This window comes from Amycolatopsis sp. WAC 01376 (genome assembly GCF_003947415.1).
In the GTDB taxonomy this organism is placed as follows: Bacteria; Actinomycetota; Actinomycetes; order Mycobacteriales; family Pseudonocardiaceae; genus Amycolatopsis.
This window is the reverse complement of sequence record NZ_QHKL01000004.1, coordinates 686261-801603: the sequence shown is the minus strand read 5'-3', so window position 1 is coordinate 801603 and position 115343 is coordinate 686261. Positions and strand designations below refer to the sequence as shown.

Genomic DNA, 115343 nt, shown 5'->3' with positions numbered 1-115343 from the left:
GCAGCCAACCCGTCGTATCTCTCTCGTTCTCGCACTCGCCGCCGCGGCGGGGATCGCGTTCGCGTCGCCGTCCACCGCCGCGGACGACTACTACCAGGACGCGCTGGGCAAGACCGGGCCCGAACTCAAGGCGGCACTGCACGGGATCATCAGCACCAACACCAAACTGACGTACGAACAGGTGTGGGACGGGATCAGGGCCACCGATGAGGACCCGGCCAACCCGGCGAACGTCGTGCTGCTCTACAGCGGCCGCTCGCAGGCGAAGACCGCCAACGGCGGCGAGGTCGACGACTGGAACCGCGAGCATGTCTGGGCCAAGTCGCACGGCGACTTCGGCACAGCCGTCGGACCCGGTACCGATTTGCACCACCTGCGCGCGGAGGACGTGTCGGTCAACAGCACCCGCGGGAACAAGGACTTCGACGCCGGCGGCTCGCCGGTCGGCGAGGCGCCCGGGAGTTCGACCGACGACGACTCGTTCGAGCCGCGGGACGCGGTCAAGGGCGATGTGGCCCGCATGATCCTGTACATGGCCGTCCGTTACGACGGCACCGACGGTTTCGCCGATCTCGAACCCAACGACGCCGTCGACAACGGCTCCAAACCCAACATCGGCCGTCTCTCGGTCCTGCTGACCTGGAACACCCAGGACCCGCCCGACGCCGCCGAGCAGCGCCGTAACCAGGTCATCCACGACCGGTTCCAGCACAACCGCAACCCGTTCATCGACCACCCGGAATGGGCCGCCTCCATCTACGGATAGTTCCTGTCGCCCCAAAAGGCAGTTTACGTGGTCCCTTAGACGATCCCTTCGAACTCGTCAAATATGTGCCGAGGACAATATCGTCCTTTCTTGTCTCATTCGGCCATATTCGCCGTACGGAGGAAAACATGCGAAAGAGCATTCGGAGGATCGGGGGCGCGGTCGCCGCGACGGCGGTGGCGGGCGGCGTCATGGTCGCGGCCGCCGCGCCCGCCCAGGCGAGCTTCGTCACGCCGGTGTACGGGATGACCTGTGACACCGGCTACGACTCGAGCTATCGGGCCTGGGGAGTCTGCTGGGCGCCCATTCCGGCGAAGTGGAAGCTGCGGGTGGACTGTACGTTCGGCGGAACGTACGACACGATTTGGCACTACCCGCCGCAGAACGAGTGGTACCGGATCGACCACCACGTCAGCTGCAATATCGGCGTCAACTCGGTCCACGTCGTCGAGGGGACCTGATCGGTGGTCAGCGGGTGAGCTTCCGGTGGAAGCACACCCGGTCCTGGCCGGGGCCGTCGTAGCCGCTGTGCAGGGGGAGGCCGTCGGCCACTCGGTCGCCGGTTTCGAGCGTGAACCCCATGGCCCGGTGAAAGGCGATGGATCCGGTGTTGCCCGGCGAGGTGACCGCACGGACTTCCGTGCGGCCCGCCTCGGCGGCGCGCTGGAAGAAAGTCGTATAAAGGCGGCGGGCCGTCCCCTGGCCGCGAAGGTCCGGATCCACTCCCACGAAATGGATGTACGCCTCGGTGGCATTGTCCGGCGCGTGGAAGCCGACGAGAAATGCCCTGATGCCCGTTTCGTCCTCCAGGACCAGGCTCGTGCTGGAGAAGAATTGCAGGAACAGTTTGGGAAGCAGAAGCGAAAGCTCGCGAGCCTGAGCGGGAGTGCGCGAATCGCCCCACCATTCCTGTACGCATTCGACGATCGTGCCGTGGTCGGAGACGTGAGCTCGGCGGGGCTCGGGCATGGCGTTCCCTTCTCGGAGTCCGAGGCTTGACGATCTTGGTTCGGCACCGTTTCTACCAGGGATCGACCGAGGTGACACGGTCGCTGGACGGTGATTTTCCACCAGGCTCGTGAGTAACACCGAATACGCACGCGTGAATTGATGTTCACGGTGCTGGAGCGAGAGATCGTTTTCCCGTGCTGTAGAATCCTGATTCTGGGTGATGATCATCGGCTCGACGTTGCGTCGGCGGATCATCTGTTGAGAACACTGGGGTTTCTCGGGCAATCCGTGCTGGATGAGCTGGACGCTGCCGTCTGTGGCTCCGTTGCCGGATTCTCGGACAAAGCAGGGGGAGTAGCACGTGTCTGGCGTTCAACTGACCGATCCGCCGTCGGTGGCGGATCCGGGCCTCGACGGGGACAGACCGAGAGGCGATGGCCGGGCGTCCACGCGCCGGGGGATGCTGGGAGCCTCCCTCTCGGTCATCGTCGGCACGGTGCTGATCGCCGTCCACGCGAGCTTCTACGGCAACTGGATGATCGATGACGCGGCCATCACGTTCGCCTACTCCCGGAACCTCGCCGACGGCTTCGGGCCGGTGCTCCAGCCTGGCGTCGAACCCGTCGAGGGCTTCTCGAACCCGGTGTGGATGGCGCTGCTGGCCCTCGGCAAGCTGCTCGGCCTGTTCGACCACGGCACGATCTTCGGCGTCCCCGATTACGTCCTGTTCCCCAAGGGACTGGCGCTGCTCTGCTGCATGGCCATCCTGGCACTGGTGTACGCCGGGGCGAAGCGCCTGACGCCCCGGCCCGCCTTGGTCACCCTGATCGCCGGGACGGCGCTCGCGGTCAATCCCTCGTTCGTCATCTGGTGCTTCTCCGGTCTGGAGAACTCGGTCTACGCGCTCATGGTCACCGCTCTCGCCGTGGTCGTCCTGTGCGGCGTCGACTCCGGCACGCTCCTGACGGCGAAGATCGCCATGTCGGCAGGCGCACTCGCCGCCCTCGCCGGGCTGAGCCGTCCGGACGGGGTCGTCTACGCGGCCGCGTTCCCGATCGTGGTCGCGCTGTTCACCCGCCGCGGCGGTGTGTCGCCCGCCATCCGGGCGGTGCTGCTGTCCGCCGCCGGGTTCGTCGTTCCCTTCGGCGGCTACCTGCTGTTCCGCTGGATCGAGTACGGGCGCCTGCTGCCCAACACGGCGATCGCCAAGGCGCAGCCGCTCCCGGCCATCACGGACATCGCCAAGGCCGGGACGGTCCTCCAGTACGCGGGCTGGCTGCTGGTCGCGGTCGCGATCGTCTGCCTCGCGCTGGTGATGCAGAAGCCGTCCGAACTCCGCGCGGGCGTCGTCGCGCTCCTGGTCCCGTTCGCGTTGTCGGTGATCGCCTTCTGCGTCCTCCAGGCCGACTGGATGGGGCAGCTCCGGTTCGCGACCCCGATCTGGGCGCTGGGCGCGCTCGGCGGCGCGATCGCGGTCGTCGAGACCCTGCGTAAGGCGCGTATCCGAGGCCGGATCCTGCTGACGGCCACGCTCGTCGTCGCGACGGCGTCGTCGATCAGCGGGTTCCACACCCAGGGCAAGAGCTACCAGGCCGTCCCGAAGACGCCGTTCTGCAGCGTGGTCGAGCGCGACGCCAGGGTGACCAACGGCGTGGCGGATCTCCTCGAGCTGCCCGGCTCGGCGAAGATCGGCGTGATCGACCTCGGCGGGATGGCGCTGGTCAGCAGGCTTCAGGTGGTCGACCTCGCCGGTCTCGCCGACCGTGTCATCGCCGACTACCTCAGCACCGCCGATTTCGCCGGAGAGCGCCGCTACGTCTTCGACGAACTCCGGCCGGAGCTGATCTCGTTCGTCGGCACCTGGGACACCACGCTCGGCTTCGCCCAGGACGAACGGTTCGGGCAGGAGTACGAGGTGCTCTATCGCAGCCCTCGTGACCCGTCCGCGTTCGGTGACGTCGGGGTGTGGGTGCGCAAGGATCTCGTGCGCGACCCCGCGGTTCTCGCCGCGGCACAGCGCTACGTCACCACCGAGACCCAGAAGGTCGTCGCGGCCAACTCGGTCGCGCATCTGCGGTCCTGCGGGGACACGCTCCTGCCCGGCCAGACACCCCGGACCTGACACACCCAGGCCGCTAGGGCGCGCACCGGTCGCCGCCGACCGCGAACTCCGCCGGCGACCGGTGCGTGCCCGTGCTGTGCGCGTTGAAGCCGATCGACACCGACGCACCCGGGGCGATCCGGGCGTTCCACGAAGCGTTGCCCGCCCGGACGGCCGCGCCGGTCTGGCTCCACGCGGCGTTCCATCCCTGCGTGATCCGCTCCTCGCCGCCGAACGCGAACGTCAGGGCCCAGCCGTCCCACGCGGTCGCGCCGGTGTTCTTCACGGTGAGTGCCCCGGTCAGGCCCGTCGGCCAGGTCGAGGCCGTGTACGTCACCTGGCAGCTCGCCGCGGCCGGCGGCGGGGCGGAATGCTCGGCGACCCAGTTCGACAGCCAAGCGAACGCCGAGTTCCAGTTGACCGTGACCTCGTTGAGCGAGTACGCCTCGATGTGGTCGACCCAGCACCGTTGCGGCGCGCAACCGGGCAGCAGCCGCTGCGCGACCGGATCCTGCAACGCGCTGTTGGGCCCGCCGGACAGGACACCGGGCGGCGCTGTCGGCAGCGACGGGGCCAGCTGGTTCGCCCAGTGCCGGTGGTGCACGTTGCGCACCGGCCGATCGCCCCAGCCGGAGACATACGAGAAGCCGACCGGGTTACGGCCCAGCAGGTAATCCATCGTGGCGAAGGCTCCGTCCCGGTACTTCGCCGCGCGGGTGAGGTCGTGGGCGAGGCCCAGCACCATGCCGTTGTTGGCGACCAGGCCGTTCGATCCCCACTCGTACCCGCCGTCGCCGGTCCGGTACGGCGCCGGATGCCCGGCGGACGCCATGGTCGCGAGGTGGGCGTCCGCGGTCGTGACGATCGCGGACCGGATCGCCGCCGTGGGCACCTCGCGCGGTGTCAGTACCAAGGACACGTCACCGAGCGCACCGGTGGCTCCCCAGTCGAATCCGCGCGCGTTGAAGCTCTTTCCGCCGAACAGCGGTGAATTCGTCACGTCCGTGCGGTGACGGCCGGTGGTCACGTACAGCTCGGCCGCGGCCCAGTAGAACTCGTCGGTCACCGTGGGATCGGTGTACGAGCCGCCGCCGGTGCCGTCGGCAGGGTCGGCGATCATGCCGGGATGCGCCTTCGCCGCCGCGTACGCCTTCTCCGCGGCTGAAAGCGCACGGGCCGCGAAGGCGGCGTCGTAGGGCGCCCACAGCCGCGAGGCCTGTGCCGCCGCCGCAGCGAGGTTCAGGGTCGCCGCCGTGCTCGGCGCGGACAGCCTGCGCGGCTGGGCGTCCTCGTGCGGCAGGGTGGGCAGGCCGGTCCATTGCTCGTCGTGGATCTTGTGGTGGGCCATCCCTGCCAGCGGTCGCCCGTCGGGAACCTGCATGCTCATCAGGAATTCGAGTTCCCACCGCGCCTCGTCGAGTACGTCCGGCACGCCGTTCGACCGCTCGGGAATGGCCAGCGTGCCGTCGCCGAGCGCCGCCTTGTCACCGAGTAGCGCGGCACGCTCGTAGGCGTTCTGGAGCTGCCACGCGGCGATGCCGCCGTTCACCACGTACTTGCCGTGGTCGCCGGCGTCGTACCAGCCGCCGCGCACGTCGAGGGTGTACCCGCACTCCAGACCGGCCCGGCAGGGTACGTCGTCGTCCCCTCGGTTCGGCGCCACGTTCACATGTCCGGCGGGCCGCGCGTACTCGGCGCCCACGTACCGGGCTTCGATCGGGGTGCCGCTGCGCTGGTGGTAGAAGAACGCGAGCGAGTCGGACCGCAGCCCGGTCATGGCGTTCGCGGAGATGTCGAACGGGTGGCTCACGTCGGCGCCGACGCTCAGTGTGTAGCCGCTGCCCGGCCGGTCGTAGGACGAGAAGTCGATGACGTGGACGTTCTCGTTCGATGCGGCGTCGTGGCCCTTCGGAGTGGTCTGGCCGGTGGCGACGGAGGTGCCCGCGCCATCCCGCAGCGTCCACGTCAGCGGGGTGGCAGACCCGGTCGCGAGACTCGCCTGTTTGGGCAGGCCGGGTACGTAACCGACCTGGTTCACCCGCAGCGGGCCCGCCGGTTCCACTCCCGGTGGCGGCAGCACGCCGCCGACGAGGGACACGTTGTCGACGCAGATGGTGTTGTCGAAAGACTGTCCGCCGAACCAGAACGCGAACTGACCGTTGCCTGCCGCCGGGAAGTCCACTGTGGACTGGAAGGTCAGGGTGAAGGTCTGCTTGGCGGGGGTGACGGTCACGTCGGTGCGCGCGAGCTGCCGGTACGGGTCGACGGACTCACCGGCGACCGCCGAGATCCGCTGTTCGACGACCGCCCGCGCGTCGAACTTCATCGTGTAGGACTGACCTGCCTCGTACGGCACGCCGTTCTGGCCGGACAAGGCGTCGTACCCGTTGGCCGTGCCGCCGGTGACATCGACGCAGTATTCCCCGCCGGTCACCGAGGCGCGGGTGTTCGCGCCCGCCCACCAAGGTTCGCCGCCGCCCGCCGAGAAGTCGCCGTTCACGATCCGTTCGTACCCGGCGGCCCCCTCCTCGGCCGAGGACGACGCTTGCGGAACGACCGCGAAACCCGCGACGAGTCCGGCGGACAGCAGTACACGCCAAATGTCGATCACCACGTCGTGATCCTTTCGAAGGCCGACTGTTGGGAGCGCTCCCATAATCTAGCCCGATCTCCGGTCGCGGGGAAGAGCACGCGGTGAAATCACTGGTACCAAACCATTCTCACTCGTTCGGCCTGTGTCGTCGCTATTCGAGTCGCGCTAAGGTGCCAACGCTGGGAGCGCTCCCAGCAAGGTCGGAAAGAAGGCGCTATGCGATACGGAAAGGCCATGACCGCGATCCTGGCCGCCGTCACGACGATGGCGGCGTGCTTCGTGACCGCGACCCTGAACGCACCACCGGCGTCGGCACACGGCGCGATGATGAAACCGGGCAGCAGGACTTTCTTCTGCTGGCAGGACGGATTGACCCCGCAGGGCAACATCGTGCCGAAGAACTCGGCCTGCAAGGCGGCCGTGGGGCAAAGCGGGGAGAACTCGCTCTACAACTGGTTCTCCGTGCTCCGTTCGGACGGCGCGGGCCGGACCAAGGGATTCATCCCGGACGGGAAACTCTGCTCGGGCGGGAATCCGAGTTTCGCGGGCTACGACCGCACCGGGAACTGGCCGATGACGCATCTGACGGCGGGCGCGTCGTTCGGCTTCTCCTATAACGCCTGGGCCGCCCACCCCGGCTGGTTCTACCTGTACGTGACCAAGGACGGATACGACCCCGGCCGCGAACTGCGTTGGGACGACCTCGAGGACCAGCCCTTCCTCACGGCAGACCATCCGCAGGTGAGCGGCAACGTCGGCAGCGTCGACGGCCAGTACAAGTGGACCGGGAACTTCCCGTCGGCCAAGTCGGGCAAGCACGTCATCTACTCGGTGTGGAAGCGATCCGACAGCGCCGAGACGTTCTACGGTTGCTCCGACGTCGTGTTCGACGGCGGCAACGGTGAGGTCACCGGGGTCGGCGTGGTCGACGATCCGCCCGATCCCGGCGAGCCGCCGAACGGCGCGTGCACGGCCACGCTGGCGAAGACCGGCAACTGGAACGGCGGCTACCAAGCGGAAGTGACCGTCACCAACCCGGGCACGGCGACGCTGTCCGGCTGGCGGGTCGGCTGGACCGTCCCGGCGGGGGAGACGATCACGAGCGTCTGGAACGGCACCCTCGCCATGGACGGTGCCGGCACTCGCGCCACCGTGCGAAACGCGGAGTGGAACGGGTCGATAGCGGCGGGTAACACCCGTTCGTTCGGCCTGACCGCCACCGCGACGGTGAGTTCCGCCGCGCCGGAACTCACCTGCTCCAGCCCGTAGCGTCCGGCTCAGTGGTGCCCGTGCTCCGGGTTGGCGAACACGCATCCCGCGACGTCCGCAGGAATCTGATGCACTCGAGGATCTAGGGAGCCGCATCTGAAGTAATACAGTCCCAGCTCGCCGACACCGAGAAATCCCGCGGAGATCGCGAACCCGTTACCGAAGGCGAAGGCCGGGCCGTCGGCGATCCGGCCCGCCGCCATCGCCGAATGCCAGGATTCCTGGAAACGCCGCTGCTCGTCGCCGCCGAACAGGAAGAGTCCGACGACCGGGAATTCCGGGGAAACCCGGCAGGTGGCCCATTCGGCCACATGCGGCTGAAAGCGGGCGGCGATGTCCGGCCCGACGAACGTGCGCAGCTCCGCGGGATCCCGGCGGGAAACGTCGGCGCAATCGCCTGCGTTCTCACGGATCCAATCGACAAGATCGTCCATTGTGGTCAATCGCGTGCCGAGTGCCTCGGCACCCGCGGTGGCCTTCGGCGCCGGCGCGGAACAACCCGCGAGTATTCCGGCGGAGATCAGCAAAGTGGTGGCGAGTCGCCTCATGCTTTTCAGCTCTACTCCGAAAATCGCCGGATCACAACCGAGGAGGACCTGTGAGATCACGACCACCGGGGCGCTCGATGAGAGCGCGTCCCAGTACGGCGCTGGCCACCACCGTGGCGCTCGCGGCAGCGGTCACGGCCGGTGCCGTACCCACGGCCGCGGCGGCCGAGGTGTCCTGTACGACAACGTACAAAATCAGCAGTGAGTGGGACAGCGGTTTCGGTGCGACGGTGGCGATCCGCAACGAAGGCGCCGACGTCATCCCCGACTGGAATCTGACCTGGACCTTCGCCGACGGACAGCGGATCACCCAGCTGTGGAACGGCACGCACACGCAGTCCGGTGGCGCGGTGAGCGTCCGCGGCGCGGACTGGCAGCGTGCGATCAACCCCGGCGCTACCGTGCAATTCGGTTTCAACGCGGGAAAGAGCGGGGCCGCGAACCGGTCGCCGGTCGACTTCAAGGTCAACGGCATCACTTGCGCGGGTCCGAACAGCGGCCCGGCGGTGCGGCTCACGAAGCCGGTGAACAACGCGACCTTCGCCGTGCCGTCGCCGATCGAACTCGCCGCGTCCGCCAGCGACAGCGACGGTTCGGTGTCGTCGGTGGAGTTCTACGCCGGGACCACCCGGCTCGGCGCCGACACCAGCGCCCCGTTCGAGTACACGTGGACCGGCGCGACGGCGGGGGAGTACTCGGTCACCGCGCGGGCGATCGACAACCTCGGTGCGGCAACGGTTTCCGCGCCGGTCGCGGTGCGGGTGCTGGCGGCGCCGTCGGTCGTCGCCACCCCGTCGACCGTTCGCGTCCGGCAGGGGACCTCGGCCACCGTGGACGTGAAACTCGCGACTCCACCGACCGGACCGGTCACGCTGAACGTGGCACGCACGACGGGCAGTGCCGATCTCACGGCCACGCCCGCGACGCTCACTTTCGACCAGAACAGCTGGAACACGGCGAAACCGGTGACGATCGCCTCCGCCGCGAACGGCGGCGCACTCGCCACCGCCGCGTTCTCCATCACGGGATCCGGCCTCACCGCGGCCACGCTCGACGTGGCGGAGATCGACGCGTCCGCCTCGGACTACCGGGCTGCCTTCCTTGCGCAGTATCACAAGATCAAGGACACGGACAGCGGCTACTTCCGGAATTTCGACGGCCTGCTCGTGCCGTACCACTCGGTGGAGACGCTGCTGGTCGAGGCACCGGACCACGGTCACCAGACCACGTCCGAGGCGTTCAGTTACTACCTGTGGCTTGAAGCCGCGTACGGACAGCTCGAAGGTGACTGGACACCGTTCAACCAGGCGTGGGCGTCGATGGAGAAGTTCATCATCCCGGCGCACGCCGACCAGCCCACCAACGACAAGTACAACGCCGCCGACCCGGCGACGTACGCGCCGGAGCATCCGAGGATGGACCGGTACCCGGCGGTGCTTGACGGCAACGTCCCGGTCGGGTCCGACCCGATCGCGGGTGAACTGCGCGCCGCCTACGGCACGTCGGACGTCTACGGCATGCATTGGCTGCTGGACGTCGACAACACCTACGGCTTCGGCCGCTGTGGTGACGGCACCACCGCGCCCGCGTACATCAACACCTACCAGCGCGGGTCCAGCGAGTCGGTGTGGGAGACCATCCCGCAGCCTTCCTGCGACACCTTCGCACACGGCGGGCCGAACGGGTTCCTCGACCTGTTCACCAAAGATGCCACCTATGCCAAGCAGTGGAAGTACACCAACGCGCCCGACGCCGACGCGCGGGCCGTGCAGGTGGCGCACCTCGCCAACCAGTGGGCGACCGCGCAGGGCAAGGGGGCCGCGGTGGCCGGTGTGGTGAAGAAGGCGTCGAAGATGGGCGACTATCTGCGGTACGCCATGTTCGACAAGTACTTCAAGAAGATCGGCGACTGTGTCGGCCCGAGCACCTGCCCGGCGGGCAGCGGCAAGAACAGCTCGCACTACCTCATGTCGTGGTACTACGCGTGGGGTGGCGCGACGGACACGTCCGCCGGCTGGGCGTGGCGCATCGGTGACGGCGCGGCCCACCAGGGCTACCAGAACCCGCTCGCCGCACACGCGCTCGCCAACGACCCGGCACTGAAGCCGGTCTCGGCGACCGGCGCGGCGGACTGGGCGGAAAGCCTGGACCGGCAACTGGAGTTCCTGCAATGGTTGCAGTCCGCCGACGGTGGCATCGCGGGCGGCGCGACGAACAGCTGGGACGGCCAGTACGCCACCCCGCCCGCGGGCTCCTCGACGTTCTACGGGATGTACTACGACCAGCAGCCCGTCTGGCACGACCCGCCGTCCAACAGGTGGTTCGGGTTCCAGGCGTGGGGCCTGGAGCGGGTCGCCGCGCTGTACCAGCTGACCGGTGACGCACGGGCGAAACGCATCCTCGACAAGTGGGTACCGTGGGCGATCGCGAACACGACGGTCGGCTCCGGCGGGGAGTTCCGGATCCCGTCCGACCTGGAATGGACCGGCAAACCCGATACGTGGAACCCGGCCACACCGGGGACCAACGCGAACCTGCGGGTCCGGGTGCTGAACCACAGCCAGGACGTCGGCGTCGCGGCGTCGTACTCGAAGATCCTGCTGAACTACGCGGCCAGGTCCGGAAACGCGGAAGCGCGGACGGTCGGCGAAGGACTCCTCGACGCGATGCTCGCGCACACCGACTCCATCGGCATCGCGGTCCCGGAAACGCGGACGGACTACAACCGGTTCGACGACGAGTACGATCCGGCCACCGGTGAAGGTGTGTACCTGCCGCAAGGCTGGACCGGGACGATGCCCAACGGCGACCCCCTCGCCGCGGGTGCGGATTTCCTGTCCATCCGGTCGTTCTACCGGGACGACCCGCAGTGGCCGAAGGTGCAGTCCTATCTGGACGGTGGAGCCGCGCCGACGTTCACCTACCATCGGTTCTGGGCGCAGGCGGAGATCGCGACCGCGTTCTCGCTGCACGTACAGCTGTTCGGCTGAGCTCTCCGGTGGGGCTCGGCTCGGCTCGTGAGTGCTTCGGGCCGGCCCAGTACATGAAGGACCCCTTCCTTGCGCCTAGGTACAGGAAGGGGTCCTTCATGTACTCCCGAGCCGAGGCAGACCCGCTCACCCGGCCCCAGGCTTAAACCCTCGTGCCCGGCCAGGGCAGGGGTTGCGAAAGCCACTTTCGCAACCTTCAACGTTACGAAAGTGGCTTTCGCAACACCTCCGCCAACCCCACCGCCCGGCTCAGGAGAAATCCGCTGCCATGACCCGATCGAAGCCGACCTCCCGGCGAGGACCGGTCAGCGTGCGGGGGACGGCCGCGACGATCCGGGCACTCGACGTCCCGATCCGCAGTTCGACGTCGCCGGGTTCGACGATCCGCTTGCCCGCCCGTCCGGTGTAGGAGGTCAGGTCGGCGTGCAGGCCGATCTCGACCACCTCGGTCGCGCCGGGGGCCAGGTCGACCCGCTTCGCCGCGATCAGCTGCTGGACCGGACGGGCGACCTCCGCGACCGGGTCGTGCAGGTAGATCTGGACGACCTCGGTCGTGGTGCGGTCGCCGTCGTTGCTCAGCGTCACCCGCACCCGGCAGTGGCCGTCCGTCGGCCACGTGGGGTCCGGCGCGGTGATGTCGTCCCAGCGGACGGCGCCGTAGGAAAGCCCGTGCCCGAACGGGAACAGCGGTGTCGGGTCGACCGTGCTGACCTCGCTGCGCAGCCCCAGCGGCGCCGTGAGATACGTCGACGGCTGGGACGCTTCCTCGCCGGGGAAGCCGACGGGGAGCCTGCCGGAAGGGTTGATCCGTCCACTGAGGACACCGGCGAGCGCGGCCGCGCCCTCTTCCCCGGGGTAGAAACCGCACACGATCGCGGCGAGACGGCCGGCCTGCCGCGAAAGTTCGTACGGCCGTCCACAAAGGAGCACCAGGACCACCGGCGTCCCGGTCGAGAGCAAGGCTTCGAGGAGTTCTTCCTGCCGTCCCGGCAGTTCGAGGTTCGAGGTGTCGCACCCCTCACCCGAGGTTCCGCCGCCGAACAGGCCGGCGCGGTCGCCGAGGACGGCGACGCAGATCTCCGCTTCCTTGGCCGCGGCGACGGCTTCGGCGATGTCCGAGTCCTCGCCGCCGACCACGGGGCAACCGAGAGCGTAGGTGACGTCGTGGTCCTCGCGGAGCGCGTCGAGCACGGTCGGAACCGCCAACCCGAACGGTACTTCCGGATGATGCACGCCGACGTGCATCGGGAACGAGTAGCAGCCGAGCATCGCGCCGGGATCGTGCGCCCGCGGCCCGACCACGGCGATCCGGCGGCCGGGGGAGAGCGGGAGGACGCCGTCGTTGCGCAGCAGCACGATCGAGCGTTCGGCGATCTCCCTTGCCAGCGCGCGGGATTCCGGATCATCGAGGTCGATCTCGTCCGGGACCTCCGGCACCCAGTCCTCGTCGAGGAGGCCGAGTTCGCATTTCTGCCGTAGCACCCGTTCGAGGGCGCGGTCGACGACGGCGGCATCGACCGCGCCCTGTTCCACCGCGGCGAGCAGCGGCTCGCCGTAACAGTCCACAGTGGGCAGTTCCACGTCGATCCCGGCGGTCAGCGCCTGCGCGGCGGCCTCACCGCGATCGGCCGCGACGCCGTGCAGTTTGTACAGGAACGACACGGAGAAGTAGTCCGCGACCACGGTTCCGTCGAAGCCATAGGTGTCGCGCAGCAGGCCGGTGAGCAACGCCGGATCCGCGGCGGCGGGGACACCGTCGTTGTCGATGTAGGCGTTCATCACCGATCGGGCACCCGCGCGCAACGCCATCTCGAACGGCGGCAGCAGGACGTCGGCCAGTTCCCTGGGGCCGATCGACACCGGCGCGAGGTTGCGGCCGGCGCGGGAAGCCGAGTAGCCGGCGAAATGTTTCAGCGTCGCGATCACCCCGGCGGATTCGAGCCCGGCCACGTAGGCGGCGCCGATCGTCCCGACCAGCTGCGGATCCTCGCCGATGGTCTCTTCGATCCGGCCCCAGCGCAGGTCACGGGCGACGTCGAGGACCGGCGCGAGTCCTTGGTGGACACCCAGCCGCCGCATCGTACCGCCGATCCGCGCCCCCATGCGGTACACGAGATCCGGGTCGAAACTCGCTCCCCAGCACAGCGGGGACGGGTAGACCGTGGCCTGCCAGGCGGCGAGACCGGTGAGCGTCTCCTCGTGGACCAGCGCCGGGATACCGAACCGGCTGCTCCCGACGATCTCCCGCTGAGAGCGCGCCAGGCTGCGCGCGCCGATCACCGGATCGACGGGCCGCGTGCCGTACACCCTGGTCAGCTGCCCGATGCCGTGCCGCACCAGTTCGTCCCAGTCCAGCTCCGCGTCGGCGAAGTCGTGCTGGTGCGGAGCCATCTCGCCGCCGGAGTCGATACCGACCCAGACGCCGTACAGCTGGGCGAGCTTCTCCCGCAAGGTCATCCGGTCCATCAGCGCGCGGACGCGGTCGGCGGGATCCGCGGTGGTGTCCTGCCAGGGCCGGGGTGAAGCGCTGGGCTGCGTGGTCAAGGCCGTCCGCCCTTCGTCGTGGTTTCGAGGGCACGCGTCGAGCGGCGCACCACGAGACCCGTGGACAGGGTGATGTGGGTTTCCTTCTCGGGTTCCCCGCTGATCAGCGAGATCAGGAGGGTGATGGCGCGGTGGCCCATCTCGCGGATGGGCTGGTCCACCGTGGTCAGCGGCGGGGTGCAGAGCGCGGACTCGGGGACGTTGTCGAAACCGACCACCGACAGGTCGTCCGGTACGGACAAGCCGAGTTCCGCGGCGGCCCCGACGGTCGCGATCGCCGAGATGTCGTTGGCGGCGAACACCGCCGTCGGCCGGTCCGCGCTGGTCAGCAGTTCGCGGGCGGACCGGGCGGAGATCTCCGGATCGTAGGCGCCGAGCCGGATCAGGTCCTCGTCGATCGGGACACCGGCGGCGGTGAGCGCCCGCAGGTACCCGGTTTTGCGCAGCTCGGCCGATTCGAGATCCGGCCGTCCGGAGAGGAAGCCGATCCGGCGGTGGCCGAGCTCCAGCAGATGCTCGGTCGCCAGCTGCCCACCGCGCAGGTTGTCGGAATCGATGGTGGGCACCGTCGAAGGGCCGGTGTGCGGATCGACCGCGACCACCGGCGTTCCGGGGACGGCCTCCAGCGAAGCCACCGGGGTGACCAGCACCGCGCCGTCGACCAGCGTACCGGAAAGCCTTGAGAGATAACGCTTTTCCCAGCCCGATGGATCACCGGTCCGGCCGCCTGCCGAGTAGACGACGAGTTCGTAGCCGGTGCCGCGGATGGCGTCCGCCGCACCCTTGAGCAGTTCGGTGGAGAACGGTTCGAGGTCGGCGACCAGGATCCCGATCACGTTCGTCTTGTGGTTGCGCAGGCTCTGGGCGACCAGGCTCGCCTCGTAACCGAGTTCGTCGATCACCGCACGGACCTTCGCGAGGGTCGCGGCGGCGACGCCGTAGCGGTCGTTGATCACTTTGGACACCGTGGCCACGGAGACGCCGGCACGGGCCGCGACGTCACGGATCGTGACCCTCGAACTGGGCTGCATACGGTCAGACTAGTCATGTAAAACGTTATCGACAACGATTGACATCGGAATTTCAGGCGCGCAAACTCATCGCCAGTCCGGGCGCAGTCACGCCCCGTCCTACTCGGCCGAAGTCGTCAGGAGTGGACTCACCATGCTTTCGAACCGCCGAATCCCCGCCGCCGCCGCGCTGGCGGCGGCCGTCCCGCTCGCGCTCGCCGGCTGCTCAGGGGGCACCGAGCCCGCGGCCGAGCCCAGCGGCCCGGTCACCCTCACCTGGTGGCACAACGGCACCACCGACCCGATCAAGTCGATCTGGGCCCAGGTCGTCGCCGACTACCAGAAGGCGCATCCCGAGGTGACGATCAAGGGGCAGCCGCTGCAGAACGAGGAGTTCACCACCAAGGTCCCGCTCGCCCTGCAGTCGAACGAACCGCCGGACGTCTACCAGTCGTGGGGCGGCGGTGAGCTGGCGTCGCAGGCCACCTCGGGCAAGGTCGCGGACCTGGCAGGCCCGGCCGGGGAGTGGCTCTCCTCGGTGGGCAAACTCGCCGAGAGCTGGCAGGTCGACGGCAAACAGTACGGGATCCCGTGGGAGCAGCACTTCGTCGGTTTCTGGTACCGCAAGGACCTTTTCGCACAGGCGGGCGTCACCGCGCCGCCATCCACCATGGACGAACTCAACGCCGCCGTCGTCAAGCTGAAGCAGGCGGGTCTCACGCCGATCGCGGTCGGGGGCAAGGATCGCTGGCCGGACGCGTTCTACTGGAACTATTTCGCGCTGCGGGCCTGCTCGGCGGACACGCTGAAGCAGTCGGTGAAAGCGGTGAAACTCGAGGATCCCTGCTGGACCAAGGCCGGCCGCGACCTGCAGGCGTTCCTGGCGACCCAGCCGTTCCAGCCCGGTTTCACCGGCACACCGGCGCAGCAGGGCGCGGGCAGTTCGGCCGGGCTGCTGGCCAACGGCAAGGCGGCGATGGAACTCCAGGGCGACTGGGAGCCCGGCACGATGTCGTCGCTCACCGAGGACAAGGACCTCGACTCGAAGGTCGGCTGGTTCCCGTTCCCGTCGGTCCCCGGTGGGCAAGGTGATCCCGCCGCGGTGCTCGGCGGCGGCGACGGCTTCTCCTGTACGACCCGCGCGGCCAAGGCGTGCGCGGACTTCCTGCGGTACCTCGGCAGCGAGCCGGTGCAGAACCAGCTCGCGGCGAAGGGTGCCGGGCTGCCGATGACCGCGTCGGCGGCGAAGTCCCTCAAGACCGAGTCGCTGAAGACCGTCTTCGACTACGGGCAGAAGGCGCCGTACCTGCAGATGTACTTCGACAAGGCGTTCCCGACCGCGGTGGGGGCCGCGCTCAACGACGCCGTGGCGAACTTCTTCGCCGGACAAGGCACCCCGGAAGGCATCGTCGACGCGGTGAACAAGGCCGCGGCGGGCGACAAGTGACGGCGACGGCCACGCGGATGCGGGCGGCGGCGCGGCCGTCCGCACCCGCTGTCCGGGTGCGGGCGCCGGGAGCGCGTAAGAAGCTGGAACTGACGTTCCTGCTCGGGCCGGCGCTGGTGCTGTTCGCCGGGTTCGTGCTGGTCCCGATCGGGATCGCGGCGTTCTACAGCCTCTACGAGTGGAACGGTTTCGGCCCGCTGGACGATTTCGTCGGCCTCGGCAACTACGCCGACGCCCTGTCCGGCTCGGTGTTCCAGGGCGCCATCGGGCACAACCTGATCATCGCGGGACTGTCCCTCGTGATCCAGCTGCCGCTGTCGATCGGGCTCGCGTTGCTGCTCAACCGGAAGCTACGCGGCCGCGCGGTACTGCGGGCGCTGGTGTTCGCGCCCTACGTGCTGTCGGAGGCGATCACCGCGGTGATCTGGCTGCTGATGTTGCAGCCCAACGGTTTCGTGGACCAGATGCTGCGCGGTATCGGCCTCGGCGGGCTGGTCCAGCACTGGCTCGCCGACCCGGGGATCGTGCTCTACACCCTGTTCGCGGTGATCACCTGGAAGTACATCGGTTTCGGCATCATCCTGCTGCTCGCCGGGCTCCAGGGCGTGCCGGCCGAACTGCGGGAAGCGGCCGCGCTCGACGGCGCGTCGGCCTGGCAGACCACCCGGCACGTGGTGCTGCCGCTGCTGGGGCCGACCATCCGGATCTGGGTGTTCCTGTCGGTGATCGGCTCGCTGCAGCTGTTCGACCTGGTGTGGATCATGACCCTCGGCGGTCCCGCCGACGCGTCGGCGACGATGGCGACGTACCTGGTCGACCACGGGTTCAAACGCTACGAATTCGGCTTCGGCAGCGCGGTCGCGGTGATCCTGTTCGTGATCTGCTTCGTGTTCGCGTTGCTGTACCAGCGGTTCGCGTTGCGCCGGGACACCGACGGCGCGCTGACCAGGATGGTGGACTGATGCGCCGCGCCGGGACGCCGATCGGCTACGTCGCCGCGATCGCCGTCCTCGGGATCACCGTGGTGCCGCTGCTGTTCGTGGTGCTGGGCGGATTCCGCACCACCGCGCAGATCAACGCCTCGCCTGCCGGCCTGCCCGGCCCGTGGGTGTGGGACAACTACGCGGCGATCCTCGGCTCGTCGTCGTTCTGGACGTTCCTGGGGAACAGCGCGCTGATCGCGGTGATCGCCACGGTGCTGACCGTGGCATTGGGATCGATGGCCGCGTATGCCTTGTCCCGCTACACCTTCAAGGGCCGCGAGGGTTTCTACACCCTGTTCACGCTCGGCCTGTTGTTCCCGCTCGGCGTGGCGACCTTGCCGCTGTACCTCTGGTTGCGTCAGCTGGGGATGCTGGAGAGCTTCTGGGGCGTGGCGATCCCGGAAGCGGCGTTCTCGCTCCCGGTCACCATCGTGATCCTGCGGCCGTTCATGCGGGCGATCCCCGGTGAGATCGAGGACGCCGCCGTACTCGACGGCGCGAGCAGGCTCGGTTTCTTCTGGCGGATCCTGCTGCCGCTGTCGGCACCCGCGCTGACCACCGTCGCCGTGCTCGCGTTCGTGACCAGCTGGAACTTCTATCTGCTGCCTTTGCTGGTGTTCAACGACTCCGCGAACTTCACGCTGCCGCTCGGCGTCGCGACGTTCCAATCCCAGTACTCCCAGGACACCGCGCGTGTGCTCGCGTTCACCGCGCTGTCGATGATCCCCGCGCTCGCGTTCTTCGTGCTCGCCGAACGGCGCATCGTCGGCGGGCTGACCGGATCGGTGAAGGGTTGATTTCAAGTTCGCTCGGAAAGTTTCGCGATCGACCGGAACAGGAGTGATGACAATGAAAGCGTTCTCGGCAACGGTGGCCGTATTGGCGGGAGTGGCACTTTTGCAGGCGCCTCCGGCGTCGGCGGCCGGCCCGTTGAAGGACATCACGAATCGCTACGTCGGCAGCGCCGTCGCGGCGAACCACCTGGCGAACGAAGCGGATTACCGCTCCGTGCTCACCCGTGAATTCGACAACGTCACCCCGGAGAACGAGATGAAATGGGGGGTGGTCGAGGCGAACCGTGGTCAGTACAACTGGTCGGGCGCGGACGCGATCGTCGACTACGCCCAGCGGAACGGCAAATCCGTGCGCGGGCACACGCTCGTCTGGCACAGTCAGCTGCCCGGCTGGGTGAACAACCTCGGCGCCGGCGAACTGCGGTCGGTGACGCAACGGCACATAGCCACCGAAATGGGCCGCTACCGGGGAAAGATCCGGGCTTGGGACGTCGTGAACGAGATGTTCAACGACGACGGCACCCGCCGTTCCTCGGTGTTCCAGCAGAAACTGGGCGACGGCTATGTCGCGGACGCGTTCCGGTGGGCTCGGGCGGCGGATCCGTCGGCCAAGCTGTACATCAACGACTACAACACCGAAGGCCTCAACGCGAAGAGCGATGCCCTGTACAAGCTGGTCCGGACGCTGAAGCAGCAAGGCGTGCCGATCGACGGCGTCGGTTTCCAGGCGCACCTCGCGACGCAGTACGGCTTCCCCGGCGGTTACCAGGCGAACCTCGCCCGCTTCGCCGCGCTGGACGTCGACGTCGCCATCACCGAGGCCGACGTCCGCATCCCGATGCCCGCCGACACCACGAAGCTGAACACCCAGGCGAGTTACTTCAAACAGCTCTGGGACGGTTGCCACGCCGTCGCGCGCTGCGTGGAGTTCACGACCTGGGGCTTCACCGATCGCCACTCGTGGGTGCCGGACACGTTCCCCGGACAGGGCGCGGCCTGCCTGTTCGACTCGAACCTGCGGCCGAAGCCCGCGTACGGCCGGATCAACCCCTGAGCTCGGCGTTCGAGTACCGCTCGTAGTGGAGCACGGCGCTGAGCGGGAGACGTTCCCGCCAGCCGTGCCGCTCCAGATCGGGAACCGACGGCAGGTCGCGCACCGGGCCGACACACAACCACGCCACCGGGCGGATGTTCTCCGGCAGGCCGACCAGTTCGCCCAGGAACTCTTCCCGGTAGAAGCTGACCCAGCCGAGTCCGAGCCCTTCGGCGGTCGCGGCCAGCCAGAGGTTTTGGATGGCCAGGCACACCGAGTACAGGCCGGCGTCGGCGATGGCGTGCCTGCCCAGCACCGCGGGTGCCCCGCGTGACGGGTCGTAGCCGACCACGATGCCGGCGGAAGCCTCCACGATGCCCTCGATCTTGATCCGCGCGAAGGTACGGGCACGCTCGGCGTCCAGCTGGCCCGCGAACACCTCCCGTTCGGTTCGCACGTGCTCCCGGAACTTCTCGCGAACGTCCATATCGGACACGACGATGAAGTCCCACGGTTGTGACAGGCCGACACTCGGTGCCGCGTGAGCCGCGCTCAACACGCGATGCAGCACGTCGTCCGGGATCGGGGCTCCGGTGAACTCGGCCCTGGTGTCCCGCCGTTGGAAGATCGTCTCGTACAGCAAGCGCTCGCCCGTGTCCCGCGTCATGGCCTAGATGGTGCCTCGCCGGATCGGAACCCCGTCGACCAGGGCGCCGGGGCAGGCCGCCGTCGGGCGGGTGCGACAGACTGGTGCCCGTTGGCTGACAGAGGGGCGGACGCGGTGGAGTTCCAGGTGCTGGGACCCTTTGGGTACCTGGGGGAGGTGTGAAGGTCGAGTTTCCTCGGCTGAGCCGAGGGAAGGGGGCCTTCACGGACCGGGGCCTGGCATCAACCGCAGCCTCAACCACGTAGGTACCTAAGACACCCTTGGCTCTAACGCTCATCGCCACTCACGACCCCACGCAAAACCGGTCATTCAGGCATCAACAAGACATTGAAGCCATCGAGGGGAGGGCACCGCCACTTCACCGGGCGGCCTGGTCACCGGGGTCGCGAGCGCGGCGGGCGAGGTCACCGGCCTCACTTTCGGCGACCGTGCGCGCACCATCGAGCCGTCGGCGCTGTCGGCCACGGTCATGCTTACGATCGCCGCGGCGCGAGCGGACGCCGTGCGCCGGCAGGCGTCATTCGAGAACCGGCACCGCCTGACCTTGGGGCCGGTAAGGTCACCCGGGCGAGGGATGCCGGGTTCGACGGTGGGCGAGGTAGCGGGTGACGGGGGAAGCCGGGCGGCTGCTGAACGGTTTCGGGCACCGTTACGCCGTTGCCGTACGTGTCGCGACTTTGCCGCCCATCGCGGCGATCGGTCTGCTGAGAAGCTCGTCCGCGGAGTTCGCGGGCACGGTGGCGGTGGTCGCCGCCGCCGTGGTCTGGACCTGTGCGCGGGGATGGTGGCTGCGGCGGGCACCGATCGGCGTGGACGTGGCGGTTCTGCTGGGTTTGTGTCTCACCGTGTTCTGGACCGGCGCCGAGGCGGACGGCAACACCGGCTGGCTCCGGCTCCTGGTCATTTTCGCGTGCGTGACCTGGCAGTGGCACACCACGCCGCTGACCGGTGCCCTCGCGGCGCTGGTCACCGGCGGCGGGATGCTCGTCATCTTCTCCGCCGCCGGGCTCGACCCGAGTGCGTCGCAGCTGTGGGTGCCGGTGATGGCCGCGATGTCCAGGGTGGCCTGGGTGCTGGTCACCCGCGCCGCCGAACGTGCCGATCGGATGGCGGCCGAGGCCGAACGGGCGCGGCGGGAGGCCGCCGTGGCGGCGGCCGTCCGCGCCGAGGAACGTGAACTCGCGAATTCACTGCACGACACCGCGGCCACCACCTTGTTGATGGTCGGCCTCGGTCAGGTTCCCCCGGACGCGAAGTGGCTGGCACCGCAGGCACGCCGCGATCTGGCCAGGCTGAGTTTCGTCCATGACGGGCGGGCGGCGCCGGAGACCGACCTCGTCGAGATGCTCGGTGCGGATCTCGGCACCGGCCACCTCACCGTCGAGCTGGACGTACCGCCGCGGCTGCCGCTGCCGTCCGACGTGGCAGGCGCGATCGCCGGAGCGGTCCGGGAGGCGCTCAACAACGTGCGCCGTCATGCGGGGACCGACCGGGCCAGGGTTCGGCTGCGCGGCGACACCCGGTCGGTACTCGCCGAAATCTCCGACGAGGGAAAGGGATTCAACGCCGGCGACAGTGCGCCGTCGCGGCGCGGGCTGCGGGAATCCGTGCACGGCCGGATGGACCGGGTCGGCGGCACGGCGATGATCACGTCGGCCGAAGGGGCGGGCACGATGGTTCGGTTGGAGTGGTCGTCATAAGCGACGGCGAAGCGACCCAGGAACAGCTGAGGCGCGGACTGCGGATCGCCGTGCTGGTCGTCGCGATCCTGACGGTCGACGTGCTCGGGCTGACCAGTCTGGTGCGGGGATTGAGATCCCACGACCTGCCGTCGGCCCAGTTCGCCGCACTCGCCGCGCTGACCGCGGTGCTGGCCGTCGAGCTGGTGCTGGTCGTGCGGCGGCGGCCGTGGGGAGTGTCGCGGTGGCCTGCCGTCGCCGTCGTGCTGGCCACGTCCACGCTGGCGTACCTGACGTTGCCGGACGGCAAGACGGCGACCACTGTGGACTGGTTGTTCGGAGCGGCCAACTGGGTCGGCATCGTCGTCCTGCTCGATCGTCCTTTCCGGACGATGCTGGCCTTCCTGCTGGCGCACGAGTCGCTCGCGTTGGCGAACCTGCTGTTGTTCCACGACGTGAGCCGGTCGGTGCTGGCGCGGTTCGCCACCGGCTCCGTGACGGTGTTCGGCCTTCCGCTGTGTGTCGCCGTGGTCGCGGCCGTACTGGGCCGGATCGGTGCGCAGGCGGCCAAGGCCACCCGGGATTTGGAACGGGTGCGCACCGCGGAGGCCGTCGCGGCAGGCGCGCACAGTCGTCGCACGCAGCGATTCGCCGAGCTCGCCGACACGACCGTGCCGTTGCTGGCAGGACTGGCGGACGGTTCGTTCGCGCCATCGGATCCGTTGGTACAGCGGGGGTGCGCGATCGAAGCCGCCCGGATGCGCCGGCTGTTCGCCGAAACCGACACGGTGGAGAACCCGCTGCTGCATGAGCTGAGGCATTGCGCGGACATCGCCGACCGCAAAGGCGTCGAGGTCGATTTGGACGTGCGTGGCCACTGGCCCGTGCCGCCGCTGGCCGTCCGGCGAGACCTCACCGACGCCGCTTTGACCGCATTGGCGACGGCAGGCTCCTGGGCGCGGGTCACCGTGGTCGGAAGCGCGGATCTGGTGTCGGTCAACGTGGTCGCGGACTGTGCCGAGCCGATCGTGTCCACAGCGAGAACCCCGGACGTGCGGATCGAGATCTTCGACGGTGACGGAACAGTGTGGATGGAGGCCCAATGGCAGCCGACGGAGAGCTGATCACGGCGGTGATCGTGGACGATCACGCGGCGATCACGGCCGGCGTACGGTACTGGTGTGAGCAGGCGGATCCGCCGATCGGGCTCGTCGACGCCGGTGATCGGCTCGGCGATGTGTGGACCGGCCCCGGCGCCGACGCCGACGTGGTGATCTTCGACCTCGAACTGGTGCCTCGCAATCCGGACTTCGGCGAACTTCGCCGCCTGGTCGAGAGCGGCCGCCGCGTGGTCGTGTACTCGCAGCACGCGGACAACGCCACCGCGATCAAATGCATCGATCTCGGCGCGCTCGCGTACTTGACCAAACGTGAAGGCCCGGAGCATCTCGTGCCCGCTATCCGGGCGGTCGCCGACGGACAGGCCTACACGGCGCCGTCGCTCTCGGGCGCACTCGCCGCGGACGACGCCCCGGGCAGGCCACGCCTGTCCCCACGGGAAATCGAGGTTCTGCGGGCATGGTTCGCCGCCTCCTCCAAGGAACTCGTCGCCGCGAAACTCCACATCACCGTCAAAACCGTCGACACGCACATCACCCGGGTGCGGGTGAAATACGCGGGCGTCGGACGCGGCGCCCGCACCAAGAGCGAACTCGTCACCCGGGCACTCGACGACGGTGTCATCACGCTAGCCGAACTCAGCGAGGCGTCGGTGTAAGGCGTTCACCCGACATTCCCGGGGCCGCGACCGGACTAACGTCGGCGGAGCAGGGGACGCTGCGGGCATTCGGTGTTGAGGGGCACCGAATGCCCGCGGCCCTTCGCCGCGACCAGGAGCGCGTCGCTCCGAGGAAGACGTTCGAGGAGTTCGATGAGCCAGCCCGGTCCGCCAGGGTCGTATCCGGGGCAGCACTACCACCAGCCCTATCTTCAGCAGGGTGGGGGCTGGGGGCAGCAACCGCCGCCACGCAAGAAGAAGACCGGGCTGCTGATCACGATGCTGGCACTGGGCACCGTCATGGTGCTCGGGCTGGCCTTCGGCGGATACTGGTTCTTCATCAGGAAAAGCGACTCGGACGGGCCACCGCCGGTGGACGCTTCACAGGACCTGGCGAAGGCGCCGATCGGTTGTGCGCTCTTCGACAAGAGCGAGGTGGCTCCCTACATCCCCGGACGGACCGAATTCAAGGCGCTTTCGGGCGACACCACGTCGGACTCCGTGGCGCAGGGGCATTGCCTGTGGGGCAACACCGACACCTTCCTCAAGGACAAGGTCCGGGCGGCGCACGTGATCGTCACCAGCTACGTCTATCGCGCCACCCGCACGAAGTCCGGCGTGGACGCCGCGACGGAACACCTGAAGCGCCAGGTCCGGAACGGGTCTTCGGTGAAGGTGAAAGACGCCGATGAGGCCTTGGTCGTCGAGCAGGGGAAACGCGGCCACTCGGTGGCGATCACGGCGCGGTACCGCAATGTCGTCTACCACGTCGACTACACCAACCAGACCGATGGCGCGCCGGTCAAAGACGGGGTGACCGCCTTGGCCACCGCCGCCATCGGGAAGGTGGCACTGCCGGGCTGAGGCCGGTGACCCCACTCGGGTGTACGGCGTCCGATCACGCGAGTTGATCTATCGCGGCTCGGTCAGCGGATGGCGAGTGCGACGAAGCGGGTGTTCTCACCGGGCCAGAAGTTGTCGTCGCTGACCACGAGAAGGGTGCGTTCGCCCGTGGGCAGGGTCGGCCCCCAGGACATTCCCTCGTAGTTGTCGATCAGCGGCAATGGCAGGTCGCGGAAGTCCACCAACAGCTTCTTGCCGACCGGTGTGACGGTGGCGCCCGCCAGTGAGTCGACGTTCTTGATGTCCGTGGCACCCCGAGTGCTCATCTCGAACAGCTTGACGTTGTAGCCGTGTCCGGTGGCGTAGCCGCGTTCGATCACCAGGTATCGGGTCGGATCGATAGGGTGCGCCAAGATCTCCGGGATCCCGGAGTCCGCGAACGAGCCGGGCGGATTCGGCGCCGCGAACAACGGCTCCTGCGGATAGGCGTACTGGGCCAGCGGTGTGCCGGCGCGCGTGTGCACCGTGACCCTGGACAGTCCGCCGCGTTCCGGCGTGGGAACCGGCCCGTCCTGCAGCAGCGGTGACTCCACCGCGCTGGTCAGCAACGCGCCACCGGCGGCGAAGGTCATCGCCTCCAGCACCAGATTGCGCCGCGGCCCCGTCTCGCCGGTGGTGATCTTGTAGTTCTCCGGCAACGGCAACTCACCCGCATGGGCGCCGTCGCGGCCTGCTCGCTGAAGCGACGGCTGGATCACCGGATCCGTCGGCGTGGGTGTGCCGCGCGGCCGATTGCCTTCCTGGCTCCACCAGTACTTCCCGGTCCACGGATCCACCCGGATGTCCTCCGGATCGACCGCCGTCCCGTCCCCGGCCGAAGACGGCGGATACACCTGCCCATCCGGACGCAGGAACGGTTTCGTCCCGGTGAACCGCACGTCGTGCACGCCCGCGCCGTCCACGTCGATCTCCGCGGTGTAGAACCGGGCGGCCTGACGATCCGACCGATCGTCACTGATCATCACCCACTGGCCGGTACGCTTGTCGTGGTCGATCCCGGACAATCCGCCGACCGTGGTACCCCGGAACTCCGAATACTGCGGAATGGTGCGCTCACCCAGAAAACGCACCTGGGACCAGCTTTGGGCAAGGACCGGTGCCGCCGACGCGGGCGTCTCGGCGACGATCCCGCTACCTGCCAACATCCCGGCGACAGCAAGGGCGACAACGCCCCGTGAAGATCGAATACGCATACCTCGACCCTTGCGCAAACGCTTTGGCGGCGGCAGGACCATCCAGGGGTGCCCTCCGACACGATCAGGTGGCACCCGCGCACGCACCGGAATGGTGCGTCACCGGTCGCAAACCGAGGACCGTCCGGCTCAGCCACTGTCTACAGTGGACAAAGCTGGCGCCTGCCCGCGCTTGCCCATCGTGCGTCGCGGTGTCACGCTGGGTCGGCCATTTGGCCGATGTACACCCGGCCGATAGGCCGATCCAGCCGTGATCATCACCCCATAGCGTGACGACTGTCAGCAATTAGTCATCTACGGGGAGTTGGCGACAATGCTTCGCAAAACAGGGATCCTGGCGGTCGGCTTGGCCGCGGTGGGAGCGGTGCTGGTACCGGCAGCCGCCGCGGCGGCCGAAGGTCCGACGCCGTACGTCATCGGCGGGCACGACGCCACCGAGGACTATTCGTTCATGGTGTCGCTGCAGGAGGGCGGGAAGCATTTCTGCGGCGGCTCGCTGATCAGCGAGAACTGGGTCGTGACCGCGGCGCACTGCGTACAGGGAGCGCAGCCGGGGCAGGTCAGGGCCAGGATCGGGGCACGGCAGCACAACAGCGGGGGCACCGAGGCCGGCGTCAGCCGGATCATCGTGCATCCGGACTTCGCCAGGCAGAAGCCCCCGGGCGGGGACATCGCGCTGGTGCGGTTGGACAAACCGGTGACCGAGCACCCGATCAAGATCGCCGAGGCCGCGGGCGACGCGGGAACGGCGACCCGGATCCTCGGCTGGGGTGAGCACTGCGCCGACCAGAACTGCGGGGCGCCGGAGATCCTCCAGGAGCTGGACACCAAGGTCATGCCGGCGGAGGAATGCCGCAATGTGGCCACGGGCAAGGAGATCTGCACCGGTTCCGACACGCCGGACGCGATGGGCTGCTACGGCGACTCAGGCGGGCCGCAGATCAAGGGCAGGCCGGGTGAGTGGGAACTGGTCGGTGCCACCAGCCGCGACGGCGACGCGGACCCGAAGTGCGCCAGCGGTCTGGGTATCTGGACCGATGTGACGGTGTACCGGGACTGGATCGCCGAGCAGCAGGCGAGCTAGACGGAGAAACGGACTCGCTGACTAGGGAGGAGGCCTTCGTGACGAGGTTCCGGACCGGCCATGGTGGCGGACCGGGCCTCGAGCGTCCACAAGGGACACCTTCGAGCGAGGTAATGTCTGATTTGGGGCTAAATGTGCGGTTTTCGGTGGGGGTCGTGAGTGGCAATGGCGGTTAGAACGCTCATTGCCACTCACGACCCCCGCGCAAAGTGCTCAAAATGGACACTATTGCCCAGTCGGCATCCCTTGTGGACGGTCACCCCTCAGCCGCTCTTGTCACTTATGGCCCCTCGCGAAGCCGTTAGTCCTGTGTGGACAATGTCACCGAGGAGCGAGTGACTCCAAAGAGGACAGCGGTGCCTTGTGCAGGTTCGAGATGATGTTCCTCGGCTTGTCCGCGGCCTTGCTGTAGTAGTGCGCGCCGGACTCGAACGCCAGGTAGACGTTGCTGCCGTAGACCGTCAGTCCCTCGGACATGCTCGGCGCGCGGAAGCAGTGCTTCTTGGCCGTGTCCAGGTCCTTGTCGCCGGCGCCGCGCCGGACCACGTAGATGTTGCTGCGGTTGTTCCTGCCGTGCGACGTGCTGTAGATGAACACGTCCTTGGTGACGACGAGGCCCTGCGTCTTCGTCGGCACCTCCCACGACCCCGGCCGGTAGCCCAGCTTGCCGTCGGAGCCGACGGTGTACGAGTGCATCGATCCGCGCTTGGCGTCCTCGAACTTTCCCGCCCACAAGGTGTTGGTCGGGCCGTGGCTGGTGAGGAAAGAGGAGGCGTAGACGGTCTGCGCCTTCCCGTCCTGCTCGATGGGCAGCGACTTCTTGATCGCGTCCTTCAGCTTCGCCAGCGAGTACTTGCGGATCGTGTCACCCTTGCCCGACACGAACGCCCAGCCCTGCTTCTCGAATACGGCGATCCCGCCGACGTGCGAGTACGCGAGCAGCGCCTGGCCGACCTGCTTGCCGGTCTTGGCGTCGATGCCGATGATGATGGCGCTGCGGTGGCCGGATTCGTACGACGTGACCAGGATCAGGTCGTACGACCCGTCCCAGTTCGACCAGGTCGCCGTGCCCTGGGGGATGTTGGTTTCCAGCGCGGGGATGGGGTGGCTCCTGCTGAACCGGTCGTCGTAGGTGTAAGAAGCGGATTTCCCACGGTAGAAGGGGCCGTCCTTGCCGCTGGACTTCGTGTCGCAGGTGATGGCCGCGGCCTCGGCGGAAGCGGTGCCCACCACAGTGAGGCCGAGCAGCAGCGTGCTCGCCGCGGCAGTGATCGTCGCTTTCTTGAGTAGGGTCTTCATTCGTTCCCTTGTAGTCGTTGTACGTCCAGTTCTCAACTGGGACTCGCCGGAAGCGCGCGCGGTTCCAGGCGGGCTGACGGAGCCCGGCCACTCTCCTTGACTATCCACAAAGGACACTTTCTGCTGGTCAAATGCCCGATTGGCGCCTATATGGGCGCTTCTTGCGTGAGGTACATGAAGGGGTCCTTCCTGTACTGGGGAAGGTGTGAAGGTCGAGTTTCCTCGGCTGAGCCGAGGGAAGGGGGCCTTCACGCGCTGTCGCTGTAGTGCCGAGGCTCAAGGGGCGTTCCTGCCCGCCCGCGGCGGCGGGTCTGCCTCACGCTGGGCCGAGCTCAGCCCAGCATGCCGTGAGGGGCTCCTTCCCTACCCTCAGAGTAGGGAAGGGGCCCCTCACGGACCTGCGATCCCGCGTCCAACCGGGTTCGAAGGTCGTCCATCGCTGCATCAGGCAGTAGGGCGAAGGGAGCCTTCGCCCCACTGTCGGCCCCGCGGGCACCGCGCGCACCATGCCACACGCCCTAGGCTGAGCATAACTTTACGACGGACGTAAGTTCGCTTCGAATGTCGAGCCCCAGGAAGTCCCGCACGATCGGGAATCGTATTTCTGAATCGATTGCGGTGAATTCGCTTGTTGCTGTTGTGAACGTATTTCGTGGCACGGTGTCGGTTAATATCCGACACATTACCAAGCGTAGTCAATCGAGTGTCGATGGTGGCCGATGGTTGGTTGGGAAGTGTCGTCCAGGTGGCTGATTTGGTCGCAAGGCGGGGAAAACTGCACCGTATGGTCCAAGATCAGTAGGCCATTCGAACCAAATCGACGGAATTCGTATTCCTCCGCGCGGCCGGTCGTCTTAACCTTGCGTAATTCTTCACCTGAATGTTCACTGGGGAGCAAGATGAAGTCCACGCCGTTGTTGTCGCGCGCCCGAAAAACCTCGGAGCGACTGCTCGACGCCCGATGACACCAGCCGGCTGTGTCAGCCGATTCGACGTGCACGCCCGGCAAACGCCCGACCGGATCGCGGTCTTCGAGCACGGCACCGGGCTCACCTACGCCCGGCTCGCCGGGCTCGCGGGCGGCCGGGCGCTGCGGTTGCGTGACGCCGGTGTCCGGCCGGGGGAGCGGGTCGGGCTGGTCACCGGGCACGGCAGCGATGCGATCGCGGCGATCTTCGGCGCGCTCGCCGCGGGCTGCACCTACGTCCCGCTGGACCCGACCTTCCCCCGCGAGCGTCTCGAGTACCAGCTCGCGGCGGCGCGGGTGACCGCCGTGCTCGCGGATCCGGAGTACCTCGAGCTGGCGGAGTCCTTGTGCCGCACCGGGTCCGCGCGGCTCGTGCGTTCGGGCACGGAGATCGCGCCGCTCCCGGTGCCCGATTTCGATCCGGACAGCCTGGCGTACGTGCTGTTCACGTCCGGGTCCACCGGCCGCCCGAAGGCCGTCGCGCAGACCCACCGCAACCTCCTGCACGTCGTCGACAACCAGATCACCGCGCTCGGCATCACCGCGGCCGACCGGCTCAGCCTGCTCGCGTCGTTCGGCTTCGACGCGGCGATCCCGGACCTGTACCCGGCCCTGCTCACCGGCGCCGCGCTCGTGCCGGTCGACCTGCGTGCGCACGGCCTCGCCCACGCCGCGCGCGAGCTGGCCCGGCACGAGGTGACCGTCTACCACTCGACGCCCACGGTCTACCGGCATCTGCTCGACGTCCTCGGCGAGACCGGCCTCCCGTCCGTGCGGACCGTGTTGCTCGGCGGCGAGCAGGCGACCCACGCCGACGTCCGCCGCGGCCGGTTCGCGGCGGAGTGCGTGTTCGTCAACGGCTACGGCGCCACCGAGGTGACGTTCGCCGCGCACTACCGGACGACCGCCGCCGAGCTGGACCCGGACGCCGAGGGGCCGCTGCCGATCGGGCGCGCGCTGCCCGGGTTCACGCTCACCGTGCTGGACAGCGGAGAACTCGAAGTGCGCGGGCGGCACCTCGTCGACGGCTACCTCGACCAGCCGAGCCCGGCGTTCGGGGTGACCGCCGACGGCGGCCGTCGTTACCGGACCGGCGACCTCGGCCGGCTGCTGCCGGACGGGAACCTCGTCTGCCTCGGCAGGCTCGACCGGCAGGTCAAGGTCCGCGGCTTCCGGGTGGAGCTGACCGAGATCGAGGCCCGCCTCGCCGAACAACCCGGCGTGGCCGAAGCCCGCGCGATCGTGCGCGACGGCGACCTGCTCGCGTATGTGACCGCGGCCGGCCCACGTCCGGAAGGCCGGGTGCTGCGGTCCGCGCTGGCGGATGTCCTGCCCGGCCACTCGGTCCCCGCGGCCGTCGCGGTGCTGGACGGTTTTCCGCTGACCGTCACCGGAAAACTCGACGAACTGGCGCTGCCGGACCCGCGGGCGGCAGCGACCGTCCCAGCCGAGCGGCTGACCCCTGCCGAGGAACGCGTGCACCGGATCTGGTGTGCGGTGCTGGGGCGTGACCGGGTCGGGCGCGCCGAGGCGTTCTTCGACGCCGGCGGCGACTCGCTGCGGCTCGGCCGGGTGCAGGCGGGGCTGGCCGACGAGTTCGGGATGGACGTCCCGCTGCTCGCTCTGTTCGAGCGCACGACGATCGCCGGGCAGGCCGCCTGGTTCACGGAGTCCACTTCGGACACTCCGCAGCCGGTCACCGCGGAGGAGCAGGCCGGAGATCTCATCGCCGTCGTCGGACTGGCCTGCCGGTTCCCCGGCGCGCCGGACGCCGCCTCGTTCTGGTGGAACCTCTGCGCGGGCGTCGACTCGATCCACGACTACGCCGACGACGAGCTGGCGGCGCTGGGCGTCGGGCCGGGCCTGCGTGCCGACCCGGCGTACGTGCGGGCGGGTGGCCGCATCGAGGGCGTCGAGGAGTTCGACGCCGGGTTCTTCGGGTTCACCGCAGACGAGGCCGCGCGGACCGACCCGCAGCACCGGCTGTTCCTCGAAACGGCGTGGCAGGCACTCGAAGACGCGGGACGCGACCCCGCCGCCGAGACCGGGCCGGTCGGGGTGTTCACGGCCGCCTCGGTGAACCGCTACTTCCTGTTCCACCTGTTCGGCAACCCGGCGGTGACCGGCGACGTCGACCCCGACGACTGGGAAGGGCGGCTGACCGGCCGCCAGCTCACCGACCACCTGCCCGGCCAGGTCGCCTACCGGCTCGGGCTGACCGGGCCCGCGGTAGCCGTGCAGAGCGCGTGTTCCAGCTCGCTCGCGGCGGTGGCGCTGGCCGCGCAGAGCCTCGCGGACTACCGGTGCGACGTCGCGCTGGCCGGCGGGGCGAGCGTGACGTGGCCGCGGTACCGCACTGGCGGGCTCGCCTCCCCGGACGGCCGGTGCCGCGCGTTCGACGTCGCCGCGGCGGGCGCCGGGTTCAGCTCCGGCGCCGGGGTGGTCGTGCTGCGGCGGCTGGCGGACGCACTCGCCGACCGCGACCACGTGTACGCCGTGCTGCCCGGCTGGGCGATCACGAACGACGGCCCGGACCGCGCGGGCTACGCCGTGCCGGGGCCGGCCGGGCAGGCTGCCGCGGTGGCCGAGGCGCTGGCCGTCGCGGAAGTCGCCCCGGACGAGGTCGCGCTGCTCGAAGCCCACGGCAGCGGCACGCCGCTCGGTGACGCGATCGAGGTGGCCGCGCTCAACCGCGTCTACGGGGACACACCACCGGAAACGTGTGCGCTGGGCTCGGTGAAGACGAACATCGGGCACCTCGACGCGGCGGCGGGTATCGCCGGGCTGATCAAGGCCGTGTTGTCCGTGCGGCACGGCGTCATCCCGCCGAACCTGCACTTCACGGCCCCGCACCCGGAGGTCGACCTGGCGGGCGGCCCCTGGTATGTCCCGGCGAAGGCCGCCGACTGGCCCGCCCGCGAGCGGCGGGTGGCCGGGGTCAGCTCGTTCGGCATGGGCGGCACGAACGTGCACGTCATCGTGGAGGAGGCCCCTGCCGACCCGCCGCGGCAGGTGGCGAACGGTCCGTTCGTGCTGCCGGTGTCCGCGCGTGACGCGAAGGCGTTACGCGAGGCGGTGTCCCGGCTGCGCGACCGGCTCGCCACGGACGCTCCGGACCTCGGGGACACGGCCTACACGCTTTCGATCCGGCGGGCGTTCGCGTGCCGGGCCGCCGTGGTGGCGGACTCGGTCACGTCGGCGGTCGCCGCGCTCGATGCGGTGCTGGCGAACGGAACTCACGTCGAGGGCCCGGCCGGGGCGGAGCGGGACCTGGCTGCCCGCTGGGCCGCGGGCGGCGAGATCGAATGGGCCGCGGACGGCGATCCCGGCCGCGTCCCGTTGCCGGGCTATCCGTTCCAACGGGAGCGGCACTGGATCGACCCACTGCCTCACAGACACTCAGACCAGGAGACCCCTCGGTGACCGACACCTTGCCCGTCGTGGGTGGCCACGGCCCGCCACTGTCCTATCCGGACACCACGCTCACCGGGCTGATCCTCGCCCAGGCCGCGCGCACCCCGCATGCCGTCGCCGTCCGGCAAGGTGACGCCCGGCTCACCTACCGCGAGCTGGTCGCGTCGGCGACCGGCGTCGCCCGGCTGCTGCGGGCACGGGGCGCCGGGCCCGGCACCCGCGTCGGCGTCTGCGCCGACCGGCGGCCGGAGCTGATCTCGACGGTCGTGGGTGTGCTGCTGTCCGGGGCCGCCTACGTGCCGCTCGAACCCGGCGGCCCGAAGACTCGGCTGGCCGAAATCGCCGCGGACGCCGGGATCTCCCTTGTCGTCGGCGACCACGCGAAAGCCGAATTCGGTGCCACGGAAGGCATCGAAGCTCTCGACGTGCCCCCGCCCGCGGACGGGCCCGTCGACTGCCCCGCCGGGCCGGACGACCTCGTCCACCTCCTCTACACCTCCGGCTCCACCGGACGGCCCAAGGGCGTGCTGACCAGTCACCGCAACGTGGTCGCGTTCGTCACCGGATTCGCCGCCGCCCTCGGGATCCGGCCCGGCGCCCGGTCGCTCGGCATCTCCTCACTCGGCTTCGACGCCTTCACCATGGACGTGTTCGTCCCGCTGGCGCACGGCGGATCGGTCCAGCTCACCAGTGCCGCCGACCGCGCCGACCCCGAACGGCTGCGGCGGTTCCTCGTCGAGCACGATGTCGAGTGGGGCTTCGTCACGCCGACGCTGCTGTCCATGGTGGACCCCGCGGCCGTTCCCGGCTGGCGTGTCATCGCCTGCGGTGGCGAGCCGGTGCCCGCGGACCTCGCCGCACGCTGGCTGCCGGGCCGCCGGTTCTTCAACGCCTACGGCCCGACCGAGACCACCGTCGTGGTCGTCACCGACGAGGTCACCGGTCTCCCCGCCGACCCACTCCCGCTCGGCCGCCCGACGCCGAACCACCGGGCGTACGTCGTGGACGCCGAGCTGCGGCCGGTCGCGCCCGGCGAGATCGGCGAGCTGCTCATCGGCGGCCCCGGCCTCGCGCTCGGCTACCTCGGCAGCCCGGAGCTGACCGCCGCGAAGTTCGTCGACGACCCGATGACGCCAGGGGAACGGCTCTACCGCACCGGCGACCTGGTCCGCGAGCTGCCCGACGGCCGTCTCGAGTTCGCCGGCCGCGCCGACCGGCAGGTGAAGGTCCGCGGCCAGCGGATCGGGCTGGGCGAGGTGGAGGCCGCGCTCACGACTCATCCGGACGTCGACGCCGCCGCCGTGGTGGCCGTCCCCGGGCAGGCGGGCACCCGGCTGGTGGCCTTCCTGGCACCGGCGTCCGCACCGTCCGATGTGGACGAACTCGGCCGGGACCTGCTCACCGCGGCGATGCGCCCGGCCGTCGTCCGGGTGCTCGACCGGCTGCCGGTCAACCCGGTCACCGGCAAGATCGACCGGCCCGCGCTGCGCGACCTGGCCGAAGCGGCGCTGGCGGGACAACGGGAGGATCTCGGCCCGCTCGGCACCCCGGCCGAACGCGCGGTCGCGGCCATCTGGCGGCGCGTGCTCGGCGACGGCGCGGGGCCGGATTTCCTTGCCGCAGGCGGGAACTCGATCGCCGCGATGCGTCTGGTCGCGGCGTTGCGGGCGGAGCTGGCCGCGGACGTCGCCACGGAGGACGTCCTCGCCGGCGGCACTCTCGATGAGCTCACCCGGCGGGTCGCGGCCGCGTCGCCGCTGACCGGGCCGGGGCTGACCACCGGGCACGCGCCCGCGCTGTCCCCGCCGCAGCGGCGGCTGTGGTTCCTCGACCAGCTCGCCCCGGACGCCGCGCCGTACAACATCGCGATGGCGTTCCGGCTGACGGGCGTGCTGGACGTCGACGTGCTGCGCCGCGCCTTGCGCGCGGTCGCCGAGCGGCACGACGTGCTCCGCTGGCGGATCCGTGCCGTCGACGGCACGCCACTGGCGGATCTCCTGCCGCCGTCGGACGTTCCGCTGCCGGTGGCGCCGGTGACCGAGGACGGTCTGCGGGCCCGGCTGGCCGCCGACGCCGCGACGCCGGTGCACCTCGACCGCGAGGCTCCCTGGCGCGTGCGGCTCTACCGGCTCGGCGAGACGGAGCACGTGCTCGGCTTCACGCTGCATCACGCGGTGTTCGACGGCTGGTCGCAGGACCTGCTGTGCGCCGACCTGTCGGCGGCCTACCGGGGCGAGCCGCTGCCGCCGCCGGTGGCGTCCTATGCGGACTACGCGGTGTGGCGAGCCGGACGCGACGAACGCCGGGAGGCCGTCGACGTCGCCTGGTGGACCAGCCATCTCGCCGGTGCACCGGCCACAGTGGACATTCCACGAGACCGGCCGCGCCCGGCCGTGCAGACCTACCGGGGCGCGAGCCTGCGTCAGTCCTTTCCGGACGGTGCGGCCGACTCGGTCCGGGCACTGGCCGCCCGCACCGGCACGACACGCGCCGGGGTGCTGCTCGCCGCGTTCGGCCAGTTGCTGCGGCGGCTCACCGGCGCGACCGACCACCTGGTCGCCACGGTCGTCGCGGACCGGCAGCTCGCCGAGTACCAGGAGGTCGCGGGGTTCTTCGTGGACATCGTGCCGGTGCGGCTGCGGGCCGACGACACCGCGGACTTCGCCACGCACGTCCGCGACGGTGGCGCCGAACTCCTCGCCGCGACAGCGCATCCGGCCGCACCCGACGAGCGGCTCGTCGAGGCGCTCGGCGTGCCCCGCGATCCCGCGCACGCCCCGCTCGTGCAGGTGATGTTCAACGTCCTGAACTTCACCGAGCCGGGGCTGGACCTGCCCGGCGTGCGGTCGGCGTGGCTGCCGGTCGACAAGCCGGGGTCGCCGTTCGACCTCACGGTGTACGTCCACGACGACGGCGTCGAACTGCTGTACAACCCGGACCTGTTCGACCACGCCCGGATGGCCGGGCTCGCCGAGGACTACGTCGCGCTGCTCGGCGCGCTGGCCGCGGCGCCGGACGCGCCGGTCGGGACGAGCGTGCCGGAGCTGCCGCGGGCGGGCGTCCGCACCGCCGCGCCCGCCGCGATGACCCGCGCCAGGGCACGGCCGCCGTCGGTGGCCGCGGATCCGGCGGCGCTCGCCGTGACCGAGGCCGTGATCGCCCGTGCCTGGTGCGACGTCCTCGGCGTCGCCGAAGTCGGGCACACCGACAACTTCTTCGACGTGGGCGGGAATTCACTCGCCCTGGCACGGGTGCACGCCCAGGTCACCGCCCGGGTCGCCGGCCGGATCCCGTTGGTCGACCTGTTCAGCCACCCCACCGTCCGCGCCCTCGCCGCGCACCTGCACTCCGGCGGCGCCGCCGGCCCGGAGCTGGCCCGCGCCGCCGAGCGCGTCGCGGCCCGCCGAGGCCGCACCCAGACCAGAAGACCCCGTCGCACCGCCGGCCCGGCCGGCCCCTGATAGGAGCACCACCGTGACCCACCTTCCCGAAATCGGCACCGGCGATCCCGGAGCCGAACCGATCGCGATCGTCGGACTCGACATTCGCGTTCCCGGCGCGCGTGACGCGCGGCAGTTCTGGCGCAACCTCGTCGACGGCGTCGAATCGATCGTGCCCGCCACCCGCGAGGAGATGATCGCCCGCGGCGCCGAAGAGGCCACTGTGGACGATCCGAGCTGGGTGAACGCCACCGCCGTGGTCGACGGCTTCGACGAGTTCGACGCGGAGCTGTTCGGCATGACCAGCCGCGAGGCCGAGATCACCGACCCGCAGCACCGGCTGTTCCTCCAGTCGTGCCACGCCGCGCTGACCGACGCGGGCTACGACCCGGCCCGCTTCGGCGGCGCGATCGGCGTCTACGGCGGGTCCGGGGGCACCGGCTACCTGACGGAGAACCTGCTGCGCAACGAGCGGATCATGGCCTCGCAGCACGGCGGCATCGGCATCTCGACCGGCAACCAGCCGAGCTATCTGACGACGTCGGTGTCGTACAAACTCAACCTGCGCGGCCCGAGCCTCGCGGTGTTCACCGCCTGCTCGACGTCCTTGGTCGCGGTGCACCTCGCCTGCGAGGCGCTGCGCAACGGCGAGTGCGACATGGCGCTGGCCGGCGGGGTCAACCTGGAGATGCCGCACGGCATCGGCTACATGGGCGTCGACGGCTTCACCTCCCCGGACGGCCACGTGCGCGCGTTCGACGCCGACGCCAACGGCACGGTCTGGAGCAGCGGCGCCGGGGTCGTGCTGGTGAAGCGGCTGTCGCAGGCGATCGAGGACGGCGACCACATCCGGGGTGTCGTGCTGGGCAACGCGATCAACAACGACGGCGCCACCAAGGTCGGCTTCTCCGCGCCCAGCGTGTCCGGGCAGACGGAGGCGGTCGCGCAGGCCGTCGGCATGGCCGGTGTCGATCCGCGCACCATCGGCTACGTCGAGGCGCACGGCACCGGCACCGCGCTGGGCGACCCGATGGAGATCACCGCACTGTCCACTGTGTACGGGAACGGGGCCGCGGACACCGGCTGGTGCGCGATCGGCTCGGTGAAGTCCAACATCGGTCACCTGTCGCAGGCGGCGGGCGTGGTCTCGTTGATCAAGGCCGTGCTCGTCATGGAACACGGGCTGATCCCGCCGACCATCAACTACCACGAGCCCAACCCGGGTATCGACTTCCCGGCGAGCCCGTTCTATCCGGCGCGCGAGGTGACGAAGTGGGAGGCGGGCCCGGCGCCGCGGCGGGCGGGCGTCAGCTCGTTCGGCGTCGGCGGTACCAACGCGCACGTCGTGCTGGAGGAGGCGCCGGTTCTCGAGCGGTCCCGGACGCCGCACCCGGCGCATCTGCTGCGGGTGTCGGCCAACACCGCGGAAGCGCTCTCGGCCGCGGTCGACCGGCTGGCCGAGCGGCTGGCCGGGGACGTCGACGTCGACCTCGCCGACGTGGCCCACACCCTGGCCGCCGGGCGCACCGAGTACCCGCACCGCGCGGTCGTCGTCGCCCGTGACGCGGAGGACGCGGTCGACGGGCTGCGGGACCCCCGGCGCCTCGTGTCCGCACAGGCCGGGGAGACGAACGTGGCGTTCTTGTTCCCTGGCCAGGGTTCCCAGTACGCCGGGATGGGCGCGGAGCTGTACGAGGCCGAGCCGGTGTTCGCCGCGGCCGTCGACGAGTGCCTGCGGCTGCTCGAATCCGAGCTGCCGGAGTTGCGCGACCTGATCTTCCGGCCCGGTGGCGAGCAGGCGCTGCGGGAAACACGCGTGACCCAGCCCGCGCTGTTCGTCGTCGAGTACGCGCTGGCGAAGCTGTGGCAGAGCTGGGGTGTGCGGCCCGCGGCGATGATCGGTCACTCGGTCGGCGAGTACGTCGCCGCCACCGTCGCCGGGGTCTTCACCCTGCCGGACGCGCTGAGCCTGGTCGCCACGCGCGGCCGCTTGATGCAGTCGATGCCCGCCGGGGCGATGCTGGCCGTCCAGCTCGACGAGGAGAGCGTCGCCGCGCGGCTGCCGGGCACCCTCGCGGTCGCCGGGGTGAACGGGCCCGGCACGTGCGTCGTGGCCGGGCCGTCGGACGCGGTCGCGGATTTCGCGGCGACGCTCAAGGCCAGCGGCGTGCAGTGCCGCGAACTGGTGACCTCGCACGCGTTCCACTCGCCGATGATGGACCCGGTCCTCGCCGAGTTCACCGAGGCCGTCGCCGCCGTCACTCGCACGGCGCCCGCGCTGCCGTTCCTGTCGAACGTCACCGGCGACTGGATCACCGACGCCCAGGCCACCGACCCCGCCTACTGGGCCTCCCACCTGCGGCAGGCCGTCCGGTTCGGCGACTGCGTCAAGAATCTGTTCGCCCGCGGCGGCCGCTGGGCGCTCGTCGAATGCGGCCCGGGGCATCAGCTGTCCGGATTGGCCCGCGGCCAGGTGCCGAAGGGCATGCCCGCGCCGCAGCCGAGCCTGCCGGGCCGTACCGAGCGCATCGGCGACGTCGAAACGCTGTATGGCGCGGCCGGTCTCCTGTGGACGAACGGGGCTTCTATCCAGCCGCGGACGTTCGGCCACCGGGTACCGCTGCCCGGTTACCCGTACGCGCGCAAGCGGTACTGGGTCGATCCGGACCCGATCACGGCCGCCCAGCCCGCTCGGCGAAGCGGTCCGCTGCCCCTGTCCGAGTGGTTCGCGGTCCCGGCGTGGCGGCAGGCGGAACCGGACCTGAGACGCGAGCCCTTCGCGAACGCGCTCGTCTTCGCGGCCGACGACGTCCTGCCCGGTCTGCTGCGCGACGCGGGTGTGACGGTCACCGAGGTGCGACCCGGCGGCGGGTTCGCCGCGACGGACACCGGGTTCACCGTCCGGCCCGGGGTGCGCGAGGACTACGACGCGCTCGTGGCCGCGCTGCCCGCCCGGCCCGAACGGGTCGTGCACGCCTGGACGCTGGCCGGGGAAGAGCGCGGCATGGCCGCACAGGACCACGGGTTCTTCAGCCTGCTCAACCTCGTCCAGGCCTGGGGCGAGCCGGTACGGATCGACGTGGTGAGCACCGGAACCGCCGACGTCACCGGCACCGACCTGACCCGCCCGGAGCACGCGACCCTCGTCGGCATCGCCCGGGTGGTGCCGCTGGAGGTCGCGGGCACGGTGGTGCGCCGGATCGATGTCATCGACGTCATCGATGCCGTCGCCGAGCTGTTCCGCCCGGCCGGCGCGGCGGCAGAGGTCGCGGTGCGTTCCGGTCGTCGCTGGGTCCTGGACTACACCCAGCTCGAACTGCCCGCGACCGCCGAGCCGGTCCTGCGGGACGGCGGCCGGTACCTGATCACGGGCGGGACCGGCGGCATCGGCATCACGCTCGCCGAAGACCTCGCCCGCCGGGTGCGGGCGAAGCTCGTGCTCCTCTCCCGCGCCGGGCTGCCGCCCCGGGCGGAGTGGGACGCGCACCTCGCCGCGCACGGCGGCACCGACCGCGCCGGGCGCACGATGCTCGCCGTGCGGCGGATGGAGGCCGCGGGCGCGGTGGTCCACGTCGCCGCCGCCGACGTCACCGACGCGGCGCGCCTGCGCGAGGTCCGTGAGCTGGCCGAGCGCGAGTTCGGCGGCCTCGACGGGATCGTGCACGCCGCCGGGCTGCCCGGCGGCGGCGTCGCCGAGGTGAAGGAGCGGGCCGCGGCCGAGGCCGTGCTGGCCCCGAAGATCGCCGGGACGCTGGCTCTGGCCGAGGCGTTCGCCGACCTGCCGATGGACTTCGTCGCGCTGTGCTCGTCGATCACCGCGGTGGCAGGCGGCATCGGGCAGGTCGATTACTGCGCCGCCAACAACTTCCTCGACGCCTACGCGCGGGGAAACCACGGCTGGCGGGCACGGCTCGTGTCGCACGCCTGGGGTGGCTGGGACGAGGTCGGCATGGCCGCGGAGGTGGCCGCGCCGACCACGATCCGCACCGCCCGGTCGCGGGCACTCGGCCCGGTCGAGCACCCCGTGCTCACCACGCGCACCGAGGACGGCGCGCACGGGCTCGTCTCGGCGGCCACCCACTGGCTGCTCGACGAGCACCGGATCGCCGGGGTGCCGGTGGTACCGGGCACGGGACACCTGGAGACCGTCCGCGCGGCGGTGGCCGCGGCGCTGCCGAAGCCCGGTGACGGGCACGTCGTCGAACTGCGGGACGTCGCGTTCCTGGAGCCGTTCGGCGTCCCGGACGGCGCCACCGCGGAGTACCGCGTGGAGTTCGACGGCGACGACTTCACCGTGACCAGCCACGCCGCCGGCGCGAGCCGGACCCACGTGCGCGGCTCCGCCGGATGGGTCGCGGCCGAAGCGGCGTCCACTGTGGACATCGAAGCGGTGACCGGGCGGACCGAGCCGATCGACGACGGGAACGGCTTCGGCACCGGCCGCACCAGCATGGTCACCTTCGGCCCGCGCTGGGCGGCACTGCGCGAACACCGCATCGGCGCACAGGAGGAGCTGGCCACGATCACGGCTCCCGACGCGGCGGCGGCCGACGTCGGCGCGTGGGGCCTGCACCCGGCACTGCTGGACGTCGCGACCGCGTTCGGCCGCGGCCGGGGGAGTGGCACCTACCTGCCGATGAGTTACGGCCGGATCGTCGTGCACGACGCGCTCCCGGCGAGTTTCCGCAGCCACCTGCGCTACCGCGACTCCGGCGGCGACCAGGTGGTGGCGGCCGACCTTTCGCTGTGCGACGAAACCGGCCGCGTGCTCGTCACGATCGAGGACTTCGTGCTGCGGCAGGTGGATCAGGACGCCGTCGGCGGCGGCCTGACTTCGGCGTCGGCAGTGTCCACTATGGACAAGACGTCGACCGGGATCCGGCCGGTGGACGGCGCCGAGGCGTTCGTCCGGGCGCTGGCCCCCGGTCTCGGCGGGCAGGTGGTGATCACCACCCTGCCGGTGCGGGAGCTGATCGAGCACCAGGTCACGGTCGAGGAGCTGGACGAACCCGACGAAGCATCGGTGAAGGTGTCGGAGGACGACTACGTCGCCCCGCGCACCGACCTGGAGGCCGAGATCGCCCGCCAGTGGACCGAGCTGCTCGGCGTGGAGAAGATCGGCATCCACGACGACTTCTTCGCCCTCGGCGGCAACTCGCTGGTCGCCATCCAGCTCATCGCCCAGGTGCGCAAGGCCACCGGCACGCGGCTGGCGATGAAGACGCTGTTCGAAGCGTCCACAGTGGCCACTCTGGTCGAGCGGATCGAGGAGCTGCGCGCCGACAAGGCCGAGGCGCCGGCCGAATCCGCCCGGACCACCATCCCCAAGCTCGAGCGCTGAGCCTGATGGCGGGTGAGGCAAACGTGTCGTGTTCTGGTGCGGTGCCGGTGACCGGTCCCGCTGTCGGGCCGCGTCCCTCACTGTGTGGATTTCGGGACGTCAGATGTCCCGAAATCCACACAGTCCCGCGTGACAGGTCCTGTGACCACCGGATCCGGAAGGGGGTGTGTGGAAATAGGGACGTTCAACGTCCCTATTTCCACACACCTCGAACTGGCGCCACCTTTGCCTTGCCCATGTCGCGAAAGCCACTTTCGCGACATCTGACGTCCCGAAAGTGGCTTTCGCGACATGCTCGCCACTGGCAGCCGAGACCCGACCGGTCTTGAGTCCGCCAACAGACACTGAGAACAGGAAATCATGAGCGACACGAAGGAATGGACGTTCCCGGCCTCGTTCGGGCAGGAGCGGATCTGGCTGTCCGGCCAGCTCGACCCGGCGTCCCCGGTGTACAACCTGCACTGCCAGGCCCGGCTGGACCGCCCGCTGACCGCGGACCAGTGGCGCACCGCGCTCGGCGTCATCGTCGGACGGCACGAGGCGCTGCGCACGTCGTTCCGCATGGACGGCGGCGCGCTCGTGCAGGTGGTGCACGCCGAGGTGCCGATCGAGCCCGAGGTGCACGACCTGCGGGACCTGCCCGCCGACGCCCGCGGTGGCCTGCTCGCCGAACTCGTCGGTGATGTTTCGCGCGAGGCCATCCCGCTCGACTCGCCGCCGCCGTGGCGGGCCCAGGTGTGCCGTACGGCCGACGACGAGTGGGTGCTCACGTTCGTCGTGCACCACACCGTGTTCGACGCCGCCTCGGTGCTGGTGCTGGGGTCCGAGCTCGGCGAGGCGTGCGACGCCGTGTTCGAGGGCCGCGAGCCGAAGCTGCCCGAGCTGTCCATCCAGTATCCGGACTACTCGGCCTGGCAGCGCGGGCAGCTCGAAACCTCCAGTGAACAGCTGGACTACTGGCGGACGCAGCTCGCCGGGCTGCCGCCGGTGCACGGCCTGCCCACCGACCGGCCGCGGCCGTCGGAGCTGACGTTCGCCGGTGACCAGGTGCACTTCGCCCTCCCGGACGGACTGATCGACCGGGTCGGCGAGCTGGGCCGGGAGCTCTCGGCGTCGCCGTTCATGGTGCTGCTGGCCGGTTACGCGGCACTCCTGTCGCGACTGTCCAGAGTGGACGACGTCGTCGTCGGTGTCCCGGTCGCCGGCCGCGACCTGCCCGAGCTGGCCGACCTGATCGGCATGTTCGTCAACCAGATGGCCGTGCGGGTCGACTGCGCGGGCGCGCCCGCGTTCACCGAGCTGGTCGGCCGGGTCCGGACCACGTTGCTGGAGGCGATCGACCACAGTCAGGTGCCGTTCCAGGCGGTCGCCGAGGCGGCCGTGGCCGAGCGCGATCCCGGTGTGCAACCGGTGTATCAGCTCGGGTTCAACTTCCTGCCCGATTCGGGGCTGGAGCCGGTCCGCTCGGCCACTGCGAAGGACGACATCGCGATCGACCTGACCGCCGTGGACGGCAGGCTCGTCTACCGCACCGACCTGTTCGACCGCGAGACCGCCGAAGCGGTGGCCGAGCGGTACCTGCGGCTGCTGACCGCGGCGCTGGCCGATCCGGCTCGGTCGGTCGCGGACCTGCCACTGTTGTCGGACGCCGAGCGTGAGCTGGTCCTGACCGGGTGGAACCCCGCGGAAGTGTCCACTTCGGACACCCTGACCGTGTCCGCTCGGTTCGAGGCCCAGGTTCGGCGGACCCCGGACGCGCCCGCCGTCGACTTCGGCGGGGTTCGCCTGACCTACGCCGAGCTGAACACGCGAGCCAACCGCGTCGCGCACCGGCTGCGCGAGCTGGGCACCGGTCCCGGCACTGTCGTCGGCGTGTGCGTGCCGAACTCGGCGGACCTGCTGACCGGCGTGCTCGGGGTGCTGAAGAGCGGCGCGGCCTACGTCCCGCTCGACCCGGACAACCCGGCCCCGCGGCAGGCGCTGATCCTCGCCGACGCGGGTGTCCCGTTCGCACTGGTCGCCGGAGAGTCCACTTTGGACACCAAGACGCTGGCGCTGGACGACCCGGCCGAGTGGTCCGCCGCGGCCACCGAGGATCCGGAACCCGCGGCTGGGCCGGGCGACGTCGCCTACGTGATCTACACGTCGGGCTCGACCGGGCGGCCCAAGGGTGTCGAGGTCGAGCACCGGGCCGTCGACACGTACCTGGCCTGGGCGCGTGAGGCGTACCCCGGCCTGGCCGGACGGGCGTTGCTGCACACGTCGTCGTCGTTCGACCTCACCGTGACGACGTTGCTCGGCACCCTCACCGCCGGGGGCGCGGTGGTCGACGGCGGCCGCCCGACGTTCGTCAAGGCGACCCCGACGCACCTCGCCGTCCTCGCCGAGGAGCTGTTCCCGACGGGTGAGCTGGTGCTCGGTGGTGAAGCGCTGACCGCCGAGGCCGTCCAGCCGTGGCGGGAGCGGCACCCCGGCACGCTCGTCGTCAACGAGTACGGCCCGACCGAGGCCACCGTCGGCTGCGTCGTGCACCGGATCGAACCCGGGGACGAGCTGCCGTCCGGACCGGTCCGGATCGGCCGTCCGGTGCCCGGCACCCGTGTGTACGTCCTCGACGAGCGGCGCCAGCCGGTGCCGCCGGGCGTTCCTGGCGAGCTGTACGTCGCCGGGTCGCAGCTTGCCCGCGGCTACCTCGGGCTGCCGGACCTGACCGCCGAAAAGTTCACCGAAGGTCCGTACGACCGGATGTACGCCACCGGCGACCTCGCCCGCTGGCGCCGCGACGGCACGCTCGACTACCTCGGCCGCGTCGACGAGCAGGTGAAGCTGCGCGGTTACCGCATCGAGCCCGGCGAGGTCGAAGCGGCGCTGCGCGAACTGCCGGAGGTGCGGGACGCGGCCGTGGCGGTCCGCGGCGACACGCTCGTCGGCTATGTCGTCGGCAGCACCGAGGGGGCGGCCGACGCCCTGCGGAAGACGTTGCCCGAATACCTCGTGCCGACCCGGTTCGTGACGCTCGACGCGCTGCCGATGGCGGCCAGCGGCAAGCTCGACCGGGCCGCGCTGCCGGATCCCGAACCCGGCGAGGCGCCGGCGTACGTCGCACCCCGGACGGCGGCCGAAGAACTCGTCGCCGAGGTGCTCGGCGAGCTGCTCGGCATCGACGACCTCGGCGCGCACGACGACTTCTTCGCCCGCGGCGGCAACTCGCTGCTGGCGATCCGCGCGATGTCCCGTATCCGCAAACAGGTCGAAGTCGACATCCCGGTGCGGGGGCTGTTCTCCCTCACCACCGTCGCCGGGCTCGCCGCCGAGATCGAACGGCGGCTCGCCGAAGACCTCGACCAGCTCAGCGACGAAGAGGTCCAGCGTCAGCTGGCCGAAGGCGAGCTCTCATGACCACGATCGACGAAACCAGTAGCGCGGCCGCGCGCCGAGCACTGCTCGAACAGCGGCTGCGACGGCGCACGGAACGGGCCGCGACCATCACGCCGCGCCCCGCCGACGCCGTCGTCCCGCTGTCCTATCAGCAGGAACGCGTCTGGTTCATGGAGCAGTTCGCGCCGGGCACCGGGTCGTACCACATCCCGGTGCCGATCCGGCTGACCGGCAGGCTCGACGTCGCCGCGCTCCAGTCCGCTTTGGACACCCTGCCGGTGCGGCACGAGGCGCTGCGGATGCGTTTTCCGGCTGGGGACGACGGTCAGCCGACCGTCCACATCGAACCCTCGGTCACGGTCGTTCTGTCCATTGTGGACGCAGGAAGCGAGGAAGCGGCCCGTGCCGCCGTCGACGCCGCCGCGGCCGAGACGTTCTACCTGGCCACGGGTCCGCTGCTACGGGCGACCCTGGCCAGGGTTTCCGACGAGGAACACCTGCTCGTCCTGTGCACGCACCACATCGTGGGCGACGGCTGGTCGGTCGATCTGCTGCTGCGTGACCTCGCCGCGCAGTACCACGCCCTGAGCACCGGCGGCACGGCCGAGCTGCCCGCGCTGAGCATCGGGTACGGCGACTTCGCGCACTGGCAGCGCCGCACGCTCACCGGTGGCGAACTCGACCGGCAGCTGGAGCACTGGAAGGCGCAGCTCACCGGGGTCGAGCCCCTGGAGCTGCCCACCGACCGGCCCCGGCCCGCCAAGCAGAGCTTCGACGGCGCGATCCACGAGTTCTTCGTCGAGCGTGAGCTCGCCGGCGCCCTCGGCGAGCTGAGCCGCGGGCACGGCGTCACGCTCTTCATGACCCTGCTGGCCGCCTATCAGGTGCTGCTGGCGCGGTACTCGGGCCAGGAGGACTTCGCGATCGGCTCGTCGTCGGCCGGGCGCGGCCTGCCCGAGCTGGAGGGTGTGGCGGGCATGTTCATCAACATGCTGCCCCTGCGTGCCCAGCTCGCGGACGACCCGTCGTTCGCCGAGCTGCTCGAACGCACCCGGCGGCATGTGCTGGACGCGTTCGACCACGCCGACGTCCCGTTCGAGCGGCTGGTGAACGCGCTCGGCGTGCCCCGCGACGTCAGCCGCTCGCCGGTGTTCCAGGCGATGTTCGTGCTGCAGAACTACGAGATGGGCCGGATGGGCGCGGCCGGAGAGTCCGAAGTGGACTTCCGCTGGCTGCCGATGGACCTGCCCGCGACCCGGTTCGACTTCGAGTTCCATGCGATCGAGGTCGAACGCGGGCTGATCGGCAAGTTCGTGCACAACACCGCGCTGTTCACCGCGGACACGGTCGCCGGGATGGCCGGGCGGCTGGTCACGCTGCTGCGCTCGATCGTCGCCGACCCGGACCGGCGGCTGTCCGAACTGGACATCCTCGACGCCGGGCAGCGTGAACTCGTCCTGGAGCGCTGGAACGCCACGACGGCCGAGTTTCCGCAGACGACGCTGCACACGCTTGTCGAAGAGCAGGCCACTCGGACGCCGGATGCCCCCGCGGTCACCTTCCGCGGGGCGTCGCTGACCTACCGCGAGCTGGACGAGCGGGCCAACCGGCTCGCGCATCGGCTGCGTGACCTCGGCGTCGGGCCGGGCGTGCTCACCGGTGTGTTCGCGGAGCGGTCGTTCGAGCTGGTCGTCGCGCTCCTCGGCGTGCTGAAAGCCGGTGGCGCGTACGTCCCGCTCGACCCGGAGTATCCGGCCGACCGGCTGGCGTTCATGCTGCGGGACGCGGCCGCGCCCGTCGTGGTGACGCAGGCGGCGTTGCGCGAAACGCTGCCGCCGGGTGACGCGACCGTCGTCGTCCTGGACGACCCTGCCGACCTCGCCGAGACGGCAGGGCCACCCGAACCGCTCGCCGGACCGGACGACCCGGCGTACGTCATCTACACGTCGGGCTCGACGGGACAGCCGAAAGGCGTGCCCAACGGTCACCGCGGCATCGTCAACCGGCTCGACTGGATGCAGCGTGCGTACCACCTCGACGGCACCGATTCGGTGCTGCAGAAGACCCCGGCAGGCTTCGACGTGTCGGTCTGGGAGTTCTTCTGGCCGCTGATCACCGGCGCGCGGCTCGTGCCCGCCGAACCCGGCGGCCACAAGGACGCCGCGTACCTGCGTGAGCTGCTCGCGTCCGAAGGCATCACCACCGCGCACTTCGTGCCGTCGATGCTCACGCTTTTCCTTGCCGAGCAAGGCGTCGAGACCTGCACGGCGCTGCGGCGGGTCGTGTGCAGCGGCGAGGAACTGCCGCTCGACGCCGCCCGCGAGTTCGTCCGGCGGCTGCCGGACTGCGAGCTGCACAACCTCTACGGCCCGACCGAAGCCGCCATCGACGTCACCTCCTGGCACTGCACGCCCGCCGCGCTCGCCGAGGTCGCGTCGGTGCCGATCGGGGCGCCGATCCAGAACATCCGGATCTACGTACTCGATCCAGCCGGGCGGCCATGCCCGGTCGGCGTGCCCGGTGAACTCCACATCGCCGGTGTCGGCCTCGCCCTGGGGTACCACAACCGCCCGGAGCTGACGGCCGAGCGGTTCGTGCCCGACCCGTTCCACAGTGGACGGATGTACCGCACCGGCGACCTGGCGCACTGGCGCCCGGACGGGACGATCGCGTTCCTCGGCCGGATCGACCACCAGGTCAAGCTGCGCGGCCTCCGCATCGAGCTGGGGGAGATCGAGACGACCTTGCGCGCCCAGCCGGGGGTGCGCGACGCCGCCGTGATCGTCCGCGAGGACACGCCGGGGGACAAGCGGCTGGTCGGGTACGTCGTCGGCGACGCCGAGCCCGGCGCGCTGCGGACGGCGCTCAAGCAGAGCCTCCCGGACTACATGGTCCCGCCGTCGTTCGTCCCGCTCGACGAGCTGCCGCTCACCCCGAACGGCAAGCTCGACCGCAAGGCGCTGCCCGCTCCGGTCGCGTCCCGTGACGCGACCAAGGAACTGGTCGCGCCGTCGAACCCGGTCGAGATCCTGCTGGCCGAAATCTGGCGGGACGTGCTGAAAGTGGACGAACTGGGCGTCGACGACGACTTCTTCGACCTCGGCGGCCACTCGATGCTGGCCACCCAGGTGGTGGCACGGATCGGCAAGGCGGGCGCCGGCCAGGTCGGCGTCATGGACCTCTTCCAGCACCGCACGATCCGCGAGCTGGCGTCCTTCATGGACGGTGACGCCACCGACCGGCCGCGCCATCTGCTGTACGAGCTGACCAAGCCGACCAAGCAGCGGACGCTGACCTACGTCTGCTTCCCCTACGGCGGCGGCAGCGCGATCGTCTACCAGCCACTGGCCGACGCGCTCCCGGAGGGCTACTCGCTCTACTCGGTCGCCATCCCCGGCCACGACGTCGGACTGTCCGAAGAGGCCGTGCCCTTCGACGACCTGGTCGAGCGGCTGGCCGACGAGGTCCTCGACCGCGTCGACGGCCCGCTGGCCATCTACGGTCACTGCGGTGTCGGCAACGCACTCGCCGTCGCCGTCGCCCGGCTGCTCGAAGAGCGCGGCCGCGAGCTGGAGGTCGTCTACATCGGCGCGATCTTCCCGTTCGCCCGCATGAAAGGTCCGGTGGGCACGCTGCGCACCCGGCTGGAGAAGCTGCGCAGCAACCGGTACTACTCGAACTGGCTCAAGGGCATGGGCGTCGACACCGACGACCTCGACCCGGCGCAGGCCGACCGGATCATCACGAACATGCGCGCCGACAGCCGCGCCGCCGAGGAGTACTTCAGCGGCCTGCTCGACGCCCGCGTGGCCAAGCTGCGCGCGCCGATCGTGTCGGTGGTCGGCTCCGAGGACCCGGTCACCGACTACTACGCCGAGCGGTACCGGGAATGGGAGTTCCTCACCGACACCACCGCGCTCGTGGTGCTCGACCGGGCCGGGCACTTCTTCCTGCGCTACCGGGCCGACGAACTCGCGGAGATCGTCACGCGAGTGCACCCGGTGCTGGACGATCCCGGCGAACTCGACGTCCGGGCCCGCGGTGAAGACGCGGCCTGGGCGGTGCACGAGACCCACCGAGCGGAAGTGGACGAGAAACCCGCGGTGCGGCCGAGTATGGGCCGGTTCGTCACGATCACGATCGGGCAGCTGGTGTCCTCGACCGGCTCGGCGCTGACGTCGTTCGCGGTGCCGATCTGGCTCTACACCCGCACGGGTTCGGTCGCCGACCTCGGCCTGCTGTGGGCGCTCGCGCTGCTGTTCGGCGTGCTCGTCCTGCCGGTGGCGGGCGCACTGGTCGACCGCGGCGACCGGCGGCGGATCATGATCGCGGCCAGCAGCGCCGCCGGCGGGATCCAGCTGATATTGGCGTTGCTGCTGATCACCGGGCACGTCCAGCTGTGGTTGTTCTACGTGCTGATCCCGCTCGGGTCGGTGGCCGCTTCGTTCCAGCGAATCGCCTATCAGTCGTCGGTGGCGCAGCTGGTGCCGAAGCAGTACCTCGGGCACGCGATGGGTCTCGCGCAACTGTCCACCGGTTTCGCCCAGCTGCTGATGCCGGTGCTCGCGGCCGGGCTGCTGGCGACGATCCAGCTGTCCGGCATCCTCATCCTGGACATGGCGAGCTACGCGTTCGCGATCGTGGGCCTGCTGCTGGTGCGGTTCCCGGACATGATGGGCTGGCGCCCGCGCGAACCACTGCTGACGGCGATCGCGGGCGGGCTGCGGTACTCGTGGAACCATCGCGGCTTCCGCACGATGCTGCTGTACTTCGCGCTGGCAAACGTCTTCCTCGCACCCGCGCTGGTGCTGGTCTCGCCGCTGGTGCTTTCGTTCGGCTCGGTCACGGACGTCGCGCAGGTGGCGCTGGCCGAGGCCGTCGGCGCGGTGGCGGGCGGGATCGTGATGGCGCTGTGGGGTGGCCCGCGGCACCGGCGGATGGTCGGCGTGCTCGTCGGCAACATCGGCATCGCGCTCGGCAGCCTGGTGATGGGCCTCCGGCCGTCGCTGATCGTCGTCGCGGCCGGGGTGTTCCTCCTGGCCGCCGCGATGTCCGTGTCGCAGGGCATCTACGCGACGCTGGTGCAGGTCAAGGTGCCGCAGCGGTTCCACGGCCGGGTGTTCGCGATCAACCAGACGATCACGTGGTCGACGCTGCCGATCGGGTTCGCCGTGCTGGCGCCGCTGGCCGTCGGCTGGTTCTCGCCGCTGCTGGCGCCGGGCGGCGCGCTGACCGGGTCGGTCGGCGCCGTGCTCGGCACCGGCGAGACGCGGGGTATCGGGCTCGCCTATGTCGTCTTCGCGCTGCTCCTGTTGCTGATCAACGTGGGCGGGTTCTCGATGCGGCGGCTGCGCCGCTTCGACACCGAGGTGCCCGATTCGCTGCCCGACGATCTGGTGGGGGCGCAGGAACGGGAGCGCAAGCTCGCGGGGAAGGAAGCCGCATGAGTACGGCAGTGCTGATCAGGGAGGCCCGCGGGCACTGGGTCGGCGAGGTCGCGCCTGCGATGCGGGCGTCCGGGCACCGCATAGTGCTGCTCGCCCCGCCGATGGACGAGGCCGAGCGGGCCGCGCTGGCAGGCGTGGTGGACGACGTCGACGCGCTGGACGACGTCCACGACCCGGAAGCCGTCTCGGCGAAGGTCCGGGAGATCGACGGCGGCGCGCTGGCCGGTATCTTCACCGGCTCGGACGGCGCCATCGCGAGCACCGCCCGCGCCGCGGAACTGCTCGGGGTGGCGCGTTGCCCGGCGTCGGTGTTCGCCTTGTGCGCGAACAAGTCCGCCGTCCGGGAGGCCCTCGCCGCGGCCGGGCTGCCCGGACCCGCGCACACGCTGATCTCATCGGCCGCCGAGGCGGCGTCGGTCGCTTCGGCGGTCGGGCTCCCGGCGATCGTCAAACCGGTCAACGGGGCGGGCAGCAACCTCGTCCGCACCGTGTCCACTGTGGACGAGCTGGCGGCCGCGTACGAGCTGCTGGCCGCGCGCCTGCCCGAGTCCGCGGATCCGCGTTATCACCGTCCACTGGGGACACTCGACCCTTCGGCGACGTTCCTCGTCGAAGGATTGCTGTCCGGTCCGGAGTACGCGGTGGACGTGCTGATCCGCGACGGGGTGGCCGAGCCGGTCGAAATCCTCGACAAGCCGCTGATCGACGAGCGGAAGTTCGAGCTGGCGCTGTCGTGCCCGCCCGCCGGGCTCACCGCCGACCGGGCCGAGCTGGTCACCGCCGCGGCGGTCGCCGCCGTTCGCGCGCTGGGTCTCGACAACACCTGCGCCCACGTCGAGCTGATCGACGACGCCGACCGCGGCCCGACGATCGTCGAGGTCAACGCGGGCAGGCCTGCCGGGTCGATCATGCCGCTGCTGGCGAAGCTGCGCACCGGCATCGACGTGTTCGCCGAGCTGGCGGCGCTCGCGGTGAGCGCTCCGCCGCCGGTGCGGGAACCCGCGAAACTGCCGATCCCGCTGGGCATGCTGATCCTCTACGCGGCCGGTTCGGGCCGGTTGACCGGTATCGGCGGGCTCGACGAGATCGCCGAGCTGCCCGAGGTGATCGACGTCGTCACCACCGTCTCGCCGGGGCAGGTGCTCACCGACGAACAGGAGATCTACGCGGTCAACCTCGTCGTGGCCGGGTTCGCCGACCACGACGACCTCGCCGCCCTGCACGCGGAGGCGAGCAAGCTCGTCCGGCTGGAATTGGAGGACGTGTGAGCACCGCTTTCGTGGTCCGGGAGACCGCCGGGCAGTGGATCGCCGACGTCGTGGCCGCCGTGCGCGCGGCCGGGCTGGGGGCCGAGCTGGTCACCCAGCCCCTGGAACCGGCCGAACAGGCACAGCTGACGGAGTTGGTCGACGGCTTCGTTTTCGTCGATGACGTCCGTGACGCCGAAGCCGTCGCCGAGGCGATCCGGGCGCGGACCACGCGTCCGGCCGGAGTGGTGACCGCCGCTGAGGGGATCATCGCGAGCGTCGCCCGTGCGGCCGAGCTGCTCGGGGTGGCGCGCTGCCCGGCGTCGGTGTTCACCATGACGCACAACAAGTTCGCGGTCCGGCGGGCGCTGGCCGCGGCCGGGTTGCCGGGTCCGCGCTGCGCGCTGATCTCGTCGGCCGCCGAGGCGGCATCGGTGGCTTCGGCGGTCGGGCTCCCGGCGATCATCAAGCCGGTGAACGGCGCCGCGAGCAACCTCGTGCGCACGGTGTCCACAGTGGATGAACTGGCGGCCGCTTACCGGCTGCTGGCCGAACGGTTGCCGCTGTCGGAGGACGCCCGGTACCACCGGCTCGTCGGTCGTGGACCGTCGCCGATCGATCCGGTGAAGGTGTTCCTCGTGGAAGGGCTGCTGCGCGGCCCGGAGTACGCGGTCGACGTCCTCGTGCGCGACGGTGTCGCGGAACCGGTGGCCGTGGTGGAAAAGCCGCTGATCGACGAGCGCAAATTCGAGCTGGGCATGGTCTGCCCGCCGCTCGAACTGTCCGAAGAGGACACCGAACGGCTGTTCGCGGCGGCGACGGCCGCCGCGCTCGCCCTGGGCCTGGACAACACCTGCGCTCACCTGGAGCTGATCGACGACGCCGAGCTGGGCGCGACGATCGTCGAGGTGAACGCGGGCCGCCCGGCAGGCGGCGCCCAGCCGGTGCTGCTGAAGCTCGCGACCGGCATCGACGTCATCGCCGAAGCCGTGTCGCTGGCACTGGGCACGCCACCGCCCACGCGAGGTGTGGGCCTGCCGGTACCGGTGGGCTACCTGATCTTCTACGCCGAGGGCACCGGGCGGCTGGTCCGCGTCGAGGGCACCGACGAGGTCGCCGACCTGCCCGAGGTCCTGGAGGTCGTCACGATCGTGCGCCCCGGCCAGCTGCTCACCGACGACCAGGAGATCTACGCGGTGAACGTGCTCGCCGCGGGGTTCGCCGACACCGAAGACCTCGCCGCGCTGCACGCCGAGGCCGCCAAACTGATCCGATTCGAACTGGAGAACTCATGACCGCCGAACTCGCGGCGAACCTCGGCCACATCGAGGGCAACGACCACACGAAAATCACCGTATATTCGGCCGCGGGCCTGGACTGGGTGCGCGCACACCGCGAAGCGCTGCAAGACCGGCTGCGCGAGCACGGCGCGATCCTGCTGCGCGGGATGCCCGCCGATCTTGCAGTGTTCAACCAGGTCACCGAGGAGATCGGCGGCTCGCTGCTGACCTACACGGAACGGTCGACGCCGCGATCGGCGGTCTCGGGCAACATCTACACCTCGACGGAGTACCCGGCGGCCGAGTCGATCCCGATGCACAACGAGAACTCGTACTCGGCGCACTGGCCCGCCCGCCTGTTCTTCCTGTGCGACACGGCGGCCGAAACCGGTGGCGCGACACCGATCGCCGACAGCCGCGCGATGTACCGCCTGCTGCCGGCGGACCTGCGCGAGCGGTTCGCGGGCGGCGTCACCTACGCACGAGCGTTCCGCGAAGGCCTCGGGCTGACCTGGCAGGAGGCGTTCCAGACCGACGACCGCCAGGTGGTGGAGGACTACTGCACCGCCAACGGGCAGACCTACGAGTGGACCGACGAGGGCCTGCGCACGCGGCACGTGCGTCCGTCCTTTGTGGAGGAACCACACACCGGAGCGACGGTGTGGTTCAACCAGGCCAACCTGTTCCACGTCTCGAGCCTGGGGGAGGAGGTCAGCGAGGCGCTGCTGGAGCTGTACCCCGAAGAGGACCTGCCCCGCCACGCCTTCTTCGCCGACGGCTCGCCGATCCCGCAGGCGGACCTGGCCACGATCAAGGCGACCTACGACGAGGTCAGCTACGCGTTCCCGTGGCAGCCGGGCGACATCATGGTGATCAACAACATGCTGCTGGCGCACGGACGCGAGCCGTTCACGGGCAAACGGCGGACCCTGGTCGCGATGACCTGACCCGGCTGTTTTCGGTCGGGGTCGTGAGTGGCGATTCGGGTTATTGAGGGGTAAGTCAAAGGTGTCGTGGTCGTGGGTGGGGCCTGCGGCGAGGTGAAGGCGTCCGCTCCTGGGTCTGTGGTGCGAGCCCGTTCGTCCCGGGGTGGGCGGAGCTAAGCCGTGACTCGCGTGCTTGGACACGTAAGTCGCGTGTTGGGATGCCGCATTCGGGTGTCCGGGGTCCAAGTACGCGGGTTATTGAGGGGGTAGGGCAAGGTTGGGAGGTTGCGAAAGCCACTTTGGCAACGTTCAACGTTGCGAAAGTGGCTTTCGCAACGTCGGGTGCAGGGTGCGGTAGCGAGGAGGGGTCTTTCGCTACGCCGGTGCTGTCGCTGAGACCCGTGGTCGGGATGCGTCGCGAAAGCCACTTTCGCGACGGCTGGGGTCGCGAAAGTGGCTTTCGCGGCACGGTCGCCCCACGGCCGCGAGCGAATCCCCGCGATCCGACACCTTTGCCTTACCCCTCAATAGAACCCGAATCGCCACTCATGACCACCCCGTTGGCGCGTTCACCGGACGCGCCACGGTCGAGCGCCTGTGGAACCTGCTCTGGGTCACGCAAGTGCGAACTCCTTCTCGTCGCAAATCACCCTTCAGTGGTAAACGTGTCGCTTCGGCGGTTGCTTAAAATTACGAACGCTTGTTCGATTGTTTTGCGGTATTCTTGTGGGGTGTCCGAGACTTTCCTTCCCGAGTTGCCGCAGGAACTGTGGCGTGCCGGCAAGCTGGAGCTTGCCCATGGCGTGCAGCAGTCCTTGCAGGTGATCAGGATGGCCACCGCCGGACTAGGGCAATTCCTGGCGGAGATCGAGTCTCGGGGTGTCAAAGACTTGTACGGCTATGGCCGCACGGCCAACTGGTTCGCCGATATTGCGGGATTGTCGGTTGGTGAGGCGGGTGCGGTGGTGAATCGGGCGATCGCCCTGAACCCCACCCGCGCTCTGGACGGCACCGAGGTTCCGCCTGTCGCACCCGCTACGGCCGCGGTCGCTGCCGAGGGGCTTGTCGGGGATGAGCGGATCGACCAGATCCTGGACATCTTGAAGAAGCTCCCCGCCGACACCTCTGTTGAGGATCGGGCGAGTGCGGAGAAGATCCTCGCCGACCTCGCCCGCGACGCCGGACCCCGCCAGCTCGCCGACGCCGAGCAGAACCTGCTCGCGTGGCTCGACCCGGACGGCAATGAGCCGAAAGATCCTGAACCCGCTCAGCCGCGCCGGGAAATCACGCTGGAGCGCCGCAAAGACGGTTACTGGAAACTGACCGGTTTGCTCGACGATGAGACCGGTGCCCGCACCGCGGCGGCGCTGGAGGCGCACGCGGCGCCACGCCCGGTCGACGAGTTCGGCCAGGCCGATCTGCGGATGAAATGCGAACGCATGGGTGATGCGTGGGTCGACATCCTGGACCTCGCGATCGCCTGCCCCGACCAGCCGGGCACCAGTGGCTATCGCACTCTGCTGCATGTCACCGTCGGCCTCGACGCCCTGAAATCCGGTCTCGGCACCGCGTGCCTCGACTTCGTCGGGACGATGACCGCGCGCGAGGCCCGGCTCGCGGCCTGTGACTGCCTGATGCTCCCGGTTGTCATGAGTGCGGCCGGTGAACCCTTGGATGTGGGGCGGTTGAGACGGTTCGTCACTCCTGGCCAGCGGCGTGCGTTGAACATCCGGGATGGCGGTTGCGCGTTCCCTGGGTGTCATCGGCGGCCGAAGCATTGTCACGCTCACCATATTCATCATTGGGCAGACGGAGGGCCTACGGATCTCCGGAATCTGGTGTTGCTGTGCGGTTTTCATCACCGGCTGATTCATCACGGCGACTGGGAAGTCCGGATGGCGGGCGATGGGTTACCGGAGTTCATCCCGCCCCAATACCGAGATCCGCTCCGAAAACCCCGCCGCAATACCCTCCACCACGTCTGATCCCCGAGGAGCCCGCCAGCCATACCGGCGACGGGCCCTTCGGCATGCCCACCGGAAAGTCCTACCGACCGCATCGTCCGCTACAGCTTCACCGGCGACGGCGACTCCGCGGACCTGACCTCAACGCCGAGAACCCACCTCACTTCGCTGTCGCTGGTCCTTCCGGGCGGGGTCCTTTACACCAGCAAGGTCGGTAACGACGGCGCGTTCACCCCCCGTCGTACGACCATCCGGCTGTCCGGGGCGACCTGCTCCCGGTCGGCGAGCCTCACGTCTGCGTCCTTGTCGGCATGAGTAGCGGTTCGGGTGTGCAACTAGGCGCTGTCCTGTGAGTATCGCCTGGTGTGCTGACCTGTGGAAAGGGTGCGGGGGACCTTTGGTGTCGGGGGCGGGGGTGTGTGGACATAGGGACACTCAAAGTCCCTATGTCCACACACCGCTCACTCGCTGTCAGGGTTGTCGCTGACTGTGTGGGTCACCGCGCGGGGAGCAAAGGACCTTTGCTATCGCCTCCGGGCCGGCCCCTTCCCCTCTGCGGCGTCGGGAGCGACGATTTTGGTCTTGTCAGGTAGAAACTCGACCAGCAATCCCTGATCGGCTACCCAGGTCGCCCGGGCCGATCTAGAGTTGGGCCGCATGGAGCCTGTCAGCGGACTCGTCGCCAAGTCCGCGCCAAGCAGAATGAGCTTCTACACCGCCATCTACTTGACCAGTGTGCTTCTTCCAGGGGCCGTAGTGGTGACCGAGCTTCTCGTACTCTGCGTGCACCTTGCCAGGCGCGGACAGTCCGACATCGCGTTCATCATGAACACGCTGGCCAACGTCAAGGGCGCTGCCATTGTCGTGCTCGTCTTGGTGGCCATCGCGGCCAGCTTCGTGATCGGCTATCTGGCCAGGGAGGTCGGCTTCAAGCTCACCGCCCTGGTGGAGCGGTTTGACCGCCGCAAAGCAGCGCCCACGCTTCCTGCGTCGTGGGCCAGGATTCGGGTTTCCTTCGGCGACGACTTCGCCGAGCGTCTCGCCGGGCTGCACCCGATCCTGCGACACCTGGATTCCCACGAGCAGCGCCGAGACGACGCCCTCGATCGCAGCCTGCCCGCGGGCGGCGGGCACCAGGCGAACGCGTCGTTGCACCTGTTCGTCTACAGCAAGCTGTGGCTGCGCGGACGCGCGCCTGCGCTCAGCGTCGACAACACCGAGGCAGAGATCAACATCCTGGTGTCGACCATCGTGCCCGTGCTCCTCGTCGCCCTCGACGCGACCGTGCTGTCGGGCACGCCTGTCGCTATCAAGATCATCGCCCTGCCGGGAGCTGTGCTCATCAGCCTCGCGATCATGACCGCCGTGCTGCGCCTGCGCAAGACCGAGCAGGGCGAAGCACTGCGCAACCTGGCGTTTGACTTCGCCATGCGCGAGGCGGAGGCCAAGTACCCCGCCGTGGAACGGGGCGCTGAAGAGGAAGCGACCTAGCGCGAGTAGTGCCGAAGATCGGGCAACATCCCGGAATCTGTTGGGCCACAAAGAATGTAGAGCAACAACCGGGTATCGGCGTCGGCCAGGTACGCCGCCGCCGCGCGATGGTTGCCGTCGAGCAGCACCACCTCGTCACCGACTCGGTAACCCGGGAGTGTCAGCTGCACGGGCCTGGCCGTGCGGGTGTACTCCGCTCGCAGCGCAGCGATCATGGACGCACGAGCGCGCGGCCACGACGCTTCGGTGATCGCGACCTCTGACACCCGCAACGGACGGGCGCCTTGGTGGTCGTAGCCGGCGTCGCGTCCGGACTCATCGGCGTACCACACGGTGCACAGTTCGCCGAGTTCCTTGCGGGAACGGCTATATCGCTCCTCGACGACACACTCGTCAACGACCCGTTGCCAGTCCAGCTTCGCCCGTACGACTCCATCACCGAAGATCAGCGCGAAGGCGGATGTGTCCATACCAGGAGACGGTACCGGCCGGCCCCACGGCGGGCCGAGCGGCAACGACACCCTAACGGTCCAACGTCCGCTCATGCCGCGAATCGGTCGACAGACGAGCAAGCGCGGTCATGCCGATGAGCGACTGGTGCCAGTGGCTGGCAGGTCATATCTGGTAGGGATGGATTTTGATCTTCTCAGGTCTTAGGTTGATCTCGACCCATGCTCCGGCCATCCCTTGAGGCAGGCCGTCGATATGGCCGAGGTCGATCACCGCGTCCGCCAGCTCCAGGTGCGCGAACGCCTGCGCCGCCTGAATTCCGGTGAGGCCGAGCCGTCCTCGGCAGAAGACTCCGCTTTCGGTCTGGTAAAGGCATGGTTCCTCGACTGCGGCCGGCGAGCAGTTGAACCCCCACCGGAAGTCCTCGTCCAGTTCCCACTCGATGTGGTGCTCGCCCACTGCCGCCTTCAGGTTTCCGCCCCAGGACGCAGGCACGGTCCCGACCGAGGTCCTCAGAGTGACCAGTGCGGCATCGCCGGGAATCCGGGAGAACCGCTCCACCTGAACCAGCACCGGATCATCGTTCCGTATGGCACGCGCCCTGCCAAGTGCGCCCTCATGTCGATGAACGTGATCCGGCCAGGCAGCGCGGTACCATCTGGTGTGCCCCCGGTATTCGATGTCTACGTATGGGTGGAGCCCGGCGACCGGGACGGCTCGCTGTCGCGCTTCATCGATCGCTACGTCGACGTTGAGCAGCCGGGTGACCCGAGATTCCCGGCGTTCGTTCGGACTTTTGTCTCGCACGACCCCGCTCATGGTGACGCTGACGCGCTGGCGGAGTTATGCCGGGATGACGCGGCCGAACGTGCCTTCTCCCTGTACCTCCGGGCAATCGGGCATTACGACGCCATCGTCACCGTTACGGAAGAAGGAGCCCTCGTACTCGGCCTCAGTCTCGATGATCCATCGAACGCGTCCGAGACGACGCGGGAGGCAGCTGATCTGATGGCCGCCCTCATGACGGAGTTCGCTGCGACTGGCGGGATAGCCGGAGTCGAACTCCCGCCACCACAATCCGCATCCGAGTGGAGAGACGCATACGTCCTTTTACGTACCGGATCATTGATGGCGCTGCCCATCGGGCCATCCGAGGAGAGATCACGATGACCTGGCCGAAGAAGGACACTCGTCGAGTCTCGCTTCGCAACGGCCAGTCGTTCCTCTGGCACCTCGATGCCGACTGGGAAAGAACAACGCGCGTGATCCGCGTCAAGGAGGACGGCGCCGACGGGCAGGTTCTGCTTCTCGACCCCTACCATCATGCTTTCCTGCCTACGCAGACGCAGGTCCGCCGCGCCATTCGTGACGCCTTTCGCGCCGGCTGGCGGCCCGGCACGCCATGTCCGCCACTCGAGATGGTCTTCGACGGCGAGCGCTTCGTTCCCGGGCGCCGCCATCCCGAGGGCTGAGCGGCCGACCGGCTTTACCGGGCAGCCCCTGATATCTTGCGGGCCATGTCGGAGTCCAACGCCACCGAGCACGGCCACCAGGCCGATCCACCGCGCCGTAGTGTAGGGCGCGTCATCCGCGGAATCGTCCTGATCCTTGGCGCGGTAGCCCTGTTCGTCGTCGGGATCGATGCGATCGCCGATCCGGACGCTGTCATCGCCCGTTCTTCGAACTCGGCGCGCAGCCCGGACACGGACGCCGAGGCGAAGATCGGCGGCATGCTGCTCTGCTTCTTCGGGATCACGGTGCTGGGCTTCGGCATCGGGCTGATCGTTTCGAAGGGGCCCCTCTTCGCGAAGAAAGCCGAGTGATCCTCAGATACCCGACACGAGACGTTCGTGGACCTCGAAGGCCTCCGGCACACCCATCTCGGTGTACGCGGCGTGCGCGGTCTGCCAGTGTTTCCGTGCGGTGACCGGATCGCCGGCGGCGAACAGTGCGTCGCCGAGTCCACTTTGGGCTCTGGCCAGTTCGTAGCGGCTGTCCGCCGCGGTCGCCGATTCGATCGACTGCCGCAGGCAACGCACTGCGTCGGCCGCCCGCCCGCCGGCGAGCAGGGTCGCGGCCATGTCATTGCTCGCGGCCAGGAGTCCTTCTCTGCTCCCGATCTCCTTGGCCAGATCGATGGCCTGCCGGTGATGCGCCAACGCGTCGTCGAACCGTCCTGCCGCGACGAGCAGGACACCGAGGTGGTTGAGGACCTTGCCCTCGTCGGCCCGGTTGTGCGTCTGCCTGGCCACGGCGAGCGCCTGTTCGTAACAGGCCCCTGCGTCGGTGTCCTTTCCCATCCGCCAGAACGTGGTGCCGAGACCGTCGAGCGTCCGGCATTCGCAGAGGTGGTCACCGCTCGCCCTGGTCACGTCGAGGGCCTGGGACAAAGCGTCGACGGCGGCGGGGTAATTCCCCAGCCGCATCTCGGCGAGGCCGGTATTGCACAACTGCCTTGCCCGGAACGACTCGTTGTTCCTCGCGACGGCGAACTCCATGGCCTGCCGGAAACAGGGTAACGCGGCGCGATAGTCGCCGAGGCTGGTCAGCAACAGGCCTATGTTCCCCGACAGGTTGACGACGTAATCGGATTCGCCGGCGGCGGAGAACTCCTTGATCGCGTCCTCCAGGACGACGAGTGCCTCGGCGGTTTTCCCCCGCTGCCACTGGGTCATGGCCAGCCCGTTCAGAACGTGCCCTCGGGTGACACCGGACGCGACCTGGACGGCGTTGCCGAACAGGGCGAGTGCGTCACTCACGTGAACGCGAGCCTCGAAATAGCTCGTCATCACGCACGCGAGCCGGGTCACGTGCTCGTCACGTCCCTCGCTCAGCGCCCAGCCGGACGCGACGACGAGGTTGACCCGCTCGGCGTCCAGCCATGCCATCGCCTCGTCCGCCCCGTCGAACCCGAGGGCCCGCACCGCGGGTGTCGGCAGGTCCTCCCACCGCTCCGCCTCGTGGGGGAAACAGGTGACGAGCGCGGCACGGGCGGTGGCCAGCTGGAAGTCGAGCAGCCGGACCGCCGCGGCCCGGCGCACCCTGGCTTGGACGTTCTCCCGGACGCGTTTCTCGGCGAACACCCGGACCAGGTCGTGCAGTTCGAACCGGGACGCGCGGGCGGTGACCATGTTGGCCGCCACCAGGTCGTCGAGTTGCCGTCGGACGACGCCGACTTCGACGCCCGCCAATGCCGCGGCCGCGTGGTCGTCGACATCTCGACCTGGGTAGGCGGCGAGCAAGCCGAGCAATACCCGGTCCTGTTCGGCCAGCTCGTCATACGACGTGCGCAACGCGACTTCGACCCCGTCGTCCAGCCGCAGCATGGTCCGCAGATCGGCAAGGCGGTCCCGGTGATCGGCCATCGTCCACTCGTCCGAGGCGGCCAACCGGCGGGTCACCAGTGCGAGGGCCAGCGGTAGCCGGCCGACCAGTTCGATGATGTCGGCCGCTTCGCTCTGCTCCGCGTCGACGCGTTCGTCGCCGATCCCGTCGCGGAGCAGCTCGACCGACTCTTCCGGCGTGAACACGTCGAGCGTCACGTGCCGCGCCGCCTCCAACCCGACGAGGCGGCGCCTGCTGGTGACCAGCACCAGGCAGGTCGGCAGGGCGGGCAGCAACGGCAGCACCTGGTCGACCGACGCCGCGTTGTCCAGCAGGATCAGCGCGCGCCGTCCGTCCAGCAGCCGGCGGAACAGCGCGCTCCGGTCGGCGAGGGTGAGGCAGCCGATCTCGCTACCGGACGCCCCGAGCCGCCGCAGAAAGCCTTCGAGCACCGCGGCCGGGTCCGCGGCGGGCCGATCCGCGTCGAAGCCGCGGAGATTCACCACCAGCCGCACGTCGGCGAACCGGCCACGCTCGGCCAGCAGCCGCGCGACCTCGCCGGCGAACCGGGTCTTGCCGACCCCGGCCATTCCGGAGATCGCCCACACACCGGCGTCGTCCGGTCCGGCCTCCAGCACCTGGCGCAGGTGCTCCTGCCTGCCGACGAACCCGCCGACCCCGGCCGGCAGGTGATCGGCCACGCTGATCACGGCCGCCTCGGTGGCGTGTCCGGTGATCACCCGGTGCGCCTGCCGCCATTCCGCCGCGACGTCCATGCCGAGCAGCACGGCCGCGATGTCGACGACCAGTTCGACGTCCAGCCGCTTGCGTCCCGGCAGCAGGCAGCGGTACACGGTGTTGTAGGCGGGCAGGTCGACCGACCCCCGGGCGGTGCGCAAGCGCCGCACCCGCCGGTGCAGTTCGCGGTGGGTCAACCCGGCCCAGGCCAACGCCTGCCGCAGCCGCTGGGAGAGCTCGTCGTACGACCGAGCTCCGACCGGGCTCGGCGGCTGTTCCTCCGTCACGGGAACCCCCTGGACACGTCGAACCGATCCGCCCGGCGGTGACTCCCGGACCGAATGCTGACCGACCTTAGACGAGATCCGGCGACCGGTGGTTTCTCCTGTTCGGGCCTTTTCGATCGGCCGAACGGACTACTCTTTTCGATCATGGATCCCGACCGGATGCCGGAGCCGCTGGGCGCCGGTTCGTTCGACGAACTGGCGGCCCGGCTGAACACGCTGCGCGGCCGGCACGGCGTGTCCTACCGGGAGCTGCACCGACGGGTCGTGCGGGCACGGCGGACGGCGGGGAACCCCGATCTGCCGGTGTTCAACACGGTCTACCGCTGCCTGCAGCCGGGCAGACGGCGAATGGACGCGGATCTCGTCGCGGACATCGTGCGTGCGCTCACCGCCGACGAGGCGGTGGTGGCGCGGTGGCGGCAGGTGTGCCAGGTGATCGCCGGGCTCACCGCCGACTCGTCGTGGGTGACCGTGGCGGGTGAGCTGCCCGCGGACAGCACGGAGTTCGTCGGCAGGCACGCCGAGCTGGCCGCGATCACCGGGGACGGCGAGCGGTGCTCGCCGGTGGTGGTGATCGACGGTATGGCCGGTGTCGGCAAGACCAGTCTCGCCGTCCGTGCCGCGCACCGGTTGGTACACCGGGACGGCGTCGCGGTCCGGTTGTGGGCGGACCTGCGTGGCTACGACGCCGACCGCGCCCCCGCCGACCCACTCGCGGTGCTGGACGAGTTCCTCCGGCGGCTCGGGGTGCCGGGCGGGGAGATCCACCGCCTCGGTCCCGCGGGCAGGCTGACGACGTACCGGCAGCTGCTCGCGGACCGGCGTCCGGTCGTGGTCCTGGACAACGCGGCGGACGCCGACCAGGTGCGCCCGCTGCTGCCGGACTCGCCGGGCGGCGTCGTGCTGATCACCAGCAGACGGCGCCTGACCGGCTTGGCCGGTGCGCGGATCGTGCACCTGGAGGCGTTTCAGGGGACCGAGTCACTCGACATGCTGCGCAGGCTGGTCGGCGCGGCCGAGATCGCCGAGGACACCGAGGCCGCCACGAGGATCGCCGAGCTGGTCGGTCATCTGCCGCTCGCGTTGACGGTGGTGGCGGGCCGGATCCGGAACCGGCGCGATTGGACGTTGCGCGACCACGCCGCCCGGCTCGCGGAACGCCGGGGCAGCCTGCGGGTCGAGGACGAGCTGGAGAACGCCATCGGCCTGTCTTATGCCGACCTGCCCGCCGAGGCCGCGCTGCTGCTGCGACTCCTCGCGATCCATCCCGGCCGCGACGTCGACACGCGCGCGGCCGCCGCGCTCGCCGGGGTGGATCTGCGCGCGGCGGAGGCACTTCTTGGCGAACTGGTCGCCGGGAGCCTGGTGCAGCGGCGCGTCCGGGATCGGTTCGGCCTGCACGACGTCGTCCGCCTCTACGCGGCGGGGCTGGCGCGGGACGTGGACGCCGCCTCCGCGCGGCGGGCCGCACTCGGCCGGTTGTTCGACTACTACCGGCACGCCGCCTCCCGCGCCATGGACCGCTACGCCCCGCACGAACGCGACCGACGGCCCGAAGTGTCCACTTCGGACGTTCCGCCGCCGGGCTTCGGCGACGTCGCGGCGGCGACGGAGTGGCTGGACGCCGAGCGGCACAACCTGGTGGGCATCACCGCACTGGCCGAAGAGCAGGGCAGACACGAGGACGCGGCCACGATGTCGCCGATCCTGAACCGGTACCTGTACAACGCGCTGCACTTCGCCGACGCGGAGATCGTGCACGGCATCGCGATCCGCGCCGCCGACCCACTGATCCAGGCCAGTGCGCGGATGAGCCTCGGTGCGGTCTATCTGCGGTCCAACCGCTACCAGGAGAGCATCGACCAGTTCAAGCAGGCGCTCACGCGGTACGACGCGGGCGGTGACCGGGCCAGCTGGGCGCGGGCACTGAACAACCTCGGCAACGCGTTCGACCGGCTCAGCGACTTCGCCGCGGCCGAGGACTGCTACCGGCAGGCGTTGCTCGTGCACCGCGCGACCGGCAACCGCACCAGCGAGAGCCGCGCGCTGGGCAACCTCGGGAACAGCGCGATGCGCGTCGGCGACTGGGACAAGGCGGCGACGTACCTGGACGAGGCACTGGCGATCATGCTGGAGGTCGGGGACCGGGTCGGGGAATGCCTGACCTACGGCAACCTCGGCACCGTGCACGAGCAGCAGGGGCACTTCGCCGAGGCACTCGACCACTTCCGGCGGGCGCTCGTCACCGCACGCGAGTTCGGCTACCCGTTCCCGGAGACCGAGGCGTTGCTCCACATCGGAGTGCTGCTCGCGCGGCTGGGTGAGCACGACGACGCTCTGGCGCACCTGACCGAGGCACTGGACCTCGCGCGCCGGAACAGCTTGGGCGAGTTCGAGATCAAGGCGCTCAACGGCATCGGCGTCGCACTCGGCGACCTGGGTGACGCCGCGGGTTCGATCGCCAGGCACCGGGAAGCTCTTGCGGTCGCCGAGAAACTGGGCGACCGCTACGAGCAGGCACGGGCGCACAAGGGGATCGAACAAGGCGCCGCCGTCACCGGTGACAGTGGCGTGGCCGACGATCACGGGCGGAAGGCACAGGACCTGCTCACCGAGATCGGCCTGCGCTAGCCGGTGCCCCGCACCACGGATCCGGGGCACCATCGAGGGGGAGTGGTGGTGTCCCGGATCCGTGGTGGTCGCCGGTCAGGCCGGCGCGAGCAGGCTCACTTCCAGCTGTACGCGGCGCCGCCGAAGCCAGGCTGGACCTTCGCCCGCACCCGGGGGGTCGAGGCGAGGCCGAGATAACCGCCGCCCTTCTTCGGCGGGCCCGACCAGCGCACGACAACGGTGCCGCCGGTTCCGCAGCCTGCCGTCGTCCAGGTCGTGACGCTCTTCTTCTTCTTGGTGCTCCAGTAGTGGCCCTCCGCCTGGACGCAGACCCGGCCGTTGCTGCCGGCCGGGATCTTCCACGTGTAGCGGCGGTGCTGCGGGTTCTTCTTCGAATCCGGGCTGATGTAGCCACAGCCGTACTTGCTCACCTTCCACTCGCCGTAGCCGGCCAAGGCGCGACGCCAGTCGCCGCAGTCGGCGGCGGTGACGTCGCCGCTCTCCGTGGCCTCTTCGGTCAGCTCGACCGCGGCCGTGCCGCCGTCGACCCCCGATTCGGTGACCGTGGTGGTGTCCGCCTGCTCGTCAGCCACCGCCGGCGCGGTCTGCGCGGTGAGCACCATGCCCGCGGCCACCAGGCCGGTCGTGACCCGTGTCGTCCACTTCTTCAACGTTCATCTCTTTCTGGTAATTCGATAGGTCGGCCGCGTAAGTGATTTTCCATCAGCCAATTACCTGGCCACGGCAGACATTATCGGCAACTCGTGGACCGGCATAGTGATCTTGTGCGGTGACCTTGATCGAAGTTGTTCGAAAACGCCGACCCGGCCATCAGCCGAGATCGACGAGCGATCCGACGCCCCAGTGCCGGGCTCGCGCGGCGATGGCGCCGTAGAGCGCCACGTCCAGCACGCCCATGCCGAACGGGTTGAGCACGACGTGCGGCCGGGCGGTGCCGCGGCTGGTGTACCGGCCGGTGAGCAACCCGCCCAAGGTGGCGTCGATCGGCTTCGCCGTGCCGTCCGACGGACGGGTGACCAGCCCGGCGCCCATCAGGCGGCCGAGTGGGCGGCGGGGGTTGTCCGCCACCAGGTCGAGGTCGTCCACGTACAGTGCCGCGGCGTCGAGGAACGTCTCGTCCGCGAGGTCGCCCAAGGACACGTTGACCAGCAGGGCGCCGGGCCGCGCCCAGTCCGAGGTCACGTAGCCCTCGTCGGCGGTGGTGGTGAAGACCGCGATCTCGCCGGCCGCGACCGCGTCGCGGGCACTGCTGTGCACGGTCACTTCGAGGCCGTCGCGGGAGAGCAGGTCCGCGAGGCGATGGGCGACGGCCGGGTCGCGGTCGTGCAGCGACACCGTGCGCAGGGCGGGCAACCTGCGGGCCAGCAGCGTCGCATGCATCCGCCCCTGCGCCCCGCAGCCCACGATCGCGAGCGAACCGGCGCCGGCGAAACCCGTGACGTCGACACCGACCGCGCTCACCGCCGCCGTCCGCACCGCGCTCAGCAGGCCCGCCTCCATGATCGACGTGACCCGGGCGGTCTCGGCGTCGAAGCACAGGCCCAGCCCGCCCGCGCGTTCCAGGCCCGCCGCCGGATTGGACACGCTGGCGTTGATGATCTTCATGCCGTGGTGCGGCCCCACCGCGCCGGGCATGCCGATCGACCGGGTGTACGCGCCCTGCGAGTTCTCCCACCGCAGGTACGCCTCCGCGGGGAGCAGGCTCTCACCGCGGTCGTGGTCGGCCAGCGTCCGCCGGACGACCTCGACCGGGTCGATGCTCGCGAGGCAGCGCCGGACGTCCGCTCGCGACAGTACGAGCACCCGGCCCGCGCCAGCCAGTCCCGTGTCCGCCTGGTCGTACCACTGCTCGCTCATGCGGAATCCTTGCCGCGGCACCATTCCAGTGCCGCCATCGCGCTGTACATCTTGTTCTCCGCCTGGGCGAACGCGATGCTGTCCCGGCCGTCCAGCACTTCCGCGGTGACCTCCTCGCCGCGGTGCGCGGGCAGGTCGTGCATGAACACCGCGTCCGGGCTGGTCCGCCACAACGCCCGCGTCACCTGGAATGGCGCGAAAACCGTGCGCCAGTCCGGATCTGGTTTGGTCGTCCCCGTCGTCTCCCACCGCGTGGTGTACACGACGTCGGACGTGGGCAGGTCGTCCATGTCGTGACGCTCCACAACGGACGCTCTGTGTCGGGCGGCGTGCGACCGCGCACGCGCCAGCACCTCGGGGTCGACGCCGTAGCCGGGCGGGGTGCGCAGGTGCAGTTCGGTGCCGGGGAAACGGGTGAGCGCCAACGCGAGCGCGGCCGCGGAGTTGTTGCCCTCGCCGAGATACAGCACCCGAAGCCCGTCGACGCGCCCGAACCGGCGGACCAGCGTGGTGAGATCCGCGAGCGCCTGGGTGGGGTGCTCGTCCGCGGTCATGGCGTTGATCACCGACATCCGCTTCTGGTCGGCCATGGCCCGCAGTTCCGCCGGATCGCCCGCGGTGCGCACCACGAGCGCGTCGAGCATGGTGGACAGCACCCGCCCGGTGTCCTCAATGGACTCTCCGGTGTTGATCTGCAGGTCGCCCGGCCCGTAGGAGATGACGCGCGCGCCGAGCCGCAGTGCGCCCGAGGAGAACGCCGTGCGGGTGCGTGTGGAGGTTTTGCTGAAGTAGATGCCGACGACCTCACCGGACAGCGACGTGGCCGCCTGCCGAGGGTCGTCGGCCAGCCGCGTCGCCCTGCCGACGATGGAACGCAGGTCCTCGTCGGTGAGATCGTCGAGCGAAATGAGGTGGCGCAAGGTTTCTCCTTACCGGGCGGCGGTCAACGGCCGGGTCTTGACCTCGGGTACTTCACCGAAGTGCTCGAGTACCCAGGAATCCGAGTAGATGGTGTCGAGGTAGCGGTTGCCGTCGTCGGGGAAGACGAGCACACAGCGGGATCCGGCGGGGATGCGGTGGCGCAGCTTGCCGAGCGCGGACACGGTCGCGCCCGACGACCCGCCTGCCAGGATCGCTTCACGCGCCACCAGCAGCCGGCAGGCACGCACGCATTCCAGGTCGGTCACATGGACGATCTCGCTGACCACGCCGACGTCCACCAAGGGCGGCCGCCGCCCGGCACCGTGTCCCGGGATCAGCCGGTCCTCGGTCGGGGTGTGGAAGATCGCGCTGCCCGCGGCGTCGACCGCGACCAGTTTCGTGGCCAGGCCGTGGTCGCGGATGTGGTCGGCGCAGCCGCGCAGCGTGCCGCCGGTGCTGACCGAGCAGAACAGGTAGTCGACCCGTCCGTCCAGCGCGGTGACGATCTCGGCCATCGTCCGCTCGTGCGCGGCCGCGTTGAGCGGGTTCTCGTATTGGTTGGGCCAGAACGCGTCCGGCAGCAGCGCCACCAGTTCCCGCACCCGCGCGATCCGCGCGCCGAGCAGGTCGCCGCCCGGCGCGGACACGACTTCCACCGCCGCGCCGTAGGCCCGCAACAGGGCGACGGTCTGGGCGGTCGTCCGGGTGTCGACCACGCAGATCAGCTCGAGCCCGAAGTAGGCGCACAGCTGGGCGAGGCCGACACCGAGGTTGCCGGAGGTCGACTCCACCACCACCGACCGGCCCGGTATCAGCTCACCGGCCTGGATCTTGCCGCGCAGCATGTGCAGCGCGGTGCGGTCCTTGACACTGCCGCCCGGATTGAACTTCTCCATCTTGGCGAACACCTGGACGTCCGCGATCGGCACGACCCGCTCCAGCGCGACCAGTGGGGTGTCGCCGATCGTCGCGAGCACTCCGCTCAAATCACCCGTGCTCAACGGACACCCACTCTCTCCTGGCCGCCGGAACCGTGGCCGCGACATTGCCGCCGGATACGACCGCCACGGTCGCGCCACGCCACCGTCCGGTCAGGTGGGCGGCGGTCGCCACCGCACCGCTCGGCTCCGCGAGCACCCCGAACCGGTCGGACAGGAACTCCTGCGCGGCGACGATGCCGTCCTCGTCGACGGTGACGATGTCGTCCACGAGCACCCTGATATGCCGCCACGCCAGCTCGCCGAGCACCGGCGCGCGCAGCCCGTCCGCGATCGTGCGGTAGGTCCGCTCCACCGGCCACCGCACCAGCCTGCCCAGGCGCAGCGACTCGGCCGCGTCCCCGGCCAGCGCCGGCTCGACCCCGACGACACGGGTGCCGGGGGAGACCGCCTTCACCGCGGCGGCGACCCCGGCGAGCAGGCCGCCGTTGCACACCGGCACCAGGACGGTGCGCACCTCCGGCAGATCCGCCACGATCTCGGCGCCGACCGTGCCGTGCCCGGCGATCACGTCGAAGTCGGCGGAACCGACGACGGTGGCGCCGGTCCGTGCCGCCAGTTCGGCCGTGGTCCGTTCGCGCAGCGCGGGTGGCACGATCACGACGTGCGCGCCGAGCGCGCGTACCGCGTCCACCTTCAACGCGGGCGCGGTTGCGGGAAGGACGACCGTGGCGCGCAGGCCGTGCAGTGCCGCCGCGTAGGCCACCGCACGCCCGTGGTTGCCGGACGACTGGGCGAGGACGTGGCCCGCGGTGAGCCGGGCGACCGCGTTGAGCGCGCCTCGTGCCTTGAACGAACCGGTCCGCTGCCGGTGCTCCGGTTTGAGCCACAGGTCGCCGACCGGGCCGAGCAGGGGAGTGCGGTGCACGGCGTACCGGATCCGCTCGGCGGCGGAACGCAGGTCGGCCGGGGTGACGAGAGAGGACATCGGTGTCACCGCGCCAGGTTCCGGTCGGCGAGCGCCTGCACCCGGTCGAGGTCGGCGTCGATCTCCGCCGGTGGCGCCGCGTCCGGCAGCAGGTCCTCGATGTCGCGCAGCGGCCGGTACCGCAGCCCGAGCACGCCCCACACCACCAGCACGGCACCGGACACCACCATCAGCGTGGCGAAGCCGCCGAGCCGATCGGCGAGCGGTCCCGCGGTCAGGAACCCGAGCGGTTGCATGGCGGTGGCCAGCATGACGTTGATCGCCAGCACCCGGCCCTGCAGCTGCTGGCCGACCTTCGTCTGGATGATCGACAGCCAATGCGCGTTGCCGATGCTCATGCACGCCAGCCGCACGAACAGGCCGGCCGCGACCACGAACACGGACGGCCACGCGCCCATCAGCGCCACCCCGAGCCCGGAGCCGATGACGAAGGCGATCATGCCGGTGGAACGGCGTGTGGTGCCGCCCCAGGTCACCACGACGAGTGCGCCGACCGCGGCGCCGATCCCGCCGACGGCACTGACCACACCCAGTTCGCCCGTCGAGCCGAGCGACAGGACCAGCGGGGTGAGCCCGACCCACATCACGGCGGTGAAGTAGTTGACCACCGCGAAGTAGCCGATCATCACCAGCAGCGGTTTGCGGCGCAGCACGAACTTCCACCCGCCGGTGACCGCCCTCGTGAACGGTTCGGCCTGCGTGAAGAACATCCGGTTCGGGAACCGCACCAGCATCAGCGTGGTCACCCCGATCGCGAACGTGGCGACGTCGACCACGACGACCGCGGTCAGCCCGGACAGTCCCATGAGGACACCGCCGAGGACCGGCCCGAGTACGGTGCCGAGCCCGGCGCCCATGTCGGCGAGCGCGTTGGCCTGCGGCAAGTACGGCTTCGGCACCAGCTGGGCGATCGCCGCCAGGTAGGCGGGCCGGTGGAACGCCGACGCCACCGACATGACCCCGACGATCACGCAGACCGCCACGAGATCGAGCCGTCCCAAGGCGACCAGGACGGCGAGCGCGGCCATCGCCGCGCCGCTCGTCAGATCGCAGCACAGCATGATCCGCCTGCGGTCCACCCGGTCGGCGAGCGCGCCGCCGACCGGCGTCAGCAGCATGCTCGGCACACGGGCGAGCAACACGACCAGCGCGAGATCGATGACGCGTCCGCTGAGCTGGTAGGCCCACACGCCGAGCGCGAACGCGCTCAGTTCGTTGCCGATCATCGACACGGCTTGGCCACCCGCCACGGTGTAGAACGCGCGGAGCCCGCGCCGGGTCGCGGTCGCGGCGACCGGGACGTCGCCGACTTCCGGCGGCAGGTCACCGGCGGCCCAGCGGGGCAGCCGGTCCCGCAGCAGCGCGGCGACGTCGGCGGCCTGGTGACGCAGGAAGTAGTGCCCGGCCTTGGGCAGCACGGCCAGCTCGACCCGGTCGGCGAACACGCCCCACTCGCGGTACCGCTCCTGGTACAGCTCGGTCGCCGGGTCGCTCGACCCGACCACGCACAGGATCGGCGCAGTGAGCCGCGGTGTTCGCCCGGCGTCCGGGTCGAGCGCGCCGCCGAACCACGCCTGCGCCTGTCCGGCGTCGTGCCGCAGCGCCCGCAGCATCGCCGCGCTCGCGGTCTCGTCCATGTCGTCCAGCAGTCCGCCGGTGGCCCGCAGCGTGTCCCGGTAGAGCCGGTCCGCCACCCAGCGTTCGCGCGGGAATCGGCGTTGCAGCCAGGCGGAAAGCTTGCCCGGCAGGCGTGCGGAGGGGAAGCTGCCCGCCACGACCACTCCGGCGACGGTGCGGCCGTCGGCCTCCAGCCGGGCGGCGAGCGCGGTGGCCACCGCGGAACCGACGCAATGCCCGTACAGCGCGACCGGGCCGGTGACGGTCCGGCCGATCTCCTCGGCCAGCAGGTCCACGACCTCGTCGACGGTGCGGAACGCCTCGTCGGGCCGGGCCACGTCGTGGCCGGGCAGTTCGACGGCGAGCAGGTCGACGCCCGGTGTGGTGGCGGCGAGTTCCGTGGCCAGTGGCTGGAACACCGCGGCCGAGCCACCGCCGTAGGGCACGCAGACGAGCGTCACGTCCGGTGTGCCCGCGCGGGCGGGGGAGAGGCGGTGCAGCAGGCGTCCGTCGCCGGTCTCCTGCCCGGCGTCGAGGTGGGCGGCCAGTTCGCGGACGGTCGGGTGCAGGAACAGGTCGATGACCCGAAGCCGCTCGTCGATCAGCCGGACCGCGCGGACCGCGGTGAACGAATGGCCGCCGAGGGCGAAGAAGTCGTCCTCCGCGCGGACTTCGGGCACATCGAGCACCTGCGCCCACACCTGAGCGACGCGGTGCTCGGTCGGCGTTTCCGGCACACGGGAACTCTTCACCGGCGCGGGAATGGGCTCGCTGACCGGGCGGGACCCGGCGCGGGCCGGACCGGCCGCGGCGACCGGCTGGTCCACATTGGACAGCAAGCCGGTCAGGAGTGCCTGGAAGTCGGTGACGATCCCTTCCGCGGTACCGGCGTCGAAGAGGTCGGCCCGGTAGGCGAGGCCACCGAGGTAAGTGTCGCCGTCGTTGACCAGCACCATGCTGAGGTCGAACTTCACCTGCTCGCCCGCGTCGCGGACGGCCGTCACCTCGACACCCGGGATGGCGGGCGGCGTCGCCGGCTGGTCGAGGACGTTCAGCAGTACCTGGAAGATCGGCGTCGCGGCCACGGACCGCTCCGGCCGCAGCCGCTCGATGATCCCTTCGAGGGGCGTCTCGGCGTGCGCGAACGCGCCGAGCACGGTCTCACGTGACCGGCCGAGCAACTCCCGCACGGTCGGGTCGCCACCGAGGTCCGTGCGCAACACGAGCGTGTTCACGAAACAGCCCACCGTCGACTCGGCGTCCGGGTGATGCCGCCCGGACTCCGGCACGCCGACCGCGACGTCGTCGGTACCGGCGCGGCGGCCGAGCAGTTCCTGCCAGCAGGCCAGCAGCACCATGAACGGTGTCACGCCCGCCTCGGCCGCGACCTCCCGGACGCGTGCGGTGAGCGCGGCGGGGAGGGCGAACCGGACGTGCCCGCCGGACCAGTCGGCCACCGCCGGACGGGGCCGGTCGGTCGGCAACGCGAGCAGCGGCGGCAGCCCGGACAGGCGGTCGCACCACCACTCCAGGTCTTCGTCGCGCCCGCGGGCGGCCAGCCAGGCGGCGTAGTCCGCGTACTGGACGGGCAGGGCCGCGTCCGGTGCCGATCCGGCGAGCCGGGCGGCGTACGCGTCGGCGAGGTCCGTGCCGATGACGCCGCGCGACCAGTTGTCGGTCGCGATGTGGTGCACGGTGAGCGCGAGCACGTGCTCATCGGCGGCGATCCGGAACAGCGAGGCCCGCAGCGGCGGCTCCCGGTCGAGCGCGAACGGCCGCGCCAGCTCCGCCCGGCATGCCGCGTCCACCCGGTCGGCCGAGATATCCACAATGGACACTGGCACGCGGTCGGCCGGCACCGGCACGGCCACCGGGGTGCCGTCCCGCTCTTCGATGACGCTGCGCAGGACGGTGTGCCGGGCGGCTACGTCCCACACCGCGAGCGCCATCGCCGCCGCGTCCAGCGGCCCGCGCAGCCGCAGCACGAGATCGGCGTGATAGGCAGACCCCGGTCCTAGCAGTTCGAGAAACCACAGCCGTGCCTGCGCGGACGACAGCGGCGCAGGTGCTTCGGGGTCCGGCCGCACGGGGATGGGCGCGCCGCCGGACACGCCGCCAGGGTCGGCGGCCAGCGCGGCGGCGAGGTCGGCCAGCACCGGATGCTCGAACATCGTGCGCACGGCGACGTCGCGGCGCAGCGCCTCGCCCAGCCGTCCCGCCACGCGCACCGCGGCGAAGGAATGACCGCCCACGGCGAAGAAGTCGTCGTCGGCGGCGATGCCGTCGATCCCGAGCACGTCGCCCCAGACCCGCGCCACGAGCCGCTCGGCCGGGGTCGCCACCGGCCGCCGCGTGGCAGGCTCCCGCTCGGTGACGTCGGGCAGCGCCGCCCGGTCGATCTTGCCGTTCGCGTTGAGAGGCAAGCGGTCCAGGACCGTGAGTGAGCCGGGCACCATGTAGTCCGGCAGCCGGTCACGCAGCGCCCGCCGCACGGTCGCCACGTCGAGCCCCGGCCCGACCAGCCAAGCGGCCAGGCGCCGGTCGAGGCCGACGCCGACGGGAAGCACCACGGCGTCGGCCACCCCGTCGACGTCGCGGAGGGCGGCGGTGACCTCGCCCAGTTCCACCCGGTGCCCGCGCACCTTCACCTGGTCGTCGGCGCGGCCGAGGAACTGCACGGTGCCGTCGGCACGCACCCGCAGCAGATCGCCGCTGCGGAAGCACCGCACGCCGGCGCCCAGCGGATCGGGTACGAACCGGGCCGCGGTCTGCGTGTCGTCGCCAAGGTAGCCGCGGGTGATCTGCGGCCCGCCGATCACCAGCTCGCCGGTCATGCCGTCGGGCACGACCGCGCCGCGCGCGTCGACGAGATGGCCGACGACCCCGGGCAGCGGCGTGCCGAGCGGCACGTATCCGGTGCGCTCGTGCGACGGGACGGCCGCCACGTCGCACGTCATCGAGATCATCGTGCTCTCGGTGTGCCCGTAGTGGCTCTGCACCCGAAGGCCGGGACGGGCCGCCTCGACCCGCTCGACGAGCGACCACGGGCACGCCTCGCCGGCGAGGATCAGCAGCCGCCTCGGCAGCACGGTGGCCAGGTCCCCGTGCCGGGCAAGGAGTTCCAGGTGACTGGGCACGCACTTGAGTACGTCGACCGGATGCTCGGCCAGATACCCGGCGAAGGACTCAGGGTCCATCGCGGTGTCCCGGTCGACCAGGTGGACGGTGCCGCCGGTGGTGAGCGCGCCGTACACGCAGGTGAGACCGAAGTCGGCGGCCGGGGTGGAGACGACCGCGAACGACGCGCCCGCCACGTCGCCGAGCCGGGGCAGCATGCCCGACAGGTAGTGCGCGACGTTGCGGTGCTCGACCGCGACTCCCTTCGGCGCACCGGTGGAACCGGACGTGAAGATCACGTGGATCAGGTCGTGCCCCGCGACCGGGACGTCCGGCCGGGTGCTGGGCTGGTCCGCGACCGCGTCGTCGACGGTCAGAACGGTGACCCCGGGAACGGTGATGTCGAGGCCGGGTTCGGCGAGCAGGATCCGCGCGCCCGCGGTGGCGAGGATGGCGGCCACCCGAGCCTGCGGATAGGTGGTGTCCATCGGCAGGTAGGCGCCGCCGGATTTCATGATGCCCAGCACCGCGCACGCCACGTCCGTGCCCTGTTCGAGCAGCAGCCCGACCGGCTCGTCGGCATGGACTCCGAGCGCCCGCAGCCGGTGCGCGATCCGGTTGGCGCGTTCGTCGAGCCGCCGGTAGGTGAGCGTGCCGGTCGCGCCGACCACGGCGACCCGGTCCGGGCAGCGGTCGGCGGTGTCCTCGATCAGCGTGTGCACCGGGCGGAGTTCGGTCCGCTCCTGCTCCGGGCCCGCCAGCGCCGGGGTGGTGACCACTTCGATGGGCACCTCGGCCACGGGCCGGTCGAGGTCCGCGGTGATCCCGTCGACGAGCGTGACGAACCAGCGGGCGATCCGTTCGGCGGTGCCGCGGTCGAACAGGTCGGTGCGGTAGGCCAGCCCGCCCGAATAGCCGTCGCCGGACCGGGACAGCGCGAGGTTCAGGTCGAACTTGACGCTGCGCACCGGCGGTTCGGTGATCCGGGTGGCCAGACCGGGCAGCTCGGGTGCCCGCGACGGTTCGTCGAGCACGTTGAGCATGACCTGGAAGACCGGCGCCGCGTCGAGCCCGCGTCGGGGCGCGACGCGCTCCACGATCCGCTCGAACGCCACGTCCGTATGCGCGAACGCGTCGAGCACCGTGTCGCGGGCGGCGGCGAGCAGTTCCCGGCCGGTGGTCGCCCCGGCCAGGTCGGTGCGCAGCACCAGCGTGCCGACGAAGCAGCCGACGACCCGTTCGGCGTCCGGGTGGCGCCGTCCGGATTCCGGCACACCCACCGGCACGTCGGTCGTCCCGGCCAGCCTGGCGAGCAGTGTCTGCCAGCACGCCAGGAACACCATGAACGGGGTGGTGCCGGTGGTGCGGCCGATCTCCCGCAATCGCGCGGTGAGCGTGGCAGGCACTTCGACCTCGACCTCGGCACCCTCGTCCCCGGCCACGGCCGGACGGGGCCGGTCGGTCGGCAGCTCCAGCACCGGAGGGAGCCCGGCGAGCCGCTCGGCCCACCAGTCCAGGCCGTCCTCGGCGGTGTCCGGCCTGGAACCGTTCCACGCCACCAGGTCCGCGTACTGAAGAGCCGGTGGCGGCGGCAGGTCGCGGACGCCGAGGCGAGCCGCATAGCAGGCGGCGAGGTCGTCGAGCACGACGGCGACCGACGGGGCGTCCATCGCGATGTGGTGGAACGTCAACGCCAGCACCCGCCGGTCGGCGGTGACCCGGAACAGCACGGCCCGCATCGGTGGCATGTCCTCGAGCGAGAACGGACGGGTGGCCTCGGCGGCCACCGCGGCGTCCAGCTCGGCCGCGGTGGCGTCCACAGTGGACACCGGGACGGCGGGCCCGGCGCACCGCATCGGTTCGCCGTCGATCTCCCGGTACACGCCGCGGAGCACGTCGTGGCGGTCGGCGACGTCCCGGACCGCGGCGAGCAGCGCGGTCTCGTCGGCCGGTCCGGTCAGTTCGAGCACGAGCGGCAGGTTGTAGGCGTGGCCGCCGGGTTCGAAGCGGGCCAGGAACCACAGCCTGGCCTGCGCGGGCGACAGCGGCACCGGCGATCCGTCGCGGGGGAGCCGGGGGATGGCGGGCTCCGCGGCGGGGGTTCCGCCACGCAGTGCGGCGGTGGCGCGGTCGGCGAGCAGCTCACGCAGGCGCCGCTGTGCGGGAGTGACCAGCGAGTCGGTCATACCGTGCTCCCCGTCGGGACACCGATGGAGTCGTCCTCCGCCAGAGCGGTCATCGCGATCCGTTCCAGCTCCGCCGCGAACTCCCGCAGCACCGGCCGGTCGAACAGGCACCGCACCGGAACGGGGAAACCGAGCGCCTCGCCGAGGCGGCCGACGACCTTGGTCGCGGCGAGCGAATGCCCGCCGAGGCCGAAGAAGTCGTCCAGGGCGCCGACCCGCTCCCGGCCGAGCACTGCGGCCCAGGTCATCGCGACGAGTTCCTCGACCGCCGATGACGGCGGGCTGTCCGGTCGCGCCGGTGCCGAGGGGGCGGGCAGTGCGGCGCGATCCACCTTGCCGGTCGCCGTGGCCGGGAACGTGTCGAGCGGTACCCACCGGTGCGGCACCGCGTAGTCGGGGAGTCGTCCGCGTAGTACGGCCGCCACCGCCTCGATGTCCACAGTGGACGGAGTGAGGTAGCCGACGAGGTGTGGTTCGCCTTCCCCTGTGCGCACCACGACCACCGCATCGGTCACCCCGGCGACCGTGCGCAGCACATGCTCCACCTCGCCGAGTTCCACCCGGTTGCCGCGGATCTTCACCTGGTGGTCGGCGCGGCCGTGGAACTCCAGCACGCCGTCGGCGCGCCAGCGGACCAGGTCGCCGGTGCGGTAGGAGCGGCCCCCGTGCAACGGATCGGTGCCGAAGGCGGCCGCGGTCTGATCCGGGCGGTCTCGGTAGCCTCGCGCCACGCCGGCGCCGCCGATGCGCAACTCGCCGACCGCGCCGGGAAGCGCGGCCTGACCGAACGGGTCGACCACCGTGAGCAGGGTGCCGCCGAGCGGTCCGCCGATCGGTATCGGCCGGTCGGCCGCCAGATCGGCGGTGGTCACGAGATGAGTGGTCGCGGTGATGGTGGTCTCCGTGGGTCCGTAGCAGTTGCACAGGCTCGCGACCCGGGCGGTGAGCTGCCGCGCCAGCGCGACGTCGAGGGCTTCACCGCCGGAGAACACGTGAAGTCCCGGCAGAGCGGGAAGTCCGGCGGCGACGAGCATCCGCAAGGTGGTCGGGGTCGGGTTGAACCGGGTCGCGCCGGTCGCGACGAGTCGCTGTACCAGCGCGTGCCCGTCGACGGCACAGTCGCGGTCGGCGATCGCGCAGTGCGCGCCCGCGGCCAGCGTCGTCCAGATCTCGCCGGTGGCCGTGTCGAACACGAGCGGCGCCACCGCAAGCCACGTGTCGGCGGGCCGCACGCCGGTGACTTCGCGGAAGGCGCGGACCAGCGCGGCGAGGTTCCCGTGCGTGACCGCGACGCCCTTCGGCCTGCCGGTCGAACCGGACGTGTAAAGGACGTAGGCGAGGTCGTCCTTGTCCGGCTCCCGCAGTGCGTGGGTGTCCGCGACGGGGGCGTCGAGGTCCACGACGGTCAGATGCGGCAGCGCGGCGCGGGCCACGTCCAGCGCGTGGCCGCGGGCGGCGACGACCCGGACCCCGGCGTCGGCGGCGATCGCCGCGATCCGGTCCGCGGGATGGCCGGGATCCAGTGGCAGGTACGCGCCACCCGCCCGCCACACCGCGAGCAGCCCGGCGGGCAGGTATTCGTCGCGCGGCAGGCATACGCCGACCACGTCACCGGTGTCGACACCTGCGGCGAGCAGACCGCGGGCGCCCTGTGTCGACCAGGTGGCCAGGTCCGCATAGGACAGTCGCCCGGCAGGCGACGACGTCGCCACCGCGTCCGGCCGTTGCGCGAGCACCTCGGCGACCACGGTTCGCGTGGCAGGCAAAGATTTCCCGGTCCCCCAGGCGAGCAGCCCGGCGCGTTCCGCGTCGTCCAGGATGTCCAGTGTGGACAGTTCGGCGCCCGGATCGGCAGTGAGCCGGTCCAGCAGGGTGCCGTACCAGCGGGCCCAGCGTTCGATCGTGGCCTGGTCGAACAGATCGGTGCGGAACACGAGCCTGCCGGTGTAGCCGTCGCCGGTGCGGGCGAGGTCCAGGTTCAGGTCGTACAGCGCGGTGGCGACCGGTTGCGGCAGCACCGTCACGGCCAGGTCGCCGAGCGTCGCGGTCGCCTGCTCGTCGAGGACGTTCATCATCACCTGGCACACCGGGGTGCTCGCCGAGTCCCGCTCGGGCGCGAGCCGTCGCACGACCTCGTCGAACGGCACGTCGGCGTGCGCGAACGCGTCGAGTACCGCGTCGCGTGTCCTGGCCACGAGTTCTAGGCCCGACCGGGCCCCGAGGTCGGCACGGACGGCCACGGTGTTGACGAAGAAACCGACCATCCCGGCCAGTTCGGCGGAGCGGCCACTGTGCGGCACGGCGACCGCGAGGTCCCGTACCCCGGCCAGCCGCGCGAGAAGCAGTTGCCAGGCCGCGAGCAGGATCGTGAACGGGGTGGTCCCGGCGTCGTTCGCCATGGTGTGGACCCGGCCGGTGACGACCGAGGACAGCCGGATCGGGACTTCGTCCGCCGTCCAGTCGGCGACGGCGGGGCGGGGACGGTCGGCAGGCAGCCGTAGCGCGGGCAGGCCCGCGAGCCGCCGCTCCCACCAGTCGAGCCCCTCGGCCCGGTCCTGCTCGCGTTCCCCCGTGGCGTGGTCGGCGTACTGGAGTGCCGGTGGTGTCGGCCAGTCGTCGGGTTCGGTGCGATAGAACTGGTCCATTTCGGACAACAGGAGCCGTTGCGAGACCGCGTCGGTGGCGATGTGGTGGCAGGTGAGGGCCAGCACGTGGTGGTCCGGTGCGAGCCGGAACAGGACCACGCGCAGCGGTGGCGCGGCGTCCAGCGCGAACGGCCGCCGGATCTCGGCGGCCACCGCCGCGTCCGTCTCCCGCTCCCTGATGTCCACAGTGGACATCGGAACGGCGTCGACCGGACCGAGGAGCGCGACCGGCTCCCCGTCGATCTCGGTGAACCGGCTGCGCAGCACGTGATGGCGCGCCGCGAGCGCACGGATCGCGCGATACAGGCGCGACTCGTCCAGCGTGCCCCGGATCCGCAGCACGGTGGGGGAGTTGTAGGCGGCGCTGCCCGGGTCGAGCTTCGCCGCGAACCACAGCATGCGCTGCGCCGACGACAGCGGCGCGGGTGCGGCCGGGTCCGCGCGGGCGACGAGCGGCCGGTCGGCGCAGGCGGCTTCCTCGCCGATCCGTGCGGTGAAGTCGGCGAGCACCGGGTGGTCGAACAAGGTGCGGACGGTGACCCGGCGTCTCAGCCGCGTGTGCAGGAGGCCGACCACCCGGGTCGCCGCCAGCGACCGGCCGCCGAGCGCGAAGAAGTCGCTGTCCGGGCCGATCCCTCCGTCGAATTCGAGGCATTCCCGCCACGCCTGCGCGACCACCTCCTCGGCATCCGACAGCGGCGTGGCCGAGTCCGGTTGGGCGACGGACACCGGCGGTAGCGCGCGCCGGTCGAGCTTTCCGTTGGGCAGCAAGGGGAGTGCGTCCAGGGTGCGCCACGAGCTCGGCACCATGTACGCGGGCAGCAGCCGTCGCGCCTGTCGCTCGACGGCCGCCGCGTCGACGGTCGCGGGGGTGAGGTAGCCGATCACGTGCGCGTCCACGCCGTCCGCGGCCACCGCCGCCGCGGCATCGTCTACATCGGACAGTCCGCGCAGTACCGACTCGATCTCGCCGAGCTCGAACCGGTTGCCGCGCACCTTCACCTGGTCGTCGGCGCGGCCGAGGAATTCCAGTGTCGCGTCCGGCCGCCACCGGACCAGATCACCGGTGCGGTAGCAGCGCTCGCCCGGCCGCACCGGATCGGCGACGAACGCGGACGCGGACAGTTCGGGTCGTGCCCGGTAGCCGGTCGCCACACCGGCGCCACCGATCCACAGCTCACCGATCGCGCCGGGCGGAGCGAGCCTGCCCGCCTCGTCCATGACGTACAGCCGGGTGCCCGGCGTCGGCGAACCGATCGGGACCCGGTCGTCCCCGGTGACCCGGTGCGCGGTCGCCGCGACCGTGGTCTCCGTCGGGCCGTAGCCGTTCCACAGTTCACGGACCAGCGGCAGGGTCCTCGCGGCGAGGTCCGGGTCGAGCACCTCGCCGCCGAGCAGCAGCCGCAGCCCGGGGTCACCCAGCCAGCCCGCGGCGAGCAGCATCCGCAGGCTGGTGGGGGTGAGGTCGACGATCGTGACGCCGTCTTCGGCGATCCGGCGCGCGAGCAGGTGGCCGTCGACGGCGCTGTCGCGATCGGCGACGACGCAGCGCGCGCCGGTGACGAGCGGCCACCACAGTTCCTCGGCGGACACGTCGAAGGCGAGTGGCGCGAGCGCGAGCATCGCGTCGTCCCGCGTCATGCCGGGGCGGAGCCCCCGGGACCGGACGAACGCGTGCAGGTTCGCGTGGCTGATCTCGACGCCCTTGGGTCGCCCGGTCGACCCCGAGGTGTACAGCACGTAGGCGAGCGCGTCGCCGTCCGGCAGCACCGGCTCGAAGGGCGCTCCGTCGGTCCGGTCGGCGCTGATCACGCACAGGCCAGGCACACCGTCGGCGATCTCCGACGCCACCGGCTGGGCGCCGCCACGCGTGAGCACGACCCGTAGGCCGGCCTCGCTCGTGAGCCGGGCCAGTCGCGCGACGGGTTGCTCGGTGTCGAGCGGCAGATATCCCGCACCTGCCCGCCACACGGCGAGCAACGCGGCAGGCAGGAACTCGTCGCGCGGCAGGCACACCCCGACCGCGTCGCCGGCCGCCACCCCGGCCGCGGCGAGGACGCGCGCGATCCGGTCGGCGTGGCCGACCAGTTCCGCGTACGTCAGCTGCCCGTCCTCAGCGGACACCGCGACCGCGTCCGGTGTCCTCGAAGCGTTGCGCCACACCGCGTCCGGCACGCCACCCGGGTCGTCGGCGGGCAGTGCGGGGCCGGTGCCCCACGTCGTCAGCTCGCCGAGTTCCCCGTCCACCGCCAGTGGCAGTGCGGACAGGGCGATGTCCGGTGTGGACACCGCGGAATGCAGAAGGTGCAGCAGGGAACGGGTGAACCAGCGGGCGCGCTCGGGGGCGAGCCACGACGGGTCGTGCTCGACGACCAGCTCGGCGCCACCGGCGTGGGCGTTCACGAACACCGTCAGCGGAGTGTGGCTGCCGCTGGTCGGCAGCTCGCCGAACAGGTCAAGCCGCGTGTCCGGCCCGTGCGCCGACAGCGGGACGCCGTCGGGTTGCACCGCGATCGACACCGGCGTGAGCGGTACCCCGGCGGGCCGGTCGCCGCCCCACAGCTCGGCGAGTTCACCGCTGGGCAGGCCCCGATGGTCGATGGCTTGCGCCGCCGTGGTCATGGCCGCGCGCAGCAGGTCGCGGAACGACGTGTCCGCCCCGAGCCGTAACCGGACCGGCAGGACGTCGACCAGCGGCCCGACGGTGTGTTCGAGCTCGGGCCGGTCCCGGTGCGCGGCCGCCATTCCCAGCAGCACGTCCTTGCCCCGCACCAGTTCGCCGACCAGCACCCCCAGCGCCGACAGGTACACCGCGAACGGCGTCACCCCGGTCGATTCGGCGAGCGCACGCACCGCCGACCCCAGCGACTCGGGCAGTGGCGTGCTGATCCGCTCCCCTTCGAAACGCCGACGGCCGTGCACGACGCGGTCGAACAGGGCGTCCGGCGGGGTCGCCCCCGCCAAGGCATCCGACCAGTACGCGGCCAGCCGGTCTCGTTCACCGGGCACCTCGGCGAGCGCGCGTTCTCGCAACGCCACCGCACCGACCTGCGCGAAGGAAGCCACGGGCACACCGGTCAGTTCCGCCATGAGCACGCCGATGGACGCGCCGTCGGTGGCGATGTGGTCGGACACGACGATCAGGTCGGCCACGTCGTCGGCGAGGCGGAGCAGCGTGATCCGCAGGAGCGGCGTGTCCTGGGTGAGGTCGAACGCGTGCCGGGCGGCGGCCGCGGTCAGTTCTCCGGCACGGCGGTCCGCGTCCGCGAGCCCGCGCAGGTCGTGCACGTCCACCGGAACCGGCACCGGCGGGCCCACCACCATGACCGGTTCGCCGTCGTGGTCACCGATCGTGCCGCGCAGCACCTCGTGCCGCGCCACGATCCCGTCCGCGGCGGCCCGCAGCGCGGGCACCGACACCCGGCCGCGCAGCCGCAGCCGCCACGCGACGGTCGTCGCGGTGCCGGTCGAGCCGAGCTGGGCGAGCGTCCACAGATCCCGTTGCGTGCCGGTCAGCGGGTAGTTCTTCCGGCCCGGGTGTGCCTCCAGCGCCACCGAGGGCGCCGCGGCAGGGGCGTCCGCGAGCCGCCGGGCGACCGCCGCCACCGTGCCGTCGGAGAGGAATTCCGCCAGCGTCACCACCCGGCCGGTGCTCTCCCGCAGCCGCGTGACCGCACGCGCCGCGGCGAGGGAGTGCCCGCCCGACTCGGAGAACCGGTCGTGCACACCGATTCCCGGTAGCCCGAACGCGACCGCGACCATCTCGGCGACCAGCCGCTCGGCCTCGGTGCGCGGGGCGGCGTACTCGGTGTCCCCGCGGTCGAACACCCACGCCGCCAGCGCGGTCCGGTCCGCCTTCCCGGTCGTGCCGAGCGGGATCGCGTCGAGCACGGCGATCCGTGACGGCACCAGGTGCGCGGGCAGCCGCGACCGCAGCCAGCGCAGCAGCTCCGGCTCGGACAGCCCGGCACCGGCCGGTTCGACGAACCCGACGAGCCTGCGCTCCCCGTGTTCGTCGGCAGGCGCGAGCACCACGGCGTTGCCGACGGCCGGATGGGTGAGAAGCGCAGCTTGGACCTGTCCCGGCTCGATCCGGAAGCCGCGCACCTTCACCTGGTCGTCGGCGCGGCCGACGAAGTGGTGCACGCCGTCGCGGCACCTGACCAAGTCACCGGTGCGGTAGTGCCGGACGCCGAGGGAGTCGACCACGAACTTCTCGGCGGTCAGCTCCGGCTGCCCCAGGTATCCGCGGGTCACGAGCGCCCCGCTGACCCACAGCTCACCGACCTCGTCGTCGCCGAGCGCGCGACCATCGGTGCCCCGCACCGAGAACGCCGCGCCGGGCAGCGGTGTGCCGATCGGCGGGTCGTCCAGCCCATCCCGGCCGACCTCGTGGCACGAGCAGTTCACCGTCACCTCGGTCGGGCCGTAGCAGTTCACGATCCGCCGCACGCTCTTGTTGGCGTAGAGGCGGTCGACGAGCGACCGATGCAGTGCCTCACCGGCGATCGCGACGGTCCGCACCGAACGTGGCAGCGGTGTGCGCGCCAGCACCGCCAGCACGGACGGCACGCCCTGGACGAACGTCACCTCGTCCCGTGCGGCCAGCCCGGGCAGCGCGAGCAGGTTCTCGGCGAGCACCAGGCTCCCGCCGGTCACCAGCGGCGGGAACACCTCGGCGACGGACGCGTCGAAGCAGACCGACGCGGCGCCGAGCACGCCACGCAGTTCGTCGTCGCTGTAGGTCGCGGCCGCCCATGCCAGCAACGCGAGCACATTGCGATGCTCGACCTGGACACCTTTCGGCCTGCCGGTGGAGCCGGACGTGTAGATCACGTACGCGAGGTCCGTGCCGGAACCCGGGACGCCGGGGGAGGTCGTGGGCGATGCGGCGACGTCCCCGACGGCCAGCACCGGCACGCCGGCGTCCGCGAGCGCGGCCGGACCCGGTTCGTCCGTCACCACCAGCGACAGCCCGGAGTCGGCGACGACCGACGCGCCGTGCGCCGGGGGAGCGGACGGGTCCAGCGGGACATACGCACACCCCGCCTTCAGCACGCCCAGCAGCGCGGGCACCAGCCACCGGCCGCGGCGCAGGCAGACACCGACCAGGTCACCGCGTGCAACCCCACGGCGGAGCAGGGCGTGCGCGACCGTGTTCGCGACCTCGTCCAACCGGGCGTAGCTCAGCCGCTCGTCACCCGCGACGAGCGCACAGCGGTGGGGTGTCCTTCGCGCCTGCTCCTCGAACGCCTCGTGTACCCGGCCGAACGCACCCAGATCTACCCGCAACCCGCTGAACCCCCTCATGACCCGGCCGGACTTCGCCGGCCTCGGCAGATTGAACTTCCGGTTCGGCGCCCGGTCCAGGAACTCCGACCGGAACAATGCGGACGGCAAGTTCCGGTCACGAAGCCACCATCGCGATGCCCATCGCGTCGTAAAGCGACCGCGCGCGTTCGCGGTACGGCCTGGCCTTGTCCGGAGCACCGACGTCTTCGTGGGTCGCGGCGATGCCGGTCAGCGCGCGAGCCTCCTCGTGCGGTTCGCGGGTGAGCCGGGCGAGTTCGGCGGCCCGCGTGTAGTGCGCCAGCGCGGCCGACCGGTCGCCGCCCGCCAGCGCGCTGTCCGCGAGTCCGTTGTGCACGAGGGTTTCCAGCGGACGGATGCCGGTCGCCACCGCGATGTCGAGCGCTGCCTCCTGATGCACACGGGCCGCGGTCGCGTCGCCCTGCCGTAGGTGCACCAGCCCGAGATAGGCCAGTGCGTATCCTTCGGCCTCCCGGTGGCCCTCGGCCCTGCTGACCGTCAGCGACCGGTGGAGGTGGTCGTGGGCTTCCGTCCACCGGCCCAGTGCGCGGTATACGTCCCCGAGATTGTGCAGCGAGATCGCCTCGCTCAGCCGGTCACCGATGCGCTGGGAGATGGTCAGGCACTGCCGATAGCAGTCGAGAGCGGCGTCCAGTTCGCCCCGGCGTTCGTGGATGAAGCCGAGGTTGGACAGCGAGCGTCCCTCGTTGAGGCGGTCGCCGGTCTCCTGGGAAACCGTGACCGCCCTGCTCAAGTGGTCCGCCGCGTCGGCGTATCGGCCCAGCTGCGCGTACACGGTGCCGAGGGTGTTCAGCGCGCGGCCGGTGACGACCGGGCTCCCGTCGACGTCGAGGCAGCGGGTCAGATGCGTCACCGCCTCGTCGAAATGGCCGAGCCTGGCGCAGATCGCGGCCAGATCGACGAGCGCCTGCTGGGTGCCGATGGCGTCGCCCGCCCGCTGTGCCTCGGTGAGCGCGAGACGGTGCAGTGTGCGCAGGGCGCCGTAGTGACCGTGCACCCGCAACGCCTGCCACAGCACGGTCGAGAGGTCGCGGGCGTGGGTGTCGCCGGTGGCCGACGACTGTTCCGCGATGGCGATCAAGGTGGGCAGTTCCGCCGCCAGCCAGGTCGCCGCGTCCTCGGCGCCGGTGAACACGACGTTCTCGGTGATCGGGGTGAGCAGGGGTCTTCGGTTGGGGTCGCCCGCCGTCAGCGAACCGGCCGCGTCGGCCGCCCTGGCCACACAGTGTCCGGCGAGGCGGCGCAGGGCCGCCGATCGCCGCTGCGCCGGTTCTTCGTCGGCGCGGCTGCGCGCGTAGTCGCGGACCAGATCGTGGAATTCGAACCGGCCGTCCGCGCGGTGCGCGAGCAGCAGATGGCTGTCGACGAGCGCGTCGAGAAGCCGGTGGGTCTCCGGCGGATCCGTGCCCAGCAACGCCGTCGCGGCGGCGATATCCCAATGGGGGCCGGGATGGAGTCCGAGCAGACGCAGGCCAGAGGCCACGTCGCCGGGCAGCGCGTCGTAGGACCAGGACAGCACGGAGGGCAGTGAGGTGGTCTTCTCTTCGGTGGTCAGTGCGGCGAGCCGGTCCCCGGCCGGACGCATCGAGGACGCCACGTTCGCCAGGTTCCGGTTGTGCGCGAGCCGCTCACCGACGATGCGCAGAGCGAGTGGCAGACCGCCGCATCCCGACACCATGTCGGCGAGCGCGGTGCGGTCGGTGAACCTCCGCCCGGGGCCGGCCAGCCGGTCGAGCAGGGAGAACGACTCCTGCTCGGTCAGCAGTGGCACCGGCACCCGGTGCGCGTCGGCGCTGATCGTCAGCCCGTGCAGTGCCGCGCGGCTCGTCACCACCACCGCGCAGCCCGCGTTGCCCGGCAACAGCGGCCGGACCTGGTCCGCCGAGCGGGCGTTGTCCAGCACGATGAGCACCGACCGGCCGGCCAGCACACTGCGCAGCATCGCGGCCCGGTCGTCGAGGTCGGCGGGCACGTCCGCCACAGGCACGCCGAGCGCCCGCAGGAACGACCGCAGCACCTCACCCGGATCGGCGGGCGCACCCGGACCGTACCCACGCAGGTTCGCGAACAACTGCCCGTCGGGGAAGTCGTGTTTGACCCGCTGTGCCCACTGCACGGCCAAGGAGGTTTTGCCGACCCCGGCCATGCCTTCCAGCACTGCCACGACGACACCCTCGCCGTCCTCCTCGCCGCGGAGGGCGTCGAGCGCGTCGATCTCCCGCTGCCGCCCGATGAACGACGTGATGCCCGAAGGCAGCTGCGCGGGCACCGAAGCGACCGGTGTTCTCGCGGGCGACACCGCGTCCGGGCAGTAGTGCCGCACGAACCGGCTCGCCTGCTCGCCCTGGAGCCCCAGCCCCAGCGCCAGCGCCTCCACCGAATGGCGCCGTGGCCGGGCGACCCGGCCGCGCTCGATGTTGCTGATGCTGCGCACCGTCAGCCCGGTGCGCTCCGCCAACTCCTCCTGCGTGAGCCCGGCGTCCCGCCGTGACTCACCCAGCAACGAACTCGGACGACGGTCCATTTTCCGGATGTTAGAGCGGGTGTGACGCCGAAAAGTCGTGGTTCGCCGACGATTCTGATCGAAATTGATCGAAAACGCCCTGCGGGCCGGGTCCCTCGATGAGTGAGGGACCCGGCCCGTCCGGGCACCTGAGATCAGGGGTTGAAGAGGCGGTGCAGCCAGCCGAAGGTGCCTTCGAACGCGTCCCACGTCACTGAGCCGATTTTTTCGTAATGGCGCTCGATCAGTTGCTTCGGGACGCCCGACCAGCCTGGCGGCAGGACACCGCTGATGATCTTGATCGCGCCGACTCCCGTGAGGACGGTGTTCACCATCGCCTTCCCGAGGGCTGTGTGGAACTCCGTGCTCTCCCAGCCATAACGCATGCCGGACGCTCCCGCCGCGAGGAATCCGGAGGCGACGGACACGATCTTGGCGGCAGTGCCGATGACGGCGAGAGTGCCGGCGAGTGGCAGGTTCAAGGCGAAGACCATCGCGCCGAGACTGGCGCCTGTGGAGATCAGGCCTGCCCAGTCCGAGAGGTTGTCGAAGAACTTCGCCGATTCCTCCAGGAGCCGATCAGGGTTGTTCTGCCACATCCCGATGATCGACGAGTCGCCGTGCGCGTTGGGATCCTCGCTGTCGTCCCTCGCCGCTCTCTGCGCCGCGAGCGCGGCCTCGGCTTCCGCGGCCAGGATGACGATGTGCCGTGCGCGGCTCGCCTCCTCCGCCGCCCCCGCGGCGTCTCGACCGGCCTGGATGGCGGACGCGCGGGCGCTGTTCGCGGAGGCCTGGGCTTTGTAGGCGAAGCTGACCGCTCGGTCGGCACAGTCGAACGCGCGCAGCATCGAGGAGTTCGCCGAGCGCCGCGCCTTGTTCGCGACGGCGGCCGCGGCCGCCGCCTGGTCGGCGGAGCGCCGGGCGTCCACGGCGGACTGCTCGGCGGCGGCGGCGTTGTTCGCGGCTTCGGTGGCCGAGCGCTGGGCGTCCGCCGCGTACCCGGCTGCCCGGTTGGCCCAGGTGACCGCTTCGGCGGCGGCTTTCCTGGCCTCGGCGGCGGCTTTGGACGCGAGGGCGGCGTTCGCCAGCGCATCCGACGCGATCCTGGCCGCGTGGGCGATGGCCGCCCGGATCGCGGCGACGTGCGTGGCCCAGTCGTGGTCGAGTTGGGTGGTGTCGAACTGGGTACCGGCGACGAAACCGCGGCGCATGTTCGTGGTGCCCGCGAGTGCGATCTTCGCCGCCGCCTTCGTGTACGGGCCGCCCTCGTTGAGCAACCGGTACGCCTCGACCTGATCGTCCTCGGCGGCCGCGTCGACGATGGACACCTTGAGGAATCGGTGCAACGCCGCGGCCGATCCGTCGTTCAGCGCCGCCTCCGCGGCGGTACGCACCGCGGTCCCGGGATTGTCGGCGAGAATGGCGAAGATCGTCCGTCTGTTGTCCTCCGCCGCGGCGTTGATCGCGCCGGTCGTGAGGAATTCGGTGACCGCCGCGGGATTGTCGGCCTCCAGCGCCTTGGCGGCGGCGGTGGCCACCGTCATCGTCGACACACCGGCCACGGCGGCGACGGATTCGGCGTCGTCCTGCCGCTGTGACAGCAACCGGTCGGCGCTCAGCCAGACCAGCACGTCCTCGTCACCGCCCGCGACGGCGAACTCCGCCGCCGACTTGGTCCAGCTTCTGGTGAGCCCGTTCGTGATCAGCTGGAGCGCGGCCTGCCGTCCCAGCGTGGCCGCGCGGCCGGTGTCGCCGGCGCGCATCGCGGTTTCGGCGTCGGCGATCAAGGTGCGGGTCGCCTCGTCGGTCAAGGCGATCTGCGTTTGCTGCCGGGCGATCCTGGCCCGTTCGTCCACCTCCTCCCGCGCGTCCCGCTGGGCGAGTTCGACGCCGAGTTCGGTCTCCTCGACCAGCGAGGCGGCCTCGGCGTCCCTGGCCGCCTGCTCGACGGCTCGTGCCTGATTGACCGTGTCCATGGCCAGGTTGGCCGCGGTGACGGCGCGCTGGGCGGCCGCCGTGGACCTGTTGGCGTAGTCGATCGCCTCACCGGCGTGGTTGGCGGCCTCCTCCGCGGCGGCTGCCGCGGCATCCGCGTGGCCGGCCGCGCTGTTCGCGGCGTCGCGTGCGGCGGCGGCCGCCGATGAGGCCTGCTGGGCGAACGACCGTGCGGCGGCCGCCGCACGGTTGGCGCGCGCCGCCGCGGCCGTGGCCTCGGCCGCGGCCTGCCGGGCTTCCGCGGCTTCGGCCTGTGCCACCCCGGCGGCCGACGCGGCATCGGCCGACGCGTTCGCCGCCGAAGCCGCGTCGGTGGCGGCGGCCGCGGCCGAGGTCCCTGCCGAGACCGCGCTCCAGCTGGCGATCCGGGCCTGCTCGGCGGCTTTCGCGGCGTTCCGCGCCTGCCCGGCGGCGTTGCGGGCGGTGGCGGCGGCCTGGCGTGCGGCGGACGCCGCGCTCGCGTTCTTGGACGCGGAAATGGCGGCGTTGTACGCGCGAGCGGCCGCCTGGCCCGCCGCGGCGGTGGCGTGCGCGGCGGCCTGGGCGGCGTACGCGGCGCGGCGCGCGGCCTGCTGGGCGGCACGGGATGCGCTGATCGCGGTGGCCGCGCAGGAGGCCGCGTTCTTCGCGGCGCGGGCGGCGGCGTTGGCCGCCTTCGCCGAGCGGCGCACGTCGTTCTGCGCGGCGCGGGCCTCGTCCAGCGCGGCGAGTGCGGCCTGTTTCGCCTTGGCCGCGGCCTCCTTCGCGGCGTTGGAAAGGGCAACGGCCTGATCGGTGCACCGCTGCGCGATACGGCCTTCCCGTTCGACGATCCCGACCAGTTGCTGGATGGTGGCGGACTCTTCGTCACGGGCGCGGGCGATGTACTGGCCGGTGCGCAGGAACCAGTCGATCGCGTCGGGGGTACCGGCGTCGAGCGCCCGCTGGGCGTAGAGCTTCACCTGCGGTGACCCGGTGTTGAGCATGGTGAAGACGACGATTCTGGCGTCCTCGTCGTGGGCCGGGTATTGGCCGGTCTCGATGAACGAGGTGAACGCGGCCAGGGTGTTGGTGTTCAGTGCGTTGGTCGCCGCCCGCTGCACCGCGGCCCCACCCGTGTTCTTGATGGTCAGTACCTCGACCCGCTTGTCCTCGGTGACCGCGGCGTTGTAGCCGTCCCGCAGGAAGGCCGACATCGCGGTGCTGCCGCCGGACAGGGCGGTGCCGATCCCGGTGGTGGCCGCGCGGCCCGCGAACGGCAGCGCGGCGAAGAGGGCGAACCGGTTGTCCTCGTCGATGGCGTGCTGGAGCCGGTTGTTCAGGAAATCCGTGATGTCCGCGTCCGAACCGAGCAGTGCGTTCTTCCCCTCACGGCGGACCGCCTTGCCGCCGATCTTGTACTGCCACACCGCCCGGCCCCGGGCGGTGTCCGGCAGTCCCGTCTCCGTCGGGCCGGTCTCGGCGAAAGCCGGGCGGGCGCCGGCGAGTACGAACCCGGCAGGCAGTGCGGTCAGCGCGGCGGCCCCTCCGAGCACGCGGAGCGCTTGGCGTCTGGACCATTCGTTCGAGGACATCACGGATTTCCTTTCCAGAGCGGAGCTTGCTTCAGAGTGGAGGCGGAGCCTTACCAGCCGAAATTGCTCAGGCCGGTGCCGTACTGGATCTGGTTGAACCCGGCTGTGTTGACCGTCTTGCTGTAGGTCAACGTGATTCCACCGGCTGTATCGACGGCCACCGCGGGCTCGACGTCGGGATTGGAGTTGGCCACGGTGGTGGTCCGCAGCGTCGGCAGTCTGCCGGTGGTGGTGCCGTCCGCGTTGACGCCTCGCACGTACACCTCGCCGCCGTAGCGCCAGGCGACGACGGCGCGCCGCTGGCCGTCGATGCCGACCTTCGGTTCCGCCCCGTTCGGGCCGTAGCTGATGGCGCCCCCGGTACCCGCCGCCGTGTACGACCGGACCGCGACCTGCCTGTTGCCCGCGCTGTCGTTCTGCCAGCCGACGACGAAGTTGCCCGCGAAATCGGCGGCGATGCTCGCGTCCCGCTGATCCCCGGTACCGCCGGGCGCGCGGTATCCCAGTGACTCCGAGCCGTCCGGGGCGAACCCGCGAATGCGGATGGCGAACACCCCGCCGCCGGTGTCCATTTCCCAGACCACGACCGCGTTTCCGTTCGCGCCCATCGCCACGTCGGGGTTCTGGCTGGGACCGGCGCCCGGGCTGATGATCTTCTCCCACTTCTTGAGCGTGATGGCGGAATAGAACGCCAGGTGCACCTGTTTCGGGGCGCCGTTCCAGGTTTCGAAGGCGATGGCGAAGCCCGTGCCGTCCGGGTCGGCGGCGATCCGGGGGTTCTGCTGCTGTCCGGCCGCGTTCGCGTTGACCGTGGTCGCGCCGGTCTCGCGTGCGGTGGAGTCGAACGTCTTCACCTTGACGTCGTAATACCCGTTGCCGTCGTGGTCGTCCGCGTAGGTGACGATGGTCGTGCCGTCGTCACGGACCGCGACGTCCGGCTGGATGTGCTTCCAGTTCCCTGCTCCGGTCGAGGTGACCGCACGGGTGAACTTGGGCTGCCCGTTCTGGTACAGCCGCAGGTAGACGTTCGTGCCGACGGTGTCGGCGGGATTGGTACCCAGCCGGTCGTCCTCCCAGACCACCGCGGTCATCGCGCCGTTGCGCGAGGTCGCGACCGCCGAGTCGGTCTGGTTGTCACCGGAGACCGTGGCCGCGTCGGTCCAGTGGACGCCCAGTGCGACGTTCGCGATCCACGGCCGCACGTCGTCGACGCGGGTGTCGACGGCCCCGGTCCGGGTCTCGGTCGACGGCGTGCCGAAACAGCCGCCTTGCCAGGAGCGGCTGTTCACCGCGGCCACCTCGACGCCGGAACCGGTGGTGCGGAGCGCGGGACCACCGGTGTCACCGGCGCATACGGCGGCGCCGTTCTGCCCGGTGAGCGCGAGGTTCCCACCGGTGACCCCGTCGACCGTGAAGGTGCCCGCGTGCTGGCGCAGCGGAGCCCACTCGGTGGCGGTACGGCCATAGGCGGGGAGTGTCAGTTGCTCGCCTGCCGTCGGTGCGGCCGAGCTGACCGCGACCGGGGTGACACCCGGGACGGAAAGGTTGAGCTGGGCCATCATCAGATCCCGCGACTCGTGCGGCACCAGCCGGAGCACGGTCCGCACCACGCCGGCGGTGGTCGTGAGGTCGGGGCGGCCGATGGTCGCGGTGACGGGCTGGGGAGGTGTGCCCGACGGCGGGAGGCTCGTGCCGGGGGTGGCCGCGAAACAGCTCGCGGCGGTGAGCACCCAGCCAGGCGCGACCAGCGTGCCCGTGCAGGCGCGGGCGCCGCCGCCGATGTCCAGCCGCACCACGAACGCGTGGTCGGCGTTGCCTCCGACGACGGCCGCCGCGGGTGCGGTCGTCACCGCGGTGGCGGCCAGGGCCAGCCCGGACAACAGGGCCAGCCTTCTGGTGGGTCTTGTCATGACTGAGTTCCTCACACGATGCTGGAAGCGGTGGCCGGTCAACGGGAGACCTTGATTTCCAGGAGCATGTACTCGCCGCCGGTGCCCTCCGGGTCGGTCTCGCCGACGCCCGCGTAGCTGTTCGGCGGCACCTTGTACGTCTTCTTCGTCGCGCCGTCATCGGGGGTCAGCACGACGTCGCTGGTGAAGTTCCCGGTGCTCACGCCGTAAACGGACGGCATCTCGACGGTCAGGTGCCCGGTCTTCCCGGAGACGCGGAAGCACACGTAACCGGAGCCGGGCTGGCCCCGCTCGGCGATCCGCAGCAGATCCGGATCCGTCGTGTCGGCAGGGCAGGTGGCGAGCAGTACGATGTGGCCGTCGCCGCGTTTGAGCAGAAACCCGCGCTCCGCCTGGATTTGTGCGGCCTGCGGGTAGTTGAAGTCCTCGATCGCGAGTGGTGGCAGATCGTCGGCCTGCGGGGTCACGTCGGCCCCGGCGGGCACGGCGCCGAGGGCGAAGGCGACGAGAGCGGCGAGCGTGGCGGCCATCGCCGCTCTCCACGGATGCTTCATTCGGGTCTCCTCTTGCGGTGGGTTCCCGGCGCTGACGTGCCGGTGGTCGGTCGATACGAAACCGCTGCTCGTTCGAACTCGGCGCGAGCCTGGCCGGACAGGCCGAGCCCGGCCGCGATGAGCCGGACCGTGTCGCGGCGGGGCCTGCCGACCCGGCCGTGCTCGAGGTCTCTGATCGCTCGGACGCTGACGGTGGAGCGGGCGGCGAGAAGCCGCTGGGTCGTGCCGAGGCTTTGCCGGTGGCTCCGCAGCAACTCGCCGAAGCGGACCGGACTCTCATCGGCCGGGATCACGGTCCCGCCCAGGTTCGCCCGCAGCGCCGACACGCAGAGCCGCACCTGGGTGGCGTCGAGCAGGATGGTGTGAACACCTTGAGTCACTGGCGTCCTCCGCGTTCGCTCAGCGACTCGCGTCACCGATGCCGCATCAGCGTCGGTAAGCGGCGGGGGAGGGGCAACCGGAAACTTCCCCGAAGAAGTGCCGGTTCACCGGCGGTGACGCTATCCGCAGCAGATGTTGTAACCGTGGTTCCGCCAGAACAACGACGGGCTCGGGTTGTCGAGAACCGGATCACCGGTGCTGTCCGACGCGCTCTCGTGCCTGCCCGGCCGGTACTCGACATGCGTGTGCGTGGCGCCGGCGCCGCGGTACTCCTCGGCGCCGATCTGCTGGCCACGGTTGACGAACTCACCGACCGTGAGCCCGTTCGACGGGTTGAGATGCAGGTAGATGATGGTGAAATCCTGATCCCGGTTGTAGATCGCCAGCGTGGACAGGCCGCCGCTGCCGTTGCTGCCCTCGGTCTTCCTGATCACGGAGCCCTGGGTCATCGAGTACACGGGAACGCCGAAGCCGCGCGCGAAGTCGATCCCCTCGTGCCTGCCCGACGTATTCACGTAGCCGTCGAAATAGGAGGTGATGCGGCCGGAATCGCTGTGGTACAGCCCGGTTTCGAGCCAGTCGTTCCCCACCAGACCGAGCAGGTGCCCGGCGTTTTCGTTGTACGTCGAGGTCAAATTGCCTTTGGCGCCGTGCGTGAACGAGTCGATCGGTCCTGTCCAGCCACCCTTGAAGAACACGGTGACCACCGCGTCCCTCCGATTCCACACCGAGGCCGCGTTGTTCCTCACGCACAGGCCCTTCCCCGCACCCGCACCGAGGAAGTGATAGCAGTCGGCGCCCGTGCCGTAGTTGCCGACCGACGCGTCGAAATCGCTGACCGATCCCTGCTGATTGCTGTTGTAATACAAGCAGAACTCGCCGTCCTCGCAGACGCCGTTCCGTGCCGTCGCGGCCTGCGCCGACGGGGTGACCAGGAGAGTGCTGCCCAACGCCAATGCCACGCCGAGTAGTGCGACCATCAATCTTCTCAACGACGTTCCCTTTCTCCTTGAATGCGGCGAATCAGCCAGTGCGCGACGGTACGGACGTGATGGACGCCAGGGAAGCGATAAGGCGCAAACTGCCGCTCCTTCGGTGGTCGGCGCGGCCGTGTCGCCGCTCGCGTCCAGTGCGTCGGACAGCCTGGCAAGCACGTCGACGAGTACGTAGTGCTGCGTGGCTTCGCGGTACTTGCTCTACCAGCGGTTGAATCTGGAGTTACGCGACGAACAAAAGGAGCTGGCCATCTATGCGATGACCAGCCCTGGTGCAGATACTGCGTGTGCCGGAGGTGGTTACGAGTTTCCTCGAATCGTTTCCAGGCTGCTGTGGCAACTGGTGGTGATCGGATGCCGCTCGCCGAGAGCGGCCGCCGATGCCTCGACCAGCATTCGTTGCTGGGTCACCGCTTCGGGCAAATTGCCGGAGTCGAACAGGAGGTAGGCGAGCAGGCTTTGGCCGAACAGGGTTTCCGTGTCGGCCGGGCCGAGAGCGCGAGCGCGGTCTTCCTTGGTGGTGCGCAACTCGCGCTCGGCCTCCTCGAGCATGCCGGCGCGGTGCAGGGCGAAGCCGAGCAGGTTCCTGGCTTTCAGGGTCTCCCGATGATCCGGGCCGAACCGGCTCGTGGCAAGTGAGACGGCGGTCCGGCGAGCTTGGATCGAATCGACTTCCGACATGCTGCCTTCCCTGGTGATGAACTGCCCTCTCGATCGAGAGGAGGGTCACGCGGTCTGGGCCGGGTGCAGGATGTAGCCGGCGTATCGGTAGTCACCACCATGTTCGCGGCGCAGGGTGATCTCTTCTCGTTGGGCGGAGATGGCCTCGGCCATGCCCGGTCGGGCCGGGTCGGCGGCGTCGAGGCGTTCGCTCAGCGGTGTGTAGTACTCGTCCCACCAGTCGCTTTCGGGCAACGGATAGTGGGCGCTCACCCGATACCCGGCGGACTGTGCTGCGGCCGTGTTCTCCTCGGTGGTCCGCAGCGGGTAGGAGTTGGCCCAGAAGGCTCTCGTCGGTGGTGCCGGAGTGGCGGTGGACCATTCGATCTCGGTGACGACGAGAACACCATTGGGGGTCAGCAGCCGACGCCATGCCCGCAGGGCGGTGTCGAAGCCGATGTTGTAGACCGCGCCTTCGGCCCAGATCATGTCGAAGCTGTGATCGGGAAACGGGAGCTGGTTCATCGAGCAGTTGACCGTCGAGATTCGTTCGGTCAGATCCTGCTGTGCTGCGGTGTCTGCGAGCTCCTTGAGGAACGGTTGATGCAGATCCACGGCAACGACGTGTGCGTCGGCCTCGGAGGCGAGCAGCAGTGTGGCCCGCCCTGGCCCGCAACCCACGTCGAGCACCCGCGGGCGGGACCGGCCGTGGTCGGCCAGTCGAAGGAGGTGGCGGGTGGTTTCGTCGGATCCGGGACCTTGCCGGGGCAGGTTGTGGTGGAGGGCGAAAAAGGCGTCGATGACGGGGTTGGAGTGGGATTGCGTCATGCGGGAATCTTTCGGAGGCAGGGGATATCGGCCCGCGGCCTGGGCCGGCCCGCATGTCTGCGGGCCGACCCAGGACAACGGGACAGGGCGGAACGGAGTGGGTCAGATGCCGAACGGTGCTGCGTAGCGGACGGTGCCGCTGGGCAGCTGCTCAGAGTCGAGGCTCAGTGCCATCAATGCCTCATCGGGGACGTCGATACTGAGCCGGATGCCGTATTCCGATGCGCGGGTGAATCCGAACCGCGGGTAGTAGGCCGGATGCCCGAGAACGATCACGAAGTGCTCACCCGCCTGCTCGGCGGCCTCGAGAGCGGCACGGATCGCGGCGGAACCTGCCCCGGTCTTCTGGTATGCGGGCAGGACCGCGCACGGTCCCAGGCATAGCGCCGGGGTGTCATCGACATGACAGCGAGTCAGCAGCGCGTATCCGACGGGCTTGCCGTCCGGTCCGGCGCTGAAGATGGACAAGCCGTCTATCCACGCCGAGTCGGTGCGTAGCGCATCGACGAGGTCGGCCTCCTCGGCGGTGTCGAACGCGGCGAGGTTGATCTCGCGGATCGCGGGGATGTCAGCGTCGGTCTCGGCGCGAGTGATCCAGCCGGGATGAGAATTCAAAACGGTTTTCTCCAATTCGTGATGGTGAGTTGCTCGGCGAGGACGCCGGCGGACGCAAGCGCTGCGGCAGGCAGCGGCGCGCGGGCCGGGAGGTCCCCGGATGCGTGATGCCACACGCGGCGTCAGCGCTGGCTGTCGCGGAATCGGTAGGTCGCGCGCAGATCCCGCGTGATCGCCTTCTTGGTTTTGCTTCGCTTGCTCGACTCCCGGGCGTTCCCCCGGGCCGCTGCCCGCTCACTTTCGCGCAACAGCTTTCGGTACCGGTCGAGTCGGCCCACATCCAGCATGCCGACGACCACAGCTTCCTGTACGGCGCAGCCGGGTTCGCTGCGATGTTCGCAATCACGGAAGGCGCAGTCCCGGGCGTAGGCCTCGATCTCGGAGAACACCCGCTCGACGCCGTCCGCGGCATCCTGCAAGCCGATACCTCGCAACCCCGGGGTATCGATGAGCACCCCGCCGCCGGGCAGCGGCAGCAACTCGCGGTGCACGGTGGTGTGCCTGCCCTTGCCGTCGCCGGCCCGGACTTCGTTGGTGCCCATGTGTTCTCGCCCGAGTAAAGCATTGGCAAGCGTGGACTTTCCCGCCCCCGACGGGCCGAGCAGGACCGCGGTCCCGGTCACCACCTCCGACAGGACGTCCAGACCCGCACCTGTCGTGGCGCTGGTGGTGACGATGTCCACACCGGGCGCCAGGGCGGAGATGACGGCCAGGGCCGTACCGGGGTCGTCGGCGACGTCGGCTTTGGTGAGTACGACGACCGGTTTCGCACCGCTGTCCCAGGCCAGCGCGAGCAGGCGCTCGACCCGGCCCGCGTTCAGCGGTTCCGCGAGCGAGACCGCGATGACGACGGAGTCGATGTTCGCCGCCAAGACCTGCTGGTGGGAGGTCCGATCCGACGAGGCCCGGGTGATCGCGCTGCGCCGTGGCAGCAGGGCCACCAGTTCCGGCTCCGGGCCCAGACGCAGTGCTGCCCAGTCGCCTGTGCACACGGAATGGGCGGGGTCGAGGGAGGCTACCGCCACGCTGTCCGCGCGGACGGGACCCGATGCGGTGAGCGTGTCACAGCGGCCGCGGTCGACCCGCACGACGCGAGCGGGAACCAGGCCGGCGGCCGCATGCTCTCCGAACAGTGCTGCGAACGAGTCGTCCCAACCGAGCGCGGACAGATCGAACGAGGACGAGGAAGGTCGAGATGAATACATAGTGAGACCCTTGGGAAAGGGGCCCCGCTCAGACACCGAAACCATCGAGGCGGCGAACCGATGTGGTTCGCGCCGCTATCGGCGATGGGAATCGATCAGACCGGAACCCAGGACGTGAGGATGATCCGGGCGCTGCACAAGGCAGCGGTCTTCACCGCGATCATCAACCCACCTCCCAATCTCTCGCACCATGTCGAACTCGGACGCGTCACCGTAACAGCAGACGGCCGCACCCGCCAGCCTTTATTGAGAGGTAAGGCAAAGGTGGCATGAACGAGTCGGTGGCGGAGCGGGATCGCCAGAGGCCTAGCGCGCTCTTGGCCGTCCACAAGGGACGTCAGCCGGACCACGGTGTCCGTTATGGGTACTTTGCGTGGGGGTCGTGAGTGGTAATGAGCGTTCTGGTGGACCTGTATTTGCCTACCCACTGGATGCTGATGTGGGTGAGCGGGGAAGATTCCGGACGTTCAACGTCCCGAATCTTCCCCGCTCGGCGAACCCCACGACGATGGAGGAATTGGGACACTCAATGTCCCGATTCCTGCATCGTCAACGTCCGGCACGCGCTCAGCCGTCACCCTCGTACAGGCCAGGTGGTCGTGTGGTCCGAGTGTGGAGGATTCGGGACGTCCAATGTCCCGAATCCTCCACACTCGAACGCGCCGCCGCTGACGCTTCACCTTTGCCCTGGTCAAGTGTGGGTAAGCAAATACCGGTCCGCTCTAACGCTCATTACCACTCACGACCCCCACGCAAAGCCGCGCATACAGGCATCAACCAGACATTTCATCACTCGACAGTGTCCCTTATGGACGCTCAAGCGCGACGGCTCCCAGAGTCACGCCCCGAATACCCAGCTCAGTCGGGCGCGACCGCCGTCGGCCAGGACGACGACCTCGACCTTCGCGGCCGGGTACGAATCCTCCATGCGGGCCGCCATTTGCCGCCATGTCGCGTCCAGGCCCGCGGTGAACTCGCCCAGATGCTCGGCGACCGGCATGTCCAGGCGGCGGTGACGGTTGTAGTCGTGTTCCTTCCCGACTCGGGCCCGACGCTCTCGCCGATCGTTCAGCGCTGACTCAGACGGACTGGAAAGGTCGGAATATCAGCTGAGTGCTTGAATCTCGGTCGCCGGCCTCGCCTGGCCGGCGGCCCACGACGCCAGTAGGGCCAGACCGTCCGCGGTCGCCGTGCCGGCCGGCGCGGTGTAGACGGTCAGGACCAGGCCGGGTTCGGCAGGCAGCTCCATCGACTCGACGTCCAGGTCGAGCCGGCCCACTACCGGATGGTGCATGCGCTTGCGTCCGGACCGGTGGAGCCGAACGTCCTGAGATGCCCACCGTTGCCGAAATAGTTCACTGCGTGTCGATAATTCACCGACTAGGGCGATCAGCTCCTCGTCGTGCGGATTGCGGCCTGCTTCCATGCGTAGCTTCGCGGCCACGTCGCAGGCGATTCGGTCATAGTCGACAAAGAACGTCTTTGCCGCTTCGGGATCCAGATACACGAATCGCGCGGTGTTCGCCGGCCGTCGCGTGTCGGCCAGCACCGGTGAATACAGCGCCCGGGCAAGGTGATTCACGGCCAGCACGTCATAACGGCTGTTGCAAATCCACGCCGGCGCATCGGTGATGGCGTCGAGCACCTGCTGAAGCGCCGGACGCACCGTCACGGCGGGTCGCCGCCGGCGTGGACCGCTGGGTGCCCTGGACTGCCGCGCGAGGTGGAAGAGGTGATCGCGCTCGGCCTCGTCAAGTTGCAAGGCAGAGGCCACCGCGTCGAGCACCCCATCGGAGGCGCCGGTGAGGCTGCCGCGCTCCATACGCACGTAGTAGTCGACCGATACCCCGGCCAGTAGAGCTACCTCTTCGCGACGCAGACCTTTGACCCGGCGGTTGCCTCCGTAGGCGGGCAGCCCGGCCCGCTCTGGTGTGATCCGCGCGCGACGCGAGCTCAGGAACTCCTTGATCTCAGTGCGCAGATCGATCTTGACCACCCCTTCACCATAGGCCCTGCCCGCGGGCGTAAGGAGGTACTGCTGGTACCCCCCGTCGAGACCCGGCTTGGAGGTATTCACGAGGGGCCGACGCCTAGGTACCCGATGCGGTCGTGGCGGTGCCGCCGTCGACCGGGACGATGGTGCCCGTCAGGTAGGACCCGGCCCGGCTGGCGAGGAACACGGCGACACCTGCCATGTCGTCGTCGCGGCCGAGTCGGCGCAGGGGAGCCTTCGCCGCGATCGTGTCGCCGATGGCGTCGATCGTGGCCGCCATCATCCGCGACGGGAACACTCCTGGGGCTACCGCGTTCACCGTGATGTGCTGTGGGCCCAGTTCCCTGGCAAGCACCCTGGTGAGTTGATGGAGTGCCGCTTTGCTGCTGGCGTACGAGTAGTTGGGCGCCTCGGCGACGTGGATGGCGGCGATACTGCCGATGTTGATGATCCGCGCGGGATCATCGGCGGTGCCCGCCCTGCGCAGTGCGGGCAGCAGCGCCTGCACCAGCCAGAACGGCGCCTTGAGGTTGAGGTCGATCACTGCGTCCCAGGCCTCGGCCGGGAACGTCTCCAGCGGCTCACGCCACATCGCTCCCGCGTTGTTGACGAGGATGTCCAGGCGTTCCGAGCCGGCCTTGACCAGATCAGCGAGGCGCTGACACTCGTCGTACCTGGACAGGTCGGCGGGGATTGCTCGAACGTCGCCGAATTCCGACAGTAGACGCTGTGCCTCCGCGCACGCGTCCGCCTTGCGTGAGCTGACGACGACGCGGGCGCCCGCCTGCAGAAGGCCGCGCGCGATCATCATCCCGATGCCCCTGGTGCCGCCAGTGACAAGTGCGTACTTCCCACTCAGATCGAAAAGGTCTGAGTGAGTGGTGAACTGGTTGTCCGCCATTGATCGTCGTCCGTTCTATCGTGGAAGTATGTGCTGACACCGTCGCGCGTCCGGTGCAGCCGGCTCGAACAGGTTGACAGGCGTCTTGGACGTCTGGGAGACCCTGGTGATACAGGTACTGTGAGAGCCTCCCTTGCCTGGGCGTGCTGGCTCACGTCGCCACAATTTCGTCCTGCACAGTCATTTTCTTGATTGCTTTGCTCTGTATCGCGACCCGAGTAGCTGTACTTCGAGTTCGGCGATTCGCCGGTCCTGGAAACGGACGTTCGGGCGTGCGGCCTTCAGTCCAGCCGAACGTTGCGGTGACAGCCGGCCAGTGTGGCGGGGCGGTGGGCGATGACGAGGACACCGATGTCGTTCCCGGCGGAGGCGAGTGCCGCGGTGATGGCTTCGTCGGCTTCGGGGTCGAGGTTGGCGGTGGCCTCGTCGAGGATGAGAACGCGCGGATTCATCAGCAGTGCCCTGGCGACGGCGACTCGTGCTCGCTGGCCACCGGACAGTCCGTCACCGGATTCGCCGACGACGGTGGCGAGTCCGGCGGGGAATCCGGTTCCCGGGTCGAGGATCCCCGCCCGCCGCGCGGCCCGTTCGACTTCGGTGTCGTCGGCTTGGGGGTTGCCGAGCCGGATGTTGGTGGTGATCGTCCCGGTGAGGAGGCCGGGTTCCTGGGGAACGGCGCTGATCGCGCGGCGGAGGTCGTCGTCGGTCAGCTCGGTGAGGTCGACGCCGTCCAGGGTGATGCGGCCGGCGTCGGGATCCCACATCCGGGTCGCGAGCAGCGCGCACGTGGTCTTGCCCGCACCGGACGGCCCGGTGAGGGCGACCCTTTCCCCAGGGCGGACGGTGAACGACACGTCGTGCAGGACCGGTGGAGCGTCGTCGCGGTAACCGAAGGACACGTGATCGAAGACGAGTCCGGTCGCGCGATCGCGCGGCGGCAGGGGCCGGGGCACGCGGGGCTCGTCGACCGCCGGTGCCCGGTCGAGGATTTCGGTGATCCTGGTACCGGCGGCGCGCAGCGTGCCGACGTTGCGCAGCAGATCCGAAATCTGCGCGATCGGACCGAGTGCCGCGGTGGCCAGCACCATGGCGACCGGTGCGAGCGCGCGGTCGATCGTGTCGAGATTCGCCGCACAGACCGCGAGCGCGCCGATCGCGCTGAGCGACAGAGCCGAGTCCGTGACAGCGCGTTCCCCACCGATCCGGGAGCCGATCCTCGTTTGCACGGCGGTCAGCGCACTCGTCTGTTCTTCCAGGGCGGCGGTGCGCCGGTGCAGGGCTCCCGCACTGCTGAGCTCGCCGAGTCCACGGACGGCGTCGACGAGTTCGGCGTTGAGGGTCGCGGCGGCCTCGGTGAGTTCGGTGCCCTGTCGCGTTCCCGCTCGGCCGGACAGCCACGGCAGCGCCGCGGTCACGACGACGAACGGTACCCACGCCAGCAGCAGCCACGGCGTGACGAGGAGCGACAGGGTCGAGGTGGCGGCGATCATCATGGCCGAGGTGAGTGCTTGGGCCGCGGTGTGGGCGTAGAGCCATTCGAGACGGTCGATGTCGGCGAAGGCGACGGACACGAGATCGCCGCTCCTGCGTGGCTTCCGGCGGTCGGGCAGGCTCACGCGGAGCCGGTCGAACACCCGGGAACGCAAGGTGCCGATCAGCCGGTAGGCCAGCTCGTGGGAGACCCAGGACTCGCGCCAGGTCATCGCCGCGGTCACTACGGCGAGTCCGCAGAGGACGGTCGCGACGACGGCCAGTGGCGCGGTGCTGGTCGCCGCGGCCTGCCCGGCGAGCCACGTGCCGAGCACGGTCGTCGTCAGCGCACCGAGTTGGACGGCCGCGTTGCTCACGACCGTCCAGACGAAGGTGGCCCGTTGCTCGCCGATGACTGGCAGGAGTCGCCGGAGTGGCCCGCTCACGAGTGGACCACTTGCCCGGACTCGATCGTGACGATCGCGCCGGCGTCGCGCAGGGCGCTCTCGCGGTGGGCGATCACGACCCGGGTGGTGCCCTCGCAATGCTCCGCCAGCCGGGTGAGAACGCGTTTCTCGGTGTCGACGTCCAGTGCCGAGGTCGCTTCGTCGAGCAGCAGCACCGGAGGCGCGGCGAGCACCGCCCTGGCGATGGCGAGGCGTTGCCGCTGGCCGCCGGACAGCTGGTTCCCGTTCTCGGTGAGGACCGTCGCGAAGCCGTGGGGGAGTGCCTCGACGAACTCGATCGCGTCCGCGACGTGGGCGGCGGTGCGGATCTCGTCGTGCGTGGCACCGGGCCGGGTGAGCCGGAGGTTTTCTTCCACGGTGCCATGGAAAAGATAGGTGTGCTGGCCGACGACGCCGATGCTCGCGCGCAGCGCCGCGAGGGTGTACCCGGTGATCGGGGTTCCGTCGAGTTCGATCGTCCCCTGCTGCGGGTCGGCCTCGCGGACGACAAGCCGGGCGATCGTGCTCTTCCCGGCGCCCGACGGGCCCACGATCCCGGTCGTGTTGCCCGGCGCGCATTCGAAGCTGATGCCGGAAACGCCGGCGCCGTTCGGGTACCGGTAACCGACCTCCCGCAGCCGCAGCCGGGCGCCGTGCCGAGCGGGTTCGGTGCGCGTGCCGGTGTCGGCGACCTGCGGACGCGCCGTCATGATCTCGTCGATGCCCTCGACCGCGCCCAGCCCTTGGTAGCCGACGTGCCAGTGGGCGGACAGGTCGAGCACGGGACGGAAGCATTCCCTGGCGCACAACAAGAACAGGAACACCGACGCGGCGGGCGCCTGACCGCCGACGACTCCGGCGCACGCGACGACCACCGTGGCCGCGAGGCCGAGGTGCAGTGCCAAGGCGCTGACTCCCGCTTCCACCAGCGAGACGCGCAGCTGGGCCATCGTGACCCGGTGCAGGCGGTCACCGCGGTGGGCGAGCGCCTCGCCCGCCCGGCGGCCCGCGCCGAAGAGCCGGAGGACGCCGATCGACTGGGTCGCCTCCAGATAGTCGGCCGCCAGCTTTTCGTAGGCGCTCCACCGGGTTCGGCCCGTCCGGAGCAGCCGGGCATCCCAGAAGCGGGGGACCGCCACGGCGCACAGGACCGCCGTCGCGAGGATCGCGGCGGCGGGGACGGAGACGGTGAACAGCCATCCGGCGACGGCGGCCGGAACCAGACAGGTCACGAGCAGTTGCGGCAGATAGCGGCTGTAGTAGGCGTCGAGGGCTTCGACCCCGTCGACGACCGTGTGCGTGATCGCCCCCGTGCGCTCTCCCCGCGTCCAAGCCGGTCCCAGCAGGGTGATGCGGTGCAGAAGTTCGCCGCGCAGCCTGGTGCGGATGGCGATGCCGAACCGGGCCGCGGCGACCTCCCGCGCCCACAGCAGGACCGCGCGCACGCCGACGACGCCGGTCAAGGCGGCGATCGCGGGTGCCACGGTGGTGAAGTCCCCGCCGCGGGTGAGATCGGTGAGGACGGACGCCGTCAGGACGGCTCCGCCGACATAGCAGGCCGACACGAGTATCGACAGCACCGCGAGCAGCAGGACGGGCGCGAGGACGACACCCGCCAGCCGCAGGAGCCTGCGATGGATCACCGGGTGAACGCGTCCGCGTGGAGCCGTTGCGCGATCTCCCGCACCACCGAGATGTTCCCGAGGGTGCCGGGATAGGTGTCTGCGGCGTCGATCGCGATCAAGCGCTGTTCGCGGACGGCGGTCATGGCGGGGAAGGTGCGGGTGAGGTAGTCGATGCTCGCCTGTTTCTGCGCGGCCCCGTTGACGGCGAACACGATCGCGTCGGGATTCTTCGCGGCGAGCGCCTCGGGGGTGATCTGCGCGGCGAAGAACTTGGCGAACTGCGGGTCCTTCGGTGAGAACACGTTGTTCCCGCCCGCCCTGCGGATGATGTCGTACTCGATGCCGGCGCCGATCGCGGTGACGGTGGTGCCTTCCAGGAACACCTGCGCGACGGTGGGTTGGGGGCGGCCCGCGATGGCTTTGTCCACGGTGGCCAGATCCGCTCGGCCTTGATCGACCAGTGCCTTCGCCTTGTCCGGCACGGCGAAGATCCTGCCGAGGTTATCCAGGTCGGTGAAAAGATCCTCGACCGTGCCATTCATGCGGCGTTCGGCGCAGCCGCCCGCGGCGACATAGGCGGCGACGCCGCTTTGCCGCAGTTGCTCCAGGCTGGCGAAGCCCTTCTCCGCGGTGAATTCGTAGGTGGTGGGGGAGAAGACGAAGTCCGGCTTCGCGGACAGGAGCTTCTCCCGGCTCGGCGGTCCCGACTCGCTCAGTACCGGGATGGCGGCGGCCTGTCCGGCCACGTCTTCCGGGAGCGGTGCGGTGGCGGTCTGTGCTTGGCCGACGAGCGAGTCCGCGAGACCCAGCCGCAGCAACAGTTCCGTCTGCGACGGGCTGAGCCCGACCGCGGCGCGGGGTGCGGCGCCGACGGTGACGTCGCGGCCGCAGTTGGAGACGGTGACCGCCGTGCTCGCGTTGTTCGACGGCGCGGCCGGAGTGACCGAAGAGCCGCAACCCGCGACCAGCGACATGCCGACACCGAACGCGGCAAGGGACAGGGTTTTACGCATGGTTCTCATTTCCGGGTGTGCTGAGCGGTGAACGGGTATCCGCACGACTGCCGAAGACCAGCACCGGCCTGCCGTCGCGTGGATGGGTGAGCTGGTCGACGGCGACTCCGAACACGTCTTCCACGACGCGTGGGGTGAGCGCTTCGTCCGGTGTTCCGGTGGCGACGACGCCGCCCGCGTCGAGCACCGCGATGTCGTCGCAGTAGGTGGCCGCGAGGTTGAGGTCGTGCAGGGCGGCGACGATGGTGCGATCGAGCCCGGCCGCGATCCGCATGAGCTCCAGCTGGAAGGCGATGTCGAGGTGGTTGGTCGGTTCGTCGAGGACGAGGACGGGCGAGTCCGCCGCCAGCGCGCGGGCCAGCATCACCCGCTGCCGCTGTCCGCCCGAGAGCCGTCCGATGGGCCGGTCGGCGATGTCGGTGGCGCCGACCCGGTCGAGCGCGGTCCACGCGAGATCGAGGTCGGTTTCGGTGTCTCGGCCGAATCCGCGCTGGAAGGGCACCCGGCCCAGGAGCACGACGTCGAGGACCGTCAGGTCGAACTCGGACGACGTCTCCTGAGTCATCACCGCCACCGCCCTGGCGACGGTCCGCCGGTCGGTGCGCCACACGTCGTGCTCGCCCAGCAGCACCCGGCCCGATGACGGTGCGACGGCGCGGTAGAGCGTGCGCAGCAAGGTCGACTTGCCGCTGCCGTTCGGGCCCACGAGCCCGAGGAAACGGCCGGACCGGACCTCGATGTCCACATTCCGCAGCACCCGGTTGCCGCCCAGCGTGGCGCTGACGTCGTGGAAATGGACCTTCATCGGCCGAACCCCGCCCGCGTGGCCGTGTCCCGGCGCATCAGCCACAGGAAGAACGGCGCGCCCACGACCGCGGTGAGGATCCCGATCGGTATTTCGCCGGGCGCCGCGACCGTGCGCGAGAGCAGGTCGGCGACCATGAGGAACACGGCGCCGCCGAGCACGGCGACCGGCAGCATCCGGCGATGGTCCGAGCCGACGAGGATCCGCGCCACATGCGGGATCACGAGACCGACGAAACCGATGCCGCCGCTGACCGACACGATCGACCCGGTCAGGAGGGCGGCGGTCACGAGAAGCACGGCACGGAGCCGGTTCACGTCGACGCCCAGCGCGGTCGCGGACTCGTCGCCGCTCAGCAGCGCGTTCATGGCCCTGGTCCGCAGTCCCACGACGACACAAGCGGCCGCGAACGCCACCGCCGGCACCGCCAAGGAGGCCATCGACGCGGCGGAAACGCTGCCGAGCAAGAAGAACAGGACGCTGAAGACGTTCTGCGCCTCGGTGGTCAGCGTCAGATAGCTCGTGATCGCGCTGAACAGGGAACCGAGGGCGACACCGGAAAGGATCATCCTGGTCGGCGACAGGATGCCGCGATGCCGGGCGACCAGCGCGACGCACACACTGGCCACCAACGCCCCGGCGAAGGCCGCCGCGCCCAGGGGAAGCCCGCCCACGGCGGCCGAACCGAAGGTGATCACGAGAACCGCGCCGACACCCGCGCCGGAGGACACGCCGAGCAGGTACGGCTCGGCGAGCGGGTTGCGCACGATCACCTGCATGATCGCCCCGGCCAGCGCCAGTCCCGCCCCGGCGAGCCCCGCCAGCAGCGCGCGAGGGAGCCGGAACTGCCATACCGCCTGATCCTGCAACACGGTCAGGCTGCCGTCGGACATCCACGGCACGTTCGGCACCAGATGACCGACCACGATCCGCGCCGCGTCCGCGAGCCCGACCTCGACCGTCCCCACCGAACCGGATACGACCAGCATCGCGAGGATCGCGACAGCGAGGACCGTGACCGTCCCCCGGTGCAGAAGCCGGGACCGGGCAAGTGCCACCTGCCGGTCGCGAACGCCCGAGGGCGACGCGGACGGCCGCGAACGAACAACCATGGGGGACGCCGATCGGTCTGTGGTGGAAGGACACCGGAGCCTAACTGCACGCGATAATCGTTATCAACAGAGTTTATCGGTAATGATTATCATCACAGCCTGACCGATCGGCGGCAGGTCGAGACGTGTGACGCCTTCGATGCCGCGCCGCTCTCGGCCGTCACCTGTGGGCCCGATCAGTGTCGGAGCGGCTGTCCATGTTGGACTCGAACGAGTTCTTCGGCGTCCGGGTCGCTGCAGGAAGTGTTCGGCGGCACACCGGCATGGGCCGCGCCTACCGGGCTCGAGGCGCCGCCCCTGGGCTACCTATGTAGCTTTGCTGCTCCTTCCGTTCCGTAGCGCGAATCCGAGACGGCGGCCGGCCTCCCGGAGTTCGTCGCGGGCTCGGGGGTGGGCGACGTGCTCGATGATCTGCTCGGCCTGTTCGACGGCGTCGTGGCCCCAGATGGCGGCCGCGCCTTGTTCGCTGACGAAGTAGCTGTGCTGGAAGGACGTGACGGGACCGGCCAGGCGAGGCACGACGGTCGAGACGTCGGCTTTGGGGTGCCAGGAGGGGAGGGCGATGATCGCCCGGCCGCCGGGGGAGTGCAGCGCGCCGACCACGAAGTCGGTCTGCCCGCCGAACCCGGAGTAGATGACGTCGTGCACGCGGCTGGCGTTCGCCTGCGCGTACAGGTCGATCTGCAGCGCGCTGTTGATCGAGACCAGGCGCTGCTGACGGGCGATGAGTCCGGGGTCGTTGGTCTTCTCGGTGCGCAGGAGCCGGACACGGGGATTGCGGTCCACCCAGTCGTAGAGTTCCGCGCCGCCGAACACGAACGACGCGGTCACCGGTGTGTCCGGGTCGAGTGCGCCCGCACGTTCCAGGCCGAGCACGCCGTCGCTGAACATCTCCGACCACACGGCGAGGCCACGGCGCGTCGTCAGCGCCGCGAGTACCGCGTCCGGGACGGCGCCGATGCCCAGTTGCAGCGTCGCGTCGGCCGGGACCAGGTCGGCGACACGGGCGCCGATCTCCTGGGAGACCTCGCTGATCGGGCGGGGCGCGGGGGAGGCCAGCGGCTCGTCGACCTCGATCGCGTAGTCCACTTCGTCGCAGGCGAGCACTCCGTCGCCGTAGGTGTAGGGCATCCGCGGGTTGAGCTGGGCGATCACGAGGCCGCCGCGGGCACGGGCCGCCTCGATCGCGGCGGGCAGGATGTTCACTTCCGTGCCCAGCGATACGCAGCCGTCCACGGGGGTGGACGTGTGGATCAGCACGATGTCGGGTGGCAGGGCCTGCTGGAGCAGGCGCGGTACCAGCGACAGCCGGGACGGGAAGTACCGCAGCGTCTTCTTGCCGCGCATGCCGGCCCCGACGAAGGGCGTCTCCAGGGTCATCCCCTCGCGGTCGGGGACACCGGGCTGGGCGTTGAGCGCGAACAGCCGGTATTCGGCCACGGCCTTGTCCAGCAGCTCCAGCGCGCGATGCGGGGTGGCGAAGTTGCCGCTGACCACGACCCTCGGACAGGTGACGGCGGCGGACAGGACGGCGGACAGCCGCGACTCGGACAGGATGCGCATGAATCCTGGATACCGGACCCGGCCGCTGCTCGCAGATGTGTGCTCACCGATCGCATAGGGACTTTCGGTCCTGTATACGGGATCGGCTGGAGTGGAGTGCCAAGGCTCAGCTCGTGGTCGTCGGCAGCCGCGGCAGGGGTGGATTCACCGGGCAAGTGCTCGGCTCGGTCAGCCAGGCGCTCACCCGCCACACCGAATGCCCTGTGATGGTGGTCCGGCCGACGAAGGCCTGATGATCGTTCTCGGCTTGCGTCGGCGAAACCGTCCCAAGTGGACACCCGGTGGCGGGCGGCAAACCAAACCATCCTGCGTGCACGCCATGGGAGGTGGCCACCGTCGTTGACAATTTACAGCGGGAAACGCGTCTCGACTGCCAAGGTGCCGACGCGAATCCGCTGGTCAGCCCTGTTCTCATTCCTTGTCGCACCCGCCGTTGGCCCCACGGGAACCAGGCAGGGCGGCGGAAGGACCACAAGGCGCGCAACCCGAAGGAGATATTCGGCGCGCCTGCGAAGGCGTCTTGTCGGTACTCAGGGGCGAATAAAAAATCCCCGGCCTTGAGGGGCCGGGGATTCGCCTATCCCGGAATCAGCACTCGCCGCGCCAGCGGACGTTGATCACGGTGCCGTGCATGGTCGAGGAGTAGTAGCCCGGACCGGGGTTGTTGTGCAGGCACATGGTGTGGGTCGCCCCGGTGGACGACAGGATCCAGGTCACGTCGACGTGGTCGCTGCCGGGGGAGTAGTAGCCGTTGTTGAACAGGTACTGCGCTCCCCCGACCGAGCCGGACCAGTTGCCCGCGGTCTTCAGCAGCAGCGGGCCGCCCGGGTAGTAGTCGTACACGCAGAAGTAACCCTTTTCGCAGCCGGGCGGGTTCGGCTCGGCGGACGCGGCGGGCGCGGTCGGGACGATGGCCGTCACGGCGGCAGAGGTTGCGACCGCAGTTGAAATGCTTTTACGCATGATTGTTCCCCCAGTTCTACGGAATCGAGCGAACCCTATCCTATGTTGTACTCGACCACGGAGGCTGGGTACGGGCGACACGTGGTCGGATGATCTTGGACGGGTGAGGGCCTCCGGGTTCGGTGTTGATCGCGACAGCTACGCAGATCCGCGGAGGCAGGCGACGGGATCTGAGGGGGCATTCCGGCTTCTGGGAGGCAAGGTGAGTCGGTGTCGGATCAGGTGAGTGTGCCGATGGTGATCGAGCAGGTGCTACGCATGAGGTATGTGCCGTCGGCACGACGGTAAGGCGAGATCGATCCGGTGATCGTGTCCGCGACTCGTTGCCGACCGGCATGGCGGATCGCGGCCGCGGCCGGACCGGTCGAGAGCAAGCCTCGCAGGGCGGTCGTCAGATCGGGGTATTTCCAGGGGCAGGTAAGAGTCCGCTCCTGGAGGACTTTCAGGCCTGCGCGCGACAGCAGCCGGCGGGTCGTCGCGGGTTCCGTGAAAACCGAATACGTCGGACAGCGCCTGGACATGGCCGGTATCGCCGTGCGAACCGGCCGCCATTGCGCGGCCCTGGTCTGCGACCGCTTCGATGTCCCCGCCACCGTCCGTATCAGCTTCGCTCTCTACAACACCCACGACGACATCGACCACCTGGTTTCAACGCTGCGGAGACTCCACACGCACAAGGCGGTACGCCCCGTCAGGAACGGGACTGCCCCCGGGCCGGCCGCACCCCACACGTAGGCGGACGGTGTTTCCGGCACATCGAGGTCGTACCGTAAAACAGGTGTCGCAGTACCGCCATGGCAACGACTTGCCTCATCGTTCGCAGCGAACAGCCTGGGCAACGGAGAGAACGTCGATACCCAGGCATGCCCGCTCCGGCACTCGAAGGGCGGTGATGCCAGGTGTCGGGGGCCGACTGCTGCGGCGCAAGCCTCGCTTCACGTACTGTTCGCTTCTCGCCCGGCACCGACTGCGTCAACCGCGGCGTTCATCCGGTGACGTCCATCGTCCATGACGAGCGCCCGGAACATCGGGCCAGGAAACCGCTCCTGGCCCGATGTTCCGGGCGCTGGGGAAACTACGCCTTGGCGCAGGCGACGAGGACACCGATGGTCGCGGTTGCGGCCGTGGCGTGCGCGGCCGCGCTCGCCGCCGCGGCCGTGGCGGCAGCGGTGCTGAACGCACCCAGGTTGGCGGCGGCGTCGTTGATCGCGGCGGGTGCCCCGGTGAGCACGCCCTCGGCGAACGCCTTGGCCGCGGCCGCGGCGGCGGCCGAGTCGGCGACGTTGGCCGCGGCGGCGGTGGCCGAGTTCGCGGTGTCGACCGCGGCGGCGATAGCGCTGGCACAGCTTATGGGAGGGGCGTTCGCCGGTGCCAGATCCGTAGTGGACGTGGTGGCACTGGCCGGCGCCATGGTCAGCATCGCGAGGGCACCGACGGCGAAGGACGAAGCCGCGAGACGGCGAAGGTTCATATTCATCAGCGGAACTCCTGAATCAGGAATGAAGAGCGAGTCCCGGCCGACCCGGTGAAAAAACCGAACCACCGGAACAAAGTCGGTGGAAAGTGAACCGGCTCATACAAGAAGTGGAGCAGCGAACGAATATCAAATACGAAAAGGCACCCGTACGTGTCCGCGTGACGAGAATGCTCGGCGCCGGTGTGCACCGACGGAGCTCCTGTCTAGTGGCACGACGACCTCGACGAGTGCAGCCCGGCGAACTGGCCGGGGAAAGGATCACCATGCCACCGGAGTAGGTCGAGGCCTGCTACCCGGCTGCCTCCGCGAGATCGAACCGGTCGAGCAGTTCGGCGACCCGCCGTCGGCCCTCGGCCGGCGACCCCGATCGCGCGGCGGACCGCATCCGTTCCTTCGCGAGGTCATGCCCGGCGATCCACGCTCGTCTCCGAACGACTTGCGCAGCCCGGTCACCGTGATCGCCGATCGTGCTGGTGTGCTGGTCATGTTCCCCCTCTCTTCTTCGTGGCGCTGTCGGCCGTCACCTGGTAGTCGCGCTCCCCTTGGAGGAAGAGGATGGGCAGATCCAGTGTCGCGGCGACGCGCCAGAAGACCGCTTCGAAGCGGAACTGCGACTGGGCCGGCACTCCGGGGTACTGCCCGATCTGGAGGCGGCGTGTGCCGGGCGGCCTTTGCGCGAACGCCTGGCCGCGTTGCGAATGCGCGCGCTTTCGGCTGCGGGCCGCCAGGCCGAGGCGCTCGCCGCGTACGAGGACATCCGGGGCAGGCTCGCCGTCGAACTCGGCGTGGATCCTTCGGCCGTGTTGCGCGAGGCCCAGCTCGCGGTGTTGCCCGGAGAGGTGGATCGGACGACGGACCGCTCCGGTCCCACACCGGGCAGGTTGCCGTCCCGCCTGACGTCGTTCGTCGGACGCGAGGGCGAATCGACGTTGCTCGCGGATCCGGCAGCTGCTGTCCAACACCAGCGGCCTGTTCGCCACAGGCATTGCCCGAGATCATCATGCCGGGGAGCCGTCACACTTTCGTCGGGATGTGGCGTCTGATGAGCATTCTTTCCTCGATGGCGATTGTGACAGTGTGTGGATCCGTAGACAGGTGAGAGGCTTCGGCGCGTGGGAGGGTTTGCGCCGCGCCGAAGACCTCGCCCCAGCTCCGCGGCCTGACGTCTCCTTCCAGAAGTGACGGCGACGAGAGCATGGGCAACCGGTCGGTGAACGCCGTTACCTCGGGTGCCTCCTTCGCTGCGCCGAGGTCTCGTCGGCGCTAGTGTCACTGGCCTCCCAGCCCGCTTCCGGAAGGACACCAGCTCCGTGCACCAAGAGACGTCGACGTCCGTCACGACCCCCGATCTCGGATTCGGCTGGGGAGCCTCGGGCCTGGTTTTCGCTGTGCTCATGATCATCGCGCTGTGGAAGGTGTTCACCAAGGCCGGGCGTCCTGGCTGGGCGGCGATCATCCCGTTTTACAACGCCTACACCTTGCTGAAGGTCGCCGGGCGCTCCGGGTGGTGGCTGATCCTGTTGCTCATCCCGGTGGTCAACATCGTCGTCGCGATCATCGTCTCGATCGACGTCGCGAAGGCCTTCGGCAAGAGCGGCGTCTTCGGATTCTTCGGCCTATTCCTGTTCTCCATCGTCGGCTACCTCATCATCGGCTTCGGCCAAGCCCGCTACATCGCTCCTCCTGCCGCCGGTCCCCGCTAACGCCATAGAAGCACGATCGAGTGAATCGCCGCTGGCGGGCGGTTGCGGTGGGCCTTTCCGGCCGAGAAGGTGACCTCCGCGCGCTGGCCTTCGAGCCGAACGGACGAGTCCTGATCGGCATCAGCCTCGGCGAGAAGCCGACGGTGTGGCGCTGGAACCTGGACACAGAAAGCGCGGCTCACACAGCCTGCGAATACGGCCTCTCCCACAAAACCGTGGAAAAATGGACCCAGTATTTTCCAGGGAGCACCTACCAGCCACCGTGCGCTTAGAGAGCACATGGGCTACGGACCCGTCATAGCAGTCGCGGCCGCGCCCTGGTCGATCCGGCCGCCGGCGTCGAGGTGGTCTTTAGCGTAGGCGTGGCTGTCCGGGTGCAAGATGAGGAGCCGGGTCGCGCTGAGCTTGCGCTGGGTGGCGGTTGCGTCTGGTCGAACCGTCCGCCCGGAATTCCGGCCGGAAGTCGGATTCGAGATGGCGCTGATCGGCCCTTGGTGATGTGGCCGTTGCCGTTTCCGACGGCTGAATCTGAATGCCGAAATCCGGTAAAGGGAAACGATATGTCCCTTTACCGGATCACGAACACGGAGGGGCCGACCCGCGCCAACAGACCGGCCCCGGCAAACCCTGTGCCTAGAGCGTCAGACCAGCCATCCGAGCACGTGAGCCAGGTGCGCGAGCAGACCCGTGATCAGGTCGTGGCCGTGGTGCACGTGCTGGGTGAACATCTGCATTGAGGGGCTCCTTGTTCGGATTTCGTGTTTCGGTTGTGCTCTCGCGAGGAGCGATCGAAGATTTTCACCACATTGGCACCTTGTCAAAAAACGATTTCCCGAGCCCGCGGAGGGTCGTCAATCTTCCTACGATAAACATGTAAGTCTTTCGTGTTTTGCGCTGGGGTCGATTCCGCGAGCGGTGACACTGTCGGTAGCGGGACCGAAAGGAGCCAACGTGCGCACCCGACGCTCGCTACGGCAAGTGGGCGGGCGCGTGACACGAATCGGTGACCCACTTGCCACGAATGGTGAGTCGGCGAGGAACACCTGTTTGGGTGACAAAATGCGAGTGGACGCGGCTTTTCCGGACGGGGTTGAGGCTCCGGCGCGGGCGTGTGCGGTCACCCATCGTCAGGTGATCTTCACTGGACGGTGGGGCCGGGATCGTGCCGATTCTCACGATGGTGTTATTTGTCCGGTCAGGCAATGCTGGACGAGCGGGCCGAACATGGCGACCAGGTCGTCGATGGATGACGAGGCGATCGGCTCGATGCGGACGATGTACCGGGCTACCGCGAGCCCCAAGATCTGGACGTCGACCATGCTCGCCCGCAGCGCGGCATCCGGCGTGTCGAGCAGCGCCGCGAGCCTGCCGGTGATCTCCCGGTCGATGAATTCGCGCAGCAGTGCTTCGGACCTCGGGTCGGTGGGCGCCGACCTGGTCAGCATGACCAGCGGCGTGCGGTCGGACTTGTCGAGGTTCTCCAGGAGCGTCCGGACGATGCGCTCGCCGATAATGTCGAGGCCGCCGTCGAAGATCGATTCGATGGCGGGCGGGACGCTTCCGGACATGTCGATCACGGCGCTGAACAGGCCCTGTTTGGTGCCGAAGAAGTAGAACACCATCGCCGGGTCGACTCCCGCCGCGGCGGCGATCGTGCGCACGGTCGTGCCGCTGTAACCGTTCTGGTCGAACAGTTCGCGGGCGACCTGCAGGACTCGTTGCTTGCTCTCCGCGCCGGACCGCCAGCGACCGGGACGACGGGGATTGTCGTGTTCTGTCATGACCGCCGCAGTCTAACACTCTTTCTTCATCGGCTGGTGGAGTTTTGTGGCGACCCGCCCTAGAGTGTTCTTCATCAGGCGGTGAAGAATGGGGTGGGAAATGAAGCTGATCGAGGTCGACGCCGGGGGCGGAGAGGGCGCGTCGGGGCGTCAGCAGGGCAGCCTGGCGATGTGCCGCAACAGTTCCAGGCTCGTCGAGGTAAAGGCGAGCACATGAGCCTCAGCCTGCTCACGCAGAAATCCCTGTCGTTGTTCGGCGCGGTCGGTGGCTGGCGCACGGTCATCGAAGGCGTCGTGTCGCGAGTGCTGTTCCTTGTCACATATCTGCTGACCGGGCGGGTGCCGGTGGCCGCGCTGGTCGCGGTCGGCGGCGTGCTCGTGTTGGCCGTGGTGCGGCTGTGCACCGGCGGCAAGGTCTGGCAGCCGGCGATCGGGTTGATCGTGGTCGGAGTGTCCGCGCTGCTGGCCGGGAGTACTGGACAGCCGGTCGACTTCTACCTCACCGTCGTCCTCTTGCAAGCGGGCAGTGGCGTGCTGTTCCTGGCATCCATGCTCGTGCGATGGCCGGTGATCGGATTGGTGATGGGCACAGTGCGCGGTGACCGCTTCGCCTGGCGACGCGATCGCCGGCAGCGGCGGCGCTATTACTGGTGCACGACGGTGTTCCTGGCGAAGTTCGCCATCGCCACGGCAGTACTGGTGCCGCTGTACTCGGCCGGAGCGGTGATCCCGCTCGGAATTGCCGCCACGCTGCTCGGCGGTGCGCCCGCAGCCGGCGTATGCGTCTACCTGTGCTGGCGAATCCTCCGCAAGGAGCCACAGATCTCCCGGTAGCCGACGGCGACGATCAATCGCAGCGGACTTGTCGCGCGACCGTCACCATCTGGGTTGTCATGCCTGTGTCTGTTCTACTCAGGCTGCGTTCACGATTAACTCGGTATCGCGGCGACGGTGTTGTTTCCAATGGTCTGTGGAGCCGCCCGGATCCGTTTTCCGAGAAAGCCACCCGGAGAACACTGGATTTCGAAGAAACCCTTCTCCTGTGGCCGTACGCTTTGAGAATGAGTGTGCTGAAAAGAACGTGACTTGTGCCGTGGGGGAGCTGGTCAGGAGGCGTTGCGACCGGCCTCGCGCCTCTGGATAATGAGAAAGTCAAGCACCGGTCAAGGGAAAAGCCGAAGAGCTGACACCCGGTGCGGCAAACCGCCTCCGGCGAAACGGTCCTGCGTGAATGGCTGAATGAAAACTCGCGAAGGGGACCGTTCCTCGGGAGGAAGGCGAACGCCTCGAGCCGAGATCGAGAAGCTCGAGCCGCATCGACCGGGGGGAACAGGATGAGCGTTGTGTCGTCGGACGAGGACGTCGTCGCGAGCTGTCCGCCACCGGTGCCGACCATCCGCCTTCTCCCGACCCTCTGACAGGAGAAGGAACCGCGGATGAAATCGCCACGAGACGATCTGCAGCGGCTCGCGTACACCGACGCGCAGGAATCCGACTGGGATCGCGCGGCCGAGCTCCTCGAGGGCGCGGTCTTCCACCTTCCCGGCGACCCGGACGCGCCTCCGATCCGGACGCCGCAGGAGTGGGACGCCGAGGGGTGGGATTCCGGCAGGCTGCCGCCGAAGACGGTGGCCGAAGCCCGGGCGGCGCTCGCCAGACGGATCGCCGCTCCGGACGCGCCGGACACCGAAGCGGTCGCCGGCGCTTACGACGAGCTGGAGGACTGACGGATGTAC

At 69.9% G+C, this 115343-nt stretch carries 75 protein-coding genes and 1 pseudogene (2 of these 76 running past the window's edge); 36 read left to right on the top strand and 40 right to left on the bottom strand.

Going from position 1 to position 115343, the window contains the following annotated elements; all coding sequences use genetic code 11:
- Both DMH03_RS26115 and DMH03_RS26110 read left to right on the top strand, forming a co-directional pair.
- Positions 1-766, top strand: the 3' portion of a protein-coding gene (locus DMH03_RS26115) for an endonuclease I family protein (RefSeq protein WP_125794667.1). Its footprint begins 2 nt before the window's first position; the window shows 766 of its 768 coding nt (coding positions 3-768); only part of the start codon is in view: it crosses the left edge, with 1 base visible at position 1; its stop codon occupies positions 764-766.
- Positions 767-894: 128 nt separating this feature from the next.
- Positions 895-1227, top strand: a complete 333-nt coding sequence (locus DMH03_RS26110; RefSeq protein WP_125794605.1) for a hypothetical protein — start codon at positions 895-897, stop codon at positions 1225-1227.
- A gap of 7 nt (positions 1228-1234) precedes the next feature.
- Here the strand turns inward: DMH03_RS26110 and DMH03_RS26105 are convergent, their stop codons facing one another.
- Positions 1235-1735, bottom strand: a complete 501-nt coding sequence (locus DMH03_RS26105) for a GNAT family N-acetyltransferase (RefSeq protein ID WP_125794604.1) — start codon at positions 1733-1735, stop codon at positions 1235-1237.
- 343 nt (positions 1736-2078) lie between these two features.
- Here DMH03_RS26105 and DMH03_RS26100 point away from each other — a divergent pair, with 343 nt between their 5' ends.
- On the top strand, positions 2079-3839 hold the full coding sequence (locus DMH03_RS26100) for a hypothetical protein (protein WP_125794603.1): 1761 nt from the start codon (positions 2079-2081) through the stop codon (positions 3837-3839).
- Between the two features lie 13 nt (positions 3840-3852).
- Here DMH03_RS26100 and DMH03_RS26095 read toward each other — a convergent pair whose 3' ends face one another.
- Positions 3853-6432 carry a glycoside hydrolase family 9 protein gene (locus tag DMH03_RS26095; RefSeq protein WP_233611646.1) on the bottom strand — a complete coding sequence of 860 codons (2580 nt, stop codon included), beginning with the start codon at positions 6430-6432 and terminating at the stop codon, positions 3853-3855.
- A 213-nt stretch (positions 6433-6645) separates the two neighbouring features.
- Here DMH03_RS26095 and DMH03_RS26090 point away from each other — a divergent pair, with 213 nt between their 5' ends.
- A complete protein-coding gene (locus tag DMH03_RS26090; RefSeq protein ID WP_199749018.1) occupies positions 6646-7680 on the top strand; it encodes a lytic polysaccharide monooxygenase in 1035 nt (344 codons plus the stop codon).
- An 8-nt stretch (positions 7681-7688) separates the two neighbouring features.
- On the opposite strand, the gene DMH03_RS26085 is transcribed toward DMH03_RS26090, so the two are convergent.
- Positions 7689-8228: a hypothetical protein gene (locus tag DMH03_RS26085; RefSeq protein WP_125794601.1), complete on the bottom strand. Its 540-nt coding sequence runs from the start codon at positions 8226-8228 to the stop codon at positions 7689-7691.
- Between the two features lie 77 nt (positions 8229-8305).
- Between DMH03_RS26085 and DMH03_RS26080 the strand changes: the two genes are divergently transcribed.
- Positions 8306-11218 (top strand): glycoside hydrolase family 48 protein, encoded by a 2913-nt coding sequence (locus DMH03_RS26080; RefSeq protein ID WP_125794600.1) that lies wholly within the window; start codon positions 8306-8308, stop codon positions 11216-11218.
- Positions 11219-11467: 249 nt separating this feature from the next.
- On the opposite strand, the gene DMH03_RS26075 is transcribed toward DMH03_RS26080, so the two are convergent.
- Complete coding sequence (locus tag DMH03_RS26075) at positions 11468-13762, bottom strand: beta-glucosidase (RefSeq protein ID WP_125794599.1); 2295 nt, start codon at positions 13760-13762, stop codon at positions 11468-11470.
- Positions 13759-14793, bottom strand: a complete 1035-nt coding sequence (locus DMH03_RS26070) for a LacI family DNA-binding transcriptional regulator (RefSeq protein WP_125794598.1) — start codon at positions 14791-14793, stop codon at positions 13759-13761. The genes DMH03_RS26075 and DMH03_RS26070 overlap by 4 nt, the downstream gene beginning before the upstream one ends.
- A gap of 133 nt (positions 14794-14926) precedes the next feature.
- On the opposite strand from DMH03_RS26070, the gene DMH03_RS26065 reads away from it, so the two are divergent.
- From DMH03_RS26065 to DMH03_RS26050, 4 genes are read left to right on the top strand one after another with little or no spacing between them, the layout of a single operon-like run.
- Positions 14927-16219 carry an ABC transporter substrate-binding protein gene (locus DMH03_RS26065; RefSeq protein WP_125794597.1) on the top strand — a complete coding sequence of 431 codons (1293 nt, stop codon included), beginning with the start codon at positions 14927-14929 and terminating at the stop codon, positions 16217-16219.
- Positions 16216-17181, top strand: a complete 966-nt coding sequence (locus DMH03_RS26060; RefSeq protein WP_125794596.1) for a carbohydrate ABC transporter permease — start codon at positions 16216-16218, stop codon at positions 17179-17181. Before DMH03_RS26065 ends, DMH03_RS26060 begins: the two co-directional genes overlap by 4 nt.
- The gene (locus DMH03_RS26055; RefSeq protein ID WP_125794595.1) at positions 17181-17999 is read left to right on the top strand and encodes a carbohydrate ABC transporter permease; all 819 of its coding nucleotides are present in this window, start codon (positions 17181-17183) and stop codon (positions 17997-17999) included. Before DMH03_RS26060 ends, DMH03_RS26055 begins: the two co-directional genes overlap by 1 nt.
- Before the next feature lie 52 nt (positions 18000-18051).
- The gene (locus tag DMH03_RS26050; RefSeq protein ID WP_125794594.1) at positions 18052-19050 is read left to right on the top strand and encodes an endo-1,4-beta-xylanase; all 999 of its coding nucleotides are present in this window, start codon (positions 18052-18054) and stop codon (positions 19048-19050) included.
- Here the strand turns inward: DMH03_RS26050 and bluB are convergent.
- Positions 19040-19696 (bottom strand): 5,6-dimethylbenzimidazole synthase, encoded by a 657-nt coding sequence (bluB, locus tag DMH03_RS26045; protein WP_125794593.1) that lies wholly within the window; start codon positions 19694-19696, stop codon positions 19040-19042. The two genes, DMH03_RS26050 and bluB, sit on opposite strands and share 11 nt — an antisense overlap.
- 605 nt (positions 19697-20301) lie before the next feature.
- Here bluB and DMH03_RS26040 point away from each other — a divergent pair.
- From DMH03_RS26040 to DMH03_RS26025, 4 genes are all read left to right on the top strand, one after another.
- Positions 20302-21396 (top strand): sensor histidine kinase, encoded by a 1095-nt coding sequence (locus DMH03_RS26040; protein ID WP_125794592.1) that lies wholly within the window; start codon positions 20302-20304, stop codon positions 21394-21396.
- Entirely contained in the window at positions 21384-22499 is a 1116-nt protein-coding gene (locus DMH03_RS26035; protein ID WP_125794591.1) for a hypothetical protein, read from the top strand. Before DMH03_RS26040 ends, DMH03_RS26035 begins: the two co-directional genes overlap by 13 nt.
- A complete protein-coding gene (locus DMH03_RS26030; protein ID WP_125794590.1) occupies positions 22478-23152 on the top strand; it encodes a response regulator transcription factor in 675 nt (224 codons plus the stop codon). Before DMH03_RS26035 ends, DMH03_RS26030 begins: the two co-directional genes overlap by 22 nt.
- A 153-nt stretch (positions 23153-23305) precedes the next feature.
- Entirely contained in the window at positions 23306-24016 is a 711-nt protein-coding gene (locus DMH03_RS26025) for a hypothetical protein (RefSeq protein WP_125794589.1), read from the top strand.
- A 62-nt stretch (positions 24017-24078) separates the two neighbouring features.
- On the opposite strand, the gene DMH03_RS26020 is transcribed toward DMH03_RS26025, so the two are convergent.
- The gene (locus tag DMH03_RS26020) at positions 24079-25200 is read right to left on the bottom strand and encodes an esterase-like activity of phytase family protein (RefSeq protein WP_233611645.1); all 1122 of its coding nucleotides are present in this window, start codon (positions 25198-25200) and stop codon (positions 24079-24081) included.
- Positions 25201-25561: 361 nt separating this feature from the next.
- On the opposite strand from DMH03_RS26020, the gene DMH03_RS26015 reads away from it, so the two are divergent.
- Complete coding sequence (locus DMH03_RS26015; RefSeq protein WP_125794587.1) at positions 25562-26332, top strand: trypsin-like serine protease; 771 nt, start codon at positions 25562-25564, stop codon at positions 26330-26332.
- 321 nt (positions 26333-26653) lie between these two features.
- Here the strand turns inward: DMH03_RS26015 and DMH03_RS26010 are convergent, their stop codons facing one another.
- Complete coding sequence (locus DMH03_RS26010; RefSeq protein ID WP_125794586.1) at positions 26654-27631, bottom strand: hypothetical protein; 978 nt, start codon at positions 27629-27631, stop codon at positions 26654-26656.
- 994 nt (positions 27632-28625) lie between these two features.
- Between DMH03_RS26010 and DMH03_RS26005 the strand changes: the two genes are divergently transcribed.
- The 10 genes from DMH03_RS26005 to DMH03_RS25960 all read left to right on the top strand — a co-directional run bounded on the left by DMH03_RS26005 (position 28626) and on the right by DMH03_RS25960 (position 56526).
- Positions 28626-32021, top strand: coding sequence for an AMP-binding protein (locus DMH03_RS26005; RefSeq protein ID WP_233611644.1), 3396 nt, complete (start codon positions 28626-28628; stop codon positions 32019-32021).
- Complete coding sequence (locus tag DMH03_RS26000) at positions 32018-35473, top strand: non-ribosomal peptide synthetase (RefSeq protein ID WP_125794584.1); 3456 nt, start codon at positions 32018-32020, stop codon at positions 35471-35473. Before DMH03_RS26005 ends, DMH03_RS26000 begins: the two co-directional genes overlap by 4 nt.
- A 13-nt stretch (positions 35474-35486) precedes the next feature.
- Positions 35487-40793 carry a type I polyketide synthase gene (locus DMH03_RS25995; protein ID WP_125794583.1) on the top strand — a complete coding sequence of 1769 codons (5307 nt, stop codon included), beginning with the start codon at positions 35487-35489 and terminating at the stop codon, positions 40791-40793.
- 360 nt (positions 40794-41153) lie between these two features.
- Complete coding sequence (locus DMH03_RS25990; RefSeq protein ID WP_125794582.1) at positions 41154-44192, top strand: non-ribosomal peptide synthetase; 3039 nt, start codon at positions 41154-41156, stop codon at positions 44190-44192.
- Positions 44189-49618 (top strand): non-ribosomal peptide synthetase/MFS transporter, encoded by a 5430-nt coding sequence (locus DMH03_RS25985; RefSeq protein WP_125794581.1) that lies wholly within the window; start codon positions 44189-44191, stop codon positions 49616-49618. Before DMH03_RS25990 ends, DMH03_RS25985 begins: the two co-directional genes overlap by 4 nt.
- Positions 49615-50886, top strand: a complete 1272-nt coding sequence (locus DMH03_RS25980; RefSeq protein ID WP_125794580.1) for an ATP-grasp domain-containing protein — start codon at positions 49615-49617, stop codon at positions 50884-50886. The genes DMH03_RS25985 and DMH03_RS25980 overlap by 4 nt, the downstream gene beginning before the upstream one ends.
- Positions 50883-52160 (top strand): ATP-grasp domain-containing protein, encoded by a 1278-nt coding sequence (locus tag DMH03_RS25975; RefSeq protein ID WP_125794579.1) that lies wholly within the window; start codon positions 50883-50885, stop codon positions 52158-52160. The genes DMH03_RS25980 and DMH03_RS25975 overlap by 4 nt, the downstream gene beginning before the upstream one ends.
- A complete protein-coding gene (locus DMH03_RS25970) occupies positions 52157-53092 on the top strand; it encodes a TauD/TfdA family dioxygenase (protein ID WP_125794578.1) in 936 nt (311 codons plus the stop codon). The genes DMH03_RS25975 and DMH03_RS25970 overlap by 4 nt, the downstream gene beginning before the upstream one ends.
- A 710-nt stretch (positions 53093-53802) precedes the next feature.
- Positions 53803-55056 carry an HNH endonuclease signature motif containing protein gene (locus DMH03_RS25965; protein WP_125794577.1) on the top strand — a complete coding sequence of 418 codons (1254 nt, stop codon included), beginning with the start codon at positions 53803-53805 and terminating at the stop codon, positions 55054-55056.
- A 636-nt stretch (positions 55057-55692) separates the two neighbouring features.
- Positions 55693-56526, top strand: a complete 834-nt coding sequence (locus DMH03_RS25960) for a hypothetical protein (protein ID WP_125794576.1) — start codon at positions 55693-55695, stop codon at positions 56524-56526.
- On the opposite strand, the gene DMH03_RS25955 is transcribed toward DMH03_RS25960, so the two are convergent.
- Both DMH03_RS25955 and DMH03_RS25950 read right to left on the bottom strand, forming a co-directional pair.
- Positions 56523-56996, bottom strand: a complete 474-nt coding sequence (locus DMH03_RS25955; RefSeq protein ID WP_125794575.1) for a hypothetical protein — start codon at positions 56994-56996, stop codon at positions 56523-56525. The two genes, DMH03_RS25960 and DMH03_RS25955, sit on opposite strands and share 4 nt — an antisense overlap.
- Positions 56997-57141: 145 nt before the next feature.
- A complete protein-coding gene (locus tag DMH03_RS25950; protein WP_125794574.1) occupies positions 57142-57549 on the bottom strand; it encodes a hypothetical protein in 408 nt (135 codons plus the stop codon).
- A gap of 45 nt (positions 57550-57594) precedes the next feature.
- Here DMH03_RS25950 and DMH03_RS25945 point away from each other — a divergent pair, with 45 nt between their 5' ends.
- The 3 genes from DMH03_RS25945 to DMH03_RS25935 are packed head-to-tail and all read left to right on the top strand — an operon-like array spanning position 57595 to position 58799.
- Entirely contained in the window at positions 57595-58146 is a 552-nt protein-coding gene (locus DMH03_RS25945; RefSeq protein WP_125794573.1) for a hypothetical protein, read from the top strand.
- A complete protein-coding gene (locus tag DMH03_RS25940; RefSeq protein WP_125794572.1) occupies positions 58143-58448 on the top strand; it encodes a hypothetical protein in 306 nt (101 codons plus the stop codon). The genes DMH03_RS25945 and DMH03_RS25940 overlap by 4 nt, the downstream gene beginning before the upstream one ends.
- A 45-nt stretch (positions 58449-58493) precedes the next feature.
- Entirely contained in the window at positions 58494-58799 is a 306-nt protein-coding gene (locus DMH03_RS25935) for a hypothetical protein (RefSeq protein ID WP_125794571.1), read from the top strand.
- A gap of 3 nt (positions 58800-58802) precedes the next feature.
- Here the strand turns inward: DMH03_RS25935 and DMH03_RS25930 are convergent, their stop codons facing one another.
- Positions 58803-61325, bottom strand: coding sequence for a tetratricopeptide repeat protein (locus DMH03_RS25930; protein WP_125794570.1), 2523 nt, complete (start codon positions 61323-61325; stop codon positions 58803-58805).
- Positions 61326-61469: 144 nt separating this feature from the next.
- On the opposite strand from DMH03_RS25930, the gene DMH03_RS25925 reads away from it, so the two are divergent.
- Positions 61470-63956: a tetratricopeptide repeat protein gene (locus DMH03_RS25925; protein WP_125794569.1), complete on the top strand. Its 2487-nt coding sequence runs from the start codon at positions 61470-61472 to the stop codon at positions 63954-63956.
- Between the two features lie 95 nt (positions 63957-64051).
- Here the strand turns inward: DMH03_RS25925 and DMH03_RS25920 are convergent, their stop codons facing one another.
- From DMH03_RS25920 to rsgA, 17 genes are all read right to left on the bottom strand, one after another.
- Positions 64052-64606 (bottom strand): hypothetical protein, encoded by a 555-nt coding sequence (locus tag DMH03_RS25920; protein WP_125794568.1) that lies wholly within the window; start codon positions 64604-64606, stop codon positions 64052-64054.
- Positions 64607-64766: 160 nt separating this feature from the next.
- Positions 64767-65813 (bottom strand): ornithine cyclodeaminase family protein, encoded by a 1047-nt coding sequence (locus tag DMH03_RS25915; RefSeq protein ID WP_125794567.1) that lies wholly within the window; start codon positions 65811-65813, stop codon positions 64767-64769.
- Entirely contained in the window at positions 65810-66733 is a 924-nt protein-coding gene (locus DMH03_RS25910; protein ID WP_125794566.1) for an ornithine carbamoyltransferase, read from the bottom strand. The genes DMH03_RS25915 and DMH03_RS25910 overlap by 4 nt, the downstream gene beginning before the upstream one ends.
- A 9-nt stretch (positions 66734-66742) precedes the next feature.
- Entirely contained in the window at positions 66743-67735 is a 993-nt protein-coding gene (sbnA, locus tag DMH03_RS25905) for a 2,3-diaminopropionate biosynthesis protein SbnA (RefSeq protein ID WP_233611643.1), read from the bottom strand.
- A complete protein-coding gene (locus DMH03_RS25900) occupies positions 67722-68660 on the bottom strand; it encodes a threonine/serine dehydratase (RefSeq protein ID WP_125794565.1) in 939 nt (312 codons plus the stop codon). The genes sbnA and DMH03_RS25900 overlap by 14 nt, the downstream gene beginning before the upstream one ends.
- A gap of 5 nt (positions 68661-68665) precedes the next feature.
- Positions 68666-75580, bottom strand: a complete 6915-nt coding sequence (locus tag DMH03_RS25895; RefSeq protein ID WP_125794564.1) for a non-ribosomal peptide synthetase/MFS transporter — start codon at positions 75578-75580, stop codon at positions 68666-68668.
- The gene (locus tag DMH03_RS25890) at positions 75577-83517 is read right to left on the bottom strand and encodes a non-ribosomal peptide synthetase (RefSeq protein WP_158633122.1); all 7941 of its coding nucleotides are present in this window, start codon (positions 83515-83517) and stop codon (positions 75577-75579) included. Before DMH03_RS25890 ends, DMH03_RS25895 begins: the two co-directional genes overlap by 4 nt.
- A gap of 115 nt (positions 83518-83632) precedes the next feature.
- Positions 83633-86080 carry a tetratricopeptide repeat protein gene (locus tag DMH03_RS25885; RefSeq protein ID WP_125794562.1) on the bottom strand — a complete coding sequence of 816 codons (2448 nt, stop codon included), beginning with the start codon at positions 86078-86080 and terminating at the stop codon, positions 83633-83635.
- Between the two features lie 134 nt (positions 86081-86214).
- Positions 86215-89607, bottom strand: coding sequence for an ALF repeat-containing protein (locus DMH03_RS25880; RefSeq protein ID WP_125794561.1), 3393 nt, complete (start codon positions 89605-89607; stop codon positions 86215-86217).
- Between the two features lie 50 nt (positions 89608-89657).
- Complete coding sequence (locus DMH03_RS25875) at positions 89658-91517, bottom strand: S1 family peptidase (RefSeq protein WP_125794560.1); 1860 nt, start codon at positions 91515-91517, stop codon at positions 89658-89660.
- A 38-nt stretch (positions 91518-91555) separates the two neighbouring features.
- Complete coding sequence (locus tag DMH03_RS25870) at positions 91556-92071, bottom strand: hypothetical protein (protein ID WP_125794559.1); 516 nt, start codon at positions 92069-92071, stop codon at positions 91556-91558.
- The gene (locus tag DMH03_RS25865; RefSeq protein WP_233611642.1) at positions 92068-92451 is read right to left on the bottom strand and encodes a helix-turn-helix transcriptional regulator; all 384 of its coding nucleotides are present in this window, start codon (positions 92449-92451) and stop codon (positions 92068-92070) included. Before DMH03_RS25865 ends, DMH03_RS25870 begins: the two co-directional genes overlap by 4 nt.
- 120 nt (positions 92452-92571) lie before the next feature.
- The gene (locus tag DMH03_RS25860) at positions 92572-93432 is read right to left on the bottom strand and encodes a peptidoglycan DD-metalloendopeptidase family protein (RefSeq protein WP_125794663.1); all 861 of its coding nucleotides are present in this window, start codon (positions 93430-93432) and stop codon (positions 92572-92574) included.
- 315 nt (positions 93433-93747) lie between these two features.
- The gene (locus DMH03_RS25855) at positions 93748-94128 is read right to left on the bottom strand and encodes a tetratricopeptide repeat protein (RefSeq protein WP_125794558.1); all 381 of its coding nucleotides are present in this window, start codon (positions 94126-94128) and stop codon (positions 93748-93750) included.
- Between the two features lie 45 nt (positions 94129-94173).
- Complete coding sequence (locus DMH03_RS25850) at positions 94174-94935, bottom strand: class I SAM-dependent methyltransferase (RefSeq protein WP_125794557.1); 762 nt, start codon at positions 94933-94935, stop codon at positions 94174-94176.
- A gap of 102 nt (positions 94936-95037) precedes the next feature.
- Complete coding sequence (locus tag DMH03_RS25845; RefSeq protein WP_233611641.1) at positions 95038-95565, bottom strand: GNAT family N-acetyltransferase; 528 nt, start codon at positions 95563-95565, stop codon at positions 95038-95040.
- A gap of 107 nt (positions 95566-95672) precedes the next feature.
- Positions 95673-96755: a ribosome small subunit-dependent GTPase A gene (gene rsgA / locus DMH03_RS25840; RefSeq protein ID WP_125794556.1), complete on the bottom strand. Its 1083-nt coding sequence runs from the start codon at positions 96753-96755 to the stop codon at positions 95673-95675.
- A gap of 60 nt (positions 96756-96815) precedes the next feature.
- Here rsgA and DMH03_RS25835 point away from each other — a divergent pair, with 60 nt between their 5' ends.
- Positions 96816-97028: a hypothetical protein gene (locus DMH03_RS25835; protein WP_125794555.1), complete on the top strand. Its 213-nt coding sequence runs from the start codon at positions 96816-96818 to the stop codon at positions 97026-97028.
- A gap of 565 nt (positions 97029-97593) precedes the next feature.
- Here DMH03_RS25835 and DMH03_RS42130 read toward each other — a convergent pair.
- The 9 genes from DMH03_RS42130 to DMH03_RS25795 form a co-directional block, all read right to left on the bottom strand.
- On the bottom strand, positions 97594-97755 hold the full coding sequence (locus DMH03_RS42130) for a hypothetical protein (RefSeq protein ID WP_158633121.1): 162 nt from the start codon (positions 97753-97755) through the stop codon (positions 97594-97596).
- A 105-nt stretch (positions 97756-97860) separates the two neighbouring features.
- A complete protein-coding gene (locus DMH03_RS25830) occupies positions 97861-98751 on the bottom strand; it encodes a helix-turn-helix transcriptional regulator (protein ID WP_125794554.1) in 891 nt (296 codons plus the stop codon).
- Positions 98752-98845: 94 nt separating this feature from the next.
- Positions 98846-99649, bottom strand: a complete 804-nt coding sequence (locus tag DMH03_RS25825; protein ID WP_125794553.1) for an SDR family oxidoreductase — start codon at positions 99647-99649, stop codon at positions 98846-98848.
- A 281-nt stretch (positions 99650-99930) separates the two neighbouring features.
- Positions 99931-101565 carry an ABC transporter ATP-binding protein gene (locus DMH03_RS25820; protein WP_125794552.1) on the bottom strand — a complete coding sequence of 545 codons (1635 nt, stop codon included), beginning with the start codon at positions 101563-101565 and terminating at the stop codon, positions 99931-99933.
- Complete coding sequence (locus DMH03_RS25815) at positions 101562-103208, bottom strand: ABC transporter ATP-binding protein/permease (RefSeq protein WP_125794551.1); 1647 nt, start codon at positions 103206-103208, stop codon at positions 101562-101564. The genes DMH03_RS25820 and DMH03_RS25815 overlap by 4 nt, the downstream gene beginning before the upstream one ends.
- Positions 103205-104203: an ABC transporter substrate-binding protein gene (locus DMH03_RS25810; protein WP_125794550.1), complete on the bottom strand. Its 999-nt coding sequence runs from the start codon at positions 104201-104203 to the stop codon at positions 103205-103207. The genes DMH03_RS25815 and DMH03_RS25810 overlap by 4 nt, the downstream gene beginning before the upstream one ends.
- A complete protein-coding gene (locus tag DMH03_RS25805) occupies positions 104196-105008 on the bottom strand; it encodes an ABC transporter ATP-binding protein (RefSeq protein ID WP_125794549.1) in 813 nt (270 codons plus the stop codon). Before DMH03_RS25805 ends, DMH03_RS25810 begins: the two co-directional genes overlap by 8 nt.
- Complete coding sequence (locus DMH03_RS25800; protein ID WP_125794548.1) at positions 105005-106120, bottom strand: iron ABC transporter permease; 1116 nt, start codon at positions 106118-106120, stop codon at positions 105005-105007. Before DMH03_RS25800 ends, DMH03_RS25805 begins: the two co-directional genes overlap by 4 nt.
- Before the next feature lie 306 nt (positions 106121-106426).
- Positions 106427-107683, bottom strand: coding sequence for an acetyl-CoA hydrolase/transferase family protein (locus tag DMH03_RS25795; RefSeq protein WP_125794547.1), 1257 nt, complete (start codon positions 107681-107683; stop codon positions 106427-106429).
- 86 nt (positions 107684-107769) lie between these two features.
- On the opposite strand from DMH03_RS25795, the pseudogene DMH03_RS25790 reads away from it, so the two are divergent.
- Positions 107770-107916 (top strand): annotated as a pseudogene (locus DMH03_RS25790) (universal stress protein); the annotation flags it as partial.
- Positions 107917-108271: 355 nt separating this feature from the next.
- Here the strand turns inward: DMH03_RS25790 and DMH03_RS25785 are convergent.
- A complete protein-coding gene (locus DMH03_RS25785; RefSeq protein WP_199749016.1) occupies positions 108272-108604 on the bottom strand; it encodes a hypothetical protein in 333 nt (110 codons plus the stop codon).
- Positions 108605-108949: 345 nt separating this feature from the next.
- On the opposite strand from DMH03_RS25785, the gene DMH03_RS42895 reads away from it, so the two are divergent.
- Complete coding sequence (locus DMH03_RS42895; protein ID WP_370310854.1) at positions 108950-109381, top strand: aminotransferase class V-fold PLP-dependent enzyme; 432 nt, start codon at positions 108950-108952, stop codon at positions 109379-109381.
- A gap of 340 nt (positions 109382-109721) precedes the next feature.
- Here DMH03_RS42895 and DMH03_RS25775 read toward each other — a convergent pair whose 3' ends face one another.
- Positions 109722-110123, bottom strand: coding sequence for a hypothetical protein (locus DMH03_RS25775; RefSeq protein ID WP_125794545.1), 402 nt, complete (start codon positions 110121-110123; stop codon positions 109722-109724).
- A 467-nt stretch (positions 110124-110590) separates the two neighbouring features.
- Here DMH03_RS25775 and DMH03_RS25770 point away from each other — a divergent pair, with 467 nt between their 5' ends.
- Both DMH03_RS25770 and DMH03_RS25765 read left to right on the top strand, forming a co-directional pair.
- Complete coding sequence (locus DMH03_RS25770; protein ID WP_370310853.1) at positions 110591-111166, top strand: BTAD domain-containing putative transcriptional regulator; 576 nt, start codon at positions 110591-110593, stop codon at positions 111164-111166.
- A 267-nt stretch (positions 111167-111433) separates the two neighbouring features.
- Positions 111434-111826, top strand: coding sequence for a DUF5684 domain-containing protein (locus DMH03_RS25765; protein WP_125794544.1), 393 nt, complete (start codon positions 111434-111436; stop codon positions 111824-111826).
- Between the two features lie 1172 nt (positions 111827-112998).
- Here the strand turns inward: DMH03_RS25765 and DMH03_RS25760 are convergent.
- The gene (locus DMH03_RS25760) at positions 112999-113607 is read right to left on the bottom strand and encodes a TetR/AcrR family transcriptional regulator (protein WP_125794543.1); all 609 of its coding nucleotides are present in this window, start codon (positions 113605-113607) and stop codon (positions 112999-113001) included.
- Positions 113608-113820: 213 nt separating this feature from the next.
- On the opposite strand from DMH03_RS25760, the gene DMH03_RS25755 reads away from it, so the two are divergent.
- The 3 genes from DMH03_RS25755 to DMH03_RS25745 all read left to right on the top strand — a co-directional run.
- Positions 113821-114441 carry a DUF3159 domain-containing protein gene (locus DMH03_RS25755; RefSeq protein WP_125794542.1) on the top strand — a complete coding sequence of 207 codons (621 nt, stop codon included), beginning with the start codon at positions 113821-113823 and terminating at the stop codon, positions 114439-114441.
- A 602-nt stretch (positions 114442-115043) separates the two neighbouring features.
- Entirely contained in the window at positions 115044-115334 is a 291-nt protein-coding gene (locus DMH03_RS25750) for a hypothetical protein (protein WP_125794541.1), read from the top strand.
- Between the two features lie 3 nt (positions 115335-115337).
- Positions 115338-115343, top strand: partial view of an N-acetylmuramoyl-L-alanine amidase gene (locus DMH03_RS25745; RefSeq protein WP_125794540.1) — the start only. It continues 873 nt past the right edge of the window; only the first 6 of its 879 coding nucleotides appear in the window; its start codon is at positions 115338-115340; its stop codon lies off the right edge, out of view.

Coding starts and splice junctions, on each gene's coding strand:
- DMH03_RS25760 (WP_125794543.1), bottom strand. CDS start 113,607: ATGACAGAACACGACAATCCCCGTCGTCCCGGTCGCTGGCGGTCCGGC.
- DMH03_RS26050 (WP_125794594.1), top strand. CDS start 18,052: ATGAAAGCGTTCTCGGCAACGGTGGCCGTATTGGCGGGAGTGGCACTT.
- DMH03_RS26080 (WP_125794600.1), top strand. CDS start 8,306: ATGAGAGCGCGTCCCAGTACGGCGCTGGCCACCACCGTGGCGCTCGCG.
- DMH03_RS25805 (WP_125794549.1), bottom strand. CDS start 105,008: ATGAAGGTCCATTTCCACGACGTCAGCGCCACGCTGGGCGGCAACCGG.
- DMH03_RS26015 (WP_125794587.1), top strand. CDS start 25,562: ATGCTTCGCAAAACAGGGATCCTGGCGGTCGGCTTGGCCGCGGTGGGA.
- DMH03_RS26030 (WP_125794590.1), top strand. CDS start 22,478: ATGGCAGCCGACGGAGAGCTGATCACGGCGGTGATCGTGGACGATCAC.
- DMH03_RS26055 (WP_125794595.1), top strand. CDS start 17,181: ATGCGCCGCGCCGGGACGCCGATCGGCTACGTCGCCGCGATCGCCGTC.
- DMH03_RS25750 (WP_125794541.1), top strand. CDS start 115,044: ATGAAATCGCCACGAGACGATCTGCAGCGGCTCGCGTACACCGACGCG.
- DMH03_RS25875 (WP_125794560.1), bottom strand. CDS start 91,517: ATGACAAGACCCACCAGAAGGCTGGCCCTGTTGTCCGGGCTGGCCCTG.
- rsgA (WP_125794556.1), bottom strand. CDS start 96,755: ATGTATTCATCTCGACCTTCCTCGTCCTCGTTCGATCTGTCCGCGCTC.
- DMH03_RS25870 (WP_125794559.1), bottom strand. CDS start 92,071: ATGAAGCATCCGTGGAGAGCGGCGATGGCCGCCACGCTCGCCGCTCTC.
- DMH03_RS26090 (WP_199749018.1), top strand. CDS start 6,646: ATGACCGCGATCCTGGCCGCCGTCACGACGATGGCGGCGTGCTTCGTG.
- DMH03_RS25775 (WP_125794545.1), bottom strand. CDS start 110,123: ATGAATATGAACCTTCGCCGTCTCGCGGCTTCGTCCTTCGCCGTCGGT.
- DMH03_RS26020 (WP_233611645.1), bottom strand. CDS start 25,200: ATGTTGGCAGGTAGCGGGATCGTCGCCGAGACGCCCGCGTCGGCGGCA.
- DMH03_RS25850 (WP_125794557.1), bottom strand. CDS start 94,935: ATGACGCAATCCCACTCCAACCCCGTCATCGACGCCTTTTTCGCCCTC.
- DMH03_RS25810 (WP_125794550.1), bottom strand. CDS start 104,203: ATGCGTAAAACCCTGTCCCTTGCCGCGTTCGGTGTCGGCATGTCGCTG.
- DMH03_RS25860 (WP_125794663.1), bottom strand. CDS start 93,432: ATGGTCGCACTACTCGGCGTGGCATTGGCGTTGGGCAGCACTCTCCTG.
- DMH03_RS25795 (WP_125794547.1), bottom strand. CDS start 107,683: ATGCGCATCCTGTCCGAGTCGCGGCTGTCCGCCGTCCTGTCCGCCGCC.
- DMH03_RS26070 (WP_125794598.1), bottom strand. CDS start 14,793: ATGCAGCCCAGTTCGAGGGTCACGATCCGTGACGTCGCGGCCCGTGCC.
- DMH03_RS25895 (WP_125794564.1), bottom strand. CDS start 75,580: ATGACCGACTCGCTGGTCACTCCCGCACAGCGGCGCCTGCGTGAGCTG.
- bluB (WP_125794593.1), bottom strand. CDS start 19,696: ATGACGCGGGACACGGGCGAGCGCTTGCTGTACGAGACGATCTTCCAA.
- DMH03_RS25825 (WP_125794553.1), bottom strand. CDS start 99,649: ATGGCGGACAACCAGTTCACCACTCACTCAGACCTTTTCGATCTGAGT.
- DMH03_RS26025 (WP_125794589.1), top strand. CDS start 23,306: ATGAGCCAGCCCGGTCCGCCAGGGTCGTATCCGGGGCAGCACTACCAC.
- DMH03_RS25800 (WP_125794548.1), bottom strand. CDS start 106,120: ATGGTTGTTCGTTCGCGGCCGTCCGCGTCGCCCTCGGGCGTTCGCGAC.
- DMH03_RS25960 (WP_125794576.1), top strand. CDS start 55,693: ATGGAGCCTGTCAGCGGACTCGTCGCCAAGTCCGCGCCAAGCAGAATG.
- DMH03_RS42130 (WP_158633121.1), bottom strand. CDS start 97,755: ATGCCGGTCGCCGAGCATCTGGGCGAGTTCACCGCGGGCCTGGACGCG.
- DMH03_RS26105 (WP_125794604.1), bottom strand. CDS start 1,735: ATGCCCGAGCCCCGCCGAGCTCACGTCTCCGACCACGGCACGATCGTC.
- DMH03_RS26065 (WP_125794597.1), top strand. CDS start 14,927: ATGCTTTCGAACCGCCGAATCCCCGCCGCCGCCGCGCTGGCGGCGGCC.
- DMH03_RS25945 (WP_125794573.1), top strand. CDS start 57,595: ATGTCGATGAACGTGATCCGGCCAGGCAGCGCGGTACCATCTGGTGTG.
- DMH03_RS25885 (WP_125794562.1), bottom strand. CDS start 86,080: ATGGACCGTCGTCCGAGTTCGTTGCTGGGTGAGTCACGGCGGGACGCC.
- DMH03_RS25755 (WP_125794542.1), top strand. CDS start 113,821: ATGAGCCTCAGCCTGCTCACGCAGAAATCCCTGTCGTTGTTCGGCGCG.
- DMH03_RS25980 (WP_125794580.1), top strand. CDS start 49,615: ATGAGTACGGCAGTGCTGATCAGGGAGGCCCGCGGGCACTGGGTCGGC.
- DMH03_RS25990 (WP_125794582.1), top strand. CDS start 41,154: ATGAGCGACACGAAGGAATGGACGTTCCCGGCCTCGTTCGGGCAGGAG.
- DMH03_RS25880 (WP_125794561.1), bottom strand. CDS start 89,607: ATGTCCTCGAACGAATGGTCCAGACGCCAAGCGCTCCGCGTGCTCGGA.
- DMH03_RS25835 (WP_125794555.1), top strand. CDS start 96,816: ATGTGGTTCGCGCCGCTATCGGCGATGGGAATCGATCAGACCGGAACC.
- DMH03_RS25900 (WP_125794565.1), bottom strand. CDS start 68,660: ATGTCCTCTCTCGTCACCCCGGCCGACCTGCGTTCCGCCGCCGAGCGG.
- DMH03_RS25940 (WP_125794572.1), top strand. CDS start 58,143: ATGACCTGGCCGAAGAAGGACACTCGTCGAGTCTCGCTTCGCAACGGC.
- DMH03_RS25915 (WP_125794567.1), bottom strand. CDS start 65,813: ATGAGCGAGCAGTGGTACGACCAGGCGGACACGGGACTGGCTGGCGCG.
- DMH03_RS25970 (WP_125794578.1), top strand. CDS start 52,157: ATGACCGCCGAACTCGCGGCGAACCTCGGCCACATCGAGGGCAACGAC.
- DMH03_RS25985 (WP_125794581.1), top strand. CDS start 44,189: ATGACCACGATCGACGAAACCAGTAGCGCGGCCGCGCGCCGAGCACTG.
- DMH03_RS26085 (WP_125794601.1), bottom strand. CDS start 8,228: ATGAGGCGACTCGCCACCACTTTGCTGATCTCCGCCGGAATACTCGCG.
- DMH03_RS25925 (WP_125794569.1), top strand. CDS start 61,470: ATGGATCCCGACCGGATGCCGGAGCCGCTGGGCGCCGGTTCGTTCGAC.
- DMH03_RS26010 (WP_125794586.1), bottom strand. CDS start 27,631: ATGAAGACCCTACTCAAGAAAGCGACGATCACTGCCGCGGCGAGCACG.
- DMH03_RS26110 (WP_125794605.1), top strand. CDS start 895: ATGCGAAAGAGCATTCGGAGGATCGGGGGCGCGGTCGCCGCGACGGCG.
- DMH03_RS25935 (WP_125794571.1), top strand. CDS start 58,494: ATGTCGGAGTCCAACGCCACCGAGCACGGCCACCAGGCCGATCCACCG.
- DMH03_RS25855 (WP_125794558.1), bottom strand. CDS start 94,128: ATGTCGGAAGTCGATTCGATCCAAGCTCGCCGGACCGCCGTCTCACTT.
- DMH03_RS25955 (WP_125794575.1), bottom strand. CDS start 56,996: ATGGACACATCCGCCTTCGCGCTGATCTTCGGTGATGGAGTCGTACGG.